The organism is Streptomyces sp. YJ-C3 (assembly GCF_053891275.1).
The window spans coordinates 4,378,800-4,490,620 of record NZ_CM132685.1; the positions used below are offsets into that span (position 1 = coordinate 4,378,800).

General features: G+C 68.4%; 106 protein-coding genes and 15 pseudogenes (2 of these 121 cut by a window edge). 63 read left to right on the plus strand and 58 right to left on the minus strand.

Annotation, left to right across the window (positions count from 1 at the left end):
* From ACVHNB_RS19565 to ACVHNB_RS19575, 3 genes are all read right to left on the minus strand, one after another.
* On the minus strand, positions 1–880 hold the 5' end (the start) of the coding sequence (locus ACVHNB_RS19565; protein ID WP_456228759.1) for an acyltransferase family protein. 1,148 nt of this gene lie to the left of the window's left edge; the window shows 880 of its 2,028 coding nt (coding positions 1–880); the start codon lies at positions 878–880; its stop codon lies beyond the left edge, outside the window.
* 269 nt (positions 881–1,149) lie between these two features.
* Positions 1,150–1,509 carry a hypothetical protein gene (locus ACVHNB_RS19570; protein ID WP_456228760.1) on the minus strand — a complete coding sequence of 120 codons (360 nt, stop codon included), beginning with the start codon at positions 1,507–1,509 and terminating at the stop codon, positions 1,150–1,152.
* Positions 1,510–1,812: 303 nt separating this feature from the next.
* Entirely contained in the window at positions 1,813–2,925 is a 1,113-nt protein-coding gene (locus ACVHNB_RS19575) for a mandelate racemase/muconate lactonizing enzyme family protein (protein ID WP_456228761.1), read from the minus strand.
* Between the two features lie 162 nt (positions 2,926–3,087).
* Here ACVHNB_RS19575 and ACVHNB_RS19580 point away from each other — a divergent pair, with 162 nt between their 5' ends.
* A complete protein-coding gene (locus ACVHNB_RS19580; RefSeq protein ID WP_428949833.1) occupies positions 3,088–3,945 on the plus strand; it encodes an IclR family transcriptional regulator in 858 nt (285 codons plus the stop codon).
* Between the two features lie 124 nt (positions 3,946–4,069).
* On the plus strand, positions 4,070–5,470 hold the full coding sequence (locus tag ACVHNB_RS19585) for an MFS transporter (RefSeq protein ID WP_456228762.1): 1,401 nt from the start codon (positions 4,070–4,072) through the stop codon (positions 5,468–5,470).
* Between the two features lie 154 nt (positions 5,471–5,624).
* On the opposite strand, the gene ACVHNB_RS19590 is transcribed toward ACVHNB_RS19585, so the two are convergent.
* Positions 5,625–6,263 carry a LysE family translocator gene (locus ACVHNB_RS19590; protein ID WP_428949831.1) on the minus strand — a complete coding sequence of 213 codons (639 nt, stop codon included), beginning with the start codon at positions 6,261–6,263 and terminating at the stop codon, positions 5,625–5,627.
* 493 nt (positions 6,264–6,756) lie between these two features.
* On the opposite strand from ACVHNB_RS19590, the gene ACVHNB_RS19595 reads away from it, so the two are divergent.
* Positions 6,757–7,488: a GAF domain-containing protein gene (locus ACVHNB_RS19595; protein ID WP_456228763.1), complete on the plus strand. Its 732-nt coding sequence runs from the start codon at positions 6,757–6,759 to the stop codon at positions 7,486–7,488.
* Between the two features lie 151 nt (positions 7,489–7,639).
* Here ACVHNB_RS19595 and ACVHNB_RS19600 read toward each other — a convergent pair whose 3' ends face one another.
* The gene (locus ACVHNB_RS19600) at positions 7,640–8,191 is read right to left on the minus strand and encodes a TetR/AcrR family transcriptional regulator (RefSeq protein WP_428949830.1); all 552 of its coding nucleotides are present in this window, start codon (positions 8,189–8,191) and stop codon (positions 7,640–7,642) included.
* Positions 8,192–8,305: 114 nt separating this feature from the next.
* Here ACVHNB_RS19600 and ACVHNB_RS19605 point away from each other — a divergent pair, with 114 nt between their 5' ends.
* Both ACVHNB_RS19605 and ACVHNB_RS19610 read left to right on the plus strand, forming a co-directional pair.
* Positions 8,306–9,355 (plus strand): aldo/keto reductase, encoded by a 1,050-nt coding sequence (locus ACVHNB_RS19605; RefSeq protein WP_456228764.1) that lies wholly within the window; start codon positions 8,306–8,308, stop codon positions 9,353–9,355.
* Positions 9,356–9,439: 84 nt separating this feature from the next.
* A complete protein-coding gene (locus tag ACVHNB_RS19610; RefSeq protein WP_456228765.1) occupies positions 9,440–9,607 on the plus strand; it encodes a VOC family protein in 168 nt (55 codons plus the stop codon).
* 30 nt (positions 9,608–9,637) lie between these two features.
* Here the strand turns inward: ACVHNB_RS19610 and ACVHNB_RS19615 are convergent, their stop codons facing one another.
* Entirely contained in the window at positions 9,638–9,958 is a 321-nt protein-coding gene (locus ACVHNB_RS19615) for a cupin domain-containing protein (protein WP_428949828.1), read from the minus strand.
* 113 nt (positions 9,959–10,071) lie between these two features.
* Positions 10,072–11,019, minus strand: a complete 948-nt coding sequence (locus ACVHNB_RS19620; protein WP_428949827.1) for a LysR family transcriptional regulator — start codon at positions 11,017–11,019, stop codon at positions 10,072–10,074.
* Positions 11,020–11,178: 159 nt separating this feature from the next.
* On the opposite strand from ACVHNB_RS19620, the gene ACVHNB_RS19625 reads away from it, so the two are divergent.
* Positions 11,179–12,033 carry an EamA family transporter gene (locus tag ACVHNB_RS19625; protein ID WP_456228766.1) on the plus strand — a complete coding sequence of 285 codons (855 nt, stop codon included), beginning with the start codon at positions 11,179–11,181 and terminating at the stop codon, positions 12,031–12,033.
* A 232-nt stretch (positions 12,034–12,265) separates the two neighbouring features.
* Here ACVHNB_RS19625 and ACVHNB_RS19630 read toward each other — a convergent pair whose 3' ends face one another.
* The 3 genes from ACVHNB_RS19630 to ACVHNB_RS19640 form a co-directional block, all read right to left on the minus strand.
* Positions 12,266–12,574, minus strand: a complete 309-nt coding sequence (locus tag ACVHNB_RS19630; protein WP_456228767.1) for a hypothetical protein — start codon at positions 12,572–12,574, stop codon at positions 12,266–12,268.
* Between the two features lie 292 nt (positions 12,575–12,866).
* On the minus strand, positions 12,867–13,820 hold the full coding sequence (locus tag ACVHNB_RS19635; RefSeq protein WP_428949824.1) for a YihY/virulence factor BrkB family protein: 954 nt from the start codon (positions 13,818–13,820) through the stop codon (positions 12,867–12,869).
* An 809-nt stretch (positions 13,821–14,629) separates the two neighbouring features.
* A complete protein-coding gene (locus ACVHNB_RS19640; RefSeq protein WP_428949823.1) occupies positions 14,630–15,379 on the minus strand; it encodes a helix-turn-helix domain-containing protein in 750 nt (249 codons plus the stop codon).
* 266 nt (positions 15,380–15,645) lie between these two features.
* Here ACVHNB_RS19640 and ACVHNB_RS19645 point away from each other — a divergent pair, with 266 nt between their 5' ends.
* On the plus strand, positions 15,646–16,314 hold the full coding sequence (locus ACVHNB_RS19645; RefSeq protein WP_428949822.1) for a DUF4097 family beta strand repeat-containing protein: 669 nt from the start codon (positions 15,646–15,648) through the stop codon (positions 16,312–16,314).
* 869 nt (positions 16,315–17,183) lie between these two features.
* Complete coding sequence (locus ACVHNB_RS19650; protein ID WP_428949821.1) at positions 17,184–17,492, plus strand: hypothetical protein; 309 nt, start codon at positions 17,184–17,186, stop codon at positions 17,490–17,492.
* Positions 17,493–18,482: 990 nt separating this feature from the next.
* Here ACVHNB_RS19650 and ACVHNB_RS19655 read toward each other — a convergent pair.
* Together ACVHNB_RS19655 and ACVHNB_RS19660 are read right to left on the minus strand one after the other, a co-directional pair.
* Positions 18,483–19,502, minus strand: a complete 1,020-nt coding sequence (locus ACVHNB_RS19655; protein WP_456228768.1) for a DNA-directed RNA polymerase subunit alpha — start codon at positions 19,500–19,502, stop codon at positions 18,483–18,485.
* 253 nt (positions 19,503–19,755) lie between these two features.
* A pseudogene (locus tag ACVHNB_RS19660) lies at positions 19,756–20,232 on the minus strand (hypothetical protein); the annotation flags it as partial.
* A 937-nt stretch (positions 20,233–21,169) separates the two neighbouring features.
* Here ACVHNB_RS19660 and ACVHNB_RS19665 point away from each other — a divergent pair.
* The 3 genes from ACVHNB_RS19665 (at position 21,170) to ACVHNB_RS19675 (ending at position 23,379) form a co-directional block, all read left to right on the plus strand.
* The gene (locus ACVHNB_RS19665; protein ID WP_456228769.1) at positions 21,170–21,583 is read left to right on the plus strand and encodes a rodlin; all 414 of its coding nucleotides are present in this window, start codon (positions 21,170–21,172) and stop codon (positions 21,581–21,583) included.
* Positions 21,584–21,967: 384 nt separating this feature from the next.
* Positions 21,968–22,402 (plus strand): MerR family transcriptional regulator, encoded by a 435-nt coding sequence (locus tag ACVHNB_RS19670; protein ID WP_428949819.1) that lies wholly within the window; start codon positions 21,968–21,970, stop codon positions 22,400–22,402.
* On the plus strand, positions 22,402–23,379 hold the full coding sequence (locus ACVHNB_RS19675) for an NAD-dependent epimerase/dehydratase family protein (RefSeq protein WP_456228770.1): 978 nt from the start codon (positions 22,402–22,404) through the stop codon (positions 23,377–23,379). Before ACVHNB_RS19670 ends, ACVHNB_RS19675 begins: the two co-directional genes overlap by 1 nt.
* Positions 23,380–23,404: 25 nt before the next feature.
* Here ACVHNB_RS19675 and ACVHNB_RS19680 read toward each other — a convergent pair whose 3' ends face one another.
* Positions 23,405–23,812 (minus strand): hypothetical protein, encoded by a 408-nt coding sequence (locus tag ACVHNB_RS19680; protein ID WP_456228771.1) that lies wholly within the window; start codon positions 23,810–23,812, stop codon positions 23,405–23,407.
* A gap of 566 nt (positions 23,813–24,378) precedes the next feature.
* Here ACVHNB_RS19680 and ACVHNB_RS19685 point away from each other — a divergent pair.
* Both ACVHNB_RS19685 and ACVHNB_RS19690 read left to right on the plus strand, forming a co-directional pair.
* Positions 24,379–24,714 carry a hypothetical protein gene (locus tag ACVHNB_RS19685; RefSeq protein ID WP_428949816.1) on the plus strand — a complete coding sequence of 112 codons (336 nt, stop codon included), beginning with the start codon at positions 24,379–24,381 and terminating at the stop codon, positions 24,712–24,714.
* A gap of 76 nt (positions 24,715–24,790) precedes the next feature.
* Positions 24,791–24,994, plus strand: a complete 204-nt coding sequence (locus ACVHNB_RS19690) for a hypothetical protein (RefSeq protein WP_456228772.1) — start codon at positions 24,791–24,793, stop codon at positions 24,992–24,994.
* Between the two features lie 453 nt (positions 24,995–25,447).
* On the opposite strand, the gene ACVHNB_RS19695 is transcribed toward ACVHNB_RS19690, so the two are convergent.
* Both ACVHNB_RS19695 and ACVHNB_RS19700 read right to left on the minus strand, forming a co-directional pair.
* Positions 25,448–26,017: a hypothetical protein gene (locus ACVHNB_RS19695; RefSeq protein WP_428949814.1), complete on the minus strand. Its 570-nt coding sequence runs from the start codon at positions 26,015–26,017 to the stop codon at positions 25,448–25,450.
* Positions 26,018–26,250: 233 nt separating this feature from the next.
* Complete coding sequence (locus tag ACVHNB_RS19700) at positions 26,251–26,424, minus strand: CsbD family protein (RefSeq protein ID WP_428949813.1); 174 nt, start codon at positions 26,422–26,424, stop codon at positions 26,251–26,253.
* A 244-nt stretch (positions 26,425–26,668) separates the two neighbouring features.
* Here ACVHNB_RS19700 and ACVHNB_RS19705 point away from each other — a divergent pair, with 244 nt between their 5' ends.
* On the plus strand, positions 26,669–26,839 hold the full coding sequence (locus ACVHNB_RS19705) for a hydrophobic protein (protein WP_456228773.1): 171 nt from the start codon (positions 26,669–26,671) through the stop codon (positions 26,837–26,839).
* Between the two features lie 646 nt (positions 26,840–27,485).
* Complete coding sequence (locus ACVHNB_RS19710; protein WP_428949811.1) at positions 27,486–27,896, plus strand: hypothetical protein; 411 nt, start codon at positions 27,486–27,488, stop codon at positions 27,894–27,896.
* Between the two features lie 98 nt (positions 27,897–27,994).
* On the opposite strand, the gene ACVHNB_RS19715 is transcribed toward ACVHNB_RS19710, so the two are convergent.
* On the minus strand, positions 27,995–28,702 hold the full coding sequence (locus ACVHNB_RS19715) for an SDR family oxidoreductase (RefSeq protein ID WP_456228774.1): 708 nt from the start codon (positions 28,700–28,702) through the stop codon (positions 27,995–27,997).
* Positions 28,703–28,788: 86 nt separating this feature from the next.
* Between ACVHNB_RS19715 and ACVHNB_RS19720 the strand changes: the two genes are divergently transcribed.
* A complete protein-coding gene (locus tag ACVHNB_RS19720; protein ID WP_456228775.1) occupies positions 28,789–29,148 on the plus strand; it encodes a winged helix-turn-helix transcriptional regulator in 360 nt (119 codons plus the stop codon).
* 504 nt (positions 29,149–29,652) lie between these two features.
* Complete coding sequence (locus tag ACVHNB_RS19725) at positions 29,653–30,525, plus strand: site-specific integrase (protein WP_456228776.1); 873 nt, start codon at positions 29,653–29,655, stop codon at positions 30,523–30,525.
* A 177-nt stretch (positions 30,526–30,702) separates the two neighbouring features.
* Here the strand turns inward: ACVHNB_RS19725 and ACVHNB_RS19730 are convergent, their stop codons facing one another.
* A complete protein-coding gene (locus ACVHNB_RS19730; protein ID WP_456228777.1) occupies positions 30,703–31,611 on the minus strand; it encodes a helix-turn-helix transcriptional regulator in 909 nt (302 codons plus the stop codon).
* 196 nt (positions 31,612–31,807) lie between these two features.
* Here ACVHNB_RS19730 and ACVHNB_RS19735 point away from each other — a divergent pair, with 196 nt between their 5' ends.
* The 4 genes from ACVHNB_RS19735 to ACVHNB_RS19750 all read left to right on the plus strand — a co-directional run bounded on the left by ACVHNB_RS19735 (position 31,808) and on the right by ACVHNB_RS19750 (position 35,561).
* Entirely contained in the window at positions 31,808–32,785 is a 978-nt protein-coding gene (locus ACVHNB_RS19735) for an aldo/keto reductase (RefSeq protein ID WP_428949806.1), read from the plus strand.
* Positions 32,786–32,855: 70 nt separating this feature from the next.
* Positions 32,856–33,884 carry a zinc-binding dehydrogenase gene (locus ACVHNB_RS19740; protein WP_456228778.1) on the plus strand — a complete coding sequence of 343 codons (1,029 nt, stop codon included), beginning with the start codon at positions 32,856–32,858 and terminating at the stop codon, positions 33,882–33,884.
* Positions 33,885–33,933: 49 nt separating this feature from the next.
* Positions 33,934–34,785 carry an aldo/keto reductase gene (locus tag ACVHNB_RS19745; RefSeq protein ID WP_428949804.1) on the plus strand — a complete coding sequence of 284 codons (852 nt, stop codon included), beginning with the start codon at positions 33,934–33,936 and terminating at the stop codon, positions 34,783–34,785.
* Positions 34,786–34,856: 71 nt separating this feature from the next.
* Positions 34,857–35,561 (plus strand): flavodoxin, encoded by a 705-nt coding sequence (locus tag ACVHNB_RS19750; protein ID WP_456228779.1) that lies wholly within the window; start codon positions 34,857–34,859, stop codon positions 35,559–35,561.
* 127 nt (positions 35,562–35,688) lie between these two features.
* On the opposite strand, the gene ACVHNB_RS19755 is transcribed toward ACVHNB_RS19750, so the two are convergent.
* Genes ACVHNB_RS19755 through ACVHNB_RS19765 form a run of 3 tightly spaced genes read right to left on the minus strand, consistent with a single transcriptional unit; the run spans position 35,689 to position 37,090 of the window.
* Positions 35,689–36,006 (minus strand): hypothetical protein, encoded by a 318-nt coding sequence (locus ACVHNB_RS19755; protein ID WP_456228780.1) that lies wholly within the window; start codon positions 36,004–36,006, stop codon positions 35,689–35,691.
* Entirely contained in the window at positions 36,006–36,764 is a 759-nt protein-coding gene (locus tag ACVHNB_RS19760; protein ID WP_456228781.1) for a DNA polymerase Y family protein, read from the minus strand. The genes ACVHNB_RS19755 and ACVHNB_RS19760 overlap by 1 nt, the downstream gene beginning before the upstream one ends.
* A complete protein-coding gene (locus tag ACVHNB_RS19765) occupies positions 36,761–37,090 on the minus strand; it encodes a hypothetical protein (RefSeq protein ID WP_456228782.1) in 330 nt (109 codons plus the stop codon). The genes ACVHNB_RS19760 and ACVHNB_RS19765 overlap by 4 nt, the downstream gene beginning before the upstream one ends.
* Before the next feature lie 1,461 nt (positions 37,091–38,551).
* Between ACVHNB_RS19765 and ACVHNB_RS19770 the strand changes: the two genes are divergently transcribed.
* The 9 genes from ACVHNB_RS19770 to ACVHNB_RS19810 all read left to right on the plus strand — a co-directional run bounded on the left by ACVHNB_RS19770 (position 38,552) and on the right by ACVHNB_RS19810 (position 47,293).
* Positions 38,552–39,277: a hypothetical protein gene (locus ACVHNB_RS19770; RefSeq protein WP_428949799.1), complete on the plus strand. Its 726-nt coding sequence runs from the start codon at positions 38,552–38,554 to the stop codon at positions 39,275–39,277.
* 1,619 nt (positions 39,278–40,896) lie between these two features.
* Entirely contained in the window at positions 40,897–41,112 is a 216-nt protein-coding gene (locus ACVHNB_RS19775; RefSeq protein ID WP_456228783.1) for a hypothetical protein, read from the plus strand.
* Positions 41,113–41,805: 693 nt separating this feature from the next.
* Positions 41,806–42,120 (plus strand): hypothetical protein, encoded by a 315-nt coding sequence (locus ACVHNB_RS19780; protein WP_456228784.1) that lies wholly within the window; start codon positions 41,806–41,808, stop codon positions 42,118–42,120.
* A gap of 720 nt (positions 42,121–42,840) precedes the next feature.
* Positions 42,841–43,212 carry a hypothetical protein gene (locus ACVHNB_RS19785; RefSeq protein ID WP_428949795.1) on the plus strand — a complete coding sequence of 124 codons (372 nt, stop codon included), beginning with the start codon at positions 42,841–42,843 and terminating at the stop codon, positions 43,210–43,212.
* A gap of 136 nt (positions 43,213–43,348) precedes the next feature.
* Positions 43,349–43,624: a helix-turn-helix transcriptional regulator gene (locus ACVHNB_RS19790; protein ID WP_428949794.1), complete on the plus strand. Its 276-nt coding sequence runs from the start codon at positions 43,349–43,351 to the stop codon at positions 43,622–43,624.
* A gap of 216 nt (positions 43,625–43,840) precedes the next feature.
* Positions 43,841–44,437, plus strand: coding sequence for a helix-turn-helix domain-containing protein (locus ACVHNB_RS19795; RefSeq protein ID WP_428949793.1), 597 nt, complete (start codon positions 43,841–43,843; stop codon positions 44,435–44,437).
* A 536-nt stretch (positions 44,438–44,973) separates the two neighbouring features.
* On the plus strand, positions 44,974–45,450 hold the full coding sequence (locus ACVHNB_RS19800; protein ID WP_456228785.1) for a hypothetical protein: 477 nt from the start codon (positions 44,974–44,976) through the stop codon (positions 45,448–45,450).
* The gene (locus ACVHNB_RS19805) at positions 45,348–46,577 is read left to right on the plus strand and encodes a hypothetical protein (RefSeq protein ID WP_456228786.1); all 1,230 of its coding nucleotides are present in this window, start codon (positions 45,348–45,350) and stop codon (positions 46,575–46,577) included. The genes ACVHNB_RS19800 and ACVHNB_RS19805 overlap by 103 nt, the downstream gene beginning before the upstream one ends.
* A complete protein-coding gene (locus ACVHNB_RS19810) occupies positions 46,577–47,293 on the plus strand; it encodes a helix-turn-helix domain containing protein (RefSeq protein WP_456228787.1) in 717 nt (238 codons plus the stop codon). The genes ACVHNB_RS19805 and ACVHNB_RS19810 overlap by 1 nt, the downstream gene beginning before the upstream one ends.
* A 106-nt stretch (positions 47,294–47,399) precedes the next feature.
* Here ACVHNB_RS19810 and ACVHNB_RS19815 read toward each other — a convergent pair whose 3' ends face one another.
* Entirely contained in the window at positions 47,400–47,576 is a 177-nt protein-coding gene (locus ACVHNB_RS19815; RefSeq protein WP_456228788.1) for a hypothetical protein, read from the minus strand.
* Between the two features lie 1,067 nt (positions 47,577–48,643).
* Between ACVHNB_RS19815 and ACVHNB_RS19820 the strand changes: the two genes are divergently transcribed.
* Entirely contained in the window at positions 48,644–49,078 is a 435-nt protein-coding gene (locus ACVHNB_RS19820) for an acyl-CoA-like ligand-binding transcription factor (protein WP_456228789.1), read from the plus strand.
* Positions 49,079–49,321: 243 nt separating this feature from the next.
* On the opposite strand, the gene ACVHNB_RS19825 is transcribed toward ACVHNB_RS19820, so the two are convergent.
* Positions 49,322–49,930: a TetR/AcrR family transcriptional regulator gene (locus tag ACVHNB_RS19825; RefSeq protein WP_428949787.1), complete on the minus strand. Its 609-nt coding sequence runs from the start codon at positions 49,928–49,930 to the stop codon at positions 49,322–49,324.
* A gap of 61 nt (positions 49,931–49,991) precedes the next feature.
* On the opposite strand from ACVHNB_RS19825, the gene ACVHNB_RS19830 reads away from it, so the two are divergent.
* The 3 genes and pseudogenes from ACVHNB_RS19830 to ACVHNB_RS19840 all read left to right on the plus strand — a co-directional run.
* Complete coding sequence (locus ACVHNB_RS19830) at positions 49,992–51,257, plus strand: flavin monoamine oxidase family protein (RefSeq protein ID WP_456228790.1); 1,266 nt, start codon at positions 49,992–49,994, stop codon at positions 51,255–51,257.
* On the plus strand, positions 51,203–51,613 hold the full coding sequence (locus ACVHNB_RS19835) for an SDR family oxidoreductase (RefSeq protein WP_456228791.1): 411 nt from the start codon (positions 51,203–51,205) through the stop codon (positions 51,611–51,613). The genes ACVHNB_RS19830 and ACVHNB_RS19835 overlap by 55 nt, the downstream gene beginning before the upstream one ends.
* A 10-nt stretch (positions 51,614–51,623) precedes the next feature.
* A pseudogene (locus tag ACVHNB_RS19840) lies at positions 51,624–51,800 on the plus strand (IS5 family transposase); the annotation flags it as partial.
* 518 nt (positions 51,801–52,318) lie between these two features.
* Here ACVHNB_RS19840 and ACVHNB_RS19845 read toward each other — a convergent pair.
* Together ACVHNB_RS19845 and ACVHNB_RS19850 are read right to left on the minus strand one after the other, a co-directional pair.
* Complete coding sequence (locus tag ACVHNB_RS19845; RefSeq protein WP_428957402.1) at positions 52,319–52,714, minus strand: VOC family protein; 396 nt, start codon at positions 52,712–52,714, stop codon at positions 52,319–52,321.
* Positions 52,715–52,856: 142 nt separating this feature from the next.
* Positions 52,857–53,483 (minus strand): TetR/AcrR family transcriptional regulator, encoded by a 627-nt coding sequence (locus ACVHNB_RS19850; RefSeq protein WP_456228792.1) that lies wholly within the window; start codon positions 53,481–53,483, stop codon positions 52,857–52,859.
* 99 nt (positions 53,484–53,582) lie between these two features.
* On the opposite strand from ACVHNB_RS19850, the gene ACVHNB_RS19855 reads away from it, so the two are divergent.
* The 3 genes from ACVHNB_RS19855 (at position 53,583) to ACVHNB_RS19865 (ending at position 56,129) form a co-directional block, all read left to right on the plus strand.
* Positions 53,583–54,236, plus strand: coding sequence for a CatB-related O-acetyltransferase (locus ACVHNB_RS19855; RefSeq protein WP_428957400.1), 654 nt, complete (start codon positions 53,583–53,585; stop codon positions 54,234–54,236).
* A 71-nt stretch (positions 54,237–54,307) separates the two neighbouring features.
* A complete protein-coding gene (locus ACVHNB_RS19860; protein WP_456228793.1) occupies positions 54,308–55,501 on the plus strand; it encodes a macrolide family glycosyltransferase in 1,194 nt (397 codons plus the stop codon).
* Between the two features lie 55 nt (positions 55,502–55,556).
* Positions 55,557–56,129, plus strand: coding sequence for an NADPH-dependent FMN reductase (locus tag ACVHNB_RS19865; protein ID WP_456228794.1), 573 nt, complete (start codon positions 55,557–55,559; stop codon positions 56,127–56,129).
* Here the strand turns inward: ACVHNB_RS19865 and ACVHNB_RS19870 are convergent.
* The 3 genes and pseudogenes from ACVHNB_RS19870 to ACVHNB_RS19880 form a co-directional block, all read right to left on the minus strand.
* Positions 56,080–56,464 (minus strand): annotated as a pseudogene (locus ACVHNB_RS19870) (transposase); the annotation flags it as partial. The gene ACVHNB_RS19865 and the pseudogene ACVHNB_RS19870 overlap by 50 nt on opposite strands.
* A 1,533-nt stretch (positions 56,465–57,997) precedes the next feature.
* Entirely contained in the window at positions 57,998–58,501 is a 504-nt protein-coding gene (locus ACVHNB_RS19875; RefSeq protein WP_428957397.1) for a GNAT family N-acetyltransferase, read from the minus strand.
* A gap of 881 nt (positions 58,502–59,382) precedes the next feature.
* Positions 59,383–60,027, minus strand: a pseudogene (locus ACVHNB_RS19880) (IS5 family transposase); the annotation flags it as partial.
* A 216-nt stretch (positions 60,028–60,243) separates the two neighbouring features.
* Here ACVHNB_RS19880 and ACVHNB_RS19885 point away from each other — a divergent pair.
* Positions 60,244–60,429, plus strand: coding sequence for a hypothetical protein (locus tag ACVHNB_RS19885; RefSeq protein ID WP_428957396.1), 186 nt, complete (start codon positions 60,244–60,246; stop codon positions 60,427–60,429).
* A gap of 105 nt (positions 60,430–60,534) precedes the next feature.
* Positions 60,535–61,719: an IS701 family transposase gene (locus tag ACVHNB_RS19890; protein ID WP_428957395.1), complete on the plus strand. Its 1,185-nt coding sequence runs from the start codon at positions 60,535–60,537 to the stop codon at positions 61,717–61,719.
* 955 nt (positions 61,720–62,674) lie between these two features.
* Here ACVHNB_RS19890 and ACVHNB_RS19895 read toward each other — a convergent pair.
* Complete coding sequence (locus ACVHNB_RS19895; protein WP_456228795.1) at positions 62,675–62,920, minus strand: ANTAR domain-containing protein; 246 nt, start codon at positions 62,918–62,920, stop codon at positions 62,675–62,677.
* Between the two features lie 932 nt (positions 62,921–63,852).
* Positions 63,853–64,212 (minus strand): hypothetical protein, encoded by a 360-nt coding sequence (locus tag ACVHNB_RS19900; RefSeq protein WP_428957393.1) that lies wholly within the window; start codon positions 64,210–64,212, stop codon positions 63,853–63,855.
* Positions 64,213–64,251: 39 nt separating this feature from the next.
* Between ACVHNB_RS19900 and ACVHNB_RS19905 the strand changes: the two are divergent.
* Positions 64,252–65,086, plus strand: a pseudogene (locus ACVHNB_RS19905) (IS5 family transposase).
* A gap of 99 nt (positions 65,087–65,185) precedes the next feature.
* On the opposite strand, the gene ACVHNB_RS19910 reads toward ACVHNB_RS19905, so the two are convergent.
* From ACVHNB_RS19910 to ACVHNB_RS19925, 4 genes and pseudogenes are all read right to left on the minus strand, one after another.
* The gene (locus ACVHNB_RS19910; RefSeq protein ID WP_428957392.1) at positions 65,186–65,329 is read right to left on the minus strand and encodes a hypothetical protein; all 144 of its coding nucleotides are present in this window, start codon (positions 65,327–65,329) and stop codon (positions 65,186–65,188) included.
* 465 nt (positions 65,330–65,794) lie between these two features.
* A complete protein-coding gene (locus ACVHNB_RS19915) occupies positions 65,795–66,118 on the minus strand; it encodes a hypothetical protein (protein WP_428957391.1) in 324 nt (107 codons plus the stop codon).
* A 13-nt stretch (positions 66,119–66,131) separates the two neighbouring features.
* Positions 66,132–67,387, minus strand: a pseudogene (locus ACVHNB_RS19920) (IS256 family transposase).
* A 135-nt stretch (positions 67,388–67,522) separates the two neighbouring features.
* A protein-coding gene (locus ACVHNB_RS19925) for an IS630 family transposase (protein ID WP_456228652.1) occupies positions 67,523–68,619 on the minus strand; the annotation gives its coding sequence in 2 pieces (ribosomal slippage) (positions 67,523–68,155 and positions 68,158–68,619; 1,095 coding nt in all).
* Positions 68,620–69,703: 1,084 nt separating this feature from the next.
* Between ACVHNB_RS19925 and ACVHNB_RS19930 the strand changes: the two genes are divergently transcribed.
* The 4 genes from ACVHNB_RS19930 to ACVHNB_RS19945 all read left to right on the plus strand — a co-directional run bounded on the left by ACVHNB_RS19930 (position 69,704) and on the right by ACVHNB_RS19945 (position 74,734).
* The gene (locus ACVHNB_RS19930; protein ID WP_456228796.1) at positions 69,704–72,751 is read left to right on the plus strand and encodes an AfsR/SARP family transcriptional regulator; all 3,048 of its coding nucleotides are present in this window, start codon (positions 69,704–69,706) and stop codon (positions 72,749–72,751) included.
* Positions 72,752–73,194: 443 nt separating this feature from the next.
* Positions 73,195–73,590 carry a hypothetical protein gene (locus ACVHNB_RS19935; RefSeq protein ID WP_456228797.1) on the plus strand — a complete coding sequence of 132 codons (396 nt, stop codon included), beginning with the start codon at positions 73,195–73,197 and terminating at the stop codon, positions 73,588–73,590.
* 268 nt (positions 73,591–73,858) lie between these two features.
* A complete protein-coding gene (locus ACVHNB_RS19940) occupies positions 73,859–74,194 on the plus strand; it encodes a hypothetical protein (protein ID WP_428957388.1) in 336 nt (111 codons plus the stop codon).
* Positions 74,195–74,377: 183 nt separating this feature from the next.
* Positions 74,378–74,734, plus strand: coding sequence for a hypothetical protein (locus tag ACVHNB_RS19945; protein WP_428957387.1), 357 nt, complete (start codon positions 74,378–74,380; stop codon positions 74,732–74,734).
* Between the two features lie 333 nt (positions 74,735–75,067).
* On the opposite strand, the pseudogene ACVHNB_RS19950 reads toward ACVHNB_RS19945, so the two are convergent.
* Positions 75,068–76,138, minus strand: a pseudogene (locus ACVHNB_RS19950) (transposase); the annotation flags it as partial.
* 105 nt (positions 76,139–76,243) lie between these two features.
* On the opposite strand from ACVHNB_RS19950, the gene ACVHNB_RS19955 reads away from it, so the two are divergent.
* Positions 76,244–76,681 carry a glutaredoxin domain-containing protein gene (locus ACVHNB_RS19955; RefSeq protein ID WP_428957386.1) on the plus strand — a complete coding sequence of 146 codons (438 nt, stop codon included), beginning with the start codon at positions 76,244–76,246 and terminating at the stop codon, positions 76,679–76,681.
* Between the two features lie 170 nt (positions 76,682–76,851).
* Here the strand turns inward: ACVHNB_RS19955 and ACVHNB_RS19960 are convergent, their stop codons facing one another.
* Positions 76,852–77,670 carry a DUF6185 family protein gene (locus ACVHNB_RS19960; protein WP_456228798.1) on the minus strand — a complete coding sequence of 273 codons (819 nt, stop codon included), beginning with the start codon at positions 77,668–77,670 and terminating at the stop codon, positions 76,852–76,854.
* Positions 77,671–77,708: 38 nt separating this feature from the next.
* Between ACVHNB_RS19960 and ACVHNB_RS19965 the strand changes: the two are divergent.
* A pseudogene (locus tag ACVHNB_RS19965) lies at positions 77,709–77,831 on the plus strand (IS5/IS1182 family transposase); the annotation flags it as partial.
* Positions 77,832–78,097: 266 nt separating this feature from the next.
* A complete protein-coding gene (locus ACVHNB_RS19970) occupies positions 78,098–78,481 on the plus strand; it encodes a YrdB family protein (protein WP_456228799.1) in 384 nt (127 codons plus the stop codon).
* A 301-nt stretch (positions 78,482–78,782) separates the two neighbouring features.
* Here ACVHNB_RS19970 and ACVHNB_RS19975 read toward each other — a convergent pair whose 3' ends face one another.
* The 3 genes from ACVHNB_RS19975 to ACVHNB_RS19985 form a co-directional block, all read right to left on the minus strand.
* Positions 78,783–80,465, minus strand: coding sequence for a sel1 repeat family protein (locus tag ACVHNB_RS19975; protein WP_456228800.1), 1,683 nt, complete (start codon positions 80,463–80,465; stop codon positions 78,783–78,785).
* 1,485 nt (positions 80,466–81,950) lie between these two features.
* On the minus strand, positions 81,951–82,553 hold the full coding sequence (locus ACVHNB_RS19980; protein WP_428957382.1) for a dihydrofolate reductase family protein: 603 nt from the start codon (positions 82,551–82,553) through the stop codon (positions 81,951–81,953).
* Positions 82,550–83,458: a metalloregulator ArsR/SmtB family transcription factor gene (locus ACVHNB_RS19985; protein WP_456228801.1), complete on the minus strand. Its 909-nt coding sequence runs from the start codon at positions 83,456–83,458 to the stop codon at positions 82,550–82,552. The genes ACVHNB_RS19980 and ACVHNB_RS19985 overlap by 4 nt, the downstream gene beginning before the upstream one ends.
* Before the next feature lie 153 nt (positions 83,459–83,611).
* On the opposite strand from ACVHNB_RS19985, the gene ACVHNB_RS19990 reads away from it, so the two are divergent.
* Positions 83,612–84,298 carry an HAD family hydrolase gene (locus tag ACVHNB_RS19990; protein WP_456228914.1) on the plus strand — a complete coding sequence of 229 codons (687 nt, stop codon included), beginning with the start codon at positions 83,612–83,614 and terminating at the stop codon, positions 84,296–84,298.
* 732 nt (positions 84,299–85,030) lie between these two features.
* Here ACVHNB_RS19990 and ACVHNB_RS19995 read toward each other — a convergent pair.
* Entirely contained in the window at positions 85,031–86,443 is a 1,413-nt protein-coding gene (locus ACVHNB_RS19995; protein ID WP_456228802.1) for a S8 family peptidase, read from the minus strand.
* A gap of 528 nt (positions 86,444–86,971) precedes the next feature.
* Here ACVHNB_RS19995 and ACVHNB_RS20000 point away from each other — a divergent pair.
* The gene (locus tag ACVHNB_RS20000) at positions 86,972–87,355 is read left to right on the plus strand and encodes a hypothetical protein (RefSeq protein ID WP_456228803.1); all 384 of its coding nucleotides are present in this window, start codon (positions 86,972–86,974) and stop codon (positions 87,353–87,355) included.
* Here ACVHNB_RS20000 and ACVHNB_RS20005 read toward each other — a convergent pair.
* From ACVHNB_RS20005 to ACVHNB_RS20020, 4 genes and pseudogenes are all read right to left on the minus strand, one after another.
* Positions 87,301–87,695, minus strand: a pseudogene (locus ACVHNB_RS20005) (GNAT family N-acetyltransferase). The gene ACVHNB_RS20000 and the pseudogene ACVHNB_RS20005 sit on opposite strands and share 55 nt — an antisense overlap.
* A 161-nt stretch (positions 87,696–87,856) precedes the next feature.
* Complete coding sequence (locus ACVHNB_RS20010; protein WP_456228804.1) at positions 87,857–88,936, minus strand: hypothetical protein; 1,080 nt, start codon at positions 88,934–88,936, stop codon at positions 87,857–87,859.
* Positions 88,915–89,400, minus strand: coding sequence for a hypothetical protein (locus ACVHNB_RS20015; protein ID WP_428957375.1), 486 nt, complete (start codon positions 89,398–89,400; stop codon positions 88,915–88,917). The genes ACVHNB_RS20010 and ACVHNB_RS20015 overlap by 22 nt, the downstream gene beginning before the upstream one ends.
* Before the next feature lie 600 nt (positions 89,401–90,000).
* Positions 90,001–90,324, minus strand: coding sequence for a putative quinol monooxygenase (locus ACVHNB_RS20020; RefSeq protein ID WP_456228805.1), 324 nt, complete (start codon positions 90,322–90,324; stop codon positions 90,001–90,003).
* Positions 90,325–90,388: 64 nt separating this feature from the next.
* Here ACVHNB_RS20020 and ACVHNB_RS20025 point away from each other — a divergent pair, with 64 nt between their 5' ends.
* The 5 genes and pseudogenes from ACVHNB_RS20025 to ACVHNB_RS20045 all read left to right on the plus strand — a co-directional run bounded on the left by ACVHNB_RS20025 (position 90,389) and on the right by ACVHNB_RS20045 (position 94,213).
* Complete coding sequence (locus ACVHNB_RS20025) at positions 90,389–90,760, plus strand: MerR family transcriptional regulator (RefSeq protein WP_456228806.1); 372 nt, start codon at positions 90,389–90,391, stop codon at positions 90,758–90,760.
* A gap of 1,267 nt (positions 90,761–92,027) precedes the next feature.
* The gene (locus ACVHNB_RS20030; RefSeq protein ID WP_428957372.1) at positions 92,028–92,489 is read left to right on the plus strand and encodes a DUF2871 domain-containing protein; all 462 of its coding nucleotides are present in this window, start codon (positions 92,028–92,030) and stop codon (positions 92,487–92,489) included.
* A 54-nt stretch (positions 92,490–92,543) separates the two neighbouring features.
* The gene (locus ACVHNB_RS20035) at positions 92,544–93,254 is read left to right on the plus strand and encodes an SMI1/KNR4 family protein (RefSeq protein ID WP_456228807.1); all 711 of its coding nucleotides are present in this window, start codon (positions 92,544–92,546) and stop codon (positions 93,252–93,254) included.
* A 44-nt stretch (positions 93,255–93,298) separates the two neighbouring features.
* Positions 93,299–93,619 (plus strand): annotated as a pseudogene (locus ACVHNB_RS20040) (transposase); the annotation flags it as partial.
* Between the two features lie 135 nt (positions 93,620–93,754).
* Positions 93,755–94,213: an SMI1/KNR4 family protein gene (locus tag ACVHNB_RS20045; RefSeq protein ID WP_456228808.1), complete on the plus strand. Its 459-nt coding sequence runs from the start codon at positions 93,755–93,757 to the stop codon at positions 94,211–94,213.
* Positions 94,214–94,559: 346 nt separating this feature from the next.
* Here the strand turns inward: ACVHNB_RS20045 and ACVHNB_RS20050 are convergent, their stop codons facing one another.
* From ACVHNB_RS20050 to ACVHNB_RS20070, 5 genes are all read right to left on the minus strand, one after another.
* A complete protein-coding gene (locus ACVHNB_RS20050; RefSeq protein ID WP_428957367.1) occupies positions 94,560–95,123 on the minus strand; it encodes a dihydrofolate reductase family protein in 564 nt (187 codons plus the stop codon).
* 288 nt (positions 95,124–95,411) lie between these two features.
* Positions 95,412–95,750: a hypothetical protein gene (locus ACVHNB_RS20055; RefSeq protein ID WP_428957366.1), complete on the minus strand. Its 339-nt coding sequence runs from the start codon at positions 95,748–95,750 to the stop codon at positions 95,412–95,414.
* A 243-nt stretch (positions 95,751–95,993) separates the two neighbouring features.
* Positions 95,994–96,245, minus strand: coding sequence for a Rieske (2Fe-2S) protein (locus tag ACVHNB_RS20060; RefSeq protein ID WP_428957365.1), 252 nt, complete (start codon positions 96,243–96,245; stop codon positions 95,994–95,996).
* Entirely contained in the window at positions 96,242–96,898 is a 657-nt protein-coding gene (locus ACVHNB_RS20065; protein WP_428957364.1) for an iron-containing redox enzyme family protein, read from the minus strand. The genes ACVHNB_RS20060 and ACVHNB_RS20065 overlap by 4 nt, the downstream gene beginning before the upstream one ends.
* A gap of 282 nt (positions 96,899–97,180) precedes the next feature.
* Entirely contained in the window at positions 97,181–98,089 is a 909-nt protein-coding gene (locus tag ACVHNB_RS20070) for an alpha/beta fold hydrolase (RefSeq protein WP_428957363.1), read from the minus strand.
* 110 nt (positions 98,090–98,199) lie between these two features.
* On the opposite strand from ACVHNB_RS20070, the gene ACVHNB_RS20075 reads away from it, so the two are divergent.
* Together ACVHNB_RS20075 and ACVHNB_RS20080 are read left to right on the plus strand one after the other, a co-directional pair.
* Positions 98,200–98,748 (plus strand): helix-turn-helix domain-containing protein, encoded by a 549-nt coding sequence (locus ACVHNB_RS20075; protein ID WP_428957362.1) that lies wholly within the window; start codon positions 98,200–98,202, stop codon positions 98,746–98,748.
* Positions 98,749–99,367: 619 nt separating this feature from the next.
* Positions 99,368–99,700 (plus strand): hypothetical protein, encoded by a 333-nt coding sequence (locus ACVHNB_RS20080; RefSeq protein WP_428957361.1) that lies wholly within the window; start codon positions 99,368–99,370, stop codon positions 99,698–99,700.
* Positions 99,701–99,774: 74 nt separating this feature from the next.
* Here ACVHNB_RS20080 and ACVHNB_RS20085 read toward each other — a convergent pair whose 3' ends face one another.
* Positions 99,775–100,602 (minus strand): alpha/beta fold hydrolase, encoded by an 828-nt coding sequence (locus tag ACVHNB_RS20085; RefSeq protein ID WP_428957360.1) that lies wholly within the window; start codon positions 100,600–100,602, stop codon positions 99,775–99,777.
* 69 nt (positions 100,603–100,671) lie between these two features.
* On the opposite strand from ACVHNB_RS20085, the gene ACVHNB_RS20090 reads away from it, so the two are divergent.
* Positions 100,672–101,127, plus strand: a complete 456-nt coding sequence (locus ACVHNB_RS20090) for a MarR family winged helix-turn-helix transcriptional regulator (protein WP_428957359.1) — start codon at positions 100,672–100,674, stop codon at positions 101,125–101,127.
* A 621-nt stretch (positions 101,128–101,748) separates the two neighbouring features.
* Here ACVHNB_RS20090 and ACVHNB_RS20095 read toward each other — a convergent pair.
* The 3 genes from ACVHNB_RS20095 to ACVHNB_RS20105 all read right to left on the minus strand — a co-directional run bounded on the left by ACVHNB_RS20095 (position 101,749) and on the right by ACVHNB_RS20105 (position 103,348).
* Positions 101,749–102,234 carry a nucleoside deaminase gene (locus ACVHNB_RS20095; protein ID WP_428957358.1) on the minus strand — a complete coding sequence of 162 codons (486 nt, stop codon included), beginning with the start codon at positions 102,232–102,234 and terminating at the stop codon, positions 101,749–101,751.
* A gap of 125 nt (positions 102,235–102,359) precedes the next feature.
* Entirely contained in the window at positions 102,360–102,554 is a 195-nt protein-coding gene (locus tag ACVHNB_RS20100) for a hypothetical protein (protein WP_456228809.1), read from the minus strand.
* Positions 102,555–102,778: 224 nt separating this feature from the next.
* Entirely contained in the window at positions 102,779–103,348 is a 570-nt protein-coding gene (locus tag ACVHNB_RS20105) for a hypothetical protein (RefSeq protein ID WP_456228810.1), read from the minus strand.
* A 605-nt stretch (positions 103,349–103,953) separates the two neighbouring features.
* Between ACVHNB_RS20105 and ACVHNB_RS20110 the strand changes: the two genes are divergently transcribed.
* Complete coding sequence (locus ACVHNB_RS20110) at positions 103,954–104,310, plus strand: SH3 domain-containing protein (protein WP_456228811.1); 357 nt, start codon at positions 103,954–103,956, stop codon at positions 104,308–104,310.
* Positions 104,311–104,391: 81 nt separating this feature from the next.
* Positions 104,392–104,693 (plus strand): annotated as a pseudogene (locus ACVHNB_RS20115) (GNAT family N-acetyltransferase); the annotation flags it as partial.
* Positions 104,694–104,798: 105 nt separating this feature from the next.
* Here the strand turns inward: ACVHNB_RS20115 and ACVHNB_RS20120 are convergent.
* From ACVHNB_RS20120 to ACVHNB_RS20140, 5 genes and pseudogenes are all read right to left on the minus strand, one after another.
* Positions 104,799–104,975: a hypothetical protein gene (locus tag ACVHNB_RS20120; protein ID WP_456228812.1), complete on the minus strand. Its 177-nt coding sequence runs from the start codon at positions 104,973–104,975 to the stop codon at positions 104,799–104,801.
* A 253-nt stretch (positions 104,976–105,228) separates the two neighbouring features.
* Positions 105,229–105,585 (minus strand): hypothetical protein, encoded by a 357-nt coding sequence (locus ACVHNB_RS20125; RefSeq protein ID WP_456228813.1) that lies wholly within the window; start codon positions 105,583–105,585, stop codon positions 105,229–105,231.
* 100 nt (positions 105,586–105,685) lie between these two features.
* Positions 105,686–106,948: a DUF6357 family protein gene (locus ACVHNB_RS20130; protein WP_456228915.1), complete on the minus strand. Its 1,263-nt coding sequence runs from the start codon at positions 106,946–106,948 to the stop codon at positions 105,686–105,688.
* Between the two features lie 72 nt (positions 106,949–107,020).
* The gene (locus tag ACVHNB_RS20135) at positions 107,021–107,674 is read right to left on the minus strand and encodes a hypothetical protein (RefSeq protein ID WP_456228814.1); all 654 of its coding nucleotides are present in this window, start codon (positions 107,672–107,674) and stop codon (positions 107,021–107,023) included.
* 133 nt (positions 107,675–107,807) lie between these two features.
* A pseudogene (locus ACVHNB_RS20140) lies at positions 107,808–107,975 on the minus strand (LuxR C-terminal-related transcriptional regulator); the annotation flags it as partial.
* A gap of 188 nt (positions 107,976–108,163) precedes the next feature.
* Here ACVHNB_RS20140 and ACVHNB_RS20145 point away from each other — a divergent pair.
* The 4 genes and pseudogenes from ACVHNB_RS20145 to ACVHNB_RS20160 form a co-directional block, all read left to right on the plus strand.
* Positions 108,164–108,265: pseudogene (locus ACVHNB_RS20145) on the plus strand (IS5/IS1182 family transposase); the annotation flags it as partial.
* A gap of 608 nt (positions 108,266–108,873) precedes the next feature.
* Positions 108,874–109,102 (plus strand): annotated as a pseudogene (locus tag ACVHNB_RS20150) (IS701 family transposase); the annotation flags it as partial.
* Between the two features lie 156 nt (positions 109,103–109,258).
* A pseudogene (locus ACVHNB_RS20155) lies at positions 109,259–110,379 on the plus strand (IS630 family transposase).
* Positions 110,380–110,422: 43 nt separating this feature from the next.
* A complete protein-coding gene (locus ACVHNB_RS20160) occupies positions 110,423–111,205 on the plus strand; it encodes a class I SAM-dependent methyltransferase (protein ID WP_456228815.1) in 783 nt (260 codons plus the stop codon).
* A 74-nt stretch (positions 111,206–111,279) separates the two neighbouring features.
* Here the strand turns inward: ACVHNB_RS20160 and ACVHNB_RS20165 are convergent, their stop codons facing one another.
* Positions 111,280–111,821, minus strand: the 3' portion of a protein-coding gene (locus tag ACVHNB_RS20165) for a hypothetical protein (RefSeq protein WP_428957347.1). 64 nt of this gene lie beyond the right edge of the window; only the last 542 of its 606 coding nucleotides appear in the window; the start codon falls outside the window, past its right edge; the stop codon is at positions 111,280–111,282.

Here is a 111,821-nt window from a genome sequence, read left to right on the forward strand (position 1 = left end):
ACCAGCCGTAGGAGAGTCCGCCGATGCCGGTCAACAGCCGCTGTCGCAGGACGAGTTCGCCGCCGAACCGGCTCGGTACGCAGCCGCCCGCCAGCACGAGCACCGTGCCCGAGACGGGCACGAGCGCCGCGTACCCGGGAAACGGAGTCGCGTTGTCGAACGTGAGTGCTGCTCCGACGACGGCCGCCAGGCCCGCCCAGGAAAGCGTTCCGGCGAGCAGCGGCGGCATGGCCCGCAGACGGTGGGCACAGAGGGCGAGGAGCGCCCCGGCAGCCAGCTCCCACCCCCGCGTGTGCGAACCGAAGTAGGCCCAGGACGGAGATACCCGCGTCGTACGGAGGCTGAGGAAGAACGACAGTGCGAGGAGGACGGCAGCGGTCGCGGCCGGCGCCGCGACCGTTCGCCAGGACGTTCGTCCTGCCCGTCGGTGCCGGCCTACGACCAGATACGCGGCAGCCAGAAGCAGCGGCCACACCACGTAGAACTGCTCCTCGACGGCCAGCGACCAGAAGTGCTGGAAGGGCGACGGAGGGTCGGCCGCCTGCAGATAGTCCGTGCCGGACGCGGCGAGCCGGATGTTGACCGCGTACAGGCCGCTCGCGATCGCGTCGCCCGCGTACTGCGCGAAGCGCACCTTCGAGAGGAAGAGATACGCCCCTCCCAGCGTCACGACCGAGACCAGGGTGGAGGCAGGCAGCAGGCGCAGGGCCCGTCGGGCGTAGAAACGGGACAGGGAGATGCGGCCGGTGCGCTCCAGCTCGCGGGAGAGCAGGGACGTGATCAGGAAGCCGGAAATGACGAAGAAGACGTCGACGCCCAGGTAACCGCCGCTGAACTGCCGCACCCCGGCGTGCGACAGCACGACGAGCGTGACGGCCACGGTACGCAGCCCTTGAATGTCCGGGCGCCTGCCGTCGGCCACACCTGGCGGGCGCCCCGCCGCTCGCGGCCTCGGCGGACGTCGTCCGGACAGCGGCGGTGCTTGGGTCATGGTGCTTCGTCTTCCTCACGGATGCATGGGTGCATTCGTGGGACGGACGTGACAGTTGAACAGTTGCGCCCCGGCGAGGGAGTTCCGCGTGTCTCCGATCCCTTGTGACCTGGGGCTCATCCCGTGGTCGACCCGTGTTCACACATGACGGTGGAAACCTAGGCCGGGAAGCCGCTCAGCTGCGCGAGCACACGGGCGAGCGCGCCGGCTTCGGGATCGGGAGCGGGGCAGACGGCGCCCTCGGGGGCGATGGTCCCCAGGACCGCGCCGTCGGCGTGCACCACGACCGTGCAGGGCGGCGTCAGCAGCCGGGCACGGTGGATGACGGTGGCTGAGTCCGGAGCGAACCGGGCACTGAGGTCGGCGACGAGGACGTCGGGCAGCAGGGTCTGGGCACGGGCGAGCGCGAGCGCGCTGTCGTGGGTGGAGGAGACCACGCGGGCCTCCGCCACACCTTCGATATGCGCGATGAGGTCGGCCGCCTGGTCGGGGGCGGCCAGCACGAGCACGGTCAGCATCCCTCCATGATCACCGCAAGCCGCGGGGACCGTGTGATGGCGGCGCCGGGCGCGTGTCGTCAACTGAGCGGCAGGGGGAGGGGCTACTGCGTGGCTGTCGAGAGCGGCGACGAATCGGCACCCTCCACATCGACATCCCTCACCTCGCTTCACCGAAGCACCCGCCATGACCCGCGATGACCCGCGTCGCACGAGGGCCGAAGGCGAGACCTCCCGTTGCGGCCGGCCGCGCCGGACAACTCCTTTTGCCCGGCGCGGCGGGCGGGCGCCGAGTGCGCCTCGCCGCCTCGGGGACCGGTCGGTTCAGCCGATCCGCCAGCGTCGTACCGCGTCCTCGTCGAGGTCCACGCCCAGCCCCGGAGCGTCCGGCACGACGACGCAGCCGTCCGCCTCGATGCGTACCGGGTCGGTGAGCATGAAGTCGCGGCGCTCGGGCGTCCAGCCGGGCGGGTCGAAGGGGAACTCGAAGTAGGGGCCACCGCCGACTCCGGCCGCGGCGTGCACGTTGGCGAGGACGCCGATGCCGTTGGTCCAGCTGTGCGGCGTGAAGTGGCGGTGCTTGAGCTGGGCCACCTCGGCGAGTGTGCGCGCCCGGTGCATGCCGATCGCGAGGACGACGTCCATCTGGTAGATGTCCAGCGCGTCCTCCTCGAGGAAACGCAGCAGCTCGGTGGTGGAGTGGTGCATCTCTCCGGCCGCGATCCGCACGGTGGGGTTGGCGGCACGCAGTCGCTTGAACCCGTCGAGATCGGCGTACGGCAGCGGCTCCTCCACCCAGAACACGCCGAGTTCGGCGAGTTCGGCGACGATCGTCTGGGTGCGGACGAGATCGGTGGCGGGGGCGGTGTCCCCGGCCATGCGCCACGACTGGTTGAGGTCGACCATGATCTCGAAGTCGTCACCGAGCCGCTCCCGGACCGCCCGTACGGCGGCGATGCCCTCGCGGACCCGGTTCCGGTCGATACGGATCTTCATCGCGCGAAAGCCGATCTCACGGGCGAGCAGCGCCGTGTCGACACGGTCGTTCGGCGACTTCAGCTCGCCCGAGGACGCGTACGCGGGAAGCCGCTTCGTGGCGTTGCCGAACAGCTCGGCCACGGGGCGGTCGTGCACCTTGCCGATGATGTCCCACAGCGCGACCTCCAGAGGCCAGTAGTGGCCGCCGTGGAAGTTGGCCGTCTCGATGGCGCGCACGTGACGGGTGATGTCCAGCGGATCGGTCCCGACGAAGAGGTGACGGAACGCGTCGAACCCGTCCATGGTGTCGCCCGAGCCGATGCCCGTGATTCCTTCGTCGGTGTGCACCCGAACGACGGTCGCGTCGAAGTGCCGGCGCGGCTCCGGGTCCCAGGCCGCGCGAAACGGAGGCTCCAGTTCCAGCCGTAGGCGGTCGAGGGTAATGTCAGTGATCTTCATGAAGGAATCTCCCAGGGACGTGCGACGGCCCCGGCGGCAGAGGCGGGGCCCACGTCCGTCAACGTAAGGACGGCCGGACGCGGCGGGCAACGAATCGCGGGGGATCGCAATACGGGTTGCACTGCCGGCAACCCCGCGCAGCGGCGACACGGAGGACCTGGCGTGACGCGGAACCCGGACACCCCCGACCTGCCGGGCACGACCACTCCCGCGAGCCCCGCCGGGGACCGGCGGCAAGGACTCAACCGAGATCTGCGCCTGCTCGACGCGCTCGCCCTGCACGAGGCGGAGCGCGGCAGAGGGCTCGGCGTCGTCGAGCTCGCCCAGCGCACCGGACGCGAGAAGAGCCAGGTCTCGCGCGCGCTCAAGGCACTCGCCGAGGAGGGAGTCGTGGAGCGCGACCCCGACACCCTGGAGTACCGCCTCGGCTGGCGCCTGTTCTCGATGGTGGCCCGCACGGCGGAGAGCCGGCTGCTCCGGATCGCCGAGCCGGTCATGCGGCGCCTGGCCGCACAGCTCGAGGAGACCTGTCACCTGTGCGTCCTGCGGGACAGCGAAGTCCTCACCGTGCTGTCCGTCTCCGCGCATTCCTACCGCGCGCACGGCTGGGAGGGGCGCGGCGTGCCGGCCGCGCGCACCTCGGCGGGACGGGTGCTGCTCCTCGACGCGACCCCGGACGAGCTGTACGTACGCCTCGGCATGGGCGACCTGTCGGGTGGCTTCGACGGTTCGCTCGTGCATTCCGTGCAGGAGTTGTGGCAGCGCATCCAGGAGGCCCGCGCCCGCGGGTACGCCGAGGTGCGGGAGGAGTTCGAATCGGGCCTCGTCGGCGTCTCGGCGCCGATCCGCGACTTCCGCGGCCGGGTGGTCGCCGCGTTCAACGTCGGTGCGCCCGAGGAGCGCCTGGGCGGGTCGCTGGAGGAGGCCGGACGGATCACGGTCCGGGCGGCGGCCCGGGTATCGGCCGCCCTCGGCTGGGAACCGCGCCGACGTCCGACACCGACCGACCGGTTGCTCTGAGCGCAACGCACATTGCGGTCTTCCCGGATTCCTTGTTCCCGTGCTCCCCGGCTTCCTACAGTCCCTCCACCAGCAGCGCAGGGCCGGTTCGCCCCGCTGACCAGCACATGAGGGCGAGGCACGCGTGACCACGATCCATCCCGGCGCCAGGCCCACGGCTGTCCACGAAGGACACCGGCGCCAGTACCGGCGCGTGTTCCTGTTCGTGTTCACCGTCGCGATGTGCGGCAAGCTCATCGACGGCTACGTCCAGGCTGTGGGGCCCGGACTGGCCATGGCGACACGCCAGTTGGACATGTCGGCACTGTGGCAGGGACTGGTCGGAGCAGGCGCGCTCATCGGCTGCTTCGTCGGAGGTCCACTGTTCGGCTGGCTCACCGATCGCTACGGACGCAAACCGCTCGTGGTGTTCACGATGGCCGCCTATCTGGTGGGCTGCCTGGCCCAGTTGTGGGTCACCACCGCCGGACAGCTCTTCGCCGTGCGGTTGTTCATCGGCATGATCATCGGAGCCGAGTACGTCGTGACGTCCCCGATGGTCGCGGAGTTCGCCCCGGCCAGGCGACGCGGCACGCTCCTGGCCTCCCTGCAGTTCGGCTGGTACGTCGGCTTCATCGTCGCGTACGTCGTCGGGTACCTGGTCGCGGAGTCGGCACCGGACGCCTGGCGGTGGCCGTTCGCCGGAGCGGCCGTGCTGGCGGCGCTCGGCCTGTGCCTGGCGCTGCGGGTGCCCGAGTCACCGGCCTGGCTGGCCGGGAGGGGCCGCCGGGCGGAGGCCGAGCGGCTGGTGGCGCGGCGGATCGGGCCCGCCTACGATCTCGACGCCTTCGCCCCGAAGTCCGCGGAGTCCGGCACCTCGTCACGGCAGGGCGCGGGATGGGCGCTGCTGCTGGGGCGTGAGTACCGCAAGCGCACCGTCTTCGTCTGCGTGTTCTGGGCATGCAGCGTGCTGCCGTACTTCGCGATCGGCACGTTCGCGCCCCAGGTGCTCTCCGCGCTGGGCCTGGGCAACGGCCTCGCCGCGTCGGTGGCGACCAGCGTCCTCGCGGTCGTCGGCTCGGCGATCGGAGTCGTTCTCGTCGACCGCACGGGCCGGCGTCCGCTGGTGCTGTGGACGTTCTGGATCAGCGCCGTGGCCCTGGCGGTGATCGGGCTGTGGAGCGGGGCTCCGGTCGCGGTCGTCGTGATCTGTTTCCTCGTCTTCTCCTTCTTCAACGCCGCACAAGGTGTTCTGCCGGGCGTCTACCCGAAGGAACTCTTCCCGGCGCAGGTGCGGGCGGGCGCCAGCGGCATCGGCACGGCCGTCAGCCGGGCCGCATCCGCGGCTGGTACGTTCCTGCTTCCCCTGGCCATGGACCGGTTCGGCGTCTCGGCGACGATCCTGCTGGCCGCGGCCGTCCTGGTGTGCGGCGCCGCGGTCTCGCACGTCCCCGCGCCCGAGACCCGCGGCGCCTCCCTGGCCGGTGCCAGCACCAGTGCCACGAGCTCCCCAGCAGACGGGCGAGACGGTCGGCCGAAGGGCTGATGCTTGTGCTGGTAGATCTCGTCGGTGTCGGTGTCGGTGTCGGTGTCGGTGTCGGTGGGGGTGGGGGTGGGGGTGGGGGTGGGTGTGTCGGTGTGAGTGTGAGTGCGTTCGTGCCAGTGCAGTGCCAGTACACCGTGCCGAGCCGCTCGGATCGTTAGTCGCTGAGTGCCAGCCTGATGCCGAATGCGCCGATGACGGTGCCGTTGATCCGGTCGAGCAGACGGCGCGCGTTGGGCTTGCGGAGCCAGCCGTGCAGGACGCGAGCGAAGCCGATGAGGACGGCAGACCAGAGCAGACCTATGAGGATGTGCACCGTGGTGAGGAGGAGGCCCATGGTGAAGTGGTCTGTCCCTGAGGGGATGAACTGCGGCAGGACAGCGACGTAGAAGGCACCCATCTTCGGGTTCAGGAGGTTGGTGAGTGTTCCCTGCCGCCAGCCCGCGCTGAGCGAGTCAGCGCCGACGGCCAGAAGTGGTGCGACCGTCTCTGGACCGGGCAGCGCCCGGAACGTGTCCCGGAGCATGCGGGCCGCCATCCAGATCAGGTAGGCGGCGCCGATCCAGCGCAACGCGGTGTAGGCGAGATGGGAGGCCGTGAGGAGCGCCGTCACTCCGAGGAAGGTGAACGCACCCCACACCAGGGTGCCGGTCTGGATTCCAAGGACGACGCCCAAGGCCCTCCCGCGCCTGCCAAGGGCCGAGGTGCGCAGTATCAGCGCGGTGTCGAGTCCGGGAGTCAGAGTGAGAAGCCCTACAACTAGGGCGAAGGAGCACAGCGCGGAACTTATTGCCATGGAAGGCCAGGGTATCTCTCCAGATCACCTGCCTTTCGAGCGAGGTCCGGTAGCGCGCGCTGTTCCGCTCCTGCTCCGAGGAGACAGGCTCCTGGTGCCCGAAGGTCTGGCGCTGTGCGTCTGACTGACGCCCCGTGGGGACAGAAGCAGGCGTCGGGGGCACGCGACGCCGCGCCACCAGGGTGGCGATAAGATCGGCGACGAGTGCTTGGGAAGCAGGCACGGCCGCACACAGGCAGCCACCGGACGGAAGCGCAAGCGCACCTTCGTCCGGCCGTCAGTGCTACGCGGTTGTCCCCTGTATCCGCCGCACTCTTCGGAGGCCGCCGTGACGCACGGCCATGCCCAGCCGGCACGTCCCCTCGCCCCCATTCCGCTCCTCCCTGCGCTGCGCAGGGAAGCGTGGACGAGCGAGGAAGGACTGCGGTCCGAAGCCACAGAACTTCGGGAGCTCGTCGCCAGCGTCCACAAACAAGGTCGCGCCAGGGCCCAAGTGTCCTTCGCTCTGGGCAGGCTGGTCGAGCGCTACAGCCTCAGCAACGAAGAGGACGCCTTCGCGTTGCTGCGCACTGTCTCGCAACGCAGCAACATCAAAGTTCATGAACTGGCTGCCGCTCTCGCACAGACCACGCCACCACACGACAAGGACGAAGACTGGTTCCCCGGGCGGGTGCGAAGACCCTCCCCGCCCTTGCGGGCCCTGGGACGCAAGCAGGTCGATGCCCGGAGCCAGAGTTCGGTCCTGTCCGCGGTGCTGAACCGAGTGCTGGACGTGACCGGCGGAGAAGCGGGCAACGTGCAGGTACGGCAAGGCAGAACGCTGCGCATGGTGCAGCATGAAGGCCACCCGCAGATCTTCACGGACTACTTTGCTTTTGTGGACGACGGCACTCCGTGCTCCAGAGCCGCCAAGTCGGCCCGCCAGGTCACCGTCCCCGATATTGCCCGCAGCACCGGCTTCGACGAGGCGAGCAAGCAGATCCTGTTGGACGCGGGCAGCCGCGCCTGCCACAGCGTCCCCCTGATCGCGCGTCGGGGCGGCATGGTGCTCGGCGTGGTGTCCAGCCACCACCGCGAGCCCCTGACCGGCCTGCGCCAGGAACAGCTTTTGCAGTTGCAGCAGTTGCAGCGCGTGGCGGGTACCTGGCTGGACTGGTACCAGCGCACCGTCGTCCTGGACGCCCTCGAAGCCCTGCACCAGGCTGCGCGCGAGGCGGGTGCCTGAAGGCGCCGGCCAGCGGGCAGGTGCGGAGACAGCGTGGCGAGCTGCTGAGAGGGCTAGCAGCGGAACGCAGCCGCACTCAGGGCCTGATGACCTCGGCTCAGGCCGCCGTGCGGTCAAGGGAGGATGCCGCTCGTTGCACGGCCACTCTGCCTCAGGGACGGAAGCCCTTGATCGCGAGGTCCATCAGACGCTGGACCTGGGCGGCGCCGTCCGGCGTGTCCGGGGTACGCCACAGGCAGCTCATGAGCATGACGACATCGACGGGATCAATGCCGGGGCGAATCTCCCCGGCCCGCTCGCATGCGTCGAGGAGCTGGCCGACGGCGGCGCTGACGGGAGGCCAAGAGGCGCTGACGACTTCTTGCGCCGCCGCGGAGTTCAGCGCTTCGCCCAGTCCGTGCTTGATGCGTACGTAGCCCGTGAGGTCGGTGAACCAGCGCCGCAGTGCGTCCAGCGGGTCCAGGGAGGCCAGGATGTCCGGCACCGACGCCACCAGGCGGCCGATGTCGTGGCGGTAGACCTCGAGGATCAGCGCTTCGCGGGTCGGGAAGTGGCGGTAGAGCGTCCCGGGTCCCACGCCGGCCCGCTTGGCGATGGAGTTCAGCGAGGCGTCGGGGTTTTCGGCGAGTGCGTCGTGGGCGACCTGAAGGATCGCCTCCCGGTTCTTGAGTGCGTCGGAGCGCTGCAGTGACGTGCCGGCCATAGGTCCTCCTTCGGGTCGCGGCGATCGGGTCCGGTTGCTAAGCGGAGAACTCTCCGTTAACGTCGAAAGTGAACCGGAGACCTCTCCGCTCGTTCCCATCATAGGAGCTTCCGCATGCGTTACATCAAGCTGGGCCGCACCGGCCTGGACGTGTCACCGGTCGCCATCGGCGCCATGACCTACGGCGAACCCGACCGCGGGCACCCCGTCTGGTCCCTCGACGAGGAGTCCAGCCGTCCCCTGATCAAGCACGCCCTCGAGGCGGGCATCAACTTCTTCGACACCGCGAACATGTACTCCTACGGCTCCAGCGAAGAGATCCTGGGCCGCGCCCTGAAGGACTACGCGAACCGCGACGACGTCGTCATCACCACCAAAGTCCGCCACACCATGCGGCCGGGCCGCCCCAACGGCGGCGGGCTGTCCCGCAAGGCGATCATGGCCGAGATCGACGCCAGCCTGCGCCGCCTGGGTACTGACTACGTCGACGTGTACATGATTCACCGGTTCGACAACGGGACGCCGCTGGAGGAGACCCTGGAGGCGCTGAACGACGTGGTGAAGGCCGGCAAGGCCCGCTACCTCGGCGCCTCCTCCATGCACGCCTGGCAGTTCGCGAAGGCCCTCCACCTGCAGGAGCGGCACGGCTGGGCCCGCTTCGTCACCATGCAGAACCACTACAACCTGCTCGCCCGTGAAGAGGAACGCGAGATGCTGCCGCTCTGTGCCGACGAGGGCGTCGCCACCATGGTGTGGAGTCCGCTGGCCCGAGGCCGGCTCGCCCGCCCCTTCGACCAGGCCAACACGGGCGAACGCGCCGCCACCGACGGTGCCTTCGCCGACATGCTCTACAAGGCCACCGCCGACAGTGACCGCCTCATCATCGACGAGGTAGGCGGCATCGCCGACGCCCACGGCGTGTCCCGCGCCCAGGTCGCCCTCGCCTGGCTGCGCCGCAACCCCGTCGTCGCGGCCCCCCTCGTCGGCGCCCGCACCATCGAGCAGATCAACGACGCCGTCGCTTCCCTCGACCTCGAACTCACCGACGACGAGGCCCGCCGCCTGGAGATCCCGTACACCCCCCGCTACGACTTCCAGGGCGTCTCCGACGAACGCGAACTCGAGCGCATCAAGGCCGGCATCCCTGGCTACGCCAACGTCTGACATCCCCACGTGCGACGGCGGATGGCGGGCGGCAGGGCGCGACGGCGTAGCTGTCTGTCGCATGCGCCTACGCCGCTTCGCTCCATGAGCCGAGGTATCCCCAAGACCGAACCTTTAGGCCGTCTGGGCTCCGTAGCCCTGGACTGCGATGGCCCGAGAGCGCTCGCGGAATTCTGGGCGGCCATTCTGGGCGGCGAGATCACCACCGAGCTGACGCCTTCTGCGGAGTCACCCGCGCTCATCCCGGCCTAGAGGGATCGAACGCCTGAGGAGCAGAGTGCCTCAAGAAGCGGCAGGTGCCACGACGTGCTTCGCGGGTTCCTTGAGTTCGATTTCGACGAAGGCCAGAAAGGAGTCGCCTGCGTTGACGACTTCGTGCTCGGCGCCTGCGGGACGTGCGTAGGACTCGCCCGCCTTCAGTTCCGATACGGCTTCTGCCCCGCCGAGGGTGAGGATCTTGGTCGTGCCATCGGTGATCGGCACCACGATGTAGTCGTGCTCGTGCACGTGCGGGCCTGTGCTGGTTCCGGGCTCGAAATCCCAGCGGGTGACGCGTACGCGTTCACTGTCTTGCTGCACCGTGGCTCGGGCTGTGGTGGTCATCACGATTCCTTCTTTCTGGTGTGCCGTGCTTGTCGCGAGCCAAGGAAGCCGCTGGCTGGTGAGCGCGGGCCGGAGTGCCTGACGTCGCCTCCCGCACAGGCTAGCCATGTTGATCACGGCAGCTGACGGGGCTCCTCGCTGGTCGGGACTGCGGGCCGACCGGTGTGTTGCCCGGTCGTGGACCGTCTGACGAGGAGGTCGGTGACCAGGGCGAGGGCAGGCCAGTCCAGGCGGCCGTGGCGGGCGACGGCGTAGGCACGCAGTTCGACGTCTGGGCCGGTGAGTGGAAGGAGTCGCACGGCGGGGAACGTTGCGGTCCCGACCGGGAGGAGGCCCACGCCGAGTCCGGCGGTGATCATGCCCTGCACGAGGTCGAGGCTGTCGGCCTGATGGGTGATGCGCGGGGTGAAGCCTGCCATAGACGCAAGGGTGCGGATGACGGTCTCGTCCGCGGTGTTGCGCGAGTTCACGATCCAGTCCTGCCCGGCGAACTGGGTGAAGACCTCCAGCGCTGTCCCCTCTCGAGTGTCGGCCTGTGCTGGGACGCCCAGGCCCCAGCGCGCGGTCCACAGGGCGGTGGCGGACACCTCGGGGTCCTCGGTCGCGGGTGCCAGGTTGTAGTCGTAGGTCAACGCCAGATCTGTCGCGTCCTCGGTCAGGAGCTGCAGTGCCTCGGCGGGTTCGTGTTCGCGGATCAGGACACGGAGGCGGGGATGGCTCGTGGCCAGGGCCGTGACGATGGGCAGAACGTGCGCACGGATCGCGGTGGCGAAGCCCGCGACGCGCAACGTGCCATTGGGCTCAGCTCCTGGGGTGAGGTCGTGGCGCGCCGTCTCCACGGCGGCGAGGATCGTCACCGCGTGCTCGGCCAGCCGGCGGCCCGCGGGCGTCAGCCGGACCAGGCGCCCGTGCGGTTCCGTCAATGCGGTGCCCATGTCGTCCGCCAGGGCGGCGAGCTGCTGCGAGATCGTCGAGGTGGTCGTGCGCAGGGTGTCGGCCACCGCGCGCATGGACCCCAGACGGGACAGCTCCACCAGCATGCGCAGTCGGCGAGTCTCCATCCCGGCATTGTCCAGGATCGGCGAACGGATCGTCCATAATTAGCACGTGGACACGAATGGTCCGGACGCCGTGTACTCGGATCCATGAGCTTGTCGAAACACCGCGCAGGTCCACGCCTGCCCACACCTGCCACTGGGGCCCTGATGGCCGTGGCTTCCATGTCCACCATTCAGCTCGGGCTGGCGCTGTCGGTCCCGCTGGTCGATCAGCTCGGAGCCCTGGGCACGACAGGGCTCCGTCTGGCGTGGGCCGGTGTCCTCCTGCTGGTGCTGGTGCGGCCCCGCCTGCGCGACTTCACCGGCCGCGACCTGGTGGCATGCACCACGCTGGGCGCGGTCAGCGCGGGCATGATGGTCTTCTTCATGCTCGCCGTGACCCGCCTGCCGCTGGGCACGGCCAGCGCACTGGAATTCCTCGGCCCGCTCGCCGTATCCCTCTACGGCCCAGGTCGTGGCCGGACACGCTGGACAGCCATGGCGGCTATCGGCGTCCTGGCACTGACCGAACCCTGGCACGGTGGCATCGACGCGGCCGGCGCCGGCTTCGCATTGGCCGCCGCAGCCTGCTGGGCTGCCTACATCCTGCTGACCCAACGCGTGGGCGACTCCGTGACCGGCCTCAACGGACTGGCCATCTCCATGCCCGTCGCCGGCCTCATCGGCCTCCTTGCCGCGGCACCGTCCGACCTGGCACACGTCACCTGGAAGCTGCTCGGAGCCATGCTGGGACTGGCCGCTCTGAGCGCCGTACTGCCCTTCATCCTCGAATTCCTCGCCCTGCGCCGCCTCAGGACCTCCGCCTTCGGCACCCTGATGAGCCTGGAACCAGCCATCGCACTCCTCGCAGGCCTGCTGGTGCTCGGTCAGATACCCGGCCTCGCGCCCGCAGTCGGTGTCGCCTTCGTCGTGATCGCCGGCATCGGCGCCACCCGCACCGGTGCCCGCCCTGCAACGCCGCCTCCCGAACGCATCGAGGCACAGGCATCCACCAAGGTGAGCTCGTGGTCGAGCTGAACCGCCAGACCGGACCGCCGAGACAGGCCTCACACCGACACCGACACCGACACCGCCATCGACCGCGTCGCCGGACGCTTGGTCAGCAGCCGCTGCGTCGGAGCTCGCGGGCAGGCCTTGGCTACGGGCGTCGCATCAGAGTCACTTCGCAGTGCGGGCCCGTCCCTCATCAGCCCGCGCTCGCTCCTGTGCCCGGGCCCTGAAGTGAGCCCGTCACCCCTGGGCGAGGCACTCAGCCAGCTGCCCGATACACCCCTCGCCGATGTCTGACCCGCACCTCGGCCAGGTCAAAATCCGTATCGCCGCCGATCCGGTCGCCATCGATGGCTCGAGCGGCTGCGGGATCACCTGCGATGAAGTCGACCATCACAGACTCGGCAGGCACCTGAGACGACAGCGCCACCAACTGTGCCACCAAGCGGCGGGCCTCGCCGATCGTGCGCGCACCGGTGTGATCAAGGCCGACAGGCATGCCGTGAATCCGTACCTCGAACCCCAGCCCCTGTCCCTTGCTGCTCATGACCGTTGCCTCGACCCGCATTGCATCTCCTCAGCCTCATCTGCCCAGGTGTTGAGAGCTCCTCATACCCCTCATCGCTCTCATAACCTGCTCGGCTCCACCGGAACGGATCCGGAACGGATAGCGTCCCGCTCGACGCGCCTCCGGTGCTGACGGAGCGAGCCCCGGCGAGCGCCAGACTTCGGGGTGAACCGATCGAACAGCGAGCAGTCGTGTGTGGAGTCCGGTGCCGTGCTGCTGCATGCCCCGCTGTTGGCGCGTTCGCCTGCAGCGCACGTGGCCTCTTCCACACACGCTGCGCAGCCGCGTCCGGTCAGACCCCAGGATCGGGAGTGGTGGGACCTGGGCGCAGGGCCCGGGCGGCCTCGAGCTGTGCCGCGAACGACAAGCCCAGGAAGAGGGCGATGGAGGTCAGATAGGCCCACAGAAGAAGGGACATGAAGGCACTCAGGGGCCCGTAGACGGTGTCGAAAGAGCCGCTGACCGAGAGATACAGACTCAGCGCCCACGTCAGCAGGGACCACAGCACCAGATACACGGCAGCTCCGAATGCCAGCCAGGTGTAGCCGGGTTGCCGACGACGTGGCGAGCGCCTGAAGACGGTACTCGCCGAAACGAGTGCCAACGCCAGACCGAGTGGCCACCGCAGGATGTCCCAGGCGGTATTGGCCCCGTCGCCGAGACCGTAGACGGACACCGCCGCCGCTCCCAGATCGCGGCCGGCCACCATCATGACGAAGCCGAGCCCGAGTGGGAGTCCGGCGCTCACCGCCATGACGAGCCCACGGGTGTACTTCTTGAGGAACGGACGGTCGCGCTCATTGCCGTATATGCGGTTGGCGCCGCGCTCGATCTGGCACATCGCAGTGGTCACGTTGGAAAGAGAGAACGCAAGAGCCAGCCAGAGGGCAACCTGGGTGCCCTCGCCGGCGGTTCGTCGGCTTCTGTTCAGAGCCTCGTCCACCACTGCGGCACTCGGCCCTCGCGCGATTCGGTGAATGGTCATCTCCGCGAACCGGCCGATGGACTCGGTGTGCAGCGTCGTCGACAGACCGACGAACACGATGGCGAGAGGTATCAGAGCCAGCACGGTCTGCAGAGCAAGGGCCCGGGCATGGCTGAACCCATCCGCGTAACGGAAGCGGACAAAGGAGTCACGCAGCAGCTTCTGACCTCCGTAGCGGCGAATCGCTGCGTACGCCTCGTCGCCGGACAGCTCGTCGCCCATCATGTCCCGGGTCTCCGGGACCTTGGTCGCCGTCCCCATCTAGAACGCCTGATCCACGGTGGTGGCACGGCCTGCGGCGGTGCGGGCCGCCGACGTCTTCTGCGAGCTGCCCGATGGCACGGTCTGCTCCTTACGCCCTGAGGTCGCGCCCCTTGTGGCTGACCTACGCACCCTCTGCCCCCGGACGCCGCAGCCAATCGGGCCCGTCCCGTCAACTGCGCACCCCTGACGTGCGGATACCCATCCGCTCTTGTGTCGCGGAACGGTGGTCCGATTGATCTTCTCCTTGGTTCTCAGGTCCGGTCCGAGTGTGACGGCCAGTGTGCTGACGTAAGGGTCGTACGGCTGGAATCGCTCAACGGGGCCAGCGTCTTGAGCGGCTCGTGAGCGGCTCAACACCCGATCGTGCGGTCACCGCCGCCAAGGTATTGCCGCACATGATTCCTACGGGGGGAATGTGGAGTTAATTGCGCATTGCGGGCATACGAGGATCCAGTCAGAGATCCAGTCCGACTCCGATGAGCAGGAGGGTGATCCAGATGGCCTCGCGAAATCCGGACGACAGTTGGTGGGTACGCGTGTTCGCCGCCAAGTGGGTCGGGAAGAGACCGCAGTCCCCGGCGCGGCCCATTCGGATTCCGCACCCCCAGGGCAGAGCGCTGAACATTCCGTCGCAGAGGACCCAACCACCGTTCTGACACCGGATGACCTGTCGCGGGTACAGGCCCCTGCGGGTGCAGGGGCCTGTACCCGCCCCCGGCTGAACCTCCTACGATCGCCCGCAATGCAGGCCCGTGGGGGCAAGTCAGGCGTCCAGCTCGCAAGTCGACACCGCGGACCGCGCTAGGTCACTTGGTGTCGGTATCGGGATCGGTATCGGTGTTGGTGGTGGGTTGGGTGTGGAGGATGTCGCGGGCTTGGTTGGCGGCGCGGGTGATGCTTTCGGAGACGAAGTCGAGGAAGCGGGCGGTGTTTTCGAGGCGGGTGGCGGCGGGGGTGCCGGGGCCGAGGACGGGGAGGCCTTGGCGGGCGGTGTCGGCGAGGTGGGTGGTGGAGCGGGCGCTGGCGATCATGGATTGGTACATGACGTCGTTGTCGACGACGTAGCGTTCGCGACGGTTTTCGTCGCGTTCGCGGCGGATGAGGCCCTGGTTGTCGAGGAAGGTGATGGCTTTGGAGATGGAGGCGGGGCTGACCTGGAGGCGTTCGGCGAGTTCGGCGGCGGTGAGGCTGCCGGAGTCGGTGGTGAAGAGGCTGGCCAGGACGCGGGACATCATGGTGGGGGCGCCGGAGGCGGCGATGACGGCGGTGAAGGTTTCCTCGTAGGCGCGGACGGCGTCGGGGTCGCGTCCGTAGGGCTGGGGTGAGGTTCTGGGGTCGCGGGGAGTGGCTTTCCTGCGGCGATGGGCCCGGTGTTCGGTGGCGCGGTGGGCGGTGTCGGCGCGGTAGGCGGTGGGGCCGCCGTTGCGCATGACTTCGCGGGTGATGGTGGAGGTCGGGCGGTCCAGACGGCGGGCGATCTCGGCGTAGGCGAGGCCATCGGCGAGTCCCCGGGCGATCTCCTGACGTTCGGACTGGGTGAGTCGGCCTCCCGGCATCGCACTCTCCTTCATGGTCTGGGGTGGCCCGGTGGTGGCTGGCGGGGGCGACTATAGCGTTCACTCTCATTTCATTGCAACAACTGTGCCTATAATTCGTTGCGTTATCTGCGAGGTCATTGCATCAAATTCCACTGCTCTAGCTGCGATGATGAGTTTCGCATGCAACAAGTGCATTGCCGATGTTGTGAACGCAACGTAGCGTTTCCCTTGTTGGAAACGGCGGGCTGCACGGGGTTCGCCGCCTATGGGCAAGGGAGAGCACGATGCAGAAGTTCACCACCGCCGCCCCGGTCGCCGCCGTTGTGGACATCCCGGCGGGGCGTATCCAGGTGATCGCGGCCGACCGCACCGACGCCACGGTCGAGGTCCGGCCCGCCAACCCCGGTAAGTCCCGTGACGTGAAGGCCGCCGAACAGACCGAGGTCGCCTGCGCCGACGGTGTGGTGCGGATCAAGGCCCCGCAGGCGACCAATCGGTTCCTGGGTAACTCCGGATCCGTCGAAGTCACTGTTCAGGTGCCGGTCGGTTCGCGGATCGAGGCGAAGGCGGCGGCCGCCGAGTTCCGTGGTGTGGGGCGCCTGGGTGAGGTGGTCTTCGAGGGTGGCTACGGTCAAGTGAAGCTGGACGAGGCGGACCGGGTCCGCCTGGGCGGCCTGGATGCCACGATCACGGTCGGCCGACTGCACGCCGGGGGTGAGATCAGTAACCAGCGGGGCGATGTGAGCGTCAGCGAGGCCGTGTCCGGGCAGCTCATCCTGAGCACCCAGCAGGGCGACATCACCGTCATTGCCGCCCCCGGAGTCTCCGCTTCCCTCGATGCCGGCACCAGCTACGGCCGTATCGACAACGCGCTGAAGAACACCGGCGAAACGCCCGCTCTGACCGTCAAGGCGACCGTCATGCAGGGCGACATCACCGCCCGCAGCCTCTAAGGCCGACCACGCGCAGCCTGTGGAAGGAGCCCTTGTTCGCGCCCCGACACGGCTGTTGCGGCGAACGAGTTGGGCAAGTCCGGTGGCTGCAAGAGCGTCCTGGACGGCATCGGCCTGCGCATCCCGGCCGGTGCGGCCTTCGTGCCGCGTGGCCCGAACGGCGCCGGGAGGGACGTCACGGTGCGGATGGTGGGCTGCGTACATCGGGTACCGGGCGCGGGCGCGGCGGCGGCCGGGTGTGGCATGCGGTGGTGTCGCAGGGGCGCATCGAGTGGCACCTCAACCTCAACTTTAGGGTGAGGGTGAGGCCGGGGTCGGGCTGGAGGACGAGCCGTGCGTCGGGAGTGGATGGCAGAGCGGATGGTGGCGACGTCGTGCGGTTTGCCTGGTGTACTGCGGCGCCGGCGGGCCGTGCTTGAGCCTGCTTGCTGTGCCGGGGTGCCGGCCGGACGGGCCGTGGGGCGCCCGGTGCTGCTGCGGTCTGAGTGAGGTTTGGTGGGGCAGCGTCGTCCGGGGTGCGCCGTGAGGCAGGGCGGGGTGGGCGTGCTGAGCGTTGGAGGGGCGAACGAGGCGGTGTTGGAGCGTGGGTAGTCACCTGGAGTCGGGGTCGGCCGTTTTGGTGCCCTGCCGGGGTTCGGGAGCGAGGAGTGGGCTGGGCCGAAGCACTTGCGGCGATGAGGGGGTCTCGCGTCCGGGGAGGCAGAGGTGCTGCGTTTCCCGGGGTGCGCGGGCACGCTGAAGGGGCCGGTTGTGTGGGCGAGTTGCCAGCCCCTGTTCGTGTCGCTGGTCTGTCCGCGAGACTGGACCGACTGCAGTCCCAGCGGACGGCCGAGGCGGTCGTCGGCACCCGCGCCTCATGGAGGATCGACATGCTGTTCGCAGCCGAGAAGGGTGACATCGACACCATCATCGGGGGCATCGCTCCCGACTGGGGGCCGTTCGGCTCGCTGGGCGCGGAGGCCAAGACCATGATTCAGGTGGTCATGGCGGTGGCTATTCTGCTCTGTCTCGCGCTGGCCATCTGGGGTGCGGCAAAGCAGCGCATCGGTGCCACGGCGTTGCGTGACACGTTCAGTGCCGAGCAGGGCAAGGGGCTCATCGTCGCGGGCCTGACCGGGGTGTTCATCATCGGTTCGCTCGGCACCTTGTTCACCATCGTGTACGGCATGGCGGTGTAGGTCTTTACCGGGGCTGTGTGCGCCGCCCCGGGCCGGATCTCGACCGCCCGCGCCTGGCCGGTCCGGTGCGGGCATGCAAGGTGCTCCTTCGCCGGTCGTCTTCGGCCCCGCCGTTCGGGCGAGGGGCTGCGGCCGGGTGACGGCGGGCACGGATGTGCCAGGTGCTCATCGTGGTTGGTGAGGGCCGGAGGAGTGCAGGTATGGCGGTGCCCGGGGCTGAAGGGGCGGGTGCGGGACCTGAGGAGGGGGTGAGGTCCCGCACCCGCCGTGCGCACCGGCCCGACGGGTTCTGCCCTGACCGTCGAAGCCCTGCGGTGCGGCGCGGGCTGGTTCACGGGCGGGTCCGAAGGGCGCCAGCGTCGTCTGCGGGCCCGCGTTGCCCGGTTCAACGAGCGGTGCGCAGAAACGATGCGTCCCCTTCTCGTCGACCGTAGGCCCGGCAGTGGTGTTGACCGCGCCGTGGTGGGCCTGTCTCGCCCTCGGGGCGCGGCCACGTTTTCCAGGAGCGTTGTGGCAGTGGCTGGCGTGGGTCCCCGGCCGCTGTCTGTGTACGGCTGGTTCGGCATGCCAGTTCGTGACCTGCCCGCCTGGTACAGGAAGTCTGTCTGTGAAGGCCATGGCCCCACAGCGGCCGTTCCCCGGCGGGGCGATACACCGGTCCGGTGCCGCCCGGCGTGTTGGCCCGCCATCCCGCTAGGGCCGCCTGTGGAGGGTCGTCTGGCGCCCCCGGCCTGCTGTCCGGCGGGCACCTGCCGGAATTAGCCCTTCGCTTCCGTGCCCCGCTCCGGTGCAGCGCCGGAGCACGGAGAGCCGTGAACCTCCACGGAGACGCCCACCCCGCCTCTGACAACTCAAGCCCGGGCCGAGATGGAGGTCCGGTATGGTCGCGGCCCGGACTGCGTCGCCGGGTTGTTCTGGCGGGTGCAGTCCGGGCCGTGGTCCGCTGGCCGGTATCGGCGTTGGGCGGGGGTTCTGTGGTGGGTGTGGTGGTTAGTACTGTTCGGTTTCGATGAAGCCAGTGTCGGTGTCGTCGGCGCCGAAGGCGTCGGCGGCGGTGGTGGGGTCGAAGCCGGGCGGGCTGTTCTTGAGGGCGAGGTCCATGCCGGCGAGTTTGGCCTTGATCTCGTCGATGGACTTGGCACCGAAGTTGCGGATGTCGAGCAGGTCGGCCTCGGAACGGGCCACGAGCTCACCCACGGAGTGGATGCCCTCGCGCTTGAGGCAGTTGTACGACCGAACGGTGAGCTCGAGGTCCTCGATCGGCAGGGCCAGGTCGGCGGCGAGGGCGGTGTCGGTGGGGGAGGGGCCCATGTCGATGCCCTCGGCGTCGATGTTCAGCTCGCGGGCCAGGCCGAACAGTTCGACCAGGGTCTTGCCGGCCGATGCCATGGCGTCACGGGGGCGCATGGCCTGCTTGGTCTCGACGTCGACGATCAGCTTGTCGAAGTCGGTGCGCTGCTCGACGCGGGTGGCCTCGACCTTGTAGGTGACCTTGAGGACCGGGGAGTAGATGGAGTCGACCGGGATGCGTCCGATCTCCTGGCCGGCCTGCTTGTTCTGGACGGCGGAGACGTAGCCGCGGCCGCGTTCGACGGTCAGCTCCATCTCCAGTTTGCCCTTGCCGTTGAGGGTGGCGAGGACGATGTCGGGGTTGTGGACCTCGACGCCGGCCGGGGGTGCGATGTCGGCGGCGGTGACCAGACCCGGGCCCTGCTTGCGCAGGTACATCACGACGGGCTCGTCGTGCTCGGAGGAGACGACCAGCTGTTTGATGTTGAGGATGAGGTCGGTGACGTCTTCCTTGACGCCCGGCACGGTGGTGAACTCGTGCAGCACGCCGTCGATCCGGATGGAGGTGACGGCCGCGCCCGGGATCGAGGACAGGAGGGTGCGGCGGAGCGAGTTGCCGAGGGTGTAGCCGAAGCCGGGTTCGAGGGGTTCGATCAGGAACCGGGAGCGGAACTCGTCGACGACCTCTTCGGTCAGCGAGGGACGCTGAGCGATCAGCATGAAGTAGTGCCTTTCCTGCGGGGGCGCCCGCTATTTGACGCCGTGGACAGGGTGAAGGTTAACCGGCGGGAACCGTCTCACCTGTCCCGCCATGCCTCTGCCGCCCCACGAAACCCGGCAGTGTCCCTGGACGGTGCCCCGGCGTGGGCGGCGGGCACCGCCAGGCCCGCACCGGGCAGCGGCCCCGCGGATACCGGAGATCACTTCGCTGCTGGTGGAGCGCCCGGGAGAACGCCAGGCCCTCCCCGGTCGGCGCCGTGGGGGCCGGCCGGGCGGTGACCGCGGTGACCACGGTGGGTGCGATCTGCGGGCGTTCGCGGCCGAAGACGACGAGGCGTAGCACCGCGAACCGCGCGGCGCCGGCCAGTGCGGAGGCGGTCAGGTAGACGGCCTGCTCGAGGATGGCGCCGGGCGTCGCCACGAGCAGGTGCAGCACGAGCATCGCTACGGAGGTCACCGCGTATGCGGCTGCCGCGGAGCCGGCCGACTGCACGTGCTGGCTGCGCGTCGCGTGCCCGCCCGCGCCGAAGGTGAAGCGGGCGTGCAGCTCGGTGGCCAAGAGCGTGGATGCCGCGGTGATCACGGCGTTCGCCGCGCCCCAGGGGATCCAGGAGGCGAGACCGGTCACGGCGAAGCTGGAGGCGAGTCCCACGCCGCCGCCGCAGAGGGCGAAGCGGGCGAAGGCGGCGAAGGCGCCGGGTGGCGCCTGCCGGTGATGTGCCGTTTCCATACCCCACCCCTTTACTGCCCCACCCTCAGTCTTTCTGACATGCGAAACGCTACGTTGCATTCATGAGATGGGCAAGGAGATTATTGCGTTGGATCGCTAATGTGCCAGGTGGATGCCGTAAAAGTGTTGCGTTGGACTTGGATCTAACGCAACGCATGTCATTCTGTTGTTGCATTGGACTGGAAGTGAAAGCGCTACGGCCTCGGAACGGGGCCGCGGCCCGGGGCGGCTCGGCGGCACCGCACCCCGCGACCGGTACGGGCCGTGCGCCCCAGTGCCTGCCCCGCCCGGGCTGACCGGTGCGCCCGGTTCCTTGGCGCCCCGCTGCTGTCCTGGTGCAGGGTCACCAGCGCGCCGAAACCAACCGCGCTGCCGTGGCGGACGGTCACGTAGCCAGGTCGTCCTTGCCGTCGCCGACGGCGTCCTTCGAGTAGCGCAGTCCGGCTCCCGGGGCGGACAGGGTGTAGGCGGGGCCGGCTTGTTTCCTCGGGCCGCGTCGACCTGGTTCACGACGACCGCGTCCGGCTCGGTCCCCGCGAGGCCCGCGCCGCTGTCACCGGTGAAGTCGCCTGCTATCGGCCGGCGGCCGGGCGTCAACACGCATCCGCACCCCCGTCAGTTGCCTGATGCCTGCGGATCGCGCGGCGCCAAGCCCGGCCCCGCCCCGGTAGGGAGACACTCCGGCGACTCGCCCGCACGGCCTCCTGCGGCCACCGGGCTCCGCCCGGGGTCATCCGCGCGTCATCAGGGGCGGCACAGCTGCCGTAGCCCTGCACCGTCAACCTAAGCGGCCTGCTGGCGTCATGACGGGCCCCGTCCGAACAACCCCGACGGGTAGGGAACTTGTGCCGATGGAGTGGTTCAGCGCAACCACCGGGCCGGGCTGCCCGTTACTCCGGGCGCAGTGATCCACCTCTGACGATCAAGGAAGTACGTCATGCTGAAGAAGGCCATGGCCTCGGCCGCCCTCGCCACCTCCGTTGTCGGCATCACCGCCGCCACCGCCGGGCAGGCCCTCGCTCTCGGGGACGACCAGGGCACCACCTCGGCCAGCGGCAACGGCGCGCAGCAGGAGGTCGGCAACTCCGTGGCGCAGGGCAGCCTGAGCCCGCAGGCGGGCCTGGTCCAGGGGTCGCTGAACAAGCTGTGCGCCGGCGTGCCCGCCAAGGCCAACGCCGGCTCGCTCGTCGGCCTCCTCGTGCCCGTCGCCGTCCAGGACATCCCCGTCCTGTCCGCCGCGCAGAACCAGCAGTGCGCCGAGAACGCCACGCAGGCCAAGGGGGACGAGCCCGGGTCGCACATCCTCCACGGCATCCCGGTGCTCTCGGCCAACGGCAGCCACAACGGCTGACACGCCCACCCGGGAAACGGCGCTGCGACCGGGCCCGGACGGACCCTCGGCGTGTTCCCTTGAAGAGGAACACGCCGAGGCGCCGGGGGCGGCGCAGCGCCGCCCATGGGTTGAACCAGAAGAACGAGGGACGCGTCCGCCGTCCGCACCGGGGCGCGTGCCGACGGGTACGACGTCCCGACGCGTGGACGCAAGCCCGGCCCCAGGTGCGGCAGGCGCCTCAGTCGTTCTCGGAGCAGGCTCCGAGAACGACTGAGGCGCCTGCTGTTCGACATGACCTGCTGCACTTCCTCGAGGGCAGGCAGAAGCTCCTCCGGCCCGAGCCACAGACCACGCATTCCGCGCATTTGCCTTCAAGCGCTTGAAGTGTGTTCTGCTCCCCGCATGACAGCTTTCTCCATCCAGGACGTCGCCCGGCGCAGCGGGCTGAGCGAGCCGACCCTGCGCTACTACGAGGAGATCGGGCTGATCGGCCCGGTCGACCGGGACGAGCGCAGCGGCCACCGCCGCTACGGCGAGCGGGACCTCGACGAGCTCCAGGCGCTGGCCTGCCTGCGTGCGGTCGGCATGAGCATCGAGGACATGCGCACCTACCAGAGCAACCGCACGCGCGGGCGGTCCGCCGCGGCCGAGCAGCGCGATCTGCTGCTGCGCCACGCCGATCGCGTCGAGACGGAGATCGCCGCTCAGCGGGCCCGGCTCGCCTATCTGCGCCACAAGGCCGCTTTGTGGGACGCCCGCGAACGCGGCGACGCCGGAGCGGAGGCCGAGGCGACACGGCTCTGCCTCGAGGCGGCGCAGCGGCTGGGGGTGGCGTGATGAGCCCGGTTCTGGTCACCGGCGGGTCCGGATACCTCGGCAGCCAGCTGGTCGCCGCCCTGCTGCGCGCGGGCAAGGAGGTGCGCGCGACGGTGCGTTCGATCGGCCGTGCGCAGGAACTGCGGGCGGCACTGCGCCGGGGCGGTGCTGATGACGCGGGTCTTCAGGTCGTCGCCGCCCACCTGATGGCCGACGACGGGTGGGCCGCCGCGCTGGCCGGCTGCGAAGAGGTCCACCACGTGGCTTCCCCGATCCCTGTCGCCCAGCCCGACGACGCGGACGAGTTGATCGTGCCTGCTCGTGAGGGCACGCTGCGGGTGCTGCGCGCGGCCCGCGACGCGGGGGTCCGGCGCACCGTGCTCACCTCGTCGTTCGCCGCGGTCGGCTACACCCCCAAGGTGGGCGCCGAGTTCACCGAGGCCGACTGGACCGACCCCGACACACCGGGCCTGGCCCCCTACCCCCGCTCGAAGGCGATCGCCGAGCGCGCCGCGTGGGACTGGATGCAGCGCGACGGCGGCGACAGCGAACTCGTCGTGGTCAACCCGACCGGCATCTTCGGCCCCACCCTGACGACCGCACTCGGCTCCTCCATGCAGCTGGTCAAGGCGATGCTGGACGGAACGATGAACATCGCACCCCGCGCCCGCTTCGGCATCGTCGATGTCCGTGACGTGGCGGACCTGCATCTGCGCGCGATGGCCGCGCCCCAGGCGGCGGGCCGGCGCTATGTGGCCGTCGCCGACGGCCCGACACTCAGCTTCGTCGAGATGGCCGGCATCCTGCGCGGCCGGCTCGGCTCACTCGCCGCGCGGGCGCCGCAACGCGAGGCTCCCGGCGAGGATCTCCCACGCCCGGTCATCCACAACGACAGGGCCCGCGACGAGCTCGGCTGGCGGCCGCGTCCCGCCGCGACGACGCTCGTGGAGACCGCAGAGTGCCTGCGGGACCTGGGACTTGTGGAGCCGGGGCGGTGACAGCCGGCTGCAGTTCGCCTGCCGCTCAGGGGTGGTCGAGGTCGTCCGCACCATGAGAGGAGTCGCCGTGCGCGGAGAACTGGCTCGCCGTCAGCAGCGCCGCCATCGCCAACGCGCCCTCACCCGATGCCCCTGACGAGGAGGCCCCGGAAGGGCGCCGGGAGGGCACGGTGGTGGAGCGCAGGGCAAGTTCGCGAGGGCTCGGCTGAAGGAGAGCGGCGCGAACGTGCCGGCGGCGCCGCACAAGCAACCAGCCGGCCGCGGCCACGGCCGCAACGATGAGCTCCGGAGCGTACGTGCCTGCCTTCACCTCGGTGAGGAACGACTGCCGGTCCGTAAACAGCAGCATGAACGCAAAGCCGAGCGCGGCGATCAGAGTGATGCCTGCAAGGACGCGCTCGATGTGATGGACGCCCTGCTTCGCACCAGACATCTCGGGTGGCTCCTTCCTGCCCCTGTTGGCCGTGCCGAGTCGCTAGTGCACATGAAGCTGCTGTGGGCGTCAACCGAAGTGTGCCGTGCACCTCGGTTTGTCTGCCGCTGGGGGACGGCGGGTTGAGCGCGGGAATCGGCTCGCCTGCGGCGGCCGGGCCGGATGACCGAAGCGCCCATAACGATTCACGTGATCTTCCTGTTCGGTGATCGTTACGTGGAGCGCCAGTGTCGGAACGCCGAAGGTGGTGTGACAGCCCGGCGTCAGAGCGGCGCCGCTGACGGTGCGCCGCCCGTGATCGGTCAACCCCCTTCTGAGTGTGGTGAGTTGACGGTCTGTGGGGTGGTGCGGCCAGCGGCTGCGGGGTGTGTGGCCCGTCCCGTCTCCGTTACAAGGTCCGGCGTGGTGTGCGGGTCCCCTCTGTCCGTAGGAAGGGCGCGAAAAGGGGATATGTGTGCACCGTTGCGCACCCTGTCGAACGGATGTCACGGTTGCGCAGGTAAGCAAGCGTTGACATGTGCCGGAGGCATGTGTGTACCGCGAAAGAACACATGAAGGATGAAGAAATGCGGCGTTCAGCGAAGATTGTCGGCTCCGTGCTCGGTGCCATGCTGGCGGCGGGGGTCGCAAGTGCCGCGCCGGCGAGCGCGGACACGGACGGCGGCGCCACGGTCCTCAAGAAGCGAGAGGGAAGCGTCACGTGCTTCAACTACTCGTGGGGTGACGACGGCATCGCCACGTACACGGTCTACTACCACAACACCTGTGCCGGGACGCACGGTCTGTATGTCACCACGAACGCCGGACTCTCCCACGAGTGCATCTCGGTCAAGGGCGGCGCCAAGGGCAACAAGGTGTTCCTGACCACGCCCATCAAGTTCGAGTACAAGAAGACCTGCTAGGCCCCACGGTTCTGTGCGGACAGGGGGTTTGGGCAGGTGCGCACCTGCCCAAACCCCGCACCAGCAGGCCTCGGCTGTGCTCCTGGGCGGGGGAGGTCCCCTGGCGGAGATCGTCACGGCGGAGACGGGCTGCTCGGGGACGGTCTTCACCACCGGTAGCGGTGACACGGTGAGGGCGCTGGCGGTCGAAAAGCCCAAGTGGGCCAGGTGGTGGGGCCGGACCAGCCGGGCCGACCAGATCATGAAGAGCGTGCGGGCGGCCGTGCGCCGCGCCGGCTGAGGACGGCCTGCGACGGGAGACGGGGCCGGTGACGCGGATGCGCCATGGTCTCCGTCGGCCGGTGGGTACGCCCGCCAACGTGTCAGTGAAGACGGCGCCATCGCCGAAACCACCCGCACCAACACGACGCGCAGCTGGTCTCGGAGGTCGGCCGCGGTCCAGGCGTCGCCGGCCGTCGCCGGCGCGGCCCGGACCGAAGCCCGAATTCTGTGGCAGGTGGCCCCACCGGTCGCCCGTTGTGTGGAGGGCGAACAGGATCTCGCACCGTGTCTGCCGGTCCGGCGCCGGCGGTCTGCCTCGGCCTGCTTCGCGCCCGGCGCCGGTGGCAACGGTGCGACGAGAGGCCACAGTTCGCCCGACGCGATCCACGGTTGCGGCCGGCGGTTCCGCATCGAGGGACGGGCGAGTCGAGAGGTCTGCAGTCGCAAGACCAGCAGCTTTGGTCGGTGCCGCTCAGTTCAGGGCGAATTTGAGTGCGGGGACCGAGACGCCTGAGTCGGTCGCAGGGATCTTCCATTGGGAAGAGGCCCCGTCGCCGTCCACGTAGACGAGGGTGCCGCCCTTCTCGGCAGCGGTGATGTCAAAGACCGCGACGTCCTGGTGCATTGTCCGTGGTGCAAGGACGGGACCGCCCTCGCTGAAGCCGATGGGGGCCAGCTTCTTCGCAGCCGTGGTGTTCCCCGCGGTGACGGCAGGCCCGTCCGGGGACTTCCATCGGAAGCCTCCCTGAGCGGCGGTCGTCGTTGCGCGGTGCGCGGTCCGGTTCGTGGACTGGTAGGCGACGACGGCGAAAACGCCGTGCTGGGAATCGCCGAAGCTGGTGCTGCCGTCATAGACCACCGTATCCGGATGGATCTGTACGGTGCTCTTGCTGTCGACGGCAGAAGTCTCGGCGCCCCGCCCCAGCTGGAGCGTGGAACGCGGGCTCGGCTCAGGTGCACTTCTGTCCTCGCTGTGCGTGCAGGCGGCAAGGCTCAGGCAGCAGACGGCCGCAATCCCGCACGCGGTGATGGCGTGGCGCATGGTCCCCCCAGGAAGAAGCGAACAGAGAAGGCACATACTGCGGTAACAGCGTCTCGGTGCGCACGGGCGGCGTGTCTCTGTCCCGCAAGTCGGGATGCTCGATGGCAGAGCGGGCTCCGTGATCAAGCAAGCCACTCGAGCAAGCGGGCCTGAAGCAGGATCGCACGCGGCAACGCCGGTGGGGCGGCCCCCTGTCCCAGGGGGCCGCCCCACCGGCGTCGCATCCTCGGCGCTCAGTGTTTGCCGATGTCCTTGGTCTTTTCCTTGGCCTGGCGGGCGTCGCCCTTCATCTGCTGGGCGCGGCCTTCGGCGGTGAGCCGTTCGTTGCCCACGGCGCGTCCGGCGGCTTCCTTGACGGCACCGGTGACCTGCTCGGTCTTCGCCTTGGCCTTCTCGCTGGCGGTCATGTCCGCTCACGCTCCCTTGGCATCGACATCATGTGCTCGGTCTTCGCCTGGCCGCTCGAGCGGACGGCAAACATGGTCGCGGCGGTCGGTTCGCGCCTTCTGCCTGGGGGCTGGTGCGCATGAGGTGCGTGGACGGGGGCACTCCGAGGTGCGGTCGAATGCCCTGCAGTCCGTAAAAGAAACGCGCCTTTTGTGTGTTTGTAGGTTCACGGTAAGAGCACACGGTCGCCAGGAGGTAATAACAATGGTTCCCCTGCTTGTGGTTCTTCTTCTGGCTCTGATCCTCTTCGGTGCGGGCTTCGCCCTGAAGGCGCTGTGGTGGATCGCGGTCGTTGTGCTGGTGGTGTGGCTGCTCGGCTTCGTGATCCGGCCCACTGCGAGCGGCGGCCGCAAGGGCCGCTGGTACCGGTGGTGAGGCATGCCGTCGCCTGACGACGGCACAGATGCGGCAGCACGTCGCGGGCAGCGGCGTGTGTGCCCATGAGGGGTGGGCCCGGCCTGGGACGGCCGGGCCCACCCCTCTGTTTGCGTGCTGCAGGTGCGCCGGGCCGCGAGGGTCTGATCAAACCGGACGCCAGATGTGGATCGGGGCGTATCGGGCGGTGCGGTGGGTGCAGGGCCTGCATCGGCCCCCGCGGGACAGCAGTGGGAACCCTGCACCTCCGAACCCGTCGGGGGCCGATCCGGTCCACCGGCGGCGACAAGGCCGCGGAAGCCGAGGTCGGCCTGCGCCCCGAGGCCGGCGGCGCGCGGGTGGGCCAGGATGTGGCTGTGGCGGGCGGCGGTGTTGTCGTGGGTGGAGCCGGGCCGGGCGGCGCACGTCCAGATCAGGTGACGCCACGGTCAAGGGCCACGAGGGACCGCCACCACCGACCACGAAGCGTTCGCCGGCATGCCACGCGAGAAAGTGGTCTGCGACGGCGACGGCGGCGCCCCCGTCGACGAGGAGCCCGCCACCTCCACCCGCCAACTCATCCTCGACCGTGCCGGTTTCCTCCCGCATGGCGTGGGGTGGGGGGTGACCGAACGGCGGTCTGGGCTGGTAGCTACTCTGCCCCGTCATGCGGGCGTTGGAGCAGGTCTCGTCTGAAGGCGATCAGTACGGTGAGAGTCGTGAACGGCGGCCGTGGTGGGCACGCTGGATGCCGTTGTGGGTGAACTTGGTGATGGGAGTGCCGGCGGTTGTGCCGCTGCACTCGGCGTGGGTGTTGCTGACGAAGTACCGATCGTGCGCCTTCGATACCGCCGGGGTGGGCGAAACCGATTGCGGCGGTGTTGACGTGATCGAAGGGGCAGGTTGGGCGCGGCTTTGCCTGGTCGGTCTCGGCGGTCTTGTGCTGCTGTTGGTTGTCACCGTCGACGTGCTCTTTCCTGTGGCATACGGCCGCCGAGTTCGGGCGTGGCTGTGTGCCGCCCTCCTGGTGCCGGTGCCATACCTGGTCACGATCACTGTGTGCGCCGTGATCCGCTGAGAGGGCGATAGGTCCGTTTTTGATCCAGCGGAACCGCTCCTGGATGTCCCCACTTCCGGCGTGGTCGTCGGCGGCACGTAGCACTCGCCGGTCGGGTGTCAGGCGGTCTTGTGGCGGGCGCCGCCCTCGATGTGGATGGTCTCGCCGGAGACGAATCCCGCGCGCAGGAGCCACATCACCGTGTCGACGACGTCGTCGGTCTCGCCGTGGCGTCCGACGAAGGTCCCGGCCGCGCTCCTGCTCAGCAGGCCGGCCCTTGCGTCGCCGAGTCGGTCCCAGGCGCCCGAGTCGACGACACCGGGCGAGACGGCATTGACGCGTACCGGCGCGAGGTCCGCCGCGAGGTGGCGCGCGGTGTACTCGACCGCGCCGTTCGTGATCCCCTTGACGAGTGATCCCGGCCCGGGGCGCCAGCCGACGACACCGGAGAACAGCACCAGCGACCCGGTGGGTCGCAGTACCGGTGCGAAATGTTTGGCGACCAGCAGCGGGCCGATCACCTTCGCTGCGAGCGCGGCGAGCAGTTTGTCGCGGTCCAGTTCGATGGCGCGGACGTCGTGCGGCGCCGAGCCGGTCGTCACGATGTGGTCGACGCCACCCTCCTTCAGGCGCTCCGCCGCGGCCGCGAGTGTTGATTCGTCCTGCAGATCGATCCGTACCGCGGTGGCGCCGATCTCGCGCGCGAGTCCGTCGGCCGCAGCTTCGTTCCGGGCGCCGATGACCACGTCGTACCCGTCCGCCACCGCACGCCTCGCGACGGCCGCGCCGAGCGCCCGTGCGCCGCCAATGACCAGGATCCGCTCCATGCGTCCCACTCCCTCTCATAGGATCGGGCACAACGGTATGGATTTGATACCGGTATCTTCAACGGAACCAGAACTCGGGAGCGGATGTGGGCAAGGCGTACAACGTGATGGCGGCGAGCTGTCCGAGCCGCACAGTGCTGCACCGGATCGGCGCCCGCTGGACGGTGTTCGTCGTCAACGCCCTCGACGACGGGCCGCTTCGCTTCACGGAACTGAAGGGCCACATCCAGGGCATCACCCCCAAAGTCCTGACCGAAACCCTTCGCGCCCTGGAGGCAGACGGCCTGATCAGCCGCCACGAGTACGACGAGAATCCGCCCCGCGTCGAGTACGCCCTGACACCGCTGGGCCGCTCCCTGCTCGTCCCGCTCCGCGCCGTACGGCTCTGGGCCGAGGAGCACGTCCCAGACATCGAAGCGGCCCGCGCCCGCCGGCCGGTTCAGTGACCCGTGCGCCACCGCGCTGCGCCGGTACGGGGCGTGGCGAATCGGTGTCTTCAACGGCTTGGACGGCGGTGGTGCGAGCGCGGCGGGTCTGATGACATCTGCGCCGAACCGCGCCCGAGCCGCGTCCGCGATCTCCTCAAGACGGTGGTCCTTGCCGTCTGTCGGATCGAAGAGCAGCTGGTGAGGGGAGCCTTCGGTAGATTCGAGCTGCTTGGCTCGCAAGGAGAGCCGCCGGACGCGGGCCCGCTGCAGTCCCAGCTCCTGGGAGAGGTCCGGCGGTGGTGGTGGCGAGGCTCGGGGGAGGGTGCGGCGGCGCGTGCCATGGAGGCGATCATCAAACTGGAGTAGCGACGGGTTCGTCGAGCATCCCGGGAGAGGCGCGCGGGCAGTTCCTGCAGCGCGAGGGGCTGTGCGGGCGCTGCGCACGAATGAGTGAAGATGCGCCAGTAACTCGCAGATTTCAAAAATCAGTTCTCTGATTTGCGTGTCTGTGGGGGATTCCGCATGGCCGACACCGTACCCGGCCCGTTCCGTATGCCCGTGCACCGATGGATCGATGTACTAACCGGCACCGCCGTACGCAGCAGCCATCCCCTGTCGCCGGTCACCGTATGCGGCTACCTACGCCGAACTGTCCCGGTCCTCAAGACCTGGCACGGCGACGGCATCGAGAATCTGCGTGCCGTCACCCATGACCACATCACCCGTGCCATCACGGAACTCACAGGCTTCCCGGCCCAGGCCCGCTCCGTCGCACTGCGCTCGCTGTTCCGCGCCCTCAAACGCGAAGGGCTCCTCTTCCAAGACCCGGCCCGGCACATCCCGGTACCTGCCGCGCGCACCCTGCCCAAGCCACTGCACGAGGACCAACTCCGTGGTGCGCTACGCCAGATTCCCGCGGTGCGCGCCCAGCTCACGTTCGTCCTCGCTGCTGTCCACGCGCTGACCGTGCACGACCAGCGGGGCCTGCTGATGGACGATCTCGACCGCGCCGCGGGCACGCTTCTCGTACGCCGCCCAGGCGCCCTCGTCCACACCGTCTACCTGGACGAGCTCACCAGCCGCCTGATCGTGTTGTGGCTGTCCGAGCGGTACCGCCGCTGGCCCGCCGGCGCCAACCCGCATCTCCTCGTCACGGCACATACCGCCTTAGACCCGGCCCACCCACCGGTGTCCTCCAGCGCCATCGACCGGCCCCTGCACCGGATGGGGCATCAAGTCGGCAGGCTGCGCCGCGACCGGATCCTCGACGAGGCACGGCACAACACCGACCCTCTCAACCTGGTGGGACTGTTCGGGATCCACCCGCGTACCGCCATGACGTACCTCTGTGCAGCGCACCCGGGGCGTTTCAGGCCCGATGCTGTCGCACCCTGAAGATCCGGTGGCATACCCGTGGCCGAGACGTTTCCCCGTCCCGCAGCACGCTTTCAAGGACGGAGGCGGACCTATGGTCCTGAAGTCCAGGGCTCCGATGAACCTCACGAGCGCCGGTGGGCGATGTCGTTTGCCAACGAACATAGTCGTGCCAGGGAGAGGGCCGAGCCACGCCGCTTACGGCTGCCGACCGGTGGCTTTCGGGGCTGCGACAGGGCGTTCGGCAGGTCGGGGCGCGGTCATGTCGAGCAGGAGCAGGGCGTCGTGGTCGGGGGTGCCGGGTTCGGCTGTGTAGACGCCGATGCGCTGGCCGGGGGTGCCTTCGACGTGCAGGGACTGCGAGGTGAGGGTGAGCGTGCCGACCTGCGGGTGCTGGAACGTCTTGTGCGTGGGCTTGCGGCCGGTTACCTCGTAGCGTTCCCACAGTCCCGCGAAGTCGGGGCTCTTCAGGAGGAGTTCGCCGACGAGGTTGGTGAGGTCGGGCGCGTCCGGAGCGGTGCCTGCGATGGCGCGCAGGCGGGCGACGCAGGCGGTGATCTGCCGGTCCCAGTCGGGGAACAGATCGCGCGCGGCGGGGTGCAGGAAGAGGTAGCGGGCCAGGTTGCGATGCTTGACCGGCCAGTCGTCGAGGCCCGCGTACAGGGCGAGGCCGCCGGGGTTCCAGGCGAGCATGTCCATGCTGCGGCTGATCACGTAGGCGGGGTTCGGGCGCAGCGATTCCAGCAGCAGCTTGAGGTGGGGACGCACGGTGCGGCTCGGTGCGGGCGGCGGTTCGGAGACGTAGCGAGCGGCGCGGGCGGCGAGCTCGCGCAGGTGCTGGTGCTCCTGGTCGTCCATGAGCAGGGCGCGGGCGAGCGCGTCGAGGACGGCGGGGCTGGGGCGGGTCTCCTTGCCGCGTTCCAGGCGTACGTAGTAGTCGATGCTGATGCCCGCGAGGGTGGCCAGTTCCTCGCGGCGCAGGCCGGGGGTGCGGCGGATGCCAGCGCCGATGGTGAGGCCGACGTGTTCGGGGCTGGTCTGGGTGCGGCGGGCGCGCAGGTAGCGGCCCAGCTCGGCGCCCTCGCTGTGTGCGCTCGTCGATGCCATGACTCCAGTTTCACCCGGTGAGCACGCGCCGCGCGGGCCGGTGGGGGGCCCTGTCATTACCCCCGAAGAGTTCGCCCTGCCACGACGGTGCGATCCAGGCGAAGGTGGATGAGCAAGACGCCGGCTCTCACACCGCCGCGGCATGACCTGCCGAGAGCGAGTGAGCCGGGCGACGCCACGGTACGAAGAGGGCGAAATGCGCTACATCAAGCTGCGTGACCTGGAGGTTTCCCGGATCGGTCTGGGCGCGATGGGCATGTCCCACGGCTACACGGGCTCGGGGACGGACGACGCGGAGTCGATCCGTACGGTGCACCGGGCGCTGGAGCTGGGCGTCACGCTCATCGACACCGCCGAGATCTACGGCCCGTACACCAACGAGGAACTACTCGGGAAGGCGCTCAAGGGGCGCCGGGACAAGGTGGTGCTGGCCACCAAGTTCGGCCTGGTCTCGCACGGCGGCGAGGGCGCGTGGAACCTGGACTCCGGCCCGGCCAACATCCGCGCCGCGGTCGAGGGCTCCCTGAAGCGGCTGGGCACCGATTACATCGACCTGTACTACCAGCACCGGGTCGACCCGAACACGCCGATCGAGGAGACCGCGGGCGCGGTCGCTGAGCTGATCGCCGAGGGCAAGGTCCGCGCGTTCGGCCTCTCGGAGGCCGGCCCGGACACGATCCGCCGCGCGCACGCCGTACAACCGGTGACGGCGGTGCAGTCGGAGTACTCCCTGTTCACGCGCGGTATCGAGGAGCGCGTCCTGCCCGTGCTGCGGGAGCTGAACATCGGCCTGGTCCCGTTCTCCCCGCTCGGACGCGGTGTCCTGACCGGCACCGTCCGCTCCACAGACCAGTTCGACGAGAACGACTTCCGGCGCGGCAATCCGCGCTTCACCGGCGAGAACTTCCAGCGCAACCTGGCCCTCGCCGACGAGGTCAAGGCCGTAGCCGACGAGGCCGGGGCCACGCCCGGGCAGGTGGCACTGGCCTGGCTGCTCGCCCAGGGGGACGACATCGCCCCCATTCCCGGCACCAAGCGCGTGAGCCGCATCAAGGAGAACGCCGCCGCCGACGCAGTGACCCTGAGCGCCGAGCAGCTCGACACGCTCTCCAGCCTCCCGCCCGCCGCCGGTGACACCCACACCGAGGCCCAGGCGCGGATGCTCGAACGCTGACCGCCCCCTTCCACCTGCTGGCGACGCCGACCCGGCGCCGCCGTCCCACCCGTTTGGAGCAACACCTGTCATGCGTGCAGCCGTGATGTACGGAGCCGGGGACGTCCGTGTCGAGGACCGGGCCGACCCGAAGATCGTCCAGCCCGCTGATGCCGTCGTCCGCGTCGTCGCCTCCTGCGTGTGCGGCAGCGACCTGTGGCCGTATGGGGCGATGCCCGCCACGGACACCGGCAGGCCGATGGGCCACGAGTTCCTCGGCGTCGTCGAGGAGACCGGCGCGGACGTCACCGGCCTCAGCGCGGGGGACCTGGTCGTGGCGCCGTTCACCTACAGCGACAACACCTGCGACTACTGCGCGCGGGGCCTGCACATCTCGTGCCGCAACGGCGGCCGGTACGGGTTCGACGGAGTAGATGGCGGGCAGGGTGAGGCCGTCCGCGTCCCGCACGCCGATGGCACCCTCGTGAAGCTGCCGGTGGCCGCCGACTCGGCCCTGATCCCGTCGCTGCTGGCGCTGTCGGACGTGATGACCACCGGCCACCACGGCGCGGTCACCGCCGGTGTCGGGCGCGGCGACACGGTGCTGGTCGTGGGGGACGGCGCGGTCGGCCTGTGCGCGGTCATCGCCGCCCACCGCCTCGGCGCCGAGCGGATCGTCCTCGCGGGCCGCCATGAAGCACGTACGGATCTCGGGCGGCACTTCGGCGCCACCGACGTGGTCGCCGAACGCGGTGAAGCGGGCATCGCCCGCATCCGTGAGCTGACCGGAAACGTGGACAAGGTCATCGAGGCCGTCGGCACCCGGCCGGCCCTCGACACGGCGCTCGGCGCGGTGAGGGACGGCGGCACCATCAGCCGCCTCGGCGTCCCCCAGTACGAGCAGGGCCCGATCGGCCCGGCCGAGTTCATGCGCAACATCACCCTGACCGGCGGCGCCAGCCCCGCCCGCGCCTACATCGAGCAGCTCCTGCCCGACGTCCTGGACGGCACCATCGCCCCCGGCCGCGTCTTCGACCAGACCTACGCCCTCGACCAGACGCCGCAGGCGTACCGGGCCATGGCCGACCGCCAGGTCCTCAAGGCCCTCATCCGCCCCTGACCGGCCTTCGTCCCAGCAACACCCCCACGCAGCGAAGGAATCTCCCCTCATGCAGACCGTGACCCTCAACAACGGCGTCGAGATGCCGATCCTCGGCTTCGGCGTCTACCAGATCCCCGCCGACGACACCGAGCGCGCCGTCACCGACGCACTCGCCGCCGGCTACCGACTCCTGGACACCGCCGCCGCCTACGGCAACGAAGAAGCCGTCGGCCACGCCATCAAGAACAGCGGCATCCCCCGAAAGGACCTCTTCGTCACCACCAAGCTGTGGGTCCAGGACGCCCCCGCCCAGGACAACACCCGCCGCGCCCTGGAGACCTCACTGACCAAGCTGGGACTGGACCACGTCGACCTGTACCTGATGCACCAGCCCTTCGGTGACGTATACGGCCAGTGGCGTGCCATGGAAGCCGCCCACCGTGAGGGCCTGACCCGGGCCATCGGCGTTGCCAACTTCTACCCCGACCGCCTCCTGGACCTGATCTTCAACAACGAGATCACCCCGCAGGTCAACCAGATCGAGACCCACCCGTTCTTCCAGCGCACGACCGACAACGACCTCATGCGCGAGCACGGCGTCCAGCATCAAGCCTGGGGCGGCTTCGCCGAAGGAAAGAACGGCCTGTTCACCCACCCCGTCCTCAGCGAGATCGGCGCCGCGCACGGCAAGTCCGTCGCCCAGGTCGTACTGCGCTGGCTCATCCAGCGCGACATCGTCACCATCCCCAAGTCGGTCAACCCCGACCGGATGGCACAGAACCTCGACGTCTTCGACTTCGAGCTCACCGGCGACGACATGGAGCGGATCGCCGCCCTGGACACCGGATCGACGCTGTTCTTCGACCACCACGACCCCGAGATGGTCGCCTGGCTCTCCAAGCGCCGCCTGGACGCCTGACCCACACCCGCACAGGGGCGAGCGCCCTCGGCGCCGCTCGCCCCCGGCCGCCTACCGCGCGAAGGACGACCGTGACGCAGCAGAACCACCCGTCGGCCCGGCGTCGCACCATCCTGCGCGCAGCGCTGCTGACCGGAGCCACCACCATGACCGCACCGCACCTCACCAGCTGCTCACCCGGAAACGACCAGCCACCGTCCGACCGGCAGCGCCCGTCAACGAGTCAGACCACGAACGCCCCCGTGGCGCGGCCCAAGGTCCTGCTGGCGTACTTCTCGCGTGCCGGCGAGAACTACCACTACGGCGATCGCACCACGCTCAAGGTCGGTAATACCGAGGTTCTGGCCCACAAGATCAGCGATCTCATCGACTGCGACGTCTACCGGATCGAGCCCGCCGTCCCATACCCCGACAGTTACGACGCGACCGTCGAGCGCAACGTGCGCGAACAGAACGCCGACGCGCGCCCCGCCATTAAAGGCGCGCTGCCCAGCCTCGATGACTACGACACCGTGCTGCTGGGAAGCCCCATCTGGAACGTCCGGGCACCCATGATCATGACGACCTTCACGGAGCGCCTCGACTTCACCGGCAAGACCGTCGCTCCCGTCACTACCCACGCCATGAGCGGCCTGGGCACCACCGCACAGGACTATGCAGCCTCCTGCCGCGGCGCCTCGTTCGCCGACGGCCTCGCGGTCCAAGGCGAGAAGGTTGAGCAAGCCGACCGCGCCGTCAAAGCCTGGCTGCAACGCATCAAGGTGGCAGCACCCTGACCGCGAGCGTTCCGCTCGGAACGCACGCCACGATTGGAAGCGGCCGGGCTCGCGCCGTGAGCCTGACGAGCCTGCCGCCGTTGATCACGCGTCAATGCTCTCGGTGCCGCGATGCAGGAACGGGCCCTCATGAGTCCAACACCGGCCCGTAGAACGAGGTAGCCGGGGCCACTGTGCCCGCACCGAACCGGGCGTTGAGCTGGTCGATCACTGGCTCAACACGCAACCACGATGCCCGGGCCGGGTCGAATGTCAGCTGTGTGTACGCCTGCTCGGCGTTCACGATTCGTTCTGCGACGACCGTGAGCCGGCGGATCCGCGCGCGCTGCAGAGCGAAGCCGCCCAGGATCGCGTACGTGGCCCCGCGCAGGACATCGGTGTGACCCGAGGGCTCGGCCACAGTCCGGGTCGTGGACACTGTCTGGCCATCGGCCAGCCGCACCATCACAGTGACTCCGCCTGCCGCCTGCCGCCTGCCGCCTGCCGCCTGCCGCCTGCCGCCTGCCGCCTGCCGCCTGCCGCCTGCCGCCTGCCGCCTGCCGCCTGCCGCCTGCCGCCTGCCGCCTGCTGCGCGAGGCGCAGGCGGCCGCCCAACTCAGCTGCGAGGCGTGCCGCGGTTGTCCGGAGCTGTTCACTGTCGAGGACATCCTGCGCGAAGTCGGCCCGGACGCTACAGGATCTCGGCGTGCCGCCTGGGGAGATTGCACGGCGGTCCGTCCCGCGTGCGCGCTCCTGCAGCACTCGCCCGTGCCGGCCCAGAATGCGGAGCGCGGTCGTCGCCGGCAACGCGGCCAGCTGCCCGATGCTCCGCACCCCGAAACGACGCAGTGTCTCGGCCTGGGCACGTCGGATCCCGTACAGGTCCCCTACAGGCAGCGGCCGCAAGAACGCCTCGGTCTCCGCATCGGACACGTGCTTCACGCCGTGGGAACCAGTCCGGGCCGAGGCCATCGCCGCCACCGTCCACGAGGGCCCGATCCCCACCACCACGTTGAGGCTGAACCAGGCCATCGCCTGCAGCCTCAGCCGATAGGCAAGGTCTGTCGGCCCCGCGTCGAACAGACGCAGGGCCCCACCGACTTGTGCCACCGCTGCGGTCGGGGGGAGGGCCTGGGCGACCGGCGTGAACCGCTCGATGGCCATCAGGTCGGGCAGCTCTCCGCCTTGCGGCATGCGCAGGTGAAAGAAGACGTGGGCGCTCACTCGCACTCCCCGAGTGCCGGGAGCGTGTCACGAGAACCAGCGAACTGGCCGGGTTCCCCGCCATAATGGCGCCGCCCACAGGCGAGTTTCTCGTTGGGCAACTGCAGGAATGTCCGAACCGGTTGGGTTCCCGAGGGGCCGATCCCGATGGTGGTCTCCACGCCGTAGAGGGCGATCGCGCGTATCTGGAGCATCTGCGCGATGCGACGCGGACCGTCGCCGAGGAAGGCCAGCGCACCTGATAGGTCCGCATCCACCAGATCGGACGGCAGAGGTTGCGAGACCGGTGTGAAGTCCTCCACCAACTCCAGCAACTTCGCGAACAATTTAGGGTCCTGTGTCGCGAAGTCCGCGAGAAGGGGCGGGTGGGGGTGGAGTAGGAGTGTGCATCCGGCGCTCGCGGGACTCTTGTGTCCACGATCAGGTCTGCCTGCGCCACCACCGGTGGCTCGGCCACCGGGGCACGCTCGGCATATTGCTGGCATTGGCGTGCCGGCATCTCGAAACCGCGGTCGATGACCGGTTCTCGGCGGGAGGGGGCATCCCGGGATTGCGCGCCCTCGGCCTCGCTCTGGGCCGGGGGCGCGCTGCCGTGCGCCGCAACCGCGAGACTGCGGTCAGCGCACGCATGTCCCGTCAGAGTCAGACCGCCGCCGGCGGCAGGCACTTCCAGCTGGGGCATGCCCTTCAGCGCAGCCAGCACCCTCGTCAAGCGCCCGCCGGTTGTACGCGTCAGACACCGCAGTCGAGCGCTGGATCTCGTGCGTGGCTGCTGGCCCCGCGACGTGGTCGGCGCACTGCGCGCCTGGCGGCGTGCCGTCCATGAGCTCGGGCAGATCTTCGTCGAAGGGGTACTGGCCGGTCACGCGTACGGAGCGGTCCGTCAGCTGGACGACTGCTGTGGGGAGGTTCTGTGCCTGCCGGGCCCTCGTCGCCGTTCGGCGTCCTGTGCGGAGCCCGGATGTCTCGCCGTCGTCGAAGCCTTCCTCGCTGCGGCTGCCGAGCGGCTCCTGCACGAGGTGCATGCTGCCCAGCAGCTGCTGGGCAGCATGCACCCGAACACTTCCTCGGCGTGGACGAGGTGGTTCGGGACTTCGCAGACGACCTGGAAGAGGCCTGCGGACGGGCCATGACGCTGTTGTCGGCCACGGCGGAAGTGGAATGGGCCGGCCACGGCTTCGTCGGAGTTGATCTGCGCGAGGGGGCCTTCAGGGCGTACGGTTCGAGGGTATCCGCTGGGACGCAGCCACCAGCTGGCCCCAGCTGTGGGAGACGCTGATACGCCGGGCATCACGGACCGCCACCGACGAGGGCGGAGTCCTCATCGTGTCCGCCGAACCCCACGACAGCGTGGTCGCTGCCGATGTCTGACCAGGGGAGGTCGGGCCGGCATCGTCTGCCTGACGAGCAGGGAATTCTCCCTGCTCCTGCCGGGGGCCGGAGCGCGCCCGCGCGAGGCCGCTGTGTGGTCGGGGAGGCGTATGCCAGGCCCGCGGATCGCGTTGGCTGGCCCGGTCGCGCAGGGACCACGGCACATGCCGCCCAGGTCCGTCGACTCACCTTGGCCCACCTCGCCTGTGGTTCGTCAGTCCCTGGACCGTTCGGCTCGAAGATCCAGCACCTGCACCAAGCCGGTGAGCCCAGTGCCGAGAAGCTGTGATCCGTGCGGGGTGGGTCGGGATCGACGGTGTCCGGCCAGCAGATGGCTGATTGGTGTTCTTCAGGGTCCTGCGTCAGCAGCGCGTGCCGAGAATCAGCTACGCCTTCAACGCTATTGGAGCGTCACATTGACCTACCAGCACCGCGATTTGAACCTGACCGACCCGACGCGCGGCTATCTGCACTTTGTCCTGCACACCGAGCCGGCCCTGGGCGTCGCCGCGTCATCACTGAACGCCGTCGTGCCGATCAAGGGCCAGACCCCCCTCGAGCTGGAATGGCTGGACAGGCTGCAGCGCTGCGAGCCGAACAGCCTGCACTGCGCGCTCGTGGAGCAGTCGAGGATTCCTGCCCTGTTCCAGCCGTGCGTGGAGGACGACCAGCGCAGCCCCTCCACGGCTGCCGGGGCGGTGGGCTGTGTCTGCCGCCGGGCCTACTACGACCCCCAGTCCGGACTCCCGGTCGTCGCCAAACACCTCAAGCAGGCGGGCACCGGGGCAGCCGACCGGTGGACTTTCGACACGTACGCCCCGCTGGCCTTGCGCCCCCTGGACCGGCTCCACCACTTCATGGTCAGCGGCGGCAGGTTCTGGGCCCGTACGGCGAAGGGTGTGCTGTCGATCCTGCCGCAGCAGCGCGGCACCAGGTACAACATCGGCTACAGCGGCGGCGGACCGCACGCCCTGGCCGCCTACCTCACCCAGATCGCGGACAGCGACGGAAGGAACACCGCCGCCGGGGCCCCTTACGAAACGGCCCATCCGGCGATCGTGAAATGGGCCGAGAGCCCGGCCGTGTGGCGAGGAACGAACGAACTGACCCTGCAGGACCTCAAAGCACTGCAGCAAGGCTGACATCTGGCCGCCGCAGCGAACGCCCGTCAGCGCGCCACAGAGACCGGCTGCTCCTGCCCGGGCCGGACCCGGCCGCCCGCCCGTGCCGGTATGCCCCGCCGATCGCAACGGCGGTCGTTTCGGGCCGCCGCTCACGCACGCCCGGAGACGGCTGCGGCGCCATTCACGCGGCTGCGCGAGCCTTGCAGGAAGAGCCCGCCCCCCAACACGTGCACTGGACCGGGCTGTCGGCCCGATGGCCGGCCCGCCGGCTCGGCCTCACCGCCGGCCCGGACCCGCCCGGAACACGAGGATGCTGCCCGCTCCCGGCACCAGCAGCGCGCCCACATCCAGGACGACGCCCAGGCCTGCACCGGTGGGCCGAGACCGCGCGGACCCGTTGCCCTCGACGCGCTCGCGCACACGGATCGCATCCGCCCGCACCGGGGTGCTCCCGGAGGCCTGTTCGGCTGGACCGTCTGCGTCTCGCCGCGGACAGTCTCAGCGCACCCGGCCCCGGCTTCCACGCATCTGCGGGACCCGCCGCGATGGGAAGTGCTCTGTGGGGCCGGTTATCGGGCCAGGCCGCCGCTGAGAGGCTGAGCGCCGCTTCGGGTATGCAGGCCAGAAGGCGGCGAGGCCGGCTGCGTCCGCTCTTGGCGACGCGGCTGATCGGTGAGTCACCTGTAGCGGACCTGACGTCGAGCGCGCAGGCCGCCACAGAAGGGCGCCTCGTCGCGTGGACGCCGTTGTCCGAAAACGCCTGGCGACGAGTGGTTGCCCTCTTACTGACTGTCAGCGGGACGTGCTCTCATACCTACTGCGTGGCCATGCCAATGGCTGTGGCAGGGGGAGGGCGTTGTGGGGAGATCGAAACCGCCAGGTACGAGCGGCATGCGACCCGGTAGACCGCTGGGGTCTGGTGGCAGGCACTGGCGCGACGCGGCCAAAGGGCCGCAATGAGCCGGTGCCCGGCGGCGAGCGGGCCAGCCCGTGGCTGCTCCCGTCGACGTCGTCACGAGCAGCAGGTGACGGTCGGCGGTCCACGGTCATCGTGGGCAGGCTGGTGATCGCCGTGGTGCAGCGGTTGTTGGCTCACCGGTGGGTGCTCCACGTCATCGGAGTGATCGCCGCCTGTGTCTTCGGCCCGTGGGCTCGGCCGGTGCGATCGCGGGCTCGCTGCGAGCGTGACAGGGCTTCAGGCTTCGCGTGCGTGCGGCCGAGACCTGCTGCGTGAGATCTGATGCGCCAAGACGGATGCCGGGCAGAGCGAATCGGCGGGGCCGGCGACGTCGTCCGGGACGCTCGTGCAGTCGCCCCCACGGGCCGCGTCTGGCCGATTCAGTGCCGGCACCGGCGCGACGGTGAGCACGGCCCGGCAGCCGGTGCCGGCGTACGCCGGCAAGTCGACGGCACGGCCCGCCAGGTGCTCGGCGCGGCCGTCGGGGGCGTCCTGACGGGCGGCCACTTCCTTCTCCAAGGGGGCCACTTGGGGGCGAGAGCACCGCATGCACCTGGCGGAGCGCCACCTGCTCGGCCAGTGGGCGGTGAGGCCCCGGCCCTTGTCGGCTTGCTCCACCGTGTCCATGCCATCACGCCGACCGAACGTGTTGTCCTGTTCCGCTGGGGGAGTTTCAGCGATGATCTTGACGCTCAATGTGGCCGTCCTGCTCGCCGTCATCATCTACTTCCGCATCCGGCGCCGCGTGCAGGCCAGGAGCCGCTCAGATCAGTGGACGACCGTGGCGATCGTGCTGGTCTTCGGCCTGTTGATTGCCCCGACCGACTTCGGCCAGGGAGTGCTGGAGGTGGTCGGTCAGCTGGCGCAGGGCGTCTCGCAGACCGACCATCCATGACGGCCTGTCTGTGCACTCCGACGGTCATGAAGAGGGCGCTCGGGCCGTCAGGCTGAGGCACAGATGAGCCCATCACCGCCGGTGCGGCGCCGGCGGTCACTTCATAGGGCACGGTCTCGTCCCGGCTACCGCCTGCCTCGCGATCGGCGACGCCTGCTGACGCGGACCCGTTCCCGGGCGAGCTGTGCGCGATCGCCGGCGGCGATGCGGTGCAGCCCGGCTACTGCTCGGTGTGCTGCTTGTCCATAGCTCGTGCCGCCGGACTCATCGCGGGTGTCTGAGTCTGCAAGCGTTTTGCAAGGATGCTGCACCCGGGTGCTGGCAGGGTCTTCCCTGGGTGGGCGGAAGCATGGGGCGCGGCGGAAGCAGGGGGGGCGCGGTGCCGTGCGGTGCAGTTGGGCCGTGCGGTCAGGCGTGGGGCCGCCGCGCCGCCTGCCGACGCGCGGAGAGGCGCAGATGCACACCTGGGGGAAAGGAAGAAGGCGCTGAAGTCGGATTGTCCGCTGTTTCAGGGATTGTCGTTTCGGTGATTTTGCGTCTTCTGCAGTAACAAAAGCACGGGAGGACCAAGTGAAGAGGATTCTACGAGGCCTTGGCGTCGGCTCGATCGCGCTCGCTTGCGTATGCGCGGGTAGCGGCGGGGCCCAGGCGGCCACGGGGCACGGGAAGTCCTACGAAGGCTGCACGAACTACGTGAAGGTGTGGCGCAGCCACGGCAAGGTGTACGCCTACGGCTACCAGAAGTGCAGCAAGAAGCGCAGCGTGCAACGCCCTGAGGCGGCCCTCAGCTCCTACAAGAGCGGGAAGCTGAAGGACTACTCGGGAGGCAAGCTGGGGAGCTGCCACAACAAGAAGTACTGCAAGTCCCCGACCGTCTCGCTGAAGGCCCACAAGGGCTATAAGTACCGGGCGTCGAACACGGGGACCGCGTCGATCGGCGTCCCTGACGAGGGTGACTACTTCTGGCCGAAGCGCACGCACGCCGTGAAGTGGTACACGGCCCGCTAGGAGCCGTCTGCGGCTGCTGGCGCCATGAACGGGCAGGCCCTTTCTTGACGTGGGGAGGGCCTGCCCTTCTTGCCGTGGGGCATCAGGTGCCCGGCGGGCGCGGCTGCCGGACGGCACAGGATGATTCCACGGATCACATGGGTGCAGTCCAGGACGGTGGATCCAACGGCAACACTGCCCAGCAGAAGGCCAGGGCGCTGCAGCAGACCGAGGGAATCAGTTGCCACGAATGCCACGAAGCACGGGGCGTTTTCCCACCTCACGCTGATGCGTGGTGAGGGACGAGGACAGCCTTCACGACGTCGGCGATGTGATGGGTGCTGCAGCAGAGCTTTCAGAAGCCGCCAGCCTCTCAAGGGGGCCATGACCTGCTCGCCGGCACAGCCAGCAGATCTTGGCGTGGGAGCCTTGATGGCTTCGGTCAAGAGGCAACGGGGGATGGTGGGTGAGGGAAGGTCCCGTCGCGGCCGTCACAGGGGGAGCGGGCGAGCACGCCAGCCACACCATCAACGGACGAGCGCGCCCGCCGGCTCCTGGCCTTCCGCCTGGACAGCTACGGCACGCTGGGCATGGCGGATCCGCGGCGAACTCCACGGCACCCTCGACGTCGGCGATCTGCCCGTCATCTCCCGTCTGCTGCAAGCCGCCTGCCCCGACCCCGGCACCGGCGAGCAGCCCCGCTCCGCTTCGGGCTGGACCGCCCAGGAGTCCCGGCGACTCGTGCAGCGCCACCGCCAAGAGCGCGACTTCGGCGTCTTGGCCCAGGAGCTCAACCGACGGCGCGGCGAGATCCACCTAGAACTGGTGCGCCGGGGCGTCATCGCCGGCAAGCCCGGCCCCGCCGTCGAACCCGTCCGCGTACCTGCGCAGTACTCACCGGCCTTTCGGCGGCGCAGGCAACTGCACAGCAACACCCACGCCCGCTGGACAGATGCCGAGAAAGCCCGCCTCGCCCGGCGCAGCGCCGAGGGAGCCGACGCCGAGCAGCTCAGCCGGGAATTCGGACGCACCACAGGGGCCATCGACGACCGACTAGTGAAGATCAACGCCACCGGGCCCGCGGCCGATCAGGCGCGACGCAACCCCCTGTGAAGCCCGCACCGCACGCCCCCCCCGCAGGCGGGCGCCCACAGCCTCCGCACGAGCAAGCTCTCTACCAAGGGTGAGTGCACCGACACGGCGCGCTAGGGCTCCCGGAGAAACTCTCATCCCTAAGGAAGCCACTCGCGTGAGCACCGAGCTGGCACGGCAGTTGCGCGCCACTGGCGCCATGCTCCTGCACGAAACCGGCATGACCCAGGCGGAACTCGCCGAAGCGCTCGGCGTGAGCCAGGCCCAGATCGGCCGACGTCGAAGCGGCGCCACTCCGTGGGGCATCGACGACTGCGTCCTGCTGGCCGCCTGCTTCGACATCGACGTCATGGACCTCCTCGCCGGTCCCTCGCCGGCCTGTCACGCAGTGCAGCAGGCACAGCCGTCACCCGGCACGCCTGCACCCAACTGACCGGCCGAGACCGCCTTTCACGCCGAAGCGCTGCGCCCCATGCAGCGCCGTTGACCCTCCGGTCGTCCACGCCCACACCCTCACCCGCCGGCCTTGGCCGAATCCAGGAGAACGGCCCCCCCGCTTTCATTTGACGCCCCGTCATCTCCTGCCTAGTGTTGAGTACGATCAGATATCAGAGTTGACTTGGATGCTCGCGGACGGAAAGGGTGAACGGTGCTGCTGACAACCGGCCAGGCCGCCCAAGAACTCGGCTGCGCCATCACCACGCTGCGCCGCCTGATCCGAGCCGATCTGCTCCCCGGCCTGACACGGCACGGGGTGCGGGTGATGATTCCGCTGGACACCGTGCAGCGCCTGGCCGCCCGCCCAACCGCCGTTCTGCAGCATCTGGATGCGGACGAGGTGGCGGTTCTTCGGGTGGACGCCGCCTGCAGGATCGACGACGAGGACCGGCAATGGTCCGGATTCTCCGCCCTGCTGCCGCCCGAAAGCCTGCTCAAAGCGCTCCGCGGCGGCTGGCGTTGCGACGCCGCCAGCGTCGCCGCCGCAAACGTCCTGCCCGTGACCGTCGCCGGATACGTGGTCGCCGTCCTGGCCCACCTGAACGTGTGGGAGAACTTGCCCCGCGGACGCCGAGCCTTTCCCCACGCCCGCCTGGCCGGATACGTCACCGACCTGACCGCCCCGACCAAACACCTCACCGGTGCCACCCCCGCCGAGCGCGCCCTGGCCGACCATCTCCTGGGAGCCCGCCTGCCCTCCCAGTCCAGCGGCCCCATCGCCTACGTCCCCACCCACCGCACCGCCTGAGCCGAGGAACCGATGGACGCATCCAGCTACAACGCTGCTCTCGCCGACCTGCGCACGGTGCGCGACGACATCAAAAAGGCCCGGGCCGCCCTCGCCAAGCTGGAGGCCGAACGCGACAAGCACCTCGCCCGACTGGCCGGCTACGCCAAGGCCAAGGCCGAACGCATCGCCCCGGCCGCCGGCCTGAGCCTGGCCGAAGTCGTCGCCCGCGTCCCGGCCCTGGCCCCGCAAACGCTGGCCGGCACGGCCCCCGCAAAGCACCAGCCCCCTGCGCCGACGCCCGAGGCCGACCCCACGCTGCCGCACGCGCCACAGCCCCACGTGCCCCCACCCGCCACGGCGCCCGAGCCCGCGGCCGACGAGGGCCCTGATGCACCCCCCACCCGGCTCCCGCGCCGCCTGCAGCACAGGCTCCGCCCGGGGCCGCCCCCGCACGGCAGGACGAGCCGCGCACCCTGCCCTCGATCCCCGACGGCCAGGAAGGCGAGAGTTGGTTCGCCCACACCAGGAGCCTGGCCTCCACTCGGCCCAACTTCGTGCAGCAGACCCGCTCCACCGTCTTCCTCGACACCGACACCGGGATCCTGGTCCACCGCAACGACACCCACCACCTCGATCTCGGCACCCGTTCGGCCGCCGAGATCCTCACCGCGGTCTGCCACGTGCTGCCCGACGGCGCCGACCGCATCTACATCACCGCGGGCGCCCCCTGGCACCGCGACGCCGAGCGCTACCCCTACCTGCGCGACGCGGTCGCCGCCTGGCTGAATGCCCCCGCCCCGGGCTGGCGCACCGACACCGGCCGCGGCCGCGACAAAATGGCCGGACACTTCGTCCACGCCCGCCACCCCGTCGCCCGCTACATGCGCGACGGCGGATCTGCCCACGTGGAAATCCGCTCCATGGGGGAGTGGTTCGACCTCCAGCCCGAGGACCCCCCCCGGCCATCGCCCGCGACGCCTTCGTCCTGCTCTGGCAGGCCCTGCGCCGCCACTTCGACGACGCCGTCCTGATGGGCTCGCCCTCCCAGACCGGCCGCGACCTGTGGACCCGCACCATCCCCGCCCGCGGCCAGCACAGCGAGGGCTTCCCCGTCCTGTCCGAAGAACTGCGCGGCCTGCTGCACGCCACCGCCGGACAGGGCCGCAACGAGCTGATCGCCCCGCCCCGTGTGCCCGAACGCCTGCCCCAACTTGTCGAGTACGACCGCACCTTCGCCTACGCCAAGCACACCTGGAAATCCCCCATCGGCACCCCCCGCCGCATCACCGGCCACCAGTTCAGCGCCTGGTCCGAGAAGGAACAGGCCCGCGCCCTGTACGGGTGCGGGCACTGGCACATCCGCGTCACCGTCCCCAATACCTGGGACCACGTCGGCCTGCTGCCCGCCCCTGCCCCCGGCGACCGTGCCTGGCACTACCCGGCCACCCCCGGTGCCACCTTCACCACCTGGGCCGGCGGGCCGGAAGTCCACACCGCCCTGACCAACCCGCTCACCCCGTGGAAGATCCAGGTTCTCGACGGCATCCTGTGGGAGGACGGCAAACCACTGGACGACTGGGCTAAGAAACTCAAGGAAGCCTGGGCCACCCTCACCGCCCAGGCTCACTTCCAGCAAGACCCGCCTCAGGCCCGCGCCGCGCACCTCGCCGCCCGCGCCGTGCGCTCCATCCTCCTGTATGGCATCGGCTCCTTCGCCCAACGCCCCCGCATGGTCACCGGCACCACCCCCCGTACCCAGGAGCGGGACGTTCCCGCGGACGCCGAAATCATCGGCCTTAACGACGAGTTGATCACCTGGCAGCGGCCCACCGGCTTCAGCCGCGACCCCAACGCCCACCCCGAATGGGCCGCCGCCATCTGGTCCGGCGCCCGCGCCGCCCTGCTCACCCAGCGCCACCGCGCCGACGACACCCACGCCGGCGCCCTGCACGCCGCCCCCGGCACCGTCATCGCCTTCCGCACCGACGCCCTCTACCTCACCCAGCCCCAGGCCTGGCCCTATCACCAACAGCCCGGCGACTACCTCAAAAAGGGCCACCTCACCGGCCCGCTGGCCGCACCCACCAGCGAAGAAGAACTCCTGGCCCTGCGCGACGCCGGACGCACCGCCCTCACCACCCCGGCGGCGAGTGTCTGATGCCTCCACGCCGCCGACCGGCCGCCCCGGCACCCCAGTTGAACGAGGCCGCCCAACTCGCCGACCAACTCCAGCAAGCCGGCTGCACCAAACGTGACATCGCCAGCATCATCGACCGCGACCCCTCCCTGGTCTCCCAGTTCTACACAAAGAACAAAGGCGCCGCCTTCGTCCCCGCCCTGCGCCAGGTCCTCGCCGCCATCACTACCGCCGGCATCACCGACCTGACCGAACTCGCCGCCCTCGCCGCCCGTCACACCACCCGCCGCACCACCATCAAAGGCACCCGCGCCCGCGTGCGCACCAAGGCCGTCCTGATCACCCCCACCGGTACCGGCACCGGCCGTGTTGCCGCCCAGGCCATCGCCTCCGGCTCCGCCCGCCTGCGCCCCCTCATCGCGGAAGCTGCCCGCCGCGGCCTCAGACTCGCCTTCACCGTCCGCGTCCACAAGTCCGGCTACGTCCTGCCCTCCGGCAGCCGCACCGACTCACCCGGCATCCGCCGCGACGTCATCCAGCGCACCGACCACACCGAAGAACGCTCCTACGGCTCGGCCGCCACTGGCGGCTTCGACGCAGCCGGCTTTGCCCGACGCGTCGACGCGGCAGGCGGCGACGTCACGGCCGCCGTACAGCAGTGGTTGATCGAGACCGGCCGTATCCAACCCGACGCCCGTATCGTCCACCTCGAAGTACGCACCTGGCAGCCCCGCTGACACGCGGGCAGGAGAGGCCCGGCAACGCCGTCGAATTGCGGTGTTGTTGTGGGGTCGTGATGGGTCTGTGGGCGGTCGTGTCCGGGTTGGGATTAGGCGCTGCACCTCACTGCTGTGTGGTGCCGTATGTCCAGGTGATCAGCTCACGGACCATCTCGAGCACGACGTGCTGCCGGTGCGCCGGCCAGGCCGGCGTGGACAGGACGACGACGAGGACGACGGGCAGTGGCGCAGTGCCGGCAGCAGGCGCGCGGTCCGCTCTGCAGGGAACACGGTCGACCATCCGTTGACTGGTGTGTGGGGAGTGCTTCAAGGGCTGAGGCCACGGGCAGACGGGCCGACTGTGACCGCGATCGGTAGGACACTGCGGTGCGCGGGGGCCGGACGTGCCGAGCGGCCGGCGGTGCGGGCGGACGTGATGCGGAAGAGGAACTCACCTGACACTCCGGTCGAGTTGTTGTCTCGGATGTCTCCTCCTGCGTCGGATCCGTCCCGCTGCCCCACGCGTTCTCCAACATTTTGGTTCGCGGAGCACATGCGGCGAGCGGCGTGGGGAGAGTCCCGCAGACGCACATACGACAGGTCACGGCCCGTCGCCAGGCGGACCGGACGGCAAGCAAAAGGCAAGGGCGGGCATGTCACCTGACGGCACCGACGGGCGCGACGACACCGTGCGCCCTCGGCGACCGCCGCGCCCCGCCAGCCAGGGCAGCGGGCCTCGTCTGCCCGGACAGCCTCCGAAGGCCCCGGAGCAGTGCGGTGACACGACCGACTCACAGGCCGACGGACGGCTCTTACGTGATCGGCAGATCGTCGACACACTGGCCCGGGCCCCGGTACGACCGGTCTGTCGATGAACTGGTCCGTTGCGCGCTCGCGGTGCTGAACGGATGGATGCGCCTGGGCAGCATTTTCGAACGCGTCACCCACCGGGGCTTCGGTGGCCTTCCCCACGACACCCAGGACCTCAAAGAGTTGGGGCGTGACGGCGACCTGCGCCAGGAGCCGGCCATGATGACCGCGGCCCGGGCCCTGCCGCGATTGCGGCAGCGCGCCCTGGTCGAGGGCGGCTGGACAGCCAGGAACGGCACCTCAAGGCCGTTGGGCTGCAGCGCACCAGCCACGACCTCCCGCACCATGACGCACGCCTGGCCGAGGTACTCGGGAACATGTGGGTGGCCGCGGTCCTTGAAGAGATCCAGGATCCGCGCACCCGGGCGGCAGCAGCCCTGACGTACGACGGATACTCGCAAGAAGAGATCCGACACATCCTGGACGCACCCTCGGCTCGAGCCATCGAAGGGCTGCCTCAGTGCCGTCACGATCTACCGGTACTTCGACAGCAAGGAAATGCTCGTCCTCGAAGGGTTCCAGGAGAAGTACGGGCCCTGCCTGAGCACGTTGCGTGCACAGACCGCGGAAGAGGACGTCCCGACCGTCCTCAGCCGGGCCGTCTGCGCGCGCCTCACGATGACAGCCGAGGACCGCGAGCGCGTGCTCATGGCCGGAGACGTGATCGACGAAGCGCCCGCTGCCCGCGCCCGCCTGTGGGACATCCTCGCCGAACACCGCAGCGCAACCGCACATGCGATCGCGGAACGCAGCGGAGCCGCACCCGACGACATGGCCGTGCAACTCTCCGCGCGCATCGCGGTACTCATCGCCGAGACAGCCGGCGACCGTTTCCGGGCCAACCCCGGCGGTGCCGAACCGCAGGACATCGCCCGAGACCTCATGCGAGTACTGCGGGACGGCAAAGTGGTGCTGCCCGACCCGGACGCGTGACCTCGACGGCGGGAACTGCCGGACCATAGGCACCGTGCCCGGGCTCAAACCGACCCGGCACGGACATGCGGGTGACCAGCGCTGCCGTGTTACGGCTCTGCAGCCACACTGGCCCGGGGCCGGTGACCTCGAAGACCAGTCCCTGGCCGCACTTCAGGGTCTCCGTCAGCCCGTGGGGGCGGGGTTTGCCCGGATGGCCCGGTCGGCGGTTCGCAGGTGCGGGCCGGTCCACGTCGCTGCGGGTTATGCGCAGGGCGGGGTGGCGTCCGTCGTCACCCCGTCGATGAGATCGCGGACGAGTTCCGCGGCCTGGGACCGGGCCTGCTCCGGTGCGTCGCTGTCGGCGATCGCGAGGGACAGTTCTGTGAGCGCGCCGTAGAAGGCCCCGGCTACCAGGTTGGCCGGGTGGGGACGTAGGCGTCCGGCATCGAGCGCGGCATTGACGACGTCGAGGACCAGGGCGCCGAGGTGGAGCTGGTCCAGCTCACGCCAGCGTTGCCAGCCCAGGGCGATGGGCCCCTGCTGGAGCACGATGTGCCGGTAGGCGCCGTCGCTGCAGACGTCGAGGAACGCGCCGACCGCCCGGGAGGCCCGCTCACGCGGATCGTCCACGGGGGCGATCGCCGTCCGGATGTGCTGGGTGGCCTGCCGCTCCAGCTCCTCGAAGACTGCTGCGAAGAGGCCGGGCTTGCCGTCGAAGTGGTGGTAGAGAGCGCCTCGTGTCAGCCCTGCGGTACGCACCAACTCCTCTGCGGAGACGCTGGCGTAGTCCCGCTCGGTGAAGAGCCGCAGTCCCGTCTCGAGCAGGGCGCGGCGCGTGTTCTCCGCGTACTTCTCTCGCAGCGTTTCCATACGCCATGGATATCACATACGTTGTGTATGTCAGATGCGTTCTGTATGAGAGGTGGACGTGGTGGAGAAGTCCGTGGACGTCGTGATCGTCGGCGCCGGAGTGGCCGGGCTGGTGGCCGCCCGTGACCTCGTACGGAACGGGGCGGATGTGCTCGTCCTGGAGGCACGCGACCGTGTCGGCGGACGCCTCCTGAACGGCGAGCTGCCAGGTGGCGCCCCCATCGAGGTGGGCGGGCAGTGGGTCGGCCCGACCCAGCGTCACGCCATGAAGCTGATCAGGGAACTCGGCCTGCGGACCTACCCCACGTACGGCGACGGTGAGCACATCGCGGAGTTCCGCTCCACCCGCTCCCGGTACAAGGGCCGCATCCCCAAGCTCAACCCGCTCGTCCTCGCCGACATCGGACAGGCCCAGTACCGACTGGACCGGACAGCCCGGCAGGTCGCGGCGGCCGAGCCGTGGCTGGCGCCCCGGGCCGAGAAGCTCGACCGGCAGACCTTCGACACCTGGCTGCGCAGGACCGCGCACACCGAAGGCGGCCGGGACTTCTTCCGGCTGGTCACCGAGGCGGTCTTCGCCGCCGAGCCGGAAGACGTGTCCGCGCTATGGGCCGCGTTCTACATCGGCGCCGCCGGAGGCGTCGACCAGATGATCAACGTCGAGGGCGCAGCCCAGCAGGACCGCGTCGTCGGCGGAACGCAGCGCATTGCGCTCGAACTGGCGGAGAAGCTCGGGGGCCGGATCGTCCTGGAGGCGCCCGTCACCGACATCGACTGGCGGCCCACAGCGACCTCCGGCGTCCGCATCACCACTCGCAGCGGCCTGACCGTCCGCGCCCGGCGGGCCGTAGTCGCCGTCCCGCCGCCGCTGGCCGCCCGTATCCGCTACACCCCGGGTCTGCCCGGCGACCGGGACCAGCTCGTCCAGCGGATGCCGATGGGCCGCGTCATCAAGATCAACATCGCCTACGGCGAGCCGTTCTGGCGCCACGCCGGCCTCAGCGGCCAGGCCAACAGCACCCACCGTCCCTTCGGCACCGTCCTCGACAACACACCTCATGACGGGTCGTGCGGCGTGCTCGTCGGCTTCCTCGAAGGACGCCACGCCGACACCGGCTCCCGCATGGACCCCGACGAGCGCCGCGCCATGGTGCTCAACGATCTCGCCGGTTACTTCGGCCCCAAGGCTCTCAACGCCATCGCCTTCATCGAACGCGATTGGGCGACGAAGCTGCGGCCGACGGACTCGCGCGCGAGATCGGCGCCACCGCGGTGCGGATCGATCTGCAGGACGAGTCAACGCTCGCGGCCGCGGCGGAGCGCCTGAAGGAGGGCGGCGTCGACCACATCGTGACGACCGGCTCGGCGCCGCACGACGTCCGCGCCATCGAACTGGACCGCGACAAACTGCTCGCCGCGTTCGCGGCGAAGGTGATCGGCCCGCTGCTGGTCGCCAAACATTTCGCACCGGTACTGCGGCCCACCGGGTCGCTGGTGCTGTTCTCCGGTGTGGTCGGCTGGCGCCCCGGGCCGGGATCACTCGTCAAGGGGGTCACGAACGGCGCGGTCGAGTACACCGCGCGCCACCTCGCGGCGGACCTCGCTCCTCTTGGGGCAGGACGGCGAGCCTGTTCGAGCTACCCTCGCGGGCGCGGGCCCGGGCGGAAGCTGTCCCAAGCCTGACGACCATGGTCTGGGACGCTCACGTGGTGGGTGGACCACAAAGATTCACCTGGCCTGTGGGCAGAGGCAGCGGCCGTTGTCGGTGCTGATCACGGCCGGACAGCGTGGTGACACCCCGCAGTTCGTCGCCGTGCTAGAAGCCATTCGCGTGCCCTGGCTCGGCGCGGGTCGTCCTCGTATCCGCCCGATGCGGGTGCGGGGTGCGGGGTGACCGGCTCAAGCGCAACCGTGCCGTGACCACACGGTTCGACAAGCTGGCCGTGCGTTACCTGGCGGTCGTCCAGGACGCAGCGATCAACGAGTGACTGTAGGCGGCCCCGTGCGATGCCGACCCGATCGGATACCGGCACAGGGAGAGGACCGTCCCGATGGGGGCCAGAGGCTACGGCGTGGTCAGCGAGAACGGCGACCACATTGAGGGCGCCTCCGAGGACGCCTTGTTCGAAATGATCAGCGCACTCGACGGCACGGACACACGTTCATCGTCATCGAGCCTGATGCGGACGCCCCCACCTGGTACGCGTCCGTGGCCGTTCTGGAAGAGGGCGGATACGAGATCGTTCGCCGTGACTCAGCCCGCCACGAGCACAAGGTTCACGCGGAAGACGACATCAGCCGGATCGCGCTTGACCTCATCGCCTGGCTGACCGCACGCAACTTTCCAGGGCGGCCAGCCAGAAGGGTCACCGACTCCTAAGACACCGCCTAGTCCTGCGGTGCCAAGGTGCGCAGGACGTCGAACTCGTTGCCCTCGGGGTCAGCCATGACCACCCAGTTCCGGCCTGGACCCTGGCCGACGTCCGTCCTGGTCGCGCCGAGGCCGAGCAGCCGGGTCACCTCGTCCTCGGTGCTGCCGTCGATCGGGCTGACGTCGAGGTGCAGCCGGTTCTTGACGGTCTTGCCCTCGGGCACACGAATGAACATTAGGGTGGGCGGCATCTGGCGGGCCCGGATCTCCTCGACGGTCGGCACCCAAGAGCCGATCTCGACCTTGCCCTCGCTCCGGTCGATCACCTTGAAGTCCAGGACCTCGCACCAGAAGGCCGCGAGCCTCTCCGGATCATGGCAGTCAACGGTCAACTCGGTGAACCTGCTTGCCATGCTTCCCCCCAATAGTGCGAACGGCGCTCAGCATAGGCCGCCCGCCTGCAGATCCGAGATCCTTTTGGCCAGGGACATCAAACGGGCTTGATCCAGAGGAAGCCGCCTACCGGCGGGTTCCTTGCGCCCTGCTGTAGCTCGGTCACACGCTCTCTTCCCGACGAACGGAGAAGGCACCCGCGGCAGCCGCCAGGACCGCCGCCTCGGCGGCCCGTTCCGGGAGTTGCGGGTCCGGATCCGCACGCAGGAGCACGAGCTGGTGGTAGAGCGGCGCCGTGGCGGCGATCAGCAGGCTCCGCGCGTCCGTGTGCTGTACGGGGAGTTCACCGCGCTCGATGGCGCGCTCGACAAGGATCTCGCACTGCGCGTACCGGTCCGTCCACAGCTGCGTCTGGGCCCGCGCGGCCTGTTCGGAGTGGAACGAGGCGGCCATGAGGGCGACGGCGAACGACGGCTGTAGGACCAGGGATTCCTGGATCTCCTGGTTGAGGGCGGTCAGATCGCGGCGCAGCGAGCCGGTGTCCGGTGGCTGCCAGTCGATCTCGCCGGCGGCGTCGATGACGTCGACGAGCAGGCCGCCGACATCGCGCCACCGTCGATAGACCGTGGCGCGGTGCACTCCGGCGCGCGTCGCGACGCCCTCCATCGTGAGTCGTTCGTGACCGCCTTCAGCGAGTTCGGCTCGCACCGCATCGAGAACCTGGGCGCGGATGCGGGCGGTGCGGCCGCCCGGACGGCGGTCCGGCGTCGTGTCCAGTGGGTCTGTCATCGGCAATCAGTATCCGGTTGATCAAGGCGGCAGGGCTGTGCCAGCATCTTAACGCGACAACTGTCGCCCTAGGTTCACCAGAGAGGAACCAACTCCGCGATGCCACCCGTTCCCGCTGACCCCACCGTGCTCCACCCGATGCCCGAGCATCCTCGCGTGGTTCTCCTCAAGCCGTTGGTGAAGTCGCCGTTGATCGAGGTCGGTGACTTCTCCTACTACGACGATCCGGACGATCCGACCGCGTTCGAGTCGCGCAACGTGCTGTACCACTACGGTCCCGAGCGGCTTGTCATCGGCAAGTACTGCGCGCTGGGCACGGGCACCCGGTTCATCATGAACGGAGCCAACCACCGCATGGACGGCCCTTCCACTTTTCCGTTCCCCACCATGGGCGGTTCCTGGGCGGAGCACTTCGACCTGATCACCGGCCTGCCCGGCCGGGGCGACACGGTCGTCGGCAACGACGTGTGGTTCGGCCACGGCGCCACGGTCATGCCCGGTGTGCGCATCGGGCACGGCGCGATCATCGCCGCCGGCGCCGTGGTCACCGGCGACGTCCCCGACTACGGCATCGTCGGCGGCAACCCCGCCCGGCTCATCCGCACCCGCTACGACGCCGCGGACATCGCCCGGCTCCTCGCCGTGGCGTGGTGGGACTGGCCCGTGCAGCACATCACCCGGCACGTACGGACGATCATGTCGGGGACCGTCACCGACCTGGAGCAGGCCGCCGCGCAGACCGACCAGCCCTGACACCGGGTCTCGCCCCACCGCCCGCACCCGTCCCGCACCCATCATCCCGCGCCAGAAACGAGTGATCACCCATGTCCCGTAGCCGCGCCCACATCGCGATGGTCGGTGTCCCCATCCTCAGCCATGTCCTGCCCAGCCTCGCGCTCATCCGTGAACTGGTGGCCCGCGGGCACCGGGTCACCTACGCCAACGATCCGCTCGTGGCCGACCGGATCGAGTCCGCCGGTGCGGCACTGGTGCCCTGCACCTCCACATTGCCCGTCGCGAACAACAACTGGCCCGCCGATCCCATCGCCGCGGCGAGTCTCTTCCTCGACGACGCCGTCCAAGCGCTCCCCCAACTGCACGCCGCCTACGACGACGATCCGGCCGACCTGTACCTCTACGACATCGGCGCATACGCCGCACGCGCCCTCGCCGAAAGCCAGGGCCGTCCCCTCGTGCAGCTGTCCCCGACGTTCGTCGGCTGGGACGGCTACCAGGAGGAAGTCGCGGCGCAACTGCGGAAGTTGCCGGGCGCCGACGCGTACCGGGGCAGGTTCGCGCGGTGGCTGGCCGACTGCGGGGCAACCACCACGGACGTGGACGCCTTCTCAGGGCCGCCCGCCCGGGCCCTCGCCCTGATCCCGAAAGCGATGCAGCCGCACGCCGACCGCGTCGACACCAACACAGTGACCTTCACCGGCCCCTGCTTCGACGCCCCGGCGGACACGGATGATTGGACCCGCCCGGCGGACGCGGACAACGTACTGCTGATCTCCCTCGGCTCCGCCTACACGCACAGGCCGGAGTTCTACCGGCAGTGCCTCGCCGCCTTCGGCGACCTGCCGGGCTGGCACGTCGTCCTCCAGATCGGCAAACACACCGACCCCGAGGCACTCGGCACCATCCCGCCCAACGTCGAAGTGCACTCCTGGATCCCCCAGCGGGCGATCCTCGGACAGGCAGATGCCTTCGTCACCCACGCCGGCATGGGCGGCAGCGGCGAAGGGCTCCTCGCCGGCGTCCCCATGATCGCCGTCCCGCAGGGAGCCGAGCAGTTCATGAACGCCGACAAGCTCGTGGAACTCGGCGTCGCCCGCCGCGTGGACACCGCCGACGCCACCGCCGAAACTCTCCGCACGGCACTGGACGACCTGATGTTCGATCCGGAACGCCGCGCCCGATCCCAGCAGTTGCAGGCCGCCGCCCGCGCCGAGGGCGGCACCCCCCGCGCCGCCGACCTCATCGAGAACATGCTGGCCACCCCCGGCCTCACATCCTGACGACTGCCGCTCGCCTCGCCCGCCCCGAACCCCTCACGTACATGTGGAGACCTTCATGCCCACGATAGGCATCATCCTCGGCACCACCCGCCCCGGCCGCCTCGGACCGCAGATCGCGCAGTGGGTCGAGAAGACCGCCGGCGCGCGGGACGACGCCACGTTCGAAGTCGTCGACATCGCCGACTATCACCTGCCCCTGTTCGACGAGCCGCGCACACCGCGCCTCGGCGACTACGCGCACGACCACACCCGCACCTGGGCCGCCACGATCGACGCGCTCGACGGATTCGTTTTCGTCACCCCCGAGTACAACCGCTCGATCCCCGCCGCACTGAAGAACGCCATCGACTTCGTCTACAACGAATGGAACAACAAGGCAGCCGGGTTCGTCGGCTACGGCAGCAACGTCAGCGGCGCCCGCGCCCTCGACCACCTCCGGCACATCGCCGGCGCGGTCCAGCTGACGGCCGTACACACCCAGGTCCACCTCTCGCTGCAAAGCGACTTCGAGCAGTACACGTCCTTCGCACCCGCCGCACGTCACGAGAGCGCCCTGCAGCAGATGCTCACCGAGGTCGTCACCCTGACCTCAGCCCTCGCACCACTCCGCACGCCCCGGCCCAGATGAGGGTGGCAGCGAAGTGCAGCGCTGCCCGGTAGGCGATTGCGAAGTTGCCCGTTCGCATGGTCAGACCCCGCCACTGCTTGATCCGGCAGATGCATCGCTCGACCGTGTTGCGCTGCTTGTACGCTTCGGCGTCCAAGTCGAGTGGCCGGCCGGCCACTCGACCCACCTCGACGCCAACAGCGACCGACCTGGTCGGACGGCTGGGGAACGACAGCGCGGATCCCGCGTCGGCGGAAATGCCTGCGGATCGCGCGTGACGAGTACGCGCGGTCCGCCAGAACGGTGTCCGGTCGAGTTCTCGGTCTTCCCGGCCCGCTTCGTGGAACACGGTACCGGCCATGACAGCCTCGACTGCCCGACAGCCCGAGCCTGGGGTTCGCGTGGCTTTGGACGCTGGTCGCGTCAGACGGTCGACAGCACCCCGTGGCGTGCAACTCAGGACGCTCTGCGCTCCTTGGATATCGGCCACGACGTGGCCTGCTCAGCGAAGTCGATTTGACTGCGACCAGCCTGCCCGGACTCCGCGGCCCGGAGTCGGTCGACTCAACGAAGGGACCAAGGACCTGCTAGCCGGGGCTTTCGCTGGCAAGGGTGCTCATTCACCGCTCATAGCATTGCGTACGTAGATGAACCTCAGGACTCCTGAAGGGCAATCCGTATGCGTAAGGCAGTAGCTACCGCAGCCGTTCTCATCGCGTCTGTCTGTGGCGTTCTCGGCGTAGCCGCAGCGGCGGCGTTCGTCGAGTCTGAGCACCACACCGCACCGATGGTGGAACCGCTCTCGGAGTAGGGCCCGTCCGCCCGACCTGCCAACGGCTTGGGGCTGATGTCCCGTCCATGCCGGTGCCCAGGGCGACTGCATGACCTTCCCCCGGCACGCCAAGTGCTGCGCCCCAGGCCTCGTACGTGGCAGGACTGAGCACATGTCGGGCGAGTGCGCGCCGCTCGGCCTCGACCTCCCGCGGAGCGCGAGCCGGGTCGTGCAGCGCGGGAGGGCGAGCGAGGTAGAGGGCGAGCAGCCACTCGGGACGGACGGCGTCCCGGTCGCCTCCCTCCATGGCGCCCGAAGCGGGGCCATGGGCAGCGGAAGGGCGCGGCAGGAGGTGAACAGCGGCGGTGCCCCTTGCCAGCCCGGCCGTCACCGTCGACGTCCGCGTGCAGGACGCTCCCGTTGGCCGACCCGGTATCCGCCCAGTCGGGCATCCGCAGGTTGCAGTACCCGGTCGGGTTCGCTGGTGGCCGGTACAGAGCAGCACGCCTTGGTGGTGGGTGGTGAAATGAATCCACCCCCAGCGCAATGGCGAGAGAGCATCTGGGCCGGACTGCCCATCGGGCCGGCTGGCAGCGAGCCCCATGCGAGCGGCCAGTAGGGCTACCGCTAAAGGACGGCGTTCGACCTCTGAGGGGCGTCCGGCAGTCGCCTTCGGTAGCTTGCGGCGACACCGGGCGAGACGGCACCTCGACCAAGCGCAGCAAGCCCAACCTCTCCCTATCGTGCCGGGCGATCTTGGCGATGGCCGCCTTGCCTGTTCCGCTCGTGGGCTTGCCGCAGGAGAGCGTGGGGCTTGGTGGCGACCTGGCGGTCTTGGCCTGCTGAGCAGGAGCGCGGGCGGAACCTTCGTCGGACGCCAAGGCAAGACCGCGACATCGTCGACACGCCGATGTGGCTCCTGCGCGCGGGATTCGTCTCCGGCGAGACCACCCACATCGAGGGCGGCACCCGCCACAAGACCCCCTGACGCCCGACCCGCGAGTGCTACGTGCCCCCGACGACCCCACCGGAAGTGGGGACATCCAGGAACGGTTCCGCTGGATCAGAAACGGACTTTAGTCCTGCCCTGATGAAGCTCTGGGAGCATGCTCTCGCGTCACGGCAACGGGCGGGTCAGCCAGAGCACCTCGCCGTTGTCTTCGACAGAGACGTGATCCCGCTCGAAGCCGAGTTTCTCGAGGACCCGGAGCGACGGGTTGTTCCACGAGCCGACGGTCGCCCAGAGCCGCTTGCGGCCAGTCGTGACAGCGGCATCGAGCACCGCGCGGGCCGCCTCGGTGGCGTAGCCACGTCCCTGCACGCACTGGAACAGCTCATACGCGATCTCAGGCTCCTCCAGGGTGGAGCGGCCGATGATCAGCCCGCAGTAGCCGATGAAGTCGCCCTCGTCGCGACGCTGGATGGGCAGCAGGGCGATCCCCGTAGTCATCGTCGCGGCGCGCAGCTCCGCGATCGACGTCCGGGCACGCTCAACCGTGGGAGTTCCCTTGCCGCGCTCGGAGAGGAGGGCGCAGAACTCAGCGGCGTCCGAGTCGGCCCACGGCCGCAGGATCAGCCGCTCGGTCTCAAGGTGGAACGGCAACGTCTCGTACGTGGTCATGTCCCCACCCTGCCCCACGGAACATCACGACCTGCGGTCGTCGCCCCGCTCAGCCGCGGTGAACGCCAGGCGCACCGAGAGCTTCCCAGCCCTCGACCAGAGGCATCTCTCTCAGCGTCGAACACGGGGCGCTATCTGGGCGCGTACGAACCATGCTTCAACGGAGGGAGCGGGGCCGACAGCGGAATAGTCCGCGACAGAGGCCGGATTGGAGTGCTCGTGGCGCGATCGGTGTCGAACGGCGGTCAGGACCGCCAGACGGAAATGCAATGGTCGGTCTCAATATCAAGCGGCGGCCCTGTCCCTGATGCTGCGTCCGGCCCGACGGCGCTGCTGCGGGGGCGGCCATAGCGACGCGGGCCGAGCCCGGTGAACGACGGGGCAGTCCAAGAGGGCTCCGGAATCGTGATCACACCAGACACGACTAGGTCATCGCCCGGCGGCTGCAGCTACGAACCAGCCTCCAGCAGTGGTTTCCGTCCGGGCACTCGGGCAACAGCACTCCGAAAACCGCGAAGAAGAGCAGCGGCACACTGGACACCACAGCCATGATCAGGAATCATCCGCGTGCCTCTCGCCGGTCCCCCACGTGAACCACCACCAATCCCACGGCCGGCGCCAGCACGGCAGCGAACAAGGCCATCAGGACGAACGCCCAGCCGATCTCCCGCCGCACGCCCGGCCACCCCAACGCATGCGTGATCGCCGGGGCAAACAGGAGGACAGGCGCAGACGCCCACCACCACGACAGTGCCCTACTGATCCGGTCCCCACGTGCAGGCGCCATGTAGGTCGGCCTCATGCCCCCGCGACGGCTCTCCGGAGCGATCCCAGACGATGACATGACCGCATCGTAGGGGGCTGAGGACACATGTGCCCCTCTTGTCGGCCGCGAGACTGTCCGGCTTCTTGCGCGGCCGGCCCGGGCCAGGTCTGGGAACTCTTCTCCAGAACCGGCCTGAACTGGGTGCAGTCGGCTCGTTGTCCCGGAGTGACGATCAAGGACAACGGGCGGCAGCGGCCGTCCGCGCTCAGGTGGAGCTTGCTGGTGAACCCGCCGCGCGAGCGGCCCAGGCCTTCATCTGCAGCACCACCTCCGCCAGGCGGGCCAGCAGGCTTTGCCACGGGGGCTCGGCCTGGTGTTCGCTCTCTGCTGTCCCCTTTGACGCAAAGGCCCGGTGGTGGATCGCTTCGAGCGCCGGCCGCATCTTGATGGGCCCGCACGATGGTGGAGTCCACCGCGATGTCCCAGTCGACTTCACCAGTGGCGTCGGCCGCGGCCTGGACCTGCTGCAGCAAGCGTTCCCATGTGCCGTCGGCAGACCACAGCCGATGGCGCTCATAGACCGTCTTCCACGGGCCGAACCGCTCGGGCAGATCCCGCCACTGCACGCCGGTCCGCACGCGGTGCATGATGCCGTCGATCACCTGCCGGTGATTCCGCCACCGGCCGCACGACCGTTGCTGACCGGCAGGAACGGCTTCAGCCGTTCCCACTCCGCGTCCGTCAGGGCACCCCGCCCCATGCCCACACCAACGATGCGGACACGCAGGAATTTCGTAGTCGTCCAGGCCAAGCCCTAGCGGGGCAACCATCCCTCTCTTTCGCACGTCATGCGTTCGCGGCATCATCGCCGTTCGAGTGCAGGGAGCTTCCTGGGGCGGAACGTTCCCCAGCGCTCCGCGCACTTCGATGACGTGGACGCCGTAAACCGAGATACGTCTGGTTGAAGAGGAGAAGCATGCTGCAGTTGTTGTACTTCGCCCTGGGGACGGGAGCTGTGGTGATTTCGATCCCCTTCTTCGTCATCGCCTTCGCCATGGCCAGATTCGACAAGGGCTTTAAGCCCAGGCCCATGATGGCCGCGCTGAACGCACTGGTGGGAGCTGGCCTCATAGGGCTCTGCCTGTGGCTCTTCTCGCTATGAGAACCCGTCAGGCTCTCCTGCTCCGAACATGATCGACCGGACATGTCCTAGTAGGACTTTGTTAGGTGGCTGGTCAGGTTCGGGGCCTGGTAGTTCGCTGGGGGTATGACTCCGGAGGAGCTTGCCGGGTGCCGTGACCGGCTGGAGGATTTTGCGGCGGAGGTGTTCGCGCCGCTGGTGCGGTCGGATCAGCGGGCCAAGGGCGGCCTGTACTTACGGGGCCTGCTGCTGGACGGTCGGCGCAAGTCGATGCAGCCGATGGCCCGCCGGCTCGGCGTCGATCATCAACGGCTGCAGCAGTTCGTCACGTCATCGACCTGGCCCATGGCCGCAGTTCAGCACAGGCTGGCCCGGCGGGCGGTGGCGGTGGGCCGGCCGGAGGTGTGGGTGGTGGATGACACCGGCTTTCCCAAGGACGGTGACCTGTCGCCCGCGGTGGCCGCGCAGTACTGCCCGCCGCTGGGCAAGACCGCCAACTGCCAGGTCACGGTGAGCGTGCACGCGGCCACCGACCGCGCGTCCTGCCCGCTGACCTGGCGGCTGTTGCTGCCTGAGAGCTGGGACGGGCCTGATGCCGCGCGGCAGCGCCGGCATCACCGGCCCAAGTGGCAGCTGGCACTCGACATGCTCGATGAGCTGGCCGGGCTCGGTCTGCGGCCCGCAGTGGTGGCCGCCGACGCCGGATACGGCAACAACGCTTCCTTCCGCCACGGGCTCGAAGAACGGCAGCTGGCCTACGCGCTGCAGGTCAAGGGCGAGCTGACGGCCTACCCGGCGGCCATCGAACCCGTCACCCTGCCCTACGGTGGACTGGGCCCACGGCCGCTGCCCCGCTACCGCACCCGTCCGGTCAGCCTGCGTGCACACGTGCGGGCCGCGGGCCACGGCCAGGCCGTCACCGTCGACTGGCGCCGAGGATCGCGAGGCCGGATGCGGGCCCGGTTCGTGTTCCTGCGGGTCCGTCCGGCCGGTCGCCGCCCCAAACCCGCCGACGACGGCACCTTCGGTCTGCGCTGGCTGATCGCCCAGTGGCCCCAGGACACGGACGAGCCGGTCAGATACTGGCTCTCCAACCTGCCCGCCGACCTCCCGCCCCGTGTCCTGGTCCGGCTTGCCAAGACCCGCTGGCGCATCGAGCACGACTACCGCGAGCTGAAGACCGGGCTCGGACTCGACCACTCCGAGGGCCGGTCCTGGGACGGCTGGCACCGCAACGTCACCCTGGTGACCGCGGCCCACCTCTTCCTGACCGAACAGCGCACCGACCCAAAAGCCCCGGCCGGGGCCTGACCCTCTACCAGGCCCTCGCACAACTACAGCAACTGCTTGCCACCTGGTCAGGCCACTGCCCGACCTGCCACCAACCCGCACCCCGGCAGCCCTACGACACCACCCAACAAAGTCCTACTAGTTGGGCGGTCACGAAGGTGCGCCTCCGGGCGGTGGGGCTCTTTCGTCATGCCCGTCCGGCCCGTAGCCAGGGCCGGTCGGCCCCTCGCGGAGCTGTCTTCATGGCTGGATGGTGCCCATGCTGGGGTGGCGCCCCAGCTATGGCGGTCCGCCGGTGCGGCGGGAGCGCTGGCGGCCCGTCGCCGCCCCGCAGGCCCGGTCGCGTGTACTCCCCGGTTCCGCGACCGGGCCCACCTCAACCGGGGGCGCCTGCGCGCGGGAGTGTGCTGGCATCCCCGGGAGTCGCAGTCGACAAGGCCCATCGGCGTAAGGCGCGTCAGCTAAGGGGCTGGTCCCCAGTAGGGCCCTGTTCACACCTGTTGAAATACGGACCGTATCGAGCCAGCGCCCCCACCTACTCCGGACGGTGGGGCCGTTCCGTCATCGGCCACAAAGAGGCGACTTGGCTATGACCCGACGCCCTGAAGCGGGTCTCGTCACCACACAGCGGGACGGTGCGTGGAGGCGTTCCAGTGACGTCCGGCGGTGCCGTACAGGCCGCACCCCGGAGAGCAGTTGCCGGTTGCCGTGCGCCGGAATGCCACTTCGTTTACTGGCTATCGCATTGCACAACGGCTAGACCTGTGGTCGGGCACTGCAGGGATATTGACGACTGCGCCGTAAACAGCGCGCGGATGGTTCTGCTGACGGCCTGCCGTGCCCCGCCGGCCGTCAGCAGAGCCGCACTCCCCGGACAGGGCCTCAGCGTGCAACGGTTCCCCGACCTGTCCCCACAGACCTGCGCGACGTGGGCTCAAGCCATCCCAGGACCTTAACGACGCGCGTTCCCACCCCGTTATCCACGAGTGCCGGTCCGAGCCTCCACGATGCCGCGCACCACCTCCACAACGGTGCACTGCTCATCCCGTACTTGTTGGCGCAGCCAGGCCATGGCCACCTCGACAGGAACGCCGTGCTGGGCCGCGAGCAGGCGCTTGGCCTGCTCGATCAGGACCCGCTCGGCCAGATTCTTTTCCAAGTTCTCCGTCTGGGAGCGGCTTTCTTCCACCGGGCGCTGTAGCTCCAGCGTGCCAGCCACCACGTCCGGTGGTCACCCATTGGGGCGCCGGTGTTCGCACGCCCAGACCACCGGCCCGACGCCGCTCAGCGAGACGTGCCTATCCTGCGCGGGGCGCAGACGGACATGGACCGGCCTTCTGCTCTGCCCGACCTGCGGGCATGTGGGCTACAGCGGCACCATTGCCCACTTCGACTCGAGCGGATACCCCGTCGCGTGCACCTTGGCTGACGGCCAGGAGTGGGCCTGATGCTATGAGGACAACGTGTGACTCGACCCACTACAAGGCGACCGATCCGAAGAATCCGGCTTCAAAAACGGCTCTGGATCCAGACCATGAAGAGACTCACGACACCGGAGCCAACGCTGTAGGCAATGCCACGCAGAAGCTCCTCGGCCAGCGTGCGGCCGTTTTTGAAGAACCAGTTCCGAAGCCGACGAAAGTCACGGAGTACAGATCCACTCGGCGACGGCCGAGTGTTGCTAAGCTGTTGCAAAATGGCGTCTCCATTGGGGCTGGGTTCCAAATGGCGGGAGCCGCGCAGGGAGTTCACACCGGAGGTTCCTAGGCCTTGGACCGGTTGGGCTCCCATTAGCGCGTTGACGCGATTCTATGAGCCCGTATATAGAGATTGACTTCCGTAGCGTTTCGCCACACCTAGGAATTTTAAGTACACACCACATCACGCTAAGTAATCTATTGAGTCGAACAATGGTCGCTGACGTACTGTCAGTGGTGCGGCGCCCCGGTCGCGGAGAACGTGCACCGACCACGGCTGGGAGTTCGGCTGGCTGTTCCTCGGCGTCCGGAGCTAAAAGGGGCCCGCGCGGCGTACGAAGCGGTACACGGGGTTCCTCAAGGATGGTTGCGATCCTGTCGCTCATCCCACCGCTGACGGTAAGTGACGCCACGACATCTCGCGCTCCGGGCAAGCGCGTCCCACGGTGCAGGCAGCTCACCGGGCTGGTACCTGGTGACAGGCACAGATGCACTGGGTCGCGCAGAACTTGCAGGCCCCCGGCCGCTTCTCACCCTGGTACCCCGTCATCGACTGCCAGTAGGTGTGCTCGCCGTGCCGGCAGCCTGTCGACAGATACTCGTGCGCCCCAACCGCCGCGACCGACGCCCGCAGTCGTACCTCAACGTAGGTCAGGAGGGCAGCAACGACGAGCGTCCCGACGACGATCAGCACCCACAGCACGCGCACGAGCGGGGTTTCCCGGCCCCACACTGTAGGGGTCAGTGCGGCAGCGATCACGCCGATGCCCCACAGTTCGATGAGCAGGCCGAAGCGTTTGATGTTCTTCGCGATCATCCTCCGAGGCAGCGTGCAGGGCTTAAGACCGTGTCCTGCATGACCGGTTGGCGGTTTTACAGGTGTCATGGGGAGTGGGGCTGGATTGTTCCGGACGGGTTGTGGGAGATAGCAAGGCCGCAATTGCCGCCGCGGGTGCGTCCTCAGGTCGGTGGGGTCGCGAACATCGATGACGAGGCAGTCTTCGCGGCGGTCATCTACGTACTGGTCAGCGGGTGTGCCTGGCGTGCCTTACCGCCATGCTTCGGGGCGTCGAAGTCGACCGTGCGCCGCAGGTTCGCCATCTGGTCGAGAGCCGGAGTGTGGGGCCAGCTGTATCAGAAGGTTCTCCAACTCCTGGACGATCAGGGCATGATCGACCTGTCCCGGGCGGTCCTGGATTTCGCAGACGTCCGCGCAAAAAGAGGGGCGAGTACACAGGTCCGAGCCCCGTGGATCGCGCCAAGCAAGGTTCCAAGGTGCACGTCCTGTCCGACAGGGACGGGGACTGCCCCTACGCATCGGGCTCTCCGCCGCGAACGTCCACGACAGTCAGGCCCTGAAACCGATGCTGTCCCATTTCCACCTGGGAAACGAAGCCCACGCGACGCAGTCAAAGCCCCGCCGCCTTCACGCTGATAGGGCATACGACGTCCCCCACCTGCGGCGATGGCTCTGGGGCAAACATATCGGTGTCCGCATTGCCCGTAGAGGTATCGACTCCAGCGAACGCCTCGCCCGACACAGGTGGGTCATCGAGCGCACCATGTCATGGCTGACCGGCTACCGCAGGCTCAACCGCCGCTACGAGCGGAAACCCGGCAACTATGTGGCCTTCCTCGGTCTTGCAGCAGCCCTCTGCTGCTACAAGCGGTTCCTCAAGCAGACCGTGTAGGGCACGGTTGCAAGATGCGCGCTCTCTCAGAGCCTGTTGTTTACCGTTGCTTCCTGCTCGTTTTGGCACGGTCGTACAGGTAAGGGCGAGGCCCGCGCCTCACAGGGCCACATAGATCCTGATGCCAAGAGCAACGACGAAGACCACGGCCATGCCGATCAGGAAACGGCGAACCGGTGTGCCGTCCTTGGCCAGCGTGTAAGCGATCGCCGCTCGCTTCGGCCTCTGCGGGTCATAGATCACGTCGACCCGCTGCCTGACGTCTACGCCGGCCTGAGAACTGAACGGTGTGGTGAACGTGATTGAGTCCCCACCTGGGACACGGAACCGGATCAGACAGGCAACCTTGCCACTTCGCACGGAGTGGCTAGCAGACACCTCTTCCTTTCACGCCTCGCCGACGCAGCCGTTCGTTCCAGAAGTGAGGAACCGCGAAGAAGAAGGAGACAACAGCCGTCAGGACCATGACAGCCACAGTCATAAGACCTATCTCCGCATGCGTCATCTGCTCCCCCTCAGATCCGACCTGCTCCATGAGCAACCACAGCCTCACTGTCCGTAAGACCCCCGGTCAAGCCTTGATCGCACCGAGGCGATCCTCCCGGACTCGCCCACTCCGTAGACCATGTAGAACACGGTCTTAAGAGCCCATGGACGCTGCCCTCACGCGTGGGGAGCAAGTGTCGAAAGCTGTGGATCAGCGGCCGTTCACCATGACTCGTGATTCAGGTGGACGAGCCCTTCGATGGAGTCCAGCTGGGCCCGCAGGGCGGGGTTGAGGGCTGGGGTGGTTGTCAGCAACAGCACCTGGACCGTCGGGTAATCGGCGGCGTAGAGGTCGTCTTCGCCGTCGTCGCCGGGAATCAGGTTGGGCTGGATCTCGATGTGGCCGTCAGGGCTCTCCGCGCGGTGGTAGACGCCTCGGAAGTAGCTGTCGTGCTCGTTGAAGGCCAGCCCGAGGCGGCCGCCGACGAGGCGGACAAGTTCGTCGGCGGTGTGACTGCTGGTGCCGTAGGTGTCGTAGTCGGTCATGGTGGACGAGACCCTATGCCGTGACGTTCTCAGGGCGTTCGACAAGGTGACCGCGTTCAAAGCGGGCGCCGGCTCGGACGAGGGCGACGAGGTGGGGTGCGTTCACGGCTCGCCAGCGGGCCTGGGCGGACTCGACGAGCTCGAACAGCATCGCCAGGGCGGCTGCCCGGGACCCGGCGCCCTTGGTGACCTTCGTCCGCAGCCGCACGGTCGCCAAGGTCGACTCGATTGGGTTTGTGGTGCGCAAGTGGATCCAGTGCTCGGCGGGGAAGTCGTAGAACGCCAGCAGCTCGGCCTCGTCAACGACGATCTTCTTGACGGCCTTGGGGAACTTCGCGCCGTACTGCCTGGCGAACGCCTTGACCGCGGCCGCCGCGTGTTCCTTGTCCTCGGCGTTGTAGATGTCCTGGATCACCTTCTTCGCCGCAGGCTGAGCCGACTTCGGCAGGCTGTCCGAACAGTTGGCCGTTTTGTGAACCCAGCACCGCTGATGACGGGTTTCGGGGAAGACCTCGTTCAGCGCGTTCCAGAACCCGAGGGCGCCGTCACCGACGGCCAGGACAGGAGCGCGCATGCCGCGCCGTCGGCAGTCCCGCAGCAGACTCGCCCAGGACTCCGAGGATTCCCGATACCCGTCCGCCATCGCGATCAGCTCCTTCGTGCCGTCCGCCCGCACTCCCATCACCACCAGGACCGCGGCCTTCGCCTCCTCCAAACGGATGCGCAGGTGGATGCCGTCGGCCCACACGTAGACGTAGTCCGTGGCAGACAGATCGCGCTCGCCGAACACCTTGTGATCGGCCTGCCACTGAGTGGTCAACCGGGTCACTGTGGCCGGGGACAGGCCGGCTGAGGAGCCGAGGAACTGTTCCAGAGCGGGCAGGAAATCGCCTGAGGACAGGCCGTGGAGGTAGAGCAGCGGCAGCACCTCGCTGATCTTCGGGGACTTGCGAGCCCAGGGCGGCAGGATCGCCGAGGAGAACCGCTTGCGCTCACCAGTAGCCGCGTCGACGCGCTTGTCGCTGACGCGCGGGGCCTTGACCTCGACCGCCCCGGCCGCGGTGGTCACCGAGCGGGGCCGGTGATGGCCGTTGCGGACCACGAGTCGCCGCCCACGCTCGTCCTTCTCGTCGACCAACTCGGCTCTATAGGGATCGACTTCGGCCTCAACGTGGCGGCTAGCATCCGCCTCGCACCCTCCCGGACGATCTCGTCGATGAGCGAAGAGCCGTTGGCGGTGGTGCCGTCGGCGGTGACTACGCTCAGCACGGGCATGCCTTCCCGACCGGTGTTCGCAGCACCGGCCTACTCGATGACCATCAATCGATCACTCGGAAAGGTACGGCCTTCGCGTTCAACCCGAGCTCGATCCACAGGTCTTGAGCATTGCTCACGCGTGGGGAGTTACTGACCTATTCGGAGTGTTGTCGTCGGATAGTGAGTCAGTTTGAGTCCGGTGCCGGTGAGGCAGCCGTCGATGAGTTCGGGGTGGCGTTGAATGTGCCGCAGGCCGCGGCGGAGGGTGTGTTCGAGATGGTCGTCGTCGGTGAAGGCGACATTGGCCAGCGGACCGCGCCGCAGCAGTGACCAGACGCCCTCCACCGGGTTCAAGTCCGGGGCATACGAGGGCAGATGAACGATGGTGAGCCAGTCGTGGCCTGCCGCGTACTGGCGCATCCCGGCGGTCCGGTGGGTGTTGAGATTGTCCCAGATGAGGACGATGGGAGCCTTGAGCTGGATGTGGGCGCGAACGATGAGGTCGCGGTAGTCGGTCCAGGCGAAACTGTTGCGTCCCGTGCCGGGGTGCTTGCGGTGCCGGCGGGGCCGGTAGATCAGCCGGGAGAACTCGCCCGGCCGGTAACAGCACAGGGCGGCGATCGAATAGCGGCGCCAGGACCGGCCGCGCACCCGCACCACCGGCGTCTGCCCGCGCCGGCCCCAGGTCCGGGCCCGTGTCGGGGTCATCCCGAACCCGGCCTCGTCCTCGAAGACGAGGAAGGCGCCCAGCGCCGCCGCAGTCATTCCGCCTGCGGCCACACGTTTTTCTTCCACAGATGGACCGCGGATTCGTCGCGTTCAACGGCCCGGCGGGCGGGTGACTGCCAGGACCAGCCGTGCCGGTGCAGTAGCCGCCACACCGCCGCCGGCGAGACCTCCAGGGCGAATAGCCGGAAGATCAGTATGCGGATCCTCGCCAGGGTCCAGCGCTGGTCTTCCCAGCCGTGCACCGCCGGCCCCCGGGCCAGCTCCTGTTCCAGTTCGGTGAACCGGTCATCGCTCACCCTGGGCAGCTTCGGCGGCCCGGCCGAGGTCAGGGCGGCGGTCCCGCCCTGGCGCCAGGCCCGCCGCCAGCGCTCCACCGAGCGCACACTGACCCGCAGTTCCTTCGCGATCACCGTGTTCTTCTCACCCCGCTCGAACCGTTCCCCGGCCTCGAGGCGAATCCGCTCACGAAAATGCTGCCGTTCGGCGGTCAGTCCACCGCCCTGTGCGTACCGCATACCACCGGCCTACCGCGGGAATCACCGCCCGTCACCCCTCCCGACAACACCCCGAACAGATCAGTAGACCTACTCCCGACCACGGGGCCTCAAAGCTCTCATGGAAGCTCGCCGAGCCTGGCGCCTCCCGGCCAGCGCCGCGAGTGAATCCTTCGCCATCGGCACTGGCACGTCTATGACCGCAACCAGGAGGCGTACAGGCCTAGAAGGCAAAGTGGGCCCGCTGGGGCTTGCCCCCCGCCTGTTCCAGCCGGAGCTGAGGTTCCAGCGGAGAGTTGGGAGCAACTGCGTGCCCTGGTGGTGCTGCTACCGGCCGGGGTGAACGGACTACTGGTAGCTGCTGGTATCACTGTTGAGGAGCCTGCCTGGCCAGCGGAGCCATCTAGGCCCCGGCAGGAGCCGCCTGGACAGCCGCGCGGCCGTCCACTTTCCGGCGTGCAGCCTGGTAACGGGGCAAAACGCGCGTAGCAACGGGGCCGGTTCAACCGATCGCCTCAAGGACCCCTGTGGTGAGGGGAGTTCCCTGCGGACGATGGCGGAACCGGGTGCGGGTGGCCGTCTCCCGCACTCGGCACAGGGTCGCTTCATCCACTCCAGGACGCCATGCCCCCGGCTGGCCGCCTGCGCCCCGCCCCCGCCCTGATCGCTCCGTGACACACAGGTGCCTTTGGGTCGCCGTGCGATGCTCCAGCGCACCAGATAGCTACGAATCGTCGAGACATTCACCTCGAACCGGGCCGCCAGCGCGCGCAAGGATGCCTGGGCGTATTCCCACAGGCCCGCGCTGCCGGGCAGGACTAGGACACCGGCCTCATGGGGCTAGCTATCGGCTGCCGTGCCCAGCGGCATGGGCACCGGGCACGCGTCTCCTGGGACGAGGCGATATGCCCTTGGTTGCAAGGTCAGCACCGCGTTAGGTTGGCGCGATGCTTCACCAGATCACCGGCCGCGACCGCCGACACGACGTCGCGTTCACTGCACCAACAGCACTGACAAGGCTTGCCTCCCGCACCGCTATGGCCTCGGCCCCGCGATGTCGGCAACGCGCAGTGCCGGCTGCTCGCCGACGGGCTGGTGAGAGCAGGTGAAGTTCCAACTCCTGGGCCCCGTCGCGGCATCGCACGGCGGCCACCTGATATCCCTCGGCTCGCCCAAGCAACGGTGTGTCCTGGCCGCGCTCCTCTTGGCCCCCGGGAAAACACTCTCCACCGATCATCTGATCCAGTGCGTATGGGGACACTCTCCGCCTCCCACCGCACGGAGCACTCTGCACAGCTACATCGCACGGTTGCGCCGTTCTCTGCGCCAGCAGGACGACAACGCGGCGGGGATACTTCGCCGGGCCGACGGCTACGTGCTCACGGCCCGTGCCGACGACATCGATCTGCATTGCTTCCGGGGCCTGACCCTAAAGGCCCGCGCCGCCGGCAGCGGCGCCGAGGCGGAGCGAATCTGGAACGAGGCGTTGGGGCTGTGGCACGGGGAGCCACTGGCTGGCCTGGCCGGCAACTGGGCCGAAGCAGTGCGCGCCCGCCTGGTGCAGGAGCGGTTGGACGCGATGCTGGACCGGATCGACCACCGTCTGGCTGCGAGCGAGGCGGACGGCCTGGCAAAGGAGCTGCGTGACCTTTCCGCCGAGCATCCATGGGATGAGCGGCTGGCCGCTCAACTCATGACCGTGCTGTTCCGCTCCGGTCGACAGGCCGAAGCGCTCGACCACTATGAGTCGTTCCGGCGCAGTCTGGCCCAGGAGTTCGGCGTTGACCCCGCCTCCGCACTCCGGCAGTTGCACCAGGCCATCCTGCGGGACGACCCTCAGCTGAACCCGCCCGCGACCCAATGCGGTCCGGCTAGGGGGGCCGCGCAGGGCGGCCCGAGGCCGGAGTGGATCGTGCAGTTTCAACTCCCGGCCCCCGTACCGGGTTTCGTGGGCCGCCCCCAAGCGATCCGGCGCCTGGAGGAGCTGCTGACAGCAGCGGCACAAGGCGCGCTCGTCGCGCCCGTCGTCATCACCGGCTCGCCCGGCGTCGGCAAGACCGCACTGGCGGTGCATCTCGGTCACCGGCTGCGGCCGCTCTTCCCGGACGGACAGTGGTACGTGCGGCTGCTGGGCGCCCGTGACCGGCCCCGCGATCCGTCCGAGGTACTGGCGGTACTGCTGCGCGCCTCAGGACTGGATGCGGCCGCAATCCCTCAGACGTTGGACGACCAAGCGGCTCTTTTCCGCGCCCGGCTGGCCGATCGCCGGGTGCTGCTGGTCCTCGACGACGCCGGGGACGCCGAGCAGGTCCGACCCCTACTGCCCAGCACTGCGGGGGCGGGCGTGCTGATCACCAGCCGGCCCGAGCTACGCGGCCTCGGCGTCAGCCATGCCGCACACACGTTGCGGCTGCAGGTGCTCGATCCAGGCGAGGCACACACCCTGCTGTCCGGCATGCTCGGCGAGCGGCGGGTGGCCGCCGAGCCGGAGGCGGCCGGGCAGCTGGCCGACCAGTGCGCCCGGCTGCCGCTGGCTTTGCGGATCGCCGCCGCCAATCTCGCAGCCCGTCCCGGACGGTCACTGAAGGCCTACACCACCGAACTGGCCCACGACGGACGCCTGGCCAAGCTGTCCATCGCCGGCGACCGCCACAGTGCGATCCGTACCGCCTTCGACCACTCCCACGCAGAGCTCGAGCCTGCCACGGCTAGGCTGTTCGCCCTGCTAGGCCTGCACCCCGGGCCCGACTTCTGCGCCGAGGCAGCCGCGGCACTGCTCGGGGCACAGCCGGCCGTGGCCGAGGACCTGCTGGACGTGCTCGCCGCCGCGAACCTTCTGCAGCGCACCGCGGCCGACCGGTACCAGTTCCACGACCTGCTGCGCCTGTACGCGGCCGAGCACGCCGCAGCCCAACCGGACGCAGAGCAAGCGTGGCACCGGCTGTGCGACTGGTATCTCGCCACCGTCGACGCCGCCACGGCCTTCGAATACACCGGCGCCGCGCAGCTGCCCCGCCAGCGCGCCACCTCCGACCGGTTCACCGACCGACAGGAGGCTCTGGAGTGGCTGGACCAGGAACTCGCAAACCTGGTCGCCCAGGTCACCCGCGCAGCCGCGACGGGCCCGCACCACATCGCCTGGCAGCTCACCGACCAGCTGCGCATGTACCTCTACTACCGGCACCACCGGGTCGAATGGAAGACGATGGCCACCGCCGGCTTGCAGGCCGCCGAGGCCGCCGGCGAAAAGCTGGCACAGGCGGCCATGCTGCAAAGCCTTGGTGTGCTGGGCCATCACAGCGAGGACCAAGGACACAACCTGGAACACCTTTTTGGCGCCTTGGAGGGCTACCAGAGCTCCGGCAACGTTCCTGGCGAGGCGGCCGCCTTGGGGAACCTGTCCGTCTACTTCGGGCGCCGCGGCCAGATGCGCCAGGCAGGAGAATGGCAGCAGCGCGCCCTGACGCTGCTCCACGACCTCGACCGCCCAGTGATGCTGGGCATCGCGCTCGACGTCATGGGACTGATCCACGCCCACCTCGGCGAATGGGAACAAGCGATCACGCACACGAGCGAGGCGATCGAGCTCTCTCTGCGGCACGGGCAACTGCTGGAGACCGTCAGCCCCCTGGTCAACCGGGCCATCGCCCACCACGGCCGGGGGGATTACGAGGCGGCGCTGGCCGACGGCACCCAGGCCCTGCGGCTGTCCCAAGAACACCGTGAGCGCCGCAACGAAGCCGACGCCCGCGACGTCCTGGCACGCATTCACCGCGACACCGGCCGCCTCGACCTCGCCCGCCCCCTCGCCGAACAGGCGCTGGCCTACGCCCGCGAGAGCGCCGACCCAAGCGCCTTGAGCGACTACCTGACCACCCTGGGCGAACTGCTCCGCCTCAGCGGCGAGTTGTCCCAAGCGTCGGCGTACCTGGAGGAGGCACTGGAGATCACCACCCGCTCCGGTTTCCGCCACCAAGAAGCAAACGCCCGCATCGGCCTCGCCCAGGTGCGCTACGCGCAGGGACACACCCAGGCCGCCGCGGAACAAGCACAAGCCGCCCTGGAAGCGGCCAAGGAACTCCACCTACGCCCCACCGAACACCGCGCCCACACCATCCTGACCACCGCCCGCCACAGCGACGAACAGGACTGACACCGCTCTACCGGATCGCTGCCGCAACAGTCTTGGTGCTGCCACGCCAGCGTCCCACGGGTCGTGTTGACCGTGCGGGACGGCACATCGTCCCGCTGCTCCGCACGGTCAACCCTGCACGGGCACCCGAGCCTTGGCGAACCCGGCATGACCCGGCGGCGCCCACTGCGTCCCCCTGCAGGGCAGCAGAAGAAGCCATGGCGGCAGCGACTGCACGTAGCGGAACTCGCCACCCAGCCCAAGGCGATCGCATTGCAAGCCTCCTGCAGGAATCTTGCAAGGGCAACGCGGCATGCTTCTCCTGCGGCAACAAGCCTCACAGCAGCCCCAAGACTTCAGCAGAGAGCGCTCGCTCATGACGTTGTACAACCCGACGGCTCACGACCCGCCGCACGAAGAACATCACAATCCCTCACCCGCAGCAGTGAATGCAGGGAAGCGAAATGAAGCCGCACAATTTGGCAACGAAATTGACGCTGGCAGTCACCGCTGCAACTAGCCTACTTCTCGTCGCCACACCCGCCCAGGCCAGCGCAGGTTGGGATTACATAGGCACTACAGACTTCGGTAAATTCGATAACCGCTGGGCGACGTCGCCCTCCGCTCTCTCCTCCGGCGGAGACGTAAAATTCTGCATCATCTCCGACACCACCAAGACCGAGGAATACGAACTCTGGGAGAACGACACCACCGACGACGACTACGTACTGGCAGTCAAGGGAAGCGGCTGCTGGACCGTCCGGGACATCGGAAATTATGTCGACGGGGATAACAATCGCGCCGAGTTCCGGATCGAAACCTTTGACTCCCAGGCGCTATGGGTTAAGTGGTACGACTAAAAATCTTGAGTTCTGCGGGTTACGTCGGGCGGTGACGGCTGTCGCAGGACACTCTATTCCTGGCTACCTGAGATATCCCAAGGCCGGGGGCTACTGACCTGAATGTGTAAGGGCGTCACGTTGCCAGTCGTGCGGATCTCCTACATCATCGCGAGCCGAGATTAGTAAAGATCGCTCCAAGAGAGGGAAACCGTCCATGAGATTCCGCAGAACGGCCACTGTCGTGACTTCTTGCGTTGCGGCACTGTCGATAGGCGCAGGGACGGCGATGGCAGGACAGGACGCCGGATACGTCACGGCATATCACTCGGACTGCGACAACCCTGATCACTCGGCGGCCGCCGGCCGCTTTTGGAACGAAGGCGACAAGTTCTGGGTCGAGGACATCTGTCCGGACGGCCATCGCGCGGTACTGCAGGTGGATGCTGGGGCAGCCGAAACCGGCGAACGCTACGACTGGAAGGTGGAAGCCACCGGTGGGTTCGGCGATGAAAAAACCGTGGTGCACAACTACACGGAAGGCACCACGGTCCAGATCCGTGCTTGCGTCTACGAAGGCTCGACAAAGCTGAGCTGCAGTAAGTGGGATCAGGGCGAGGCCTGACGGGTTCGTCATCTGCCGAGAACGAGAGTGGAGTCCGCTGCCGGACTTCGTCAGACCGACGCCGCCATGCCAACCGTCAGGCAGACGCCTCTCACACCGACGAGCGGCATGTGTGTGCGATGCCGGAACCTGCAGCACTGCTTGCTGCCGTCGGCCCGAGACCGAGGGGCCGTTCCTGCCCTCGTGGTGGGCGTCAGCAGCAGTCCGGCTTTTGCCTCCAACCAGAACACCAATATCGTCGTAAACAACAAGCAGGTCGGCGGACTGCTGTTCCTCGACGACGGCGATGACTGGGAGCTGTGGGACTACTATTCCGACGGCCACGGCGTACGGGCCTACATAGAGGTAGGGGTTGCCGGCGGGTGGGCCCTGTGGACGGACGGCACCTGGTACAACGGCAAGGGTGCGAGCACCGTCGCCAAGAAGACTGACGGAAATCTCTACACGGGAATTTCCTACAGGGCGCGGGCCTGCACCGTGGATGGCGCCTCCGACACCACGCCCGTCAACTGCTCGTCCTGGATGTACATTCAGGAATAGACGCCGGCGCCCGGTGTCGGCATTCGCCGAAGCTGATTCCACGGAACATGTCGCAAGCCTCGACCACGCGGGGCGCAGACCAATGACGGCAAACCCGAGCATGACCAGCCGGGTTCGCTCCGGACGGGGGGCATGGTGGGTCTCCCATCACAGTGATGGGAGACCCACCATGAACGGTACAGGGCCACCACTCATGAGCCGGCATCGATACGGAAGGCGACGGCGTCGAACTGACCGGTGACGTATGCGTCTTCACAGTGTCGCCAAAGCCGCCGACCAGTGGGAGCAGCACTAGCGCAAGCGCAGTTAGCAGACAGACTCCCACCTTGTCTTTTAGCCTCTGCGGCTGTCGCGCCCGATGATGCTCTCGGGTCGCCTGGTCGTTTTTCCGACGTCATAGCGGGTCATGGGGCGGTGATTGCTGTAACAAAGTGGCCTTCATGGTCCGGGCGTTGAGGGTTCGGCACGGGCCGGACAGTGGAGGTGCGGGCGGAGGTTCCGAAACCCCCGGCGGACACGGGTGGGCCGCCTGTGAGCCGTGTGGTCTCGGCCGGCCCATCCCAGGGTGGCGGAGATCCACCACGGGCTCCGCGGGTGAGCCAGACCTGGGTGCGGGCGGCGATCACGGGCCACGTCCGGTGGTCTCCGGCCTCGGGGGCGTGGATTTTGGGCCGGATCCAGCCCTGGGTCTGCTTCATCAGCCGGAAGGTGTGTTCCAGGTCGAATCACCGCAGGAACACCTACCAGCGCACGTCGACGTCGTCGCCGCTCAGGCCGGTGGCCGACGACCACGGCCAGGCGGCAGCGGGTCTCCGCCGCCGGGAATCGGTCGACCTGGGGCAGATCAACGTGCCTTCGATGATGGGGAGTTCGCCGGTGTGGTCGACCCACGCGAAGCGGGCGGTCAGGTAAGGGTGGATGCGGTCCCAGGCAATCGCGTGGGCGGTTCCGTGCCGGTCAGGGGCCTGCACCGCGGCCGCCTCCGGATCACCCCAGGTTTCCTCCTTGTCGAAGCGGAACTCCTCGCCGTGCTTCGACGGCCGCCCGGACTGCGCCGGGAGCACCAGGGAACCAGGCGGCGCTTGCGCATCACCCGGTGCGTGCGCATCCGTCCGAAGCCCTCACCCGACACCCTGGCCATGAGGTGGGCCATGCGTGGGGCGTCGTAGCCAGAGTCGAACACGACCAGGTGTCCCGGTCACGGGTGCCAGCGGCCCATCTCGATCAGATCGACGCCCACCCGGCGGACCTGTGCGGCGGTGACCTTCTCGACCGGCCAAGGCCCACGGCGTCCAGCAGTTGACACCAGGACGTCCGGCCCGTTTCCAGAGCGGCGACGAACGAGTACGGCCGGCCGGGCTCGAACTGGTCCGAGGACCGTCCACTACGGCCATAGACGTGGCAGGACGGAGCACATGATCAGACAAAGGCCGCCTCAGCGTCCGGCGAACACCCAGGCGAGGAGCCTAGTTCGAGGAGTGTTGCGACTCATCGATAGCCTGCATCACCATGATGCGCGCTTGGATTCTGCCGACACTGCTTGTGCTCAGCGGCTCAGCCGTCGCGACTGGGCAGATCTTCACCGGAAGCCCCGCCACAGCCGCAGCACTCCTGCTGGCATTCCTGGCGCTCGCCGGCATCAACTCACCACTGATCTTCCCGAAGTCGATCGGCGCGCAGGAGGCACAACGCCGCAGCGCACTAGACGGCCGACCCGTCGTCTTCTGGCGGCCGGGCTGCAAGTACTGCATACGACTGCGCATCCGGCTGGGCCGTAGTGCCCGCCACTTGCACTGGGTCAACATCTGGCGCGAGCCGGCAGGAGCCGCAGCGGTGAGAGCAGCCAACGACGGCAACGAGACCGTGCCGACCGTCGTCGTGGCGGGCCAGCCACACACCAACCCCGATCCCGCATGGGTGCGCGAACAGCTCTCCCCTTCCGCGTGATCAGAAAACGTGCCCTACGGGAGAGGCACCCGCAGACCCAGCGGACACAGGTCAAAAGACAAGGTAAGTGGGTGACGGCTGCGCGCCATCACCGGCTCTGCGGCTGAATGACACGGGCGCGACCGCGGGTGCGATCAGGGCGCAGAGGAACATGATCGGGCGGACAGGGTCTAGCAGGGAACGATCGACGGGGGTGATCCTCCGGTCTCGGCGAAGAACTGCCAGATCGTCGCGATGGCCGCCGCCTGCGCCAGGAGCCAGGCGAGTTGAATGGACACGAAGCGCATCTGGTAGACGGAGAGCAGTAGCGCGAATCGGCTTCGCCAGTAGTGGCGTTCGTCGCGGAAGGTCTCAAGGTCCATGAGAATGCTGGTCACGGTGAGGATCAGGAGCATGGCGGTGAGGGCCAGCGCCAGTCCCGCCTGTTCCTCTCCCAGGGCCCAGTTGCCCAGCGAGAAGAGTCCGGCAGGGACGGCGTAGGCGAGTGTGAGGACGAATGCCTTCATGGGGCCGTGGCGACCGGGGAGTTGCTGCCAGAGCGCTCCCAGGACCAGTCCCGCGGCGGCGTAGCCGACCTGCCAGAGAAGGAACTGGAGAGCCACGTCGGGAAGGCCGAGGCGGTCGTGCAGGGTGCTGGTGAGGCTCTCGCCCCGCAGTTGTTGGGTCCAGACCAGTACGGCACTCAGGGGCAGCGCCACGGGCTGTGTCAGTTGTGCTGCCTTGACGCCGTTCTCCCACCATGTGGCACCGGGCCCGAGAGACAGTGCGGCGTCGACGACCGAGACGTGGCGAGGCAGTCGGTCGCGGCCGCCCGCGGAGGATCTCCAGCGGTACAGCCCGGACAGGCGTTTCTCGAGTGCGCGGCGGTGGCCGCTAGTCGTACGCCGGGGATGCCGAGAACCGCATCCCGGATCTACATTTCGAGACCTCGCATCTGCGCGAGTTCGTTGGGTTCTGGGTGATGGTGAACAGATTCCCCAACGTGTCACGGACCGCCCAGGACCTGCGCGAGCGTGTGTCCGCGCCCACCACCACCGCCTACCGCTACATCGCCGAGGCCGTCGAAGTCCTGGCCGCTCACGCCCCAACCCTCGCCGAGACGATGAAGACCGATGCCATCAAGGCATTCGTCCTCGTCCAAACCGTCCTCACCCTGCACCTGACCTGCACGAACTGAGGTGGGTGCGGCTCTTCTACAGGGAGGGCAACGTTGGTGGTCTGGCAAGTCAATGGTCCGCCCTCCCCCCCCCCCCCCCCCCCCGAGTTCAGATCGCTGGCCCTTGTGGAGGCTTCCCGGATGGGGAACGATGCGCCAATCCACCCGAGGTGACCTGACCCACGACTGGGCAGCACGCACGGGCCGGCAACAACAGGGGGCGACGACATGCTGATTGAGTCACGGACAGAGGCGGCCGGGTGAACGTCACGCTGGCGTTCGCCAACAACGACGCCATGCTTGCGATCCGCTTCCTACTTGAGCTGGTCTCGCTGCTCTGCCTGGCCGTCTGGAGCTGGCGCAAAGTCCCCTCTCCATGGCGCTGGCTGATGGTCGTCGCGCTGCCCGTCGCTGTGGGCTGGGCGTGGGGTTCCTTCACCGTGCCGGATGACCCGTCCAAGGGCGAGAGCGATATCCACACCCCCGGACCATTGCGCCTACTCCTCGAGCTCGCCGTCTTCTTCGGTGCGGTGGCTGCGCTCTACCTCGCCGACCTGCGCCGCGCGGCACGCTGGCTCCTTGCGATCATGGTCGGCTACCAGGTCCTCGCCTTCGACAGAATCGGCTGGCTGCTCAGCCACTGAGCAGCCACTGCCTCCGACACGGTTCCCGCCGTTGGCCAGATTCGCGCTGGTGGGGCCATCCTCTCCAACCGAGCCACACTCAGCAGAGGTTGGATAAGGCTCAGTATCGGGACTCACCGACAGCATCTTGACGTCACATCGGCCGGCCGCCGACCGCGTCTCTCAGCCCCTCGGGTGGGTCCTCAACGACCATCGCTGTCCGGCTGCTTCTGCCACAGAAGTGCCCCGGGTAGCCTGCATAGAGGACCGATACAGGGCCAGCGCCCCACAGACAGTCCAGTCACCCGCCGCCGTACGGCGATCAGGCGCGAGGCTCCGCCAACAGGACCTCCACCTCGGCGAGTTCCTTCGCCGGGCGAACCATTCGCGACCGGACCTCCAGGTCGTCCACGTCGTAGCGGGTGAGCACCTCCTCGTCCCAGCGCTCGGCGGCCTCCCGCAGCGGCGTTTGTGCCTCCTTCGGGCGGCCTAGGCGCGAGAGGGCCAGTCCGTAGTAGCCGGCAGCCTCCACCCACTGAAGGGTGTCCTCGTCACAGCCCTCCCAGACGCTGCGCAGGAAGGGCTCGGCCTCCGCGTAGGCGCCGCGTTGCGCCTTTAGCTTGCCCACGAGCATGGTGTGCAGGTACGAGCCATCGGCGGCCGCGCGGACGTACCAGCGTTCGGCCTCCTGGTAGTCGTGGTGGAACTCGGAGAGCCACCCCATGCGCCGGCACGCGCGAGGGTGCCCCGCCTCGGCCGCCTTACGGTGCCAATGGTCACGCAGCGTCGGCCTGCGCAGCGCGCTGTACAGGTCCGCCAGGTCGTATGCAGCGTCCGGATCACCGGCCAGCGCGGCGGGCTCGATCCAGCGGATCATGTAGCGGTACGACGCCTTGGCCCCGTCACGCAGGATCTTCCCGTATGTGTACGAGGCCTCGGCGTCACCCGCCTCGGCCCGCGCCCGGATTGCGGGCAGCCGGTGCAGGTCCTCGCCGGGGTCCACCGGGCCCGCGTCGCGCAGCGCCGCGATCGTGTCCAGCAACGTGACGGCCTTCTGCACGTTCGTCCCGAGCCGGTGCAACCACACCTCTGCCTCGTCGTAACGCTGTTGGCGTTTGAGCAGTACGGCGAGGTTCCACTGCGCGTCCCGGTCGCCGGCGCCCGCGGCGATGTCGTACCAGCCCTCGGCCTCGGCGAGGTCGCCGCGCTCCGCGTGGACAGCCCCGAGTACGTAGGTGGCCTCGGCGACTCCTTCCTCATGGGCGCTGACCAACAGGCCGACCGACTCGGCCCAGGACGCCTCGCCGAATGTCTCGACCAGGAACAGGGCGTGGTCCACGCGGGCGGCTGCACTGAGCGTTGAAGCCCGGCCGTAGAGGTGCGCCGCCTCGATGGTCAGGCCGTGGTAGTCCACGAACTGGTTTTGCAGGTCAACGAGAGCGCGTACGGCTGCCGCGGCGGCGTCCCCGTCGCTGTCGTCCTCCGCCACGTCGAGGTCCGCGGCGACTTGGTCGAACGTCGCGCGGACCGTCTCGAAGAGCTGTGCCCAGCGGAACACGGCGATGTCGCCGATCTCGACGTCGCTCATGAGGAACCGTGCGGCTTCACCGGGGTGGCCGTCGGCGGCCAGCAGCTTGCCGAGCTCGACCTTGCAGTCCAGGTGGCGGCCGTTCTCCCAACCGTGCCGGAACCACTCGGCGGCCTCCGGGTCGCCGTTCTCCCGGAGCAGCACCCCGAGCCCGTGGGCGCATCCGGAATCGCGGTCCGCCGCGGCCCGGTAGAGGGCCTCCGCGGCCGCGCGGTCCCCGCGGATCTTCCGGTACCGGGCGAGGGTGTAGTGCGCGAACGGATCGCCCGCCGCCACTGCCCGCTCCCAGTAGGGAATGCCTTGGTCCACCAGGTGGCTGAGCACGAAGAAGTCGCTGTGTTGCCGGGCCGACTTCCAGTCACCCGCCTGCGCGGCGGCGACGAGTGCTTCCCCGTGGGTCTGTATGCCGTGCGTCACCTGACGCATCTTGTCACGAAGGTTCCATGGGCTTCTCGTGCCGGGTCACCCGTCGGACCCGAGCCAGGGTTTGTGTGCGGGAGTCTTCGTACGACTTCGATGTGGCGCCTGGCTGAAGGCCGTTGGTGCTGGAGCGCCATCCGGCCGTCGTCGCCGAGTTCCAGGAGTATGCGCTTCAGGTCGTGAAGCTGAGGTGGGTGACTTCGTCCTCCTCAGGGTTTCCACCGCCCTGCCGGCCCGGCGGCCACGGGACAGACGGCGGATCCGCACAGTTTGGTGCTGTGACTGGTGGTGTCTCCATTGAGCGCAGCGAGGTGATCTGCGAACGGAGCGGTGCCGGCGGTGCACTGCGTGAGAGCAAGCGCATCCCTGCGGTGTTACGTGAGACACGCACAGCGATCGTTTCGGAGCACTGCCGCCTCGTCGTACTTCGGATCGCTTGCCAGCGCACGAACCATAGGAAGATGCCCGTGAGGTGCAATTGTCCTGAGTCTTCGTATGGTCGCGCTCCTCGACCGACCCTAGTTTCCCTGGTCTGTCGTCTCGCGCAGGTTTGCCTTGATGTGCGCCAAGGCTTCCACGGCCGGCAGATGCGTCAGGCCCTTCGTGAGAGGTAGATGTGAGGGGCAGAACCACTCACAGTGATCCGGGTGACCAGCCCAGTCATCTGGATAGGTCTGCGTGGGCCGGAAGTACACGAGAGTGAAGTCCTCGTATGCAAAGCCTGAACGCTGGTAGGGAACACAGCATATGGCGCAGAAGGGCGGCATCATCAGGGGCACTCGCGTTCTCTGACGGGTCGACACTTGACGACGGCTCACAGTATCCGACAACAAAGGTGAGCCAGAGCCCTAAGAACCGTCCGAGCACCTGACGGGTGCGCCGTGGGGGGGGCGATGAGCGTGGAGTTGCTGAGGTTCTGCGACGAATGCGAGCTCCTGGCATAGCGAGGGAACTGGCAGTGCTGGCGGTCGGAATGCAGGCGGCGTGGAAGCGCTCGTGTGGAAGACGCACCGGCCGAGCATCCTGAGCGCATGCGAGAGCCCTCTACTCTCTTCTCGCCGTGCAGTGGCGCATTGTGGGAGCCATCCAGCTATCCGTCTTGGGTGCGGGCGCAGCGCTCTTCGTCTACCGGGTTAGCCGTCAGCATGCGAAGAGCAAGGCACCCTGGGGCCTCATCCCTATCAGACCCATCCAGCAGGCTCTTCAACGTGCGGAATGCGACTTGCCGCCTGACCTCGAGGTCCGTGACGTTCGCCTCTGATCAGCACACTTCGCATCTCATAGCCCGCCGCTTCACCGCCGATGCCGCCCCCCCATCGGACGCACACCCCTGACCAGGGGGCAGACACCCCGGCTACGGCGACATGCTCGATCAGGGAAGGAGGGGCAAGGCCTGGGGCGAGGTACGGTCACAGGTCGTGAGCGGCGCGGAGCACAGCGCCGATGCGGGCCCTGGCCTCGGGGCGACGTCGGCGCGCCACATCAGCGCAGCCGGTCGTAGACGAGGGCGGTGGTGCCGTGCTCCCCCGCGCTCTGGCTGACGAGCGTCCACGCTCCCGCAGGCAGGCCGTCGTCGAACAGCCTGGGGCCACCGCCGAGGAACACGGGGAAGACCGTGAACGCCAGGCGGTCCACCTGGTCGGCGGCCAGCAGCGCCTTGATGACGCTCGCGCTGGACAGGACGAGGATGTCGCCGCCCTCGGCCGCCTTGAGGTCCCTGACCACGTCGGCGGTCGGTCCGTGGGCGAGCCTCGTCCGCTCCCACGGCGCTGCGCGAAGAGTGGAGGAGAGGACCACCTTGTCGGCATCGACGAGCCACTTGGCGAAGCCCTCGTCGCGTGGGTCGGCGCCTTCCATGCCGATGACGGTGGGCCAAAAACCCAGGAAGCCCTCGGCGTTGACCCGGCCCAGCAGGGCCGTCGTCGCCGGCTCCCACAGGCTGGTCAGGTGATCGCGGGCGACGTCGGTGACGGCGAACGGCATCACCCAGCCCATGTCCAGCGGGTTGTCCGGCTTCGCGTAACGGCCGTCGAGGGAGAGTGCGATGTTCGTGACGACCCTGCGGCCGCCAGCCTGCTCAGTCACTTCGTGCTCCTCGTGTCGGTACTCACGGTGCTTTCGGGGCTCTCTATGTTCGCTGCGTTCGCGGCGCGCTCGGCGCCGTCGGTGGTGTGCGGTGCCGCGCTGAACGTCGCGGCGAGCTTGTCGAGGCTCTGGCCGAAGCCGATCTCGATGCCCGCGATGAAGTCGGCGGAGTCCACGGTGCTGTCAGTGATCCGGTACTGGACGTCGAGGTCCGTGCCGGTACCGCTGGGCCGCAGGTCGAGGCCGACGTGGGCGGTGAAGGCCACGCCGCCATCAGGAAGCCGGGGCGAGAGCCGATAGGTGAGCCGCTCACCGGGACGGACGTCCTCGACGACGCCCTCCGCGCGCCCGGCGACCGGGCCCAGGTCCTCGGTGTCCTCGGCGTCGCGGTATTCCTGGACGATCCGCCCACCCGGCTGTGCCTCGAAGACGAGCTCGGCAACGCGCAGGTCGTCGGGCGTCCACCACCGGGCGAGCAGAGCAGCCTCGGTCAGGTGGCGCCACACCAGCTCGGGGCGCTCCGCCAGGGGACGTAGAAACCTGAACGAGCGGCCGTCCGCCCACCCCGGCTCCCCCGCCGCGAGCCGCTCCGCGCGCAGGCTCAGCCCGTACCGGTCGAACGCCGCGCGCGGGCCATCGCCCCGCTGCGCGGTGTCGGCGAGGTGGCCGAGCGCGGCCGCCAACTCCCGCAGCGGCTCGGGCCGCAGAGCATAGATGCGGCGCTGGCCGGTGCGCTGGGAGGTGACCACGCCGGCACGCTCGAGGGTCTGGAGGTGCTTGGTCGTCTGTGGCTGGCGGGCCTCGGCGAGCTGGGCGAGGACGCCGACCGAGCGGGGCCGCTCGGCCAGGAGGCTCACGAGCCGCCAGCGGGCCGGGTCGGCGAGTGCGGTGAGGAGTGCGTCCATACTCACTAGCATTCTCCATCACGAATATTCTTGTCAAGGAATATTCTGAGCTCGCACTGTCACAGCCGAATAAGACGTGGCGCGCCACCAGAAGCGCGGCAGGACTGTCCCGCGAACTGCCTGTTCAGGGCCGGATGGCACGATCGGCACGTGATGACTGAAGCTCGCCCGAACGCTGCCATGCGGTATGTCCTGTTTGATGTCGATGGCACGTTGATCGATGCCCTGAACAATCAGCGTCTGGTCTGGCGAACGTGGGCAGAGCGATACGGACTGGAGCCGGATGAGGTCTATCGAGTGGCGCTCCGAACCCGGCCGATGGAGACATTCGCCCAGATCGCTCCGGACCAGGACCCCCAAGAGTGCCTTGCCGCATTGCACGAATTGGAGGATGAGGATGTCCGCACCGGAGTCTATGCAGCTTTCGACGGCGCCTCGGAACTACTCCAGGCTCTGCAGCCCGGAACCTGGGCGCTGGTGACATCGAACTATGAGCACCGAGTGCGTGGCCGTTTCGCGCGGACGGAGTTGCCGGTCCCGGAAGTCGTGGTGGACGCGGCCGCCGTGAAGGAAGGCAAGCCGTCACCGGTGCCATATCTGCAGGCTGCTGAGCGACTTGGTGCCCAGCCGGAGGACTGTCTGGTCATTGAGGACGCCCCCTCCGGGGTGCAGTCCGGGCTACGTGCCGGGATGACGGTGTGGAACGTCAACACCCTGACGGCGGTGGACGGCGCACAGCGCCACTTCGGCACTTTGCGCGACGCGGTCGGCGACATTCTCGCCTTCGCATCGGCGGGTCCCCTACCTCCCCGGCCGCAAGGACCAGCCACACCGAAATGATCTTGCTGCGCTACCGGCACGGCTGGTCCCGCCAAGGACCCGCGCCTGGGGCCGGCGCGGGCACACCGGCGCGGCGGTACCGAAGCCGTTCCTCGATCACCGCCCTGTGCTGTGACCGGCCGGGCGCGCCTTCCCGACTTACCTACCGGCCCCGGCGCCACCGGCAAGGCTCACGACAGCATCGCTGCCCGACTACCGCGACCTCATCGTGCGCGCCCACATCCAGCTCAACGCGCCCATCGGCCTCATCTGATACGGCCTCAACACTCTCCGGGCCGCTGGGATGCGCCAAGCACGCGGTGGAGCACAACTGGCTCACCATCGACCAGCTCCCTTCCTACGAGCCAGACATAAACCCCGTCCCACGGAACATCACGAACTGCGTCGTCGACCGGCGCAGCCACGGTGAACGCCGCACGAAGTCTTGGTCGATCGCTCTGCGCACGGTATCGACATCGGGCGGCGGGAGCGGAGCGTGGTCTGCGCGGCGTTGGCGCGGTAACTGAGCCCAGACACGGCGGAGTCGGCACCCGGCGGTTCCTCTCCCTGCCCGGTGATCCGCCACCAGGGGCACCCCCTCCCGCCCACTCCCCCGGCCGCCGCACACGCCGCAGCCGTAGCCCGCCAATACGGCAGCTGCGGGCGGGTGTGGTTCGGCGCGGCTCGGCCTGATGGCGGGCCGGCTGCGGCAGACGACGGGAACGCGGGGGCATCGGTGTTCCGCAGCGGTAACTACTGCTGGCGGTAGGGAGGTTGCGGGGGCGTCTGCGGGTACGCGCCCGGCATCGGAGGCGTCTGTTGATACGGCCCCGGGTACGGCTGCTGCTGTCCGGGATACGCCTGCTGGCCGGGGTACGGCTGCTGACTGGGGTATGGCTGCTGAACAGGGTACGGCTGTGGCTGGCCAGGGTACGGCTGTTGGGCCGGGAACGAGGGCTGACCGCCGCTCCCGGGGGCTCCGGGACCGCCGGGGCCACCAGGACCGCCGCGATTCTTCTTGCGGGAGCTCAGGACGACGATCAGCACGATGGCGAGGACGACGACAGCACCGCCGGCGATGCCCGCGTAGAGCACGGTGTCGGAGCCGCTGTCAGTCGCCTTGTCCGCGGTGCTCAGCTTGGGCAGCTCGGACGGGTCCCAGGGGCCGGATTCGCGGCCCTTGGCGATGTCCTGTGTGAGGGCCTTGTGCGGGCTGAGGTCGCCGTAGCCGTGTTCCGCGTCCGGGAGCCTGCTCTTGTCGACGCCTTTGGCGATGTACGTGGACTTGATGACGCGGTTGATCAACTGGCCGGGGGTGTGGTCCGGGAACTTCTCTTTGAGGAGCGCGAAGGCGCCGGCGGCAATGGCACCGGCGGACACATTGCCCTTGATGGTCTCGTAACTGCCATCAGGGTTGGCTACTTTGATGGTCTTGGCCGGGGCGGTGAACATCAGGGACTCGGAGGTGTTCGAGCCGTGGTCCTTGTCCCGCCAGACACTGCCGTCCGGCGTGGAGCCGCCGACCAGGGCGACTCCGGGGACGTTGGCGAGCCCCTTCGGCTCCTCCTCGTTGTCGTCGGCCGCGTTCTGGACGAGGACGACGTCGTGGGCGAGGGCGTAGGCGACGGCCTGCCTCACCTTCTTGTTGTCCTCCGGCGACTGGGAGATATCAATGACGTCAGCGCCCTGGTCGACGGCGTAGCGGATCGCCTCGTCCGCATCGCATGCCTCGGTGTGGTGGTGGCCGGCGATGATGCCGTCGCGCACGTAGATGTCCACGGGGAGGATCTTCGCGTCCGGCGCGATCCCCAGGATGCCGTCGCCGTTGCCCGCGCCGTGACCGTGACCGGCGATCAGCGCGGCGAGGTTGGTGCCAAGGGAGTCTTTCGTCTCCTTGTTGGCGGGCTGGTCGTCACTGCAGCGCTTCCCGGGAAGAACATTGCCGGTGAGGTCGGCCTGGTCGCCGTCGACCCCGTTGTCGAGGATCGCGACCGTGACATCCTTGCCCGTCGCCTCCTTGTGGACGGCGTCGATGTTGTAGGCCTTGTTCTGCCACTGCTTGTCTCTGGTGTCGTCCGCGGAGGCGGTGGGCGCGGCGCTGAGCACCAGGGCTCCCACCACGGCCGTACCGCCGATCATGCGGATCATCTGCTGCGCGAAGCGCACGTTCTGACATCCTTCTGCGTTGGATCCTGGCTGTCGTTCGCGGGGTCCGCGACCGCTGGCCGGCTGTGCGACGACGGACGGATCGTCCGCGTGCGGCTTCGGCCCCCGTGTGGTGTTGTCGTTCTCCCCGAGATCATCCTCGCAGTCGCGCATCATGCACAAGGCGCGCACCAGGCCCCTCACGGAACGCGCGCACCATGCGCAACGCCCCTGAGGTGCCAAGGGGGCGTTTGGTTCTGCGGTGTCTGTTTGGTGCGTCGTCAGGTGTGATGCCAGGTGGGGTGTTTTCGCGGGTGAGGCGGTGGGTCATGAGGTCGAGGACCGCGCGCTCGATCATGGCGGCGGAGCGGTGGGGGTGTCTTGCGACGTCGCAGACGGTCATCGGTGGCGCATGAGCCAGCCCAGGGTGCGTTCGATCACCCAACGCCGGGGCAGCGAAGTGAATCCGCCGACGGTGGGGGCGCGTTGGACGACTTGGAGGTCCAAGCCGACAGCGCCAGTGGCGTTCGAGCTCAGGACCCGGGGTCGATGGTCGCCGGGGACAATGGCGCGCCTGCGGACGCCACCGTCCCCGGCACGGTGCGCGCGGGCAAGTCTTTCCGCTTCACGGTCGTGACCTGCGACAACACCGCCGAGCCCGATCAGTGGCGCATGACCGTGGCCACGGTGAGCCTCGATGTGGCCAACGCCTACATCTCCGCACCGCTCATCAAGACGGAAGTACACGCCCACTGCCGGACCGTCGCCGACCAGGCCCACTCGGCCGCCAGCAACGTGGCTGAGAGCACCTCGCCGACTGAACGTTCTTTCCTTCCCGTCCGCTGGACACGTCTGAAGGGGGCCCGGGAGGCCCAAGGTCACACGGCGATCGATCCCGCCGCCGTCTCCCTGAAGCCGCAGGCATCGACGTAGAACGGTCGCAAGTGCTCTTCGAAGTCGACATGTATCACTCACACCCCGAGGCACGGTATCCCTCAGCAGCCGCCCGAACGAGTGCGGCTCCCACCCCGTTCGCACGACTGCGCTGAGCTACGGCGGTGTCCAGGAGGAACGCATGGACACCGCCGTCCCAGGCGACGTTGACGAAACCAACCGACCGATCGTCTTCCCGGGCGCAGACCCAGCCCAGGCTGTGCCGCTGAAGCCGTGCACACCAGTCCGTCCGCCCGACTGGATGATCGAACCCCTCAGCATGCAGCCGGTTGAGAGCCGCGTTGTCGACGTCGCCCCGCCACTCATACGTGATCGTCATGAACCGAACCTAGTGACTGCATGAGCCGCCTCCCCGGCTACGCCGCCCATCCTGATCCGTTCGGCTACGCGTCCGGACCGCACGAATCGAGTGATACCACCTTGGGGGCCAGGAGCAGGTCTTCGCTGTGCCAGGCGTACGCGTCCACGCAGCTGCTGTCCCTAGTTACGTTTGAGGACTCCGCTCAGTCCTGCCACGACGGCCGTGGTCAGCACCCAGCCCGCGCCCGACAGGAGCCAGAAGCAGTACAGGGCGCTGCCGGTGGGCGCCCACGCCTTCTGCTGTCCTAGGTCGACGATGGGGACGAGGACGTCGAGGGTGTAGGCGATGGGGTGGAATGCCGGGGCCGGGGTGGCTGTGGCGGCAAGGTGTGCCGGGTGGGCGTGGACGAAGACAGCAGTCCCGAGGGCGAGCAGGGCGAGGAGCCAGAGGGCTGCCAGCCATGTCCGGTAGCCGTAGCCGACGGTCAGGTACAGCAGCCAGTTGAGCAGCCGCCCAGCCGGGTTGAGTGTGTGGCGACGGTGCTTCTGCTTGTGGATGGCCACAAGTCGGGCGGCGTCCTCCTGGCCGGCTTGGCGGTAGGCAGTAGCGAGTTGATCATAGGGTTGCGGGGCGTAGCCGTGCTGCTGTCGCTGTAGCCAGTCCAGTCGGGCATGCACGGGGAGATGGTCGTTGCCCAGAGTCTGGTAGGCGAGTCCGCGCAGGTCGAGGCGCGCGGGCCACGTCGCGGGGTCGTCGTGGAACGTGCCGATCTTCGCGTGGCTGAGGTCGACGATTCCGTCCGGTGTGCGATGCGGCAACAGGTACAAGGCCGAGGTGTTGAGCCTCTCGAAGTCCAGAGCGAGGCCACCGGAGTTGGTGAAGGCGGCGTCGCGCAGGTCCACCCGGGCACCAACCTGAGCGCCGTACAGACTGAACTCGCCACGTACAGTGAAGCCCTGACGGCCAGAGACCTGGCGGTCCACCGTGAGCCAGCCACCTTCGAACGCGAAGCCGCCCGGGCTGTCGAGTTCAGCCCCGTCCAGGATGAGCGCGCCGAGGTGCGCCGATCGCACGTCGATGCCGCCACGTGCGGTGAAGCCGTCGTTGAGGCGCACATCTTGTGCCACCTGAAGGCCAGGGACGCTCAGCGCCCAGTTCTCCGTATGGGTGAGGCTGGCTCCGGTGAGAGTGAGGGAGCCGCCGATGCGCGCGGCGGGTGCGTGTGCGCCGCCTTCGATCACCAGCCCCTCGGCGAGCACGCTCTGCGCTGTGTCCATCTGGTCGGCGGCCAGGGCCGTGCCGCCGGGTTGGAGATCCGCACGGCGGTGAGAACCAGGTCTCCACTGATCCGGGCGCCGGCCAGGCGGACCTCGCCGCGGGCGGTGAAGCCGTGGCCCAGGCACACGTGGTGGTCCGCCGTGAGTCGCGCGGCGTCCAGCGCGGTCGCGCCGGGATTGTCGAGCAGAGCTCCGGCCAGGGACAGCATGCCGCCGATCCGAGCCCGGGCCAGCTTGACCTGGCCTTGGCAGGTGAAACCCTCGTCCAACGCTAGGTCGGCGTCGATCCGCAGATTCTCGGCGTCCAGGCCGGGCAGATGGCAGCCGGTCATGCGGATCAGAGGGGCGGTGGTGTGGGCGAGGCTGACCGGTTCCTCCAGCCAGCAGCCGGTCAGTAGCAGCCAGCGACCCAGCGCGGCGCCTTCCAAGTCCAGCGGGCCGGTCACACGGGCACCAGCCAGGCGAAGTGGGGTGCGAACCGGGGAGTCGGTGAGCAGTTGCGCCACCAGCTCGGCCCGTATCGTCCGCTCCGGTCCCCAGGACGCACCGCGTCCAGGATCATCCTCAACACCGTCGCCTCGCAGGCCGACAGCCTGCCCGCGAGCTGCCGCACGGACCAACCGCTCCTCAACTGACGTCAAGTCGTCGGCGGCCAGCATCGTCCCCCCAAAGTGTAGGCACCGAACTACCGGAAGCCTATCCACCTGCGAACAGTGTTCACCGGCTGAAGCGCTTCCCTCATCGCGCGCAGAGCCGGACGTCCCCAAGTCATCGTCAGCGAATCTATGGTGGCCGCTCCACCGTGGTGGGTTGGGTGCCTGTCGAGGAGTGCGCCCGGCCGGCCGGCTTGCCGCCTGCAGGGCACACGCAGCCGTCACTTGCACATGTCTGTGACGTCCACCTCCCGAGCAGCGCCGACTCTGCGTCGGTGTCCTCCGGCTCGCACCGCTCACAGTCGTTCTCCAAAATGGGTCGCTCAAGGGGACGTCACACCGCTGCGGCCCGCACTCAGAAACGGAGAACGACGGTGGTTCGAGGTCGCTGAGCTACTTGCTGCTGGGCGTCGGGTACGCGCTGACCATGGTGTTGAAGTAGCCGTCAGGGGCCTCTTCGAGGAAATCCAGCAGATTGTCCAAGAAGGCGCGCAGTGGTGGGGTCGCGTTGTGCCGATCAAGGTCTTCTTGAGAACGCCAGACTTCGTACAGGAAGAGCCGGCCGTCGTCCTGTGCGTGCAGGTGGTACTCCAGATTGCCCTCCTCCTGCCGGGTGGGCTCCACGAGGGAGGCGAGAAGCTGGCGCACTTCCTGCGCACGTTCAGGCTTGGGGCGCAGGAATCCGTACAGGGAGATGGGCGCTTGTGTTGTCGTCATGCCCTTGACGCTAGGATCTGACATCAGTGTGAGCTTCAAGGTGGGGGCGCGTGAGGTGAGTCACATGAAGATCGGTGATTTGGCCCGTGAGACGGGTGTGAGTGTGCGTCTGCTGCGCTACTACGAAGATCAGGGCCTGCTCACGTCGCTCCGGACGGACGGCGGCCATCGCCACTACACCGCCGATGCCCCGACCACGGTCACACGGATCCGCACCCTGCTGGACGCCGGTCTCCCCACCAGGATCATCCGGGACCTCATGCCCCGCTTTCTCGGCGACGGCCCCGAGCTCGATGTCTGCGTCCAGGGACACCTACAGGCGCAACTAGAGGATCTGGACGCCCGCATGGCCCAGATGCAACGCGCTCGCACGTCGCTCAGTGACCTCCTCGACGCTTCCGCACGAGCATCCGCTACTTCGCCGCCACTCACCTGAACCAAACTCAGGACCCCTCTGTCGCCGGTCGATCCAAGCCGCGCCCTTCACTGCCGATTCAAGGACAGCGCGGGGGATTCGATCCCCGTGTGGGCTGCTGTCACCCCAGCGCCTTCTCCCAGGGTGAACTGCAGCTGTTCTGTGCACATTGCCCGCGAAAGGCCCTTGGGGGGGGGCCGAAGTCCGGGCGGATGGTCGGGCACAAGCAGCACGAAGGCTCGAGCATCTGGGCGATGGGTCTCGCAGGGCCAGGACGGTTACGGCTACGAGCCTCGCTGCAGGTAGTTGTGTGCGGCCTGCCCGTTCAGAATGAACGGCGCGGGGGCCGGCCCGCTTCCGTCCTTGTGAACGATGACGCACTGGACCGCGTTCCCGTACTGTTCCCACACCACAGACAGGTTGGGGTCGTTCGTTTCCGAGACTCCACAGTTGTCCATGCGCTCACCCTAGAACGCTCTCGTCGATCAGGTAAGCGATGCGCGCACACCGTGTTGCAGCACTGTCCGCTCACCCATCGCTACTTAGGGGTTGTCGTGCGACGAGTACCCCCTCACTTCCACCTACGAGGGGTCGGCGCAGTCGACCTACGAGCTAGACAAGTCGGCGAACAACTTCTGCGCGCTGGCGGTGGCGGCCGATGACAACACCACGGCCAGGACCTCAGCGGCGAGCCCATCGTCGGCAAGGGAGCGGACAAGTCCGCGTTGGCACCTGCGCCACGGCATGCTGGAGTCGAGACACTGCTAATGCCGGGAATGACGTCGGCCGTCACAGAGTAGGCGCCGCGGGCTTCGATGTCGGAGGGGGTTCCAAGCGTGCAGTTGTAGAGGGTGGCTCACCCCACACGACATACGCTCCGGTTTCCCCTTCCGCCAACTCGTCACGCATCAGGCCATTGAAATTGCCCCCGCGCGCATGGCGCGGATCCTGGACGGCAGAGGCGTAGTCGCAGCGGTCCGTGGGGCGGCGGCATCAAGCCCGTCACTGCGGTACACACCCCACCCATGACAGACCACCGCGCACTACGCACGCTAGAACCCCGCCCCCGTCATGGCTTCACAGACCATCACCATCCCTCTTCCGAACGGTAGTTCACAGTGCCGGCATCCGCGTCAGCGACTAGCGGAGGGCACCGCAGTACACCGGCACCCTCCCCCGGTACCAACTGCGGACTTCGAACGTCAGTCTCGGCGAAACGGCACCACGTCCCGTCGGACAGCGCTTGAATGGACGCGATCACGCAACGGGTGACTCAGGGGGATGCACCATGCGCAAGTCGTACTACGCGGCACACGTCTACATGATCGTCGGAGTCGTCTCGGGACTCTTCTACCGGGAGTTCACGAAAGCCGAAGACTTCCACGGCGACACGCAACTTGCCCTCATGCACACCCACTTGCTGGCCCTGGGCATGCTCGTCTTCCTGATCGTCCTCGGCCTGGACAAGGTGTTTCAGCTCTCCGGGACCAGACTGTTCACCGCCTTCTTCTGGTTCTACAACGCCGGTCTGGCGATCTCGACCGCGATGATGGGCGTGCACGGAATCCTGACCGTGTTGGGCCGCGACGAGGACCACATCGCAGAGGCAGTGCCACTGACCGCCGGACTCGGCCACATCCTCCTGGCCGTCGGCCTCGTCCTCCTGTTCGTGCTGCTCGGCCAGCGTGTCAACGAGCACGTTCAGCAGTCCGGGGCAACAAGCGAAGACGAGGAAACCGCAGCCGCGTGAGGGCCGTGCGCCAGGCCGCAGGCGCACTCTGGGCCGAACACCCTGCCAACTCCCATGCCGCAGGCTGGCGAAGATCATCACCGCGACGAGAAACGTAAAGCACGGCCCAATACGATGCCGGCCTGGCGCGGAGGGCCGAGCCGGGCACTCACCATCGAGGACTGTACGACCGATTACCGGCCCGACGTCATGGCGATGCTCGGCCCGGCCCAGAACCGCTTTGCGGGCCCGGCCGCCTGGGACCGTCTCCATTCGGATCTCGGCATACAACTGCCGCCCGACTACCAGGTCCTGGTCGACGCCTATGCCCCGATCCGGCTCAATGGCCACCTGAGCCTCCACCATCCGGCGACCGAGCGATGGAACCTGGGCCAGCAGATCCGGAGAAGTGTCCAAGCATGGTCCGAGGTGCCATGGGACGAGCTGGATCTCGACGCGAACGAGGACCCGCGCCAGCTCTTCGGACTCGACGAGCTGACCTTCGGCACCCGCAACGGGCTGTGGCCGATCGCGAGCACCGACCGAGGTGAGACAGTTTTCCTCGTCGACGCCATCAGTGCCCCCAGGCTCCTGGTGAGCTTCGACGAAACCTGGGCAGAGCACCGCATGAGCTTCGCCGAATGGCTCTACCGCTATCTCATCGGTGAAGACATGACCGGTCCCAACAGCGCAGCATTCTATCCAGGTCCTGTGCAGATGCAGCATCTGCCGATGTCCGCCGACGCACGCCCCGAGCCTTGGTATGACCCGGACCGCGGCGTGTGAGGGAGTGAACTGCGCTGGCAAGAGCGGCAGCCTGAATGAGATGACCCCCTACTGACTACTGGCGCGTGCGGCCCACCCAAAGGTTCGAGGCCTTGGGCAGGCCCTTCGCCGACCGCGGCTATGACCACGACGTCTACCGCGACCGGTTCCGCGCCCGCGGCATCGTGGCGGCCATCGCCCACCGCGGCACCCCGCACGGCACGGGCCTGGGCACCTAGCGCTGGGTCGTGGAGAAAAGTTTCGCGTGGCTGCGCGGCTTCCGACGTCTGCGGATCCGCTGAGAACGCCGGGCCGACATCCATGAAGCGTTCCTCCAGCTCGCCTGCTGTCTCAGTACCCACCGACAACTCAACGCATTGAGTTGAGACTTGGATGCAAGGCCGCTGGTCACACCAGGGTGTCCGTGACTCATGCCATGATCCGGCCTCATGACTGACCGATCGCTTTCGCCCGCTTGGCTGACCTCATGGACAGACCGAGTCTGCCGCACTCTCACGGCCATGAAAGGCGAGTTCGAGCATCGGCACGGTTTCCCGCCTGGGACCAACGAGGTTCGGCCGGCCGACCACGACGATCAAGCCGCGGCTCGCACTCTTGCCCAAGCCACTCCTACACCGGCTGACCTGATCACCTTCTACGACATCATCGGCGACCTCACCTGGGCGGACGTCGGAAACGGCTACTTCTTCGATCCACCAGATGACCTCCTGCTGCGGCTCCAGGAGCGCGGAGTTGTCGACGTCGGCACAGGCCAAAAGGCCCGCGGTCTGGTCATCGGCTCGAACGGTGGTGGCCTGGCCTACGTCGTGAGCCCTGATGGAGCGGTCTACCGGACACGGACGGCGTCGTTGGATGAACCGGAGTTCGACAAGGTGGCCGATGGCCTACAGCAGTTTCTGGAGCTCCTGGAGCTATCCCTGACACGGTTCGTCGCCGACGGCGAAACGGGATACCTGTAACCGCAGACGCCAGCGCCCATTCTGTTAGCGACTATTAGCCTTCACGGAGTGAGGTCTGCCGCCGTCGCAGACGACGTCGAATTCATTCTGCACTTGGCCGAAGGGATGGCAGAGCGGGGAGCTCTTGAGCCGGAAACTCTCCGAGACCTCAGGGCTATTGACCGGTTCGTCGAGGCGACGCGCCTCCGCGGCGTGGAAGGACCATGAGTTGAAGCTTTGACGGGTCTGAACGCTCTGGCAGACACGGCAGTTGGCAGGTGGATGGCAGGCGTGGATGGCAGGCAGTGCAGGGGCTTCACCCGCTTGGGCGGCTCGGGCGGTAGTCCGGGTCACCCAGAACGGGCGCTCAGCGCCTCGTCTCGTACCTGGTCAGGATCACGCCGCAGGGAAGCGTCCGCGTCTCCACCAGGTTGAGGTTCACCCAGTTGTCAACCGCGGTGAAGAACGGCGTGCCGCTGCCCACCAGGACAGGCGCGGTGGCCAGCACGTACTCGTCAATCAGCCCGGCCCGCATCGCCGCCCCGGCGAGCGTCGCGCCGCCGATGTCCATCGGGCCGCCGTCCTCGGCCTTGAGGCGGGTGATCTCGGCGACCGCGTCGCCGGTGACCAGGCGGGTGTTCCAGTCGACCTTGTCGATCGTCGAGGAGAACACCGCCTTCGACATGTCCCGCCAGCGGCGCGCGAACTCGATCTCCGCCGGGGTGGCGTTGGGCTGCTGGTCGCCGGTCGGCCAGTAGGAGCTCATCGTCTGCCACAGCTTGCGCCCGTACAGCGACAGGTCGGTCGCCTGCAACTGGTCGGACCAGAACTGGAACAGCTCGTCGCTCGGCACGCCCCAGCCGATGTCGTCGCCGGGCGCGGCAATGTAGCCGTCCAGGGTCAGGTTCATGCCGTAGATGAGTTTCCGCATGGCGCCAGCCTTCCGTGAGTCGGTCTCACGCGTACAGACCGGCGCGGCGCGGGAAACTCATCGGTGCGCGATCCGAGCTCACATGTAGTCCTCGTGCTCGGTTGCTCAGCCGCAGACTCATCGTTCCGCCTAGGAGATGGCATCGACCTGAGACGATCTTGGGTGACATCGCGGTGCGACGACAGAGAACCAGCAGGTCACAGAAGATCGACATGTCATCGGCGGCGAGACCCTACAAGCTTGTCATCGGCGGCGAGACCCTACAAGCTTGTCATCGGCGGCGAGACCCTACAAGCTTGCCAGGGCGTCCACGGCGGGTTCGCACTCGTAGCGGAGTTCGCAGTGAATCCGTACGTAGTGGTCGTGCTCACCGCCGTCGTCACTGATGTCGAACTGTCGCTTGAGGTCCACAGTGAACATCGGACGCCCGCTGAAGGCGTGCGTGCCGTACTGGAAGAGCAAGCCGTCTGAGTCGGGTGTCGGCGCGGTGGCCAAGCGCTGCCGCGCGAGTCGCATGAAGGCCAGCCGTGCAGCCCACGTGGTCAACTCAGCCTTCGTCGATCGCCCCACCTCCAGCTCGGCAGGCAGGACATCGCGGGCTTCCTCCATCCGCGCCCTGTCATGCACGTCAGCTCTCCTCGGTTCGTGGATCAGCACCCCAACTTCGTGGGCCGGATCAGATCCAGCCCTGACCAGCCAGGCAGCCACCTTCCGGCTCGCAACGCTCAGTCACTGCTGCACGGAACCTGAGCCAGAACCTCGTTCTCACGCCATCGTCGGCAGCGGCCTCCTCCGGAACGACCGTCCCGGAGGAGGTGGCAAGGCTGCACGACCGCGCGTACACGCCGTTACGGGCCTGTGTGCCGGCCGTCAGCCCTCGGTCCTTCGCACGCACAGAGCCCGTCCGCTGGGTCCTCCGTGCGGCTCCCCCGTTTCGAGGCTGTAGCTGGAGTGGTGCAGCGGGCACGTGATGCGCAGGGCACGGGTGTTGACGTAGCCGTGGGCCAGGTGGCCGCCGCGGTGGGGGCAGTGGGCTTCCGTTTCGAACTGGCGGTCACCGACGGTGATTCTCAGTCGGTCCTCGCCGATCTGCTCGATCGTCACCTCCGGCGGGCGCTTCACGGCGCCGTCCGCTGAGCCGACGCGACGGCGGATTCCGTCGCCGCTCCAAGGATTTCGCTGGCCAGCATGAATCCGGTCCAGACCTTGGCCGGCTGAAGGTCGGCCTCCGCGTCGAACTCCCTGATCGAGTTCTGGAGTTCCTTCATGTGGAACGTGTCGATGTGCAGGTGTTCCGTGTAGTAGCGGGCCCCTTCGAGGCCGAGCCGCTTCGCGCCGTCGGCGAAACACTGGAACGCGTAGAGGATGCTGGACTCGAGGTAGCACAGGCAGCCGAGGAAGTACTCGGGCCGCGGGGCGCGGGTCGCCGCCCAGAAGAACATGTTGACGTAGTCGAACGTTTCCGGGTTGGTGGTGTGCAGGTAGTCCCGCTCGTCCTGCGACAGGTTGAGTTCGGCAGCGAGTTCCCGGTAGATGTTGAAGTGCGCCTGGTCCAGGTTTCCGCAGCCGAACTCGTCGACGAGGACGCGGAAGATCGCCATCTTGGCCCGTTTGGGCAGACGCCAGACGATCGGCAGGAAGGATTCCGACTCGGTGAGCCCGTCGACCGCGAACTGGGCCACCACTTCGCGGAACTGGTTGAGCGTCAGATCCTGGGCGAGGGCGCGCTCATACTCCGGCGGGCTCGCTTCCTCCTCGGCGAGGCGCTCGCGCACGTGCCACTCGGCGATCCCCGACAGAGACGTTGGCGCCCCGTCCGTCCCTGGGCCGCGTCTCGTCGAGCATCCGGTACGTTCGCCGACGCCCGGAGCGCCCCCAGGTAAACCTTCAGGCGGCCTCGCCGAGTCTCACCCACGCTTCCAAAGAAGGCCGTGCACAGGAGAGTTGAGTGCGCTTCCCGTCGTGTCCTCGGCGGCATTCTGGCGCTGTGCTCGAGGAGATTGACGCCGCGTTGACGGCGCGGGCGGCGGCCCGTCCGGGCGAGGCGGAGGCAGGGCTCACAGACGCGCGGCCGCGCGGAGCAGGTCGTCGACGGCGGCGAGGACCGCGTCGGGCCGTTCCTCGTGCAGCCAGCCGTGCCCGGCGTCGTCCAGGACGCGGTGTTCGCCGCGCGGCGACTCGGCGGCGAGTTCGGCGTGCAGGGCGCGCTTGGCCGCGGCGATCTCGCCGAGCAGCTCCGCGGGCCACAGGTGGGCCTGGGTGGCGTCGTGCCCCATGGCGGAGAGCACGATCGTCGGGACGTCCGGGGTGGGCGACGCGGCGCGCAGTTCGTCGGCGACCTTGTCGTAGAGGTTGTCGTTCTCGCGGCCCGCGGCCCGGAAGGTGGCCAGGTGGCGGTCTGCGAGCGGTCCGCGCACGGCGTCCGGCCAGGCGGCGAAGTGGGTAAGCAACTGCTCTCGGGCGGCCGCCAGTTGGCCGGCGGTCGGCTCGGTGCTCTGCTGCCGCTCCAGGTGCCTCGTCATCCGGTCGAGGTGGTCGCGCGCCTCCTGCGGCACCCGTCGGCCGAGGTCCTCGTGAAACGGGTCGAGCAGCAGCAGGCCGGCCACGTCGGCGGGGTGGGTCCGGGCGTAGTGGCGGGCGTAGGCCCCGCCGAGCGAGTGCCCGACGAGCAGGTAGGGCCCGGGCACACCGGCCGTCCTCAGCAATGCGCGCAGTTCGGCGACGACGTCGGCGGCCGTGCGCGGCAGCGCATCGGCGCCGTCGCTCCAGCCCGTGCCCGCGCGGTCGTAGAGGACAGCGGTGGTGCGCTCGGCGATGCGCTCGTGAAGGTTGAGGTAGTCGAGGCCCATCATTCCTGCCCCGGCGAGGAGGACGACGGCCGGGCCGCCGGCCCCGGCCCGGTGCAGCATCAACTGCCGTCCGGTGACGGTGTGGTGGCGCCCCAGCGGCGGCCGGTGCACGGTCATGGCGTTCCCCCTCGGCTCGGGCGCGCACGTCACGCGCCACGATGCGTTCTCCCCTGCGAGCGACACATTCTCAACTTTGAGAACGTTATCAGCTGTGAGAACGTACACCCATGGACACGGTCGATCTCCTCCTCCACCCGGTCCGGCTGCGCCTGGTGCACGCACTGTCCGGCGACCGAACGCTCACCACGTCACAAATGTGCGCGCTGCTGCCCGACGTGTCGAAGGCGACTGTGTACCGGCACGTGGGCGCGCTCGCCGACGCCGGCCTCCTCGACGTCTCGGACGAACAACGGGTGCGCGGCGCCGTGGAGCGCACCTACCGGCTGCGCCGGGAACGGGCAGCCGTCGACGCCGAGGCCGCCGCGCAGGTCACCCCCGACGAGCACCGGCGGATCTTCGCCGTGGCGACGGCGACGCTGCTCGCCGAGTTCGGCGCGTATCTGGACCGGGACGGCGCCGACCCGGCGGGCGACCAGGTCGGCTACCGACAGCACGCGATCTGGCTGAGTCCGGCCGAACGGGCGGAACTGATCCAGGAGTTGCGGTCCGTTCTGATCCGCCACATCGGCAACGCCCCCGCCCCGGACCGCGTCCGCCACCTCATCAGCCCGATCCTGTTCCCTGCGGAGGAGCCGCCCGCTACCCGAAATCCTTGAACCGCGGCCGCACGGGAACCGAACTCCTCGTTGCCCGGAGCGGCACAGCGGTAACCGGCAAGGCGGCCTTCTTCGCCCGAGCTGAGACGGCCACCGCCTGGCATCCCACGACTTGTGATCCCAGTCGCGTACCTCGCCGATGACTAGGGCGACGGTCGCCCCCCACACGCACGGGCGGCAGTTCCTGCACGAGTCGCTTCATTCCCGGCTCGCTTCCGCGGCGAATCAAGTCCAGTGAGGCACCCACCGGGTCGTACTCATCGAGCTTGTCCGTGAGGCCCCATGGCTGGTGACTAGTGATCGTTGCTCGCACTGTCTCATCCCTTCCGCAGACATATGGTCGACGGCGGATGGGGTGGGAGCTGGAGCGAGTGGTGGGTTGAGGAGGGGATGCCGCCATGGCGGAGGAACCGAGACACCCCCTCAGCGAGCTTCGGCAAGGAGGCAGACTCCCAGGAGAAGCGAGCATCCGTTTCACCCACGCCGCCAAGGAAGAGTGACCAGATGCGCACGCGACTCCTCCTCGGCCTGTCGCTGCTCTCCAGGCTCTGCTCGCCGCGACCTTCGGTTACGGCGCCGCCAATCTCGTCCCCACCTTCAACTCCGTGCAGCTCGACGTGTGACTCGCCTTCCACACCGAGCTGATGAGGATGAGCGGGATCACCATGCAGGGGCGAAGGCGGCCTCCGCTCTCGGCGCCCTCACGCTGGCCGTTCTGACACGCGAGCGGACCCGACTCCTCGCAACCACGGCCGGGCTCCTCACCGTCACATCACTCCTGATCACCCGGTGCGGGAACGTCCCGATCGACAGCCGCGTCAAGCAGTGGGCCGCCGCCGTGCCGCCGACCGACCACGCGAAGATCCTTAGCCGCCGGGAACTGTCCAACGACTCCCGGACCTGCAAGGCCGTTGCCGCGTTCGCCATCCTGATCTACGTTGCCCTGCGCTAGGCAGAGAGGGAGGCGACCGCGCACCGCTGAACACAATCGGTCGTCGCGATCGGCCGACCCGTCGACTGGCACGGTCAGCGGAGAAAATCCATCAGCCGGTCGTTCAACTGCTTGGGTGCGGTGAGTGGCAGGGAGTGGTGGGTGGCTCCGGGGAGCAGGGCAACGTCGCCGTGCGGGAGGATCCGACGGGCCCTGTCTGCGACTTTGACGGCTCGGTGGGCGCCGCTCTGCTCCGCGAGCAGGACCAGCACCGGCATGCGCAGGTCAACGGTTCGGGGGCGGCCTCCGGTGACGAACTTGCGACCGGGAACAGTGGTGGCCAGCGCGTAGAGGCGCTGCCAGGTCTCGTCCGGGTGGGCACCTGCCGTTTCCCAGTCCAGGAAGGCGCGAGCACGGGCCTGGCTCGGGCGGATCAGGGTGGGCAGTGCGCGCAGCAGGTACCCAGGGCGGAATCCGGCGAAAACCTGGGTGGGATCGACGAGAGCGAGGCGGTCGACGCGCTGCGGTGCCTGCAGTGCGTATCTGACGGCCAGCCAGGCACCGTACGAGTGACCGCACAGGTGCGTGCGGGCGAGCCCGAGCCCGTCCAGCAGGGCGTCCAGCCAGGCTGTCAGATCGTCGGCGTTCTTCAGCGGTGTGCCTCGGCGTTCGGTGCGGCCGGCGTCGCCCAGCAGGTCCACCGCATGGACCCGGTAACGCTCGCCGAGAACCGGTGCGTTGGCGAGCCAGACCAGACCGGTGGCGGAGCCGCCGGGCAGCAGGACCAGTGGGCTGCCGTCCGCAGGGCCGTACACATGGACCCGGGTGCGCCCGTACGGCGTGGCGACGTCGCGTTCCTCGGTGGACTCGGGCCAGCGAGCGCGGAGTTCGTCGTAGGCGAGGTCGAAAGCGGACGGAGTCACAACACATTCCTCTCGCTCACCGATATTCTCGTTAAGCGAGATATTACGCTGCGGCCGGAAGGAATGGGCATGGACGAGCAGAGTCCGGCGATGGAGCTGGTTCACCTGCTGCGCCAGGTGACCGTGGAGTTCGACCTGCTCGGCGCGGAGTTCGCCGCCCGGCAGGGACTGCATCCCACCGATGTGCGCGCGCTGATCCACCTACTGGACGCGGCGCGGACCGGAACCCGTGCCACGGCCGGGTGGCTCGGCGGGCAACTGCGCCTCAACTCGGCCGGGACGACCGCCCTGGTGGACCGGCTGGAGCGGCTCGGTCTCGTCCGGCGCCACAGGGACACGGCCGACCGGCGCCGCGTGCTGCTGGAGGTGGAGGACAAGGCCACAGAACTCGGGTGGGCCTTCTTCGGGCCGGTGATCGGCAAGGTAGTGGCGGCCGCCGAAGGTTTTGAGGCGGGTGAGCTGGAGACGGTACGCCGCTTTCTGACCTCGGTGCGGGAGTCCGCCGGGCGTGCGCGCTCGGCCTGAAGCGGCAGCGGCGCGGCGGCGGCGTGACGGTTCGCTCGACGGCGACGGTGCCGCACGACCCCGCCCGCTCCTCTCTTCGTCGTCACGGTGCGCGGCGCCCGGGGCGCGCAGCGGGCGGGGACCGGTCCGGGGCCTCGCTCAGGAACATCCAGGGCAGCGGATCCAGCAGAGCTGCACCGCCATCACAGCCGGTGAGCGTGCGAGGGCCGCAGCGCGATCGGACCGCGGCCGTGCCCCGGCGAGGACGAGGAACCGCTCTGGCTCCAGGCGGGCGGGCCCTTTGGTGAACCTCCCCTACGCCCCGGCTTGCTGACCGAGCCGTGATTCACTGCGCGGCCTGCCAGCTCAAGGACGCCGGAACGCGACAGACGCGGCTCCAACTCCAGTCCCCGGGTAAAGGTGCCCCCAGCGGCTTGTTCGGGCAGGTGGCGAGCTTGTCGGCCCGTCGTTCGCCGCCTGGAGGCACACGTTCTCGTGGGTCTGGGCCGCGCCGCCGCTTTCTTGCGCGGCCCGAGGCGGCGCGGCGTTCACCGTTCGGAGCATCATCTGGCGGCGTACAGAGGCACCCTTGATCACCTATGACATGGGGCGCCGCACAGTCACCGCCCTCGCCACCGAACGTCAGCCGAGCGAGGACCGCTCGGCCAACCTCTGGTGCAGCTCTTTGATGTCGGGGACCAGTTCGTCCACCGGGCCCTCGACCCTCACGTGCGGAGCGATCTCCTCAACGGGCAGGGCGCGTACCGGTGCCTGCGGGCGGCCCCACTCGGTGAGCCACTGGCTCAACTGGGCCGAGGAGGCGACGTACACGATCCGGCCGAGCCCGACCCAGGCGTGGGCTGCGGAGCACATGGGGCAGTGCTCGCCCGAGGTGTAGACGGTGGCTTCGCGCCGCTCTGCCTCGGAGAGGTGGCCGGCGGCCCAGCGGGCCAGCTCGAACTCGGGATGTCGCGTGGCATCGCCGCCCGCGATCCGGTTGCGGTCCTCGGCGCGGACGGCGCCCGTGCCGTCCACGAGCACCGAGCCGAATGGCTCGTCCCCGGCCTCAAGGGCCTCGGCCGCCAGCGCCACGCACCGCCGCAAATAGGTCAGTTCAACCTCGTTCATCACAGCCCCTCTCAGCTGTCTCTGTCACCAACGCAGGTCCTGCCGATGGTGACACGCCCCAGCCTGCGGGATTGCGAACCTGAAGCGAGCCGCCGCTGACTTGTTCCGGACAGCAGCGGGCGCGGTCAGCGGGCGACGGTGACGTTCAGTGGTGCGTCCGGGCAGGCGTTCCGCTTCTTGTCACGCACGGCGCCAAGGAACGCCTCCCGGTCCATACGTCCCTCGGTCGACACCACCAGGGTTGGGCCATCGCGGTGGGTGGCTGCGTCAAAGATGCCGTCGACCGCCTCATGCGCCACGATCGCGAAGTCACTGCCCAAAGGAGTCACCACCGAACCCGGACGAAGGCCAAATTGCCCGCATCACCACCTGCGTCCAAGTGCCATAGGCCTCGCCGCTCTGCGTTTTCTTGACGCCGAACCTACCCCGGCTACGAACGCCAATCGTCGCCGCTCATGTGGGGCGCCACGGGAACAGGGGCAGAGGCTCCGTATGCGGAGTTTGGCTGTTTCGGGTTATCGGGCTGTCGGGTTGTCGGGCTGTGTCAGTCCGAGGTACCGCACTTCTCCACAGTCGTCATGGTCACTGCGGAACCGGTCAGAGGGCCCGGTGCGAGACTCACGATCGGGTCCCTGTTCAGGAATTTGATGGACACGAGGGAGCCGTCTGGATAACGCCGCCAGGTCCGCCCCGCAGCGTCAGTGATCGTGATGTCCGATACGTACGCGTCGGACAGTTTTCCGACGGGTTCCTGAATGGACTTCCTGTCAATTTTGGAAGAATCCCTGGGCAACTCGATGCGCGTACAGGGAGGCAACGTCCCCAAGCGGATTCCGGCGTAGTCGTCCTTGTTCAGTCCCAGCCACGCCGTTGCCGGGTCGAGTGACCGGTTGACGACCACGACCCTCGTCCCCTCAATCCACACGACGATCTTTGAGACCTGGCTCCGCGCCTCCTCCTGCTGCTCGTCAGCCGAGTGCCTCAGCTGATCGTCCGCCACCTGAGCGGCTTTCCAGGAGCTCCAAGCCGTCAGCCACAGCCCCAGCGCAGCAATCACGGCAGCCACAACCGCCGTGTGCTTCGCCCAGTCAGCGGCCCGGTACCAGCCGACCACCCGACGGAGTGGACTCGTCGCGGCGGCAGGCGTGGCCGCAGTTCTGCGAGGGAGTGGGGGCTGCTGAGGGATCGGCGGGCGGGGCGCACCGGTACGTATCCGAAGTCGCGGTCGGCGGTGTGCCACAGGACGCCTCCTGTCCAAGTCCCCCGCAGCAGACGCCGAGAGGCCCGGGCACCGAAAGTCCCCGATCAACGCTGAACTACCCACCCCTAAAGGGCGGCGAACGCAAGGACCACAGGCGACACGGTGCCGCCCAACGCCCCCAACACGGCGACCGCGCCCCCCCGTTGGAGGCAAGCGCTGTAAGTTGCGCACGAGCCGTACGGCGCGAGAAGTAGGCAGGGCCGCGCCGGTCGACAGACATGGCGATGACGCAAGCACCGCCCGCGCCTGCCTCCGTCCATCGCAGCACGCGGAAGTCGCCACGGCACGCGCGCAGAGTCCACAGCTACGAGAAGGCGGTCGTTATCGGGTGCAGGGCGTCGGCTCTTCGGCTCGGCACGACTTTCCGGGGACGGCAAAAGGACTTGTGTGCACCCCGTCTGGGTGATCTCTGCCCAGTGATCGTGACTGCGCTGGTCTGCGGGGCGGTTGGACGGATCATGAGTAAAGATCTGACCCGTACTGCACGGATCCGCAGGACCGTCACCGCGCTGGCTCTGACCGCCGGCCTCGCGGCGTCCGGCCTGGTCGCGGCCGGGACGTCTGAGGCCGCAGCGAAGGGCTGCTACATCACCGCGAAGGCGGCCTCGCTCCGGTCCAAGCCGTCTTCAGGTTCCACGTCGGTGGGCGTCGTGTACAAGGGCAACAAGTGCTCTGATCGATCCTCGGCCTACAGCGGCGGTCACAGCTGGTGGAAGGTCAAGATGACCACGGGCAACGCCAAGGGCCGCACCGGGTGGATCCGCGGTGATCTGGTCCACCCCGCGGCCGCGGACGTACCGACCGAACTGCACTGAGACCAACTGCCGTTGACCTCGGCGGCCGCCGGGCTGGCGGCCGCCGAGCTCCAGAACCGGGGCCGGGCACAGCCGTTCCCGCTCAGGAGAGCGACGGGGCACCGTCGCCCGGCCGCCGCGGAAAAGGCCGATCTCGGCTACCTGTTCCTGGCGCGGGCGTGGAGATTCAGGTCCGCTGGCCGAGGCATGCGCGGGCGGCACCCGACTGGCTCACCGAAGCAGTCCCGGCGAGCCGGCCGGTGGTCCTCACTATCCAGACCGCCAACATCCATTCGATGCGTCTCGCTGCAAAGTTGCGGTTCACCTAGGCAGAACGATTCGAGGCCTGGGGCGCCGAGCAGTGGCCCGGCATGCGTTCCTCCTCCATCACGCCGTCCCGTTAAGTGCGTGCTCGGGTGCGGACCGCACTCAGGTCAGCCAATCCAGTCTCGGAACCGGGCGTCTGATGGCCCGCACGCCCCGTCGGCCACGGCATTCTCGTATGCCTGTCAGGCGGCGGCGTCCCGGTCTGCAGAAGAGGTGCCGGCGGGAACGTAGGACCCGGAGAAGACCGTGCATGCTGGATAGACCGGCTGGACGGCGTACCAGCCGAAAGCAACGACGGCGGTCAGGATGGCCGCGGCGATGAGCTGACGCTGTGGCGGGCGGAAAACCTGGTTGATCACCTGTGGATCGTACGGAGTGCGTCTGCTGGCCTTGAATACTGGGGCGGTCCACAGGGGTACCGGTGCAGCCTGATGGGTCTCCACTCGGCCGGGGCCGAGCGAGGTGTCGATCAGCAGGCCGGTGGGCAGTCCCTGGAGCTCGTCCCTCAGCGTGGAGGGGACGGAGACCATGGGAGCGCGGATCGGGTCGAGAGTCTGCGTTCAGGCCTGACGGCGCTCTTGCGGACCACGCGCAGCGCGCGGATGGCTTCCCTCATGCTGTCCCGCCCGGCTCTTGGGGTGTTCCACTCGCCCGGCCGGACAGGACCGCGGTGGCTGCTGCGTAGGCGTCGGTCGGATCGGAGCCCTGGGCCCGCCTGGCCTTTCGGTCCTTCCGATCGACCTCGGCTACCGTGATGCCGTTCGCGGTCAGGAACCGGGCGAGTTCGGCGCCGTAGGCCCTGGTGCCCTCCGTCCCGACCGCGATGACGTCGCCCTGAGCATGCAGCGCAAGACCTGCTGTCTCGGCGAGCAGGCCATGGCCAACCTCAAGGGACGGCGCCTCCTGCTGGAGCTCCGCTGCAGCACCAACCGAATGACCGGCGTCGTGCAGGCAATCCGTGTCCTTCACCGCGCATCGACATCAGGTTGGACAACGCGCAGTGCGCGGGCTCCCGTACCCGCTCTCCGCAGGTCCTTCCGACGGCGCGTGCGCGGGCTTCCGCTGAAGACTACCGGGCGTCGCGGCGCCGGCGCGCGCGCTCGAACTCGGCGACATCCGACATCCAGGGACCGTGCTGTTCGAGTGCGGCGTAGCCGCCTCGGACGAAGGCGTTCACCAGGTTCCGGTACCCGCCGATCCCGTCGACCAGGCTGTACTCGACCCGGTACTCCGGATCCGATCTGCCTTCACCCTCGCGCAGCGTCGTGATCCGGGCGATGGAGTCCGCGTAGAAGTGGAGCTGGATCCCTTCACCCATCTCCTCGTCCTCGATGGTGAACACTTCGTTGTCCGCGGCAGAACGATCGCCGACGAACTCCCAGAACTCCGCGGCGGCAGTGCGGGGACTGCCCCGTAGCCACTTCTTCTCGACGCCCTTGTCGTCGGTGAACGACAGGACCGTCTTCCTCGCGCTGCCGCCGAAGTCGGCGTGGTGGTCGGCAGCCTCCTCGTCATCCTCGATGGGTGTGCTCCTGGAGCGGTCCGCGGCCTCCGAGCACATCAGGAAGCTCACGGTACGCACCGCGTCATCGCCGAGCTCAGGGTGTGCACGGCGCACGGCTGCTTCGACCGTCGTCTCCATCCGACCCCAGTCGCGCCTGTCCGTGGCGCGTTTTCCCCGTCGTGGATCGCGGCCGATCCGCATCCCGGCGCACGCCTGCTCCGCCGTGGCGATCACCCGCATGACCTCGGGCAGCAGCGCGGGGGCGACGGCATCGGGCATCCGCCTCGGAACCGTCGCGCCGTGCAGATACTGGCCCGTGTACCTCAGAATCGCGGCGTCGAGTGGACCGAGCGCTGCTCCGCGCTCGGCGCGGCGGCGGTCCGCGTGGTACTCCTGAGCTCGTTTCTCGTTTGGCGTCTCTGTCGCCGTGCGCATCGCCGCGTATACCTGACCGCGCTCAAGTAGACCGATGTCGGCCCCGTGGGCGATAGGCCGGCTCCTGTCCCACCGGATGCGCTGGAAGAGCGCGTCGACGTCCGCGGGCGAGGCAAGGAGGATCGGGTTGAGGAGGGCGACGGCAGCGTTCTCGTCGAGGCGGCCGCGGGTTCCGGCGGCGTCGCACAGCGGAAGGACCGCACTCCACAGCAGCAGGTGTCTGGCCAGGTCCTCCCGGATCACCGCAAGGTGGGCTTCGCTGATCGGGAACGTGAACGTGCGCGGCTCGTGGTTGGCGTCGGCCCCGGCACCGAGCATCAGCTTCAGCTCGCCGTCCTCGCGGATCACGTTCGGGATCCAGCCGCTGCTGCGTGTGAAAACGATGTCTCTCACGGACTCAGCCTTCCCAGGAACGGCGCCGTCTGGCATCACTGCGATGCTGCAGCCCCACCCCGCACCAACTGTTCACGACCACCGTGCACATTCGACGTCGAGGCGTGTGTCGGTGCGCACCCAGACTTCGCCCCCGGCGGCCTCGGCCGGGGCCTCGACTCGTTCGATACCGAGGAACTCGATCAACTTGAGCAGTTCGGCTCGTTCGGCTCGGTCATCGTCGACATCATGCGCGTCGAAGAAGACGTAGTACTGGCCGCTCGGGTCCACGCTGCCCGAATCTGCCCAGATCCGAGCGACTTCTTCGATCGCCGCTGCTTCTGTCGTGATCGTGGCGGCGCGGGCGGCACCGCGCGTCTCCGGTGACGCGTCGAGGTCGGCGAGGTCGGAGAACCACTGGCCGAAGCGGTCGAGGCCGGCATATCCGTTCTCAAAGAACAGCATCGCGCTCGGGAGGTAGCGATTGGCCCTGTCGACCCGGAGGTACTCCGACCGAGGTTGGTCCGCGTCTTTGATCCGGGAGATCACACCTTGCCCGGGCATGAGTACCAAGCTCTGTCCCGACGGTTCATCATTGATGGTGTAGATGCCGGAATCGCAATCACGGAAGAACGCGGAGAACGCCACGTACGCTTCCTGAGGGTCGCCCACGGAGACCTGTTGGTCGTTGCCATCACCGGCAGCGAAGACGAACTGTTTCGGTCCGGGGTTGTAGGGGCGAGCCATGTGCGTCCTTCGTTCACGTGTGTCAGCTCCAACAGCGTAGTCGCATCAGATCGGACGGACCTGCCGTTCATCGCCGACAAACAGCCAGGAGAACCGGCAGATCGGCCTGCCCCGCGCCCCGTCAGCCGTCGCGTCACGTCAGGCCCGGCTCGTAGGTGGCGATGGCGGCCTCCACCCGGTTGCGTACGCCGAGTTTGCGGAGCGAGGCGCTGACGCAGACCCTCACCGTCCCCTCGACCAGGTGCAGCCGCGCCCCGATCTCGGCGTTGGAGAGCCTCCCCACTCCCCGCCCGCTCAACAAGCCGCCATTCACCGGCAGTCGCCGGCCTCGGGTCTCCGTCTCCTCGCCGCTCTCGCGCCCACGCCGGAACAGGCCATGACGACCATGCAGAAGAAGGCGTACGGGACCCTCGACGAGGCAGCGTGCTGCCTATTGGCCGTATCGCCGCCGACCAGCCGTACTACTCGGGAAAGAAGAAGCACCGCGGCATGTACGTGCAGGTCCTCGCGGATCCAGCCGGCCGTCTGATCTGGACCTCGGACGCGTCACCCGGGGCCGTGCACGATGTGACCGCGGCCCGGAACCACGGCACTCCCGCCACTCTCGCCGCCGACGTCGTCAAGTGCTCAGCGAACAAGGCGTGTCAGAGCGCAGACCATGCTGTCCGCGTCCCGTTCCGGGGCAAGGGTCTGAGCGGTGGCGTCGACGTCACGACCGCGCTCACGCCGATATCCGCAGCCTCGGCGAACGTGCCATGGCCCTTGAGCAACTTGGCCCGGTTGACGTGTCCTTCGACGACACCGGAGTTCCAGGGCAGGATGAGTCCGGCAATAACCGCGCCCCGGTCTCGGTCGCTGCCGACCGCGAGACAGGGCGAGAATGCTCCTCTTCGCAGACATCATCCCGCCGCCCCCACGGCCGACGGCCGGGGCCGTGCAGCCGGAGACGGTCAGTCAGCCGGGGCAATCACTCAGCGAGACCACCAAGCGCGTCGTACCCGTCAGTTGGGTTGAGGGGCTACCTCTTCGAACCGGACGGACCAGGAAGATGCGTTCCATCTCGTCATCGGTGATCATCAGAGCCTCCTCGTACGTTGTGGCACTCGGCCCATCGCCCCAGACCCCCGCGGCCGCGGCCGCGGGGACAGCGTGCTGCCGGTGCGGACCATCCTGTCGATCAGCACGGCGATGTGGCACCACCCGCTGACCCCTGGGTGAGGAACTTGCCCCCCCACGTCGGTCGCCGAGCTGGTGCGGTGGGCGAGGATGCGCTGGCGCATCGAGCACGACTACCGCGAACTCAACCACGGCTTCGGCCTGGACCACTTCGAGGGCCGCACCTGGCACGGCTGGCACCATCACGTCACCGCTGCTCAGACCTACCTCACCTTTCGGCGCCTGGACCCAAAAGCACCGAGTCCGGCCTGACCCTCTGCCAAGTCCCCGACACCCTGATGGACATGCTGCGTTGCTGGACCGGCACCTGCACGAAGCACTGCTAGTGCGCTGACCAAGTAGGTTCGCCGGGTTGGATATCCGAGCGGTTGGATGAGCGGTGACGTCCGATCCGCCGCTGGGGGTGTCGTGGCTGAGCCTGTCCGTGTGCGCAGGTTGACTGACCAGGGGGGACAGAAGCTGCAGCAGATCGTGCGCCGGGGCAGCACCAGTTCGGTGCGTTACCGGCGCGCGATGATGTTGCTGGCCTCGGCTGGCGGGAACCGGGTGCCGGTGATCGCGAAGTTGGTGCAGGCCGACGAGGACACGGTCCGGGACGTGATCCACCGGTGCAACGAGATCGGTCTGGCCTGCTTGGACCCTCGGTGGGCGGGAGGCCGTCCCCGCCTGCTCGGTCCTGACGATGAGGACTTCGTCGTCCAGACGGCCACCACCCGCCCGACCAAGCTCGGGCAGCCCTTCACACGCTGGTCCCTCCGCAAACTCGCCGCCTACCTGCGCCGCGTACACGGCCGTGTGATCCGGATCGGCCGCGAGGCGTCACGGTGCCTGCTCGCCCGCCGCGGCGTCACCTTCCAGCGCACCAAGACCTGGAAGGAATCCCCCGACCCCGAGCGCGACGCCAAGCTGGACCGCATCGAAGAAGTACTGAATCGCTTCCCGGACCGCGTATTCGCGTTCGACGAGTTCGGCCCGCTCGGCATCCGCCCCACCACCGGAGCCGGCTGGGCCCGCGCCGGCCACCCCGAACGCCATCCCGCGACCTACCACCGCACCCACGGTGTCCGGTACTTCCACGGCTGCCGCTCCATCGGTGACGACATCCTGTGGGGCGTCAACCACAGGGAGAAGGGCGCCACGAACACCCTGGCCGCCCTGAAGTCGATCCGCGCGGCCCGCCCGGACAGTGCCCCGATCTACGTCATCCTGGACAACCTCTCCGCTCACAAGGGCGACACGATCCGCCGCTGGGCGAAGAAGAGCCGGGTCGAGCTGTGCTTCACCCCGACATACGCGTCCTGGGCCAACCCGCTCGAGGCCCACTTCGGACCATTGCGGCAGTTAACTATCGCCAACTCCAACCACCGCAACCACACCGCACAGACCCGATCCTCCACGCCTACCTCCGCTGGCGCAACGCGAACACCCGCCACCCCGACGTGCTGGCCGCCCAACGCCGCGAACGCGCCCGTATCCGAAGCGAGAAGGGCATCCGCTGGGGCGGCCGAAGTCTGACAGTCGATGCCTAAACCTGCCCGCACTCCCCGGCGACCACACACTACGGTGAGACACATGTCCGAGCTCTCCGTGCGGTATTTCTACGACGAGTTGGCCCACGACTACCACCTGATGTTCCGGGACTGGGACGCGAGCATGGCCTACCAGGCCGAGGTATTGGGCGGACTCGTCCGCCAATCTCTCGGCGCGGGACTGCACAGGGTCCTGGACTGCTCGTGCGGGATCGGCACCCAGGCCATCGGGCTGGCCCAGGCCGGGCACCAGGTCATCGGCAGCGACCTGAGCGCGGTTGCCGCAGCGCGGGCCGCCGCCGAGGCGGCGGCCCGGGGGTACCGGCTTCCGGCCGCTGCGGCTGACATGCGCCAACTGCCGTTCAAAGAGACATCATTTGACGTCGTGCTCTGCGCGGACAACTCGCTCCCGCACCTGCTCACCAGGAAGGATCTCCGGGCGGCCCTCCTCGGCATGAGACGGGTACTCCGAGACGACGGACTGTTGCTGATCACTGTCCGGGCCTATGACGAGACGCGTCAGACCAGACCCACGGCGGCACCTCCCCAGGTCTCGGAAACACGCGATGGCCACGTGATCACCTTCCAGCTCTGGCACTGGCATGAAGACGGCGAGCGCTACAACTTGGAGCACTTCCAGCTCATCCCCACGAAGAACACCTGGCAGGTCCGAGTTCGCCGGAGTACCTACTGGGCGCTGACGACCCCTCAGCTGACAGAGTTCGTGGCTGAAGCCGGCTTCACCAATATCACCTGGCACAGTCCGGCCTCCAGCGGGTACTACCAGCCCGTGCTCACCGCACAGCGCGCTCCCTCAGCGCAATAGTCCAGACATCGATTCCGCGAATCCTGGCTTTCCGCTCATCCATGGCAACCCGGCGAACGTTACCGGTCAGAGCATTAGGCGCGAAGGCCCGCCCGCCGGAGCGTCAGTGCCGACAGGTCGGCGATGACGTCCGGATCCCCGCGGCGCCAGGCACCGGCCAGACCGTCGGGCGGCGACGGGATCACGGCCAGCGGGCGTTGCGGCCCGGTGAGGGCCCGGAGGGCCAGGAGATCGGCACCGCCTGGGGCGTCGAGGAGGTGGCGGGTGGTGGCGGTGCGACGGATCCATAGAAGGCGCGGAACGAGCCACAACACCAGGATGACAGCGGTCGGCAGGACGATCAGGGCGAGTGCGGTGAGGGTGGCGATGTGGCCCACGGTGTCCTGCAACGACTGTCCGGCATCGGAAAGGCTGGTGCCGGCGTCGGCTGCGGACTTCAGCGGCGTCTTCAAGGAGTCCCCGACCAGCGGGACCTTCGAGGCGGCGTTGCCCGCGTCGCCGAGACTGGAGGCGAGGCTGTCACCCGCGCTCTGCGCCTTTCGTCCAGGCTCTGCCAGCGTCAGGATCGCGTCCCGCACGACCAGGGCGAACTTCACCACGACCGCGATCAGGAGCA

Coding starts and splice junctions, on each gene's coding strand:
- ACVHNB_RS19715 (WP_456228774.1), bottom strand. CDS start 28,702: ATGGAGCGGATCCTGGTCATTGGCGGCGCACGGGCGCTCGGCGCGGCC.
- ACVHNB_RS19700 (WP_428949813.1), bottom strand. CDS start 26,424: ATGACCGCCAGCGAGAAGGCCAAGGCGAAGACCGAGCAGGTCACCGGT.
- ACVHNB_RS19815 (WP_456228788.1), bottom strand. CDS start 47,576: ATGGTCGACCGTGTTCCCTGCAGAGCGGACCGCGCGCCTGCTGCCGGC.
- ACVHNB_RS19845 (WP_428957402.1), bottom strand. CDS start 52,714: ATGGCAAGCAGGTTCACCGAGTTGACCGTTGACTGCCATGATCCGGAG.
- ACVHNB_RS19915 (WP_428957391.1), bottom strand. CDS start 66,118: ATGACCGACTACGACACCTACGGCACCAGCAGTCACACCGCCGACGAA.
- ACVHNB_RS19875 (WP_428957397.1), bottom strand. CDS start 58,501: ATGACCACGTACGAGACGTTGCCGTTCCACCTTGAGACCGAGCGGCTG.
- ACVHNB_RS20045 (WP_456228808.1), top strand. CDS start 93,755: ATGAAAGGCGAGTTCGAGCATCGGCACGGTTTCCCGCCTGGGACCAAC.
- ACVHNB_RS19640 (WP_428949823.1), bottom strand. CDS start 15,379: ATGCCGGGAGGCCGACTCACCCAGTCCGAACGTCAGGAGATCGCCCGG.
- ACVHNB_RS19855 (WP_428957400.1), top strand. CDS start 53,583: ATGCCACCCGTTCCCGCTGACCCCACCGTGCTCCACCCGATGCCCGAG.
- ACVHNB_RS19705 (WP_456228773.1), top strand. CDS start 26,669: ATGGTTCCCCTGCTTGTGGTTCTTCTTCTGGCTCTGATCCTCTTCGGT.
- ACVHNB_RS20090 (WP_428957359.1), top strand. CDS start 100,672: ATGGACGAGCAGAGTCCGGCGATGGAGCTGGTTCACCTGCTGCGCCAG.
- ACVHNB_RS19635 (WP_428949824.1), bottom strand. CDS start 13,820: ATGGGGACGGCGACCAAGGTCCCGGAGACCCGGGACATGATGGGCGAC.
- ACVHNB_RS19725 (WP_456228776.1), top strand. CDS start 29,653: ATGGCCGACACCGTACCCGGCCCGTTCCGTATGCCCGTGCACCGATGG.
- ACVHNB_RS19745 (WP_428949804.1), top strand. CDS start 33,934: ATGCAGACCGTGACCCTCAACAACGGCGTCGAGATGCCGATCCTCGGC.
- ACVHNB_RS19605 (WP_456228764.1), top strand. CDS start 8,306: ATGCGTTACATCAAGCTGGGCCGCACCGGCCTGGACGTGTCACCGGTC.
- ACVHNB_RS20070 (WP_428957363.1), bottom strand. CDS start 98,089: ATGACCGTGCACCGGCCGCCGCTGGGGCGCCACCACACCGTCACCGGA.
- ACVHNB_RS19985 (WP_456228801.1), bottom strand. CDS start 83,458: ATGGACGCACTCCTCACCGCACTCGCCGACCCGGCCCGCTGGCGGCTC.
- ACVHNB_RS19885 (WP_428957396.1), top strand. CDS start 60,244: ATGCTGCAGTTGTTGTACTTCGCCCTGGGGACGGGAGCTGTGGTGATT.
- ACVHNB_RS19850 (WP_456228792.1), bottom strand. CDS start 53,483: ATGACAGACCCACTGGACACGACGCCGGACCGCCGTCCGGGCGGCCGC.
- ACVHNB_RS19575 (WP_456228761.1), bottom strand. CDS start 2,925: ATGAAGATCACTGACATTACCCTCGACCGCCTACGGCTGGAACTGGAG.
- ACVHNB_RS19820 (WP_456228789.1), top strand. CDS start 48,644: ATGCTCGTCCTCGAAGGGTTCCAGGAGAAGTACGGGCCCTGCCTGAGC.
- ACVHNB_RS19680 (WP_456228771.1), bottom strand. CDS start 23,812: ATGTCTGGTGCGAAGCAGGGCGTCCATCACATCGAGCGCGTCCTTGCA.
- ACVHNB_RS19935 (WP_456228797.1), top strand. CDS start 73,195: ATGAAGCCGCACAATTTGGCAACGAAATTGACGCTGGCAGTCACCGCT.
- ACVHNB_RS20160 (WP_456228815.1), top strand. CDS start 110,423: ATGTCCGAGCTCTCCGTGCGGTATTTCTACGACGAGTTGGCCCACGAC.
- ACVHNB_RS19710 (WP_428949811.1), top strand. CDS start 27,486: ATGCGGGCGTTGGAGCAGGTCTCGTCTGAAGGCGATCAGTACGGTGAG.
- ACVHNB_RS19600 (WP_428949830.1), bottom strand. CDS start 8,191: ATGGCCGGCACGTCACTGCAGCGCTCCGACGCACTCAAGAACCGGGAG.
- ACVHNB_RS19670 (WP_428949819.1), top strand. CDS start 21,968: ATGACAGCTTTCTCCATCCAGGACGTCGCCCGGCGCAGCGGGCTGAGC.
- ACVHNB_RS20135 (WP_456228814.1), bottom strand. CDS start 107,674: ATGGCTCGCCCCTACAACCCCGGACCGAAACAGTTCGTCTTCGCTGCC.
- ACVHNB_RS20000 (WP_456228803.1), top strand. CDS start 86,972: ATGGTCGCCGGGGACAATGGCGCGCCTGCGGACGCCACCGTCCCCGGC.
- ACVHNB_RS19675 (WP_456228770.1), top strand. CDS start 22,402: ATGAGCCCGGTTCTGGTCACCGGCGGGTCCGGATACCTCGGCAGCCAG.
- ACVHNB_RS19630 (WP_456228767.1), bottom strand. CDS start 12,574: ATGCGGGTCGAGGCAACGGTCATGAGCAGCAAGGGACAGGGGCTGGGG.
- ACVHNB_RS19825 (WP_428949787.1), bottom strand. CDS start 49,930: ATGGAAACGCTGCGAGAGAAGTACGCGGAGAACACGCGCCGCGCCCTG.
- ACVHNB_RS19990 (WP_456228914.1), top strand. CDS start 83,612: ATGACTGAAGCTCGCCCGAACGCTGCCATGCGGTATGTCCTGTTTGAT.
- ACVHNB_RS19685 (WP_428949816.1), top strand. CDS start 24,379: ATGCGGCGTTCAGCGAAGATTGTCGGCTCCGTGCTCGGTGCCATGCTG.
- ACVHNB_RS19730 (WP_456228777.1), bottom strand. CDS start 31,611: ATGGCATCGACGAGCGCACACAGCGAGGGCGCCGAGCTGGGCCGCTAC.
- ACVHNB_RS19645 (WP_428949822.1), top strand. CDS start 15,646: ATGCAGAAGTTCACCACCGCCGCCCCGGTCGCCGCCGTTGTGGACATC.
- ACVHNB_RS19655 (WP_456228768.1), bottom strand. CDS start 19,502: ATGCTGATCGCTCAGCGTCCCTCGCTGACCGAAGAGGTCGTCGACGAG.
- ACVHNB_RS20030 (WP_428957372.1), top strand. CDS start 92,028: ATGCGCAAGTCGTACTACGCGGCACACGTCTACATGATCGTCGGAGTC.
- ACVHNB_RS19940 (WP_428957388.1), top strand. CDS start 73,859: ATGGCAGGACAGGACGCCGGATACGTCACGGCATATCACTCGGACTGC.
- ACVHNB_RS19865 (WP_456228794.1), top strand. CDS start 55,557: ATGCCCACGATAGGCATCATCCTCGGCACCACCCGCCCCGGCCGCCTC.
- ACVHNB_RS19615 (WP_428949828.1), bottom strand. CDS start 9,958: ATGACCACCACAGCCCGAGCCACGGTGCAGCAAGACAGTGAACGCGTA.
- ACVHNB_RS20095 (WP_428957358.1), bottom strand. CDS start 102,234: ATGAACGAGGTTGAACTGACCTATTTGCGGCGGTGCGTGGCGCTGGCG.
- ACVHNB_RS20025 (WP_456228806.1), top strand. CDS start 90,389: ATGAAGATCGGTGATTTGGCCCGTGAGACGGGTGTGAGTGTGCGTCTG.
- ACVHNB_RS19570 (WP_456228760.1), bottom strand. CDS start 1,509: ATGCTGACCGTGCTCGTGCTGGCCGCCCCCGACCAGGCGGCCGACCTC.
- ACVHNB_RS19890 (WP_428957395.1), top strand. CDS start 60,535: ATGACTCCGGAGGAGCTTGCCGGGTGCCGTGACCGGCTGGAGGATTTT.
- ACVHNB_RS19740 (WP_456228778.1), top strand. CDS start 32,856: ATGCGTGCAGCCGTGATGTACGGAGCCGGGGACGTCCGTGTCGAGGAC.
- ACVHNB_RS20110 (WP_456228811.1), top strand. CDS start 103,954: ATGAGTAAAGATCTGACCCGTACTGCACGGATCCGCAGGACCGTCACC.
- ACVHNB_RS19610 (WP_456228765.1), top strand. CDS start 9,440: ATGAGCCGAGGTATCCCCAAGACCGAACCTTTAGGCCGTCTGGGCTCC.
- ACVHNB_RS19665 (WP_456228769.1), top strand. CDS start 21,170: ATGCTGAAGAAGGCCATGGCCTCGGCCGCCCTCGCCACCTCCGTTGTC.
- ACVHNB_RS19735 (WP_428949806.1), top strand. CDS start 31,808: ATGCGCTACATCAAGCTGCGTGACCTGGAGGTTTCCCGGATCGGTCTG.
- ACVHNB_RS20075 (WP_428957362.1), top strand. CDS start 98,200: ATGGACACGGTCGATCTCCTCCTCCACCCGGTCCGGCTGCGCCTGGTG.
- ACVHNB_RS19900 (WP_428957393.1), bottom strand. CDS start 64,212: ATGATCGCGAAGAACATCAAACGCTTCGGCCTGCTCATCGAACTGTGG.
- ACVHNB_RS19650 (WP_428949821.1), top strand. CDS start 17,184: ATGCTGTTCGCAGCCGAGAAGGGTGACATCGACACCATCATCGGGGGC.
- ACVHNB_RS19955 (WP_428957386.1), top strand. CDS start 76,244: ATGATGCGCGCTTGGATTCTGCCGACACTGCTTGTGCTCAGCGGCTCA.
- ACVHNB_RS19620 (WP_428949827.1), bottom strand. CDS start 11,019: ATGGAGACTCGCCGACTGCGCATGCTGGTGGAGCTGTCCCGTCTGGGG.
- ACVHNB_RS20020 (WP_456228805.1), bottom strand. CDS start 90,324: ATGACGACAACACAAGCGCCCATCTCCCTGTACGGATTCCTGCGCCCC.
- ACVHNB_RS19755 (WP_456228780.1), bottom strand. CDS start 36,006: ATGGTGCGGCTGGCCGATGGCCAGACAGTGTCCACGACCCGGACTGTG.
- ACVHNB_RS19695 (WP_428949814.1), bottom strand. CDS start 26,017: ATGCGCCACGCCATCACCGCGTGCGGGATTGCGGCCGTCTGCTGCCTG.
- ACVHNB_RS19860 (WP_456228793.1), top strand. CDS start 54,308: ATGTCCCGTAGCCGCGCCCACATCGCGATGGTCGGTGTCCCCATCCTC.
- ACVHNB_RS20035 (WP_456228807.1), top strand. CDS start 92,544: ATGCCGCAGGCTGGCGAAGATCATCACCGCGACGAGAAACGTAAAGCA.
- ACVHNB_RS19590 (WP_428949831.1), bottom strand. CDS start 6,263: ATGGCAATAAGTTCCGCGCTGTGCTCCTTCGCCCTAGTTGTAGGGCTT.
- ACVHNB_RS19810 (WP_456228787.1), top strand. CDS start 46,577: ATGCCTCCACGCCGCCGACCGGCCGCCCCGGCACCCCAGTTGAACGAG.
- ACVHNB_RS20050 (WP_428957367.1), bottom strand. CDS start 95,123: ATGCGGAAACTCATCTACGGCATGAACCTGACCCTGGACGGCTACATT.
- ACVHNB_RS19625 (WP_456228766.1), top strand. CDS start 11,179: ATGTCCACCATTCAGCTCGGGCTGGCGCTGTCGGTCCCGCTGGTCGAT.
- ACVHNB_RS19775 (WP_456228783.1), top strand. CDS start 40,897: ATGATCTTGACGCTCAATGTGGCCGTCCTGCTCGCCGTCATCATCTAC.